This is a genomic window from Hymenobacter psychrophilus (assembly GCF_900107135.1).
Taxonomy (GTDB): domain Bacteria; phylum Bacteroidota; class Bacteroidia; order Cytophagales; family Hymenobacteraceae; genus Hymenobacter; species Hymenobacter psychrophilus.
Genome location: NZ_FNOV01000002.1, coordinates 228976 through 344318 on the forward strand (window position 1 = coordinate 228976; position 115343 = coordinate 344318).

The 115343-nt window shown below is 61.7% G+C and carries 95 protein-coding genes and 2 tRNA genes (1 of these 97 running past the window's edge); 55 read left to right on the forward strand and 42 right to left on the reverse strand.

Going from position 1 to position 115343, the window contains the following annotated elements; genetic code table 11:
* The first annotated feature begins 19 nt into the window (after positions 1–19).
* A complete protein-coding gene (locus BLW21_RS03450) occupies positions 20–652 on the forward strand; it encodes an ABC transporter ATP-binding protein (protein ID WP_092737955.1) in 633 nt (210 codons plus the stop codon).
* A 107-nt stretch (positions 653–759) separates the two neighbouring features.
* The gene (locus tag BLW21_RS03455) at positions 760–1119 is read left to right on the forward strand and encodes a hypothetical protein (RefSeq protein ID WP_092737957.1); all 360 of its coding nucleotides are present in this window, start codon (positions 760–762) and stop codon (positions 1117–1119) included.
* A gap of 142 nt (positions 1120–1261) precedes the next feature.
* Here BLW21_RS03455 and BLW21_RS03460 read toward each other — a convergent pair whose 3' ends face one another.
* Entirely contained in the window at positions 1262–2035 is a 774-nt protein-coding gene (locus tag BLW21_RS03460; RefSeq protein ID WP_092738325.1) for a DUF4197 domain-containing protein, read from the reverse strand.
* A gap of 202 nt (positions 2036–2237) precedes the next feature.
* Here BLW21_RS03460 and BLW21_RS03465 point away from each other — a divergent pair, with 202 nt between their 5' ends.
* The 3 genes from BLW21_RS03465 (at position 2238) to BLW21_RS03475 (ending at position 5394) form a co-directional block, all read left to right on the forward strand.
* Positions 2238–3494, forward strand: a complete 1257-nt coding sequence (locus tag BLW21_RS03465) for a competence/damage-inducible protein A (RefSeq protein ID WP_092737959.1) — start codon at positions 2238–2240, stop codon at positions 3492–3494.
* A gap of 99 nt (positions 3495–3593) precedes the next feature.
* Complete coding sequence (locus BLW21_RS03470) at positions 3594–4976, forward strand: dihydrolipoamide acetyltransferase family protein (protein ID WP_092737961.1); 1383 nt, start codon at positions 3594–3596, stop codon at positions 4974–4976.
* A gap of 214 nt (positions 4977–5190) precedes the next feature.
* Positions 5191–5394 carry a hypothetical protein gene (locus BLW21_RS03475; protein WP_139255068.1) on the forward strand — a complete coding sequence of 68 codons (204 nt, stop codon included), beginning with the start codon at positions 5191–5193 and terminating at the stop codon, positions 5392–5394.
* 97 nt (positions 5395–5491) lie between these two features.
* On the opposite strand, the gene BLW21_RS03480 is transcribed toward BLW21_RS03475, so the two are convergent.
* The 3 genes from BLW21_RS03480 to BLW21_RS03490 form a co-directional block, all read right to left on the reverse strand.
* Complete coding sequence (locus BLW21_RS03480) at positions 5492–8029, reverse strand: TonB-dependent receptor (RefSeq protein WP_092737965.1); 2538 nt, start codon at positions 8027–8029, stop codon at positions 5492–5494.
* 233 nt (positions 8030–8262) lie between these two features.
* Positions 8263–10311 carry a S9 family peptidase gene (locus BLW21_RS03485; protein WP_092737967.1) on the reverse strand — a complete coding sequence of 683 codons (2049 nt, stop codon included), beginning with the start codon at positions 10309–10311 and terminating at the stop codon, positions 8263–8265.
* 115 nt (positions 10312–10426) lie between these two features.
* Positions 10427–13123, reverse strand: coding sequence for a valine--tRNA ligase (locus tag BLW21_RS03490; protein WP_092737969.1), 2697 nt, complete (start codon positions 13121–13123; stop codon positions 10427–10429).
* Positions 13124–13341: 218 nt separating this feature from the next.
* Here BLW21_RS03490 and BLW21_RS03495 point away from each other — a divergent pair, with 218 nt between their 5' ends.
* Genes BLW21_RS03495 through BLW21_RS03500 form a run of 3 tightly spaced genes read left to right on the forward strand, consistent with a single transcriptional unit; the run spans position 13342 to position 15492 of the window.
* Positions 13342–14277 carry a carbon-nitrogen hydrolase family protein gene (locus BLW21_RS03495; protein WP_092737971.1) on the forward strand — a complete coding sequence of 312 codons (936 nt, stop codon included), beginning with the start codon at positions 13342–13344 and terminating at the stop codon, positions 14275–14277.
* Positions 14278–14329: 52 nt separating this feature from the next.
* Positions 14330–14503 (forward strand): hypothetical protein, encoded by a 174-nt coding sequence (locus BLW21_RS21445; RefSeq protein ID WP_175470845.1) that lies wholly within the window; start codon positions 14330–14332, stop codon positions 14501–14503.
* Complete coding sequence (locus BLW21_RS03500) at positions 14479–15492, forward strand: adenine nucleotide alpha hydrolase family protein (protein ID WP_092737973.1); 1014 nt, start codon at positions 14479–14481, stop codon at positions 15490–15492. Before BLW21_RS21445 ends, BLW21_RS03500 begins: the two co-directional genes overlap by 25 nt.
* A gap of 153 nt (positions 15493–15645) precedes the next feature.
* Here the strand turns inward: BLW21_RS03500 and BLW21_RS03505 are convergent, their stop codons facing one another.
* A complete protein-coding gene (locus BLW21_RS03505; RefSeq protein ID WP_092737975.1) occupies positions 15646–15996 on the reverse strand; it encodes a 4Fe-4S binding protein in 351 nt (116 codons plus the stop codon).
* A 198-nt stretch (positions 15997–16194) separates the two neighbouring features.
* Here BLW21_RS03505 and BLW21_RS03510 point away from each other — a divergent pair, with 198 nt between their 5' ends.
* Entirely contained in the window at positions 16195–17220 is a 1026-nt protein-coding gene (locus BLW21_RS03510) for an acyl-CoA reductase (protein WP_092737977.1), read from the forward strand.
* A gap of 93 nt (positions 17221–17313) precedes the next feature.
* Positions 17314–17613, forward strand: coding sequence for a hypothetical protein (locus tag BLW21_RS03515; RefSeq protein ID WP_092737979.1), 300 nt, complete (start codon positions 17314–17316; stop codon positions 17611–17613).
* 138 nt (positions 17614–17751) lie between these two features.
* Here BLW21_RS03515 and BLW21_RS03520 read toward each other — a convergent pair whose 3' ends face one another.
* The 5 genes from BLW21_RS03520 to BLW21_RS03540 all read right to left on the reverse strand — a co-directional run bounded on the left by BLW21_RS03520 (position 17752) and on the right by BLW21_RS03540 (position 23146).
* Entirely contained in the window at positions 17752–18624 is an 873-nt protein-coding gene (locus tag BLW21_RS03520) for a nucleoside phosphorylase (RefSeq protein ID WP_092737981.1), read from the reverse strand.
* An 81-nt stretch (positions 18625–18705) separates the two neighbouring features.
* Positions 18706–19659 carry an oxygen-dependent tRNA uridine(34) hydroxylase TrhO gene (gene trhO, locus BLW21_RS03525; RefSeq protein ID WP_092737983.1) on the reverse strand — a complete coding sequence of 318 codons (954 nt, stop codon included), beginning with the start codon at positions 19657–19659 and terminating at the stop codon, positions 18706–18708.
* 110 nt (positions 19660–19769) lie between these two features.
* Positions 19770–20402: a NeuD/PglB/VioB family sugar acetyltransferase gene (locus BLW21_RS03530; RefSeq protein WP_092737985.1), complete on the reverse strand. Its 633-nt coding sequence runs from the start codon at positions 20400–20402 to the stop codon at positions 19770–19772.
* A gap of 137 nt (positions 20403–20539) precedes the next feature.
* On the reverse strand, positions 20540–21793 hold the full coding sequence (locus BLW21_RS21925; protein ID WP_092737987.1) for a hypothetical protein: 1254 nt from the start codon (positions 21791–21793) through the stop codon (positions 20540–20542).
* Positions 21794–21862: 69 nt separating this feature from the next.
* Positions 21863–23146 carry a DUF2851 family protein gene (locus BLW21_RS03540; RefSeq protein ID WP_092737989.1) on the reverse strand — a complete coding sequence of 428 codons (1284 nt, stop codon included), beginning with the start codon at positions 23144–23146 and terminating at the stop codon, positions 21863–21865.
* Between the two features lie 110 nt (positions 23147–23256).
* On the opposite strand from BLW21_RS03540, the gene BLW21_RS03545 reads away from it, so the two are divergent.
* Positions 23257–24096, forward strand: a complete 840-nt coding sequence (locus BLW21_RS03545; protein ID WP_092737991.1) for a tetratricopeptide repeat protein — start codon at positions 23257–23259, stop codon at positions 24094–24096.
* Between the two features lie 84 nt (positions 24097–24180).
* On the opposite strand, the gene BLW21_RS03550 is transcribed toward BLW21_RS03545, so the two are convergent.
* The 3 genes from BLW21_RS03550 to BLW21_RS03560 form a co-directional block, all read right to left on the reverse strand.
* A complete protein-coding gene (locus BLW21_RS03550; protein WP_092737993.1) occupies positions 24181–24825 on the reverse strand; it encodes an outer membrane lipoprotein periplasmic chaperone LolA1 in 645 nt (214 codons plus the stop codon).
* 122 nt (positions 24826–24947) lie between these two features.
* A complete protein-coding gene (locus tag BLW21_RS03555; protein ID WP_092737995.1) occupies positions 24948–27917 on the reverse strand; it encodes an FtsK/SpoIIIE family DNA translocase in 2970 nt (989 codons plus the stop codon).
* A 194-nt stretch (positions 27918–28111) separates the two neighbouring features.
* Complete coding sequence (locus tag BLW21_RS03560) at positions 28112–29845, reverse strand: DUF6044 family protein (protein WP_092737997.1); 1734 nt, start codon at positions 29843–29845, stop codon at positions 28112–28114.
* A 113-nt stretch (positions 29846–29958) separates the two neighbouring features.
* Between BLW21_RS03560 and BLW21_RS03565 the strand changes: the two genes are divergently transcribed.
* Entirely contained in the window at positions 29959–30369 is a 411-nt protein-coding gene (locus BLW21_RS03565; RefSeq protein WP_092737999.1) for a hypothetical protein, read from the forward strand.
* A 61-nt stretch (positions 30370–30430) separates the two neighbouring features.
* On the opposite strand, the gene xerD is transcribed toward BLW21_RS03565, so the two are convergent.
* Complete coding sequence (gene xerD, locus BLW21_RS03570; RefSeq protein ID WP_092738001.1) at positions 30431–31333, reverse strand: site-specific tyrosine recombinase XerD; 903 nt, start codon at positions 31331–31333, stop codon at positions 30431–30433.
* A gap of 181 nt (positions 31334–31514) precedes the next feature.
* Here xerD and aroQ point away from each other — a divergent pair, with 181 nt between their 5' ends.
* The 3 genes from aroQ to BLW21_RS03585 all read left to right on the forward strand — a co-directional run bounded on the left by aroQ (position 31515) and on the right by BLW21_RS03585 (position 33896).
* Positions 31515–31964: a type II 3-dehydroquinate dehydratase gene (gene aroQ / locus BLW21_RS03575; protein WP_092738003.1), complete on the forward strand. Its 450-nt coding sequence runs from the start codon at positions 31515–31517 to the stop codon at positions 31962–31964.
* 148 nt (positions 31965–32112) lie between these two features.
* Positions 32113–33180 (forward strand): aminotransferase class V-fold PLP-dependent enzyme, encoded by a 1068-nt coding sequence (locus tag BLW21_RS03580; protein ID WP_092738005.1) that lies wholly within the window; start codon positions 32113–32115, stop codon positions 33178–33180.
* Between the two features lie 155 nt (positions 33181–33335).
* Complete coding sequence (locus tag BLW21_RS03585; protein ID WP_092738007.1) at positions 33336–33896, forward strand: MarC family protein; 561 nt, start codon at positions 33336–33338, stop codon at positions 33894–33896.
* A 159-nt stretch (positions 33897–34055) separates the two neighbouring features.
* Here the strand turns inward: BLW21_RS03585 and BLW21_RS03590 are convergent, their stop codons facing one another.
* Complete coding sequence (locus BLW21_RS03590; RefSeq protein ID WP_092738009.1) at positions 34056–35243, reverse strand: cation:proton antiporter; 1188 nt, start codon at positions 35241–35243, stop codon at positions 34056–34058.
* 166 nt (positions 35244–35409) lie between these two features.
* Between BLW21_RS03590 and BLW21_RS03595 the strand changes: the two genes are divergently transcribed.
* On the forward strand, positions 35410–36651 hold the full coding sequence (locus BLW21_RS03595) for a BaiN/RdsA family NAD(P)/FAD-dependent oxidoreductase (RefSeq protein ID WP_092738326.1): 1242 nt from the start codon (positions 35410–35412) through the stop codon (positions 36649–36651).
* An 80-nt stretch (positions 36652–36731) separates the two neighbouring features.
* On the opposite strand, the gene BLW21_RS03600 is transcribed toward BLW21_RS03595, so the two are convergent.
* Positions 36732–36983, reverse strand: coding sequence for a hypothetical protein (locus BLW21_RS03600; protein WP_092738011.1), 252 nt, complete (start codon positions 36981–36983; stop codon positions 36732–36734).
* 196 nt (positions 36984–37179) lie between these two features.
* Between BLW21_RS03600 and BLW21_RS03605 the strand changes: the two genes are divergently transcribed.
* Entirely contained in the window at positions 37180–38634 is a 1455-nt protein-coding gene (locus tag BLW21_RS03605; protein WP_092738013.1) for a DNA integrity scanning protein DisA nucleotide-binding domain protein, read from the forward strand.
* A gap of 154 nt (positions 38635–38788) precedes the next feature.
* On the opposite strand, the gene BLW21_RS03610 is transcribed toward BLW21_RS03605, so the two are convergent.
* Positions 38789–39778, reverse strand: coding sequence for an aldo/keto reductase (locus BLW21_RS03610; RefSeq protein ID WP_092738016.1), 990 nt, complete (start codon positions 39776–39778; stop codon positions 38789–38791).
* Between the two features lie 144 nt (positions 39779–39922).
* On the opposite strand from BLW21_RS03610, the gene BLW21_RS03615 reads away from it, so the two are divergent.
* The 4 genes from BLW21_RS03615 to BLW21_RS03630 all read left to right on the forward strand — a co-directional run bounded on the left by BLW21_RS03615 (position 39923) and on the right by BLW21_RS03630 (position 42121).
* Positions 39923–40411, forward strand: a complete 489-nt coding sequence (locus BLW21_RS03615; RefSeq protein WP_092738018.1) for a DUF4112 domain-containing protein — start codon at positions 39923–39925, stop codon at positions 40409–40411.
* A 148-nt stretch (positions 40412–40559) separates the two neighbouring features.
* A complete protein-coding gene (locus BLW21_RS03620) occupies positions 40560–41000 on the forward strand; it encodes a hypothetical protein (protein WP_092738020.1) in 441 nt (146 codons plus the stop codon).
* Positions 41001–41012: 12 nt separating this feature from the next.
* Positions 41013–41696 carry an SCO family protein gene (locus tag BLW21_RS03625; protein ID WP_092738022.1) on the forward strand — a complete coding sequence of 228 codons (684 nt, stop codon included), beginning with the start codon at positions 41013–41015 and terminating at the stop codon, positions 41694–41696.
* On the forward strand, positions 41693–42121 hold the full coding sequence (locus BLW21_RS03630) for a c-type cytochrome (RefSeq protein ID WP_092738024.1): 429 nt from the start codon (positions 41693–41695) through the stop codon (positions 42119–42121). The genes BLW21_RS03625 and BLW21_RS03630 overlap by 4 nt, the downstream gene beginning before the upstream one ends.
* 165 nt (positions 42122–42286) lie before the next feature.
* Here the strand turns inward: BLW21_RS03630 and BLW21_RS03635 are convergent, their stop codons facing one another.
* Complete coding sequence (locus BLW21_RS03635) at positions 42287–43693, reverse strand: alpha/beta hydrolase family protein (RefSeq protein ID WP_175470846.1); 1407 nt, start codon at positions 43691–43693, stop codon at positions 42287–42289.
* A gap of 327 nt (positions 43694–44020) precedes the next feature.
* Between BLW21_RS03635 and BLW21_RS03640 the strand changes: the two genes are divergently transcribed.
* The 3 genes from BLW21_RS03640 to BLW21_RS03650 all read left to right on the forward strand — a co-directional run bounded on the left by BLW21_RS03640 (position 44021) and on the right by BLW21_RS03650 (position 46883).
* Entirely contained in the window at positions 44021–45019 is a 999-nt protein-coding gene (locus BLW21_RS03640; protein ID WP_092738028.1) for a sensor histidine kinase, read from the forward strand.
* Positions 45016–45759 (forward strand): LytR/AlgR family response regulator transcription factor, encoded by a 744-nt coding sequence (locus BLW21_RS03645; protein WP_092738030.1) that lies wholly within the window; start codon positions 45016–45018, stop codon positions 45757–45759. The genes BLW21_RS03640 and BLW21_RS03645 overlap by 4 nt, the downstream gene beginning before the upstream one ends.
* A gap of 104 nt (positions 45760–45863) precedes the next feature.
* A complete protein-coding gene (locus BLW21_RS03650; RefSeq protein ID WP_092738032.1) occupies positions 45864–46883 on the forward strand; it encodes an enhanced serine sensitivity protein SseB in 1020 nt (339 codons plus the stop codon).
* Between the two features lie 72 nt (positions 46884–46955).
* Here the strand turns inward: BLW21_RS03650 and BLW21_RS03655 are convergent, their stop codons facing one another.
* Together BLW21_RS03655 and BLW21_RS03660 are read right to left on the reverse strand one after the other, a co-directional pair.
* Positions 46956–47462 carry a DUF2062 domain-containing protein gene (locus BLW21_RS03655; RefSeq protein ID WP_217633832.1) on the reverse strand — a complete coding sequence of 169 codons (507 nt, stop codon included), beginning with the start codon at positions 47460–47462 and terminating at the stop codon, positions 46956–46958.
* 66 nt (positions 47463–47528) lie between these two features.
* Positions 47529–48941, reverse strand: a complete 1413-nt coding sequence (locus tag BLW21_RS03660) for a hypothetical protein (RefSeq protein WP_139255069.1) — start codon at positions 48939–48941, stop codon at positions 47529–47531.
* A 202-nt stretch (positions 48942–49143) separates the two neighbouring features.
* Between BLW21_RS03660 and BLW21_RS03665 the strand changes: the two genes are divergently transcribed.
* The 7 genes from BLW21_RS03665 (at position 49144) to BLW21_RS03695 (ending at position 57063) form a co-directional block, all read left to right on the forward strand.
* Positions 49144–50094 carry a YihY/virulence factor BrkB family protein gene (locus BLW21_RS03665; RefSeq protein ID WP_175470848.1) on the forward strand — a complete coding sequence of 317 codons (951 nt, stop codon included), beginning with the start codon at positions 49144–49146 and terminating at the stop codon, positions 50092–50094.
* Positions 50095–50322: 228 nt separating this feature from the next.
* Complete coding sequence (locus BLW21_RS03670) at positions 50323–51753, forward strand: DEAD/DEAH box helicase (protein WP_092738040.1); 1431 nt, start codon at positions 50323–50325, stop codon at positions 51751–51753.
* A 260-nt stretch (positions 51754–52013) separates the two neighbouring features.
* On the forward strand, positions 52014–53318 hold the full coding sequence (locus BLW21_RS03675) for a sugar MFS transporter (RefSeq protein ID WP_092738042.1): 1305 nt from the start codon (positions 52014–52016) through the stop codon (positions 53316–53318).
* A 19-nt stretch (positions 53319–53337) separates the two neighbouring features.
* Positions 53338–53667 carry a low molecular weight protein tyrosine phosphatase family protein gene (locus BLW21_RS03680; RefSeq protein WP_092738044.1) on the forward strand — a complete coding sequence of 110 codons (330 nt, stop codon included), beginning with the start codon at positions 53338–53340 and terminating at the stop codon, positions 53665–53667.
* Positions 53668–53725: 58 nt separating this feature from the next.
* Complete coding sequence (locus BLW21_RS03685; RefSeq protein WP_092738046.1) at positions 53726–54667, forward strand: M90 family metallopeptidase; 942 nt, start codon at positions 53726–53728, stop codon at positions 54665–54667.
* A 21-nt stretch (positions 54668–54688) separates the two neighbouring features.
* On the forward strand, positions 54689–55168 hold the full coding sequence (locus BLW21_RS03690; protein WP_092738048.1) for an SMI1/KNR4 family protein: 480 nt from the start codon (positions 54689–54691) through the stop codon (positions 55166–55168).
* 44 nt (positions 55169–55212) lie between these two features.
* On the forward strand, positions 55213–57063 hold the full coding sequence (locus tag BLW21_RS03695; protein WP_092738050.1) for a M2 family metallopeptidase: 1851 nt from the start codon (positions 55213–55215) through the stop codon (positions 57061–57063).
* Between the two features lie 162 nt (positions 57064–57225).
* On the opposite strand, the gene BLW21_RS03700 is transcribed toward BLW21_RS03695, so the two are convergent.
* The 4 genes from BLW21_RS03700 to recQ all read right to left on the reverse strand — a co-directional run bounded on the left by BLW21_RS03700 (position 57226) and on the right by recQ (position 62180).
* On the reverse strand, positions 57226–57948 hold the full coding sequence (locus tag BLW21_RS03700; RefSeq protein WP_092738052.1) for a GAF domain-containing protein: 723 nt from the start codon (positions 57946–57948) through the stop codon (positions 57226–57228).
* Between the two features lie 9 nt (positions 57949–57957).
* Positions 57958–58677: a pirin family protein gene (locus BLW21_RS03705; RefSeq protein WP_092738054.1), complete on the reverse strand. Its 720-nt coding sequence runs from the start codon at positions 58675–58677 to the stop codon at positions 57958–57960.
* 200 nt (positions 58678–58877) lie between these two features.
* Positions 58878–59696: a LexA family transcriptional regulator gene (locus tag BLW21_RS03710; protein WP_092738056.1), complete on the reverse strand. Its 819-nt coding sequence runs from the start codon at positions 59694–59696 to the stop codon at positions 58878–58880.
* Positions 59697–59912: 216 nt separating this feature from the next.
* Positions 59913–62180 (reverse strand): DNA helicase RecQ, encoded by a 2268-nt coding sequence (gene recQ / locus BLW21_RS03715; RefSeq protein ID WP_092738058.1) that lies wholly within the window; start codon positions 62178–62180, stop codon positions 59913–59915.
* Positions 62181–62335: 155 nt separating this feature from the next.
* On the opposite strand from recQ, the gene BLW21_RS03720 reads away from it, so the two are divergent.
* Positions 62336–62680 carry a four-helix bundle copper-binding protein gene (locus tag BLW21_RS03720; protein WP_092738060.1) on the forward strand — a complete coding sequence of 115 codons (345 nt, stop codon included), beginning with the start codon at positions 62336–62338 and terminating at the stop codon, positions 62678–62680.
* 310 nt (positions 62681–62990) lie between these two features.
* Here the strand turns inward: BLW21_RS03720 and BLW21_RS03725 are convergent, their stop codons facing one another.
* The 3 genes from BLW21_RS03725 to BLW21_RS03735 form a co-directional block, all read right to left on the reverse strand.
* Positions 62991–63608, reverse strand: a complete 618-nt coding sequence (locus BLW21_RS03725; RefSeq protein WP_139255070.1) for a hypothetical protein — start codon at positions 63606–63608, stop codon at positions 62991–62993.
* A gap of 206 nt (positions 63609–63814) precedes the next feature.
* Positions 63815–65686 (reverse strand): alpha-amylase family glycosyl hydrolase, encoded by a 1872-nt coding sequence (locus tag BLW21_RS03730; protein WP_092738064.1) that lies wholly within the window; start codon positions 65684–65686, stop codon positions 63815–63817.
* Positions 65687–65866: 180 nt separating this feature from the next.
* Complete coding sequence (locus BLW21_RS03735; RefSeq protein ID WP_092738066.1) at positions 65867–67045, reverse strand: THUMP domain-containing class I SAM-dependent RNA methyltransferase; 1179 nt, start codon at positions 67043–67045, stop codon at positions 65867–65869.
* A gap of 112 nt (positions 67046–67157) precedes the next feature.
* Between BLW21_RS03735 and BLW21_RS03740 the strand changes: the two genes are divergently transcribed.
* The 4 genes from BLW21_RS03740 (at position 67158) to BLW21_RS03755 (ending at position 71370) form a co-directional block, all read left to right on the forward strand.
* Complete coding sequence (locus BLW21_RS03740) at positions 67158–67667, forward strand: hypothetical protein (protein ID WP_092738068.1); 510 nt, start codon at positions 67158–67160, stop codon at positions 67665–67667.
* Positions 67668–67703: 36 nt separating this feature from the next.
* Positions 67704–68120 carry a DUF1810 domain-containing protein gene (locus BLW21_RS03745; protein WP_092738070.1) on the forward strand — a complete coding sequence of 139 codons (417 nt, stop codon included), beginning with the start codon at positions 67704–67706 and terminating at the stop codon, positions 68118–68120.
* Positions 68121–68264: 144 nt separating this feature from the next.
* A complete protein-coding gene (locus tag BLW21_RS03750; protein WP_092738072.1) occupies positions 68265–69293 on the forward strand; it encodes a hypothetical protein in 1029 nt (342 codons plus the stop codon).
* A gap of 667 nt (positions 69294–69960) precedes the next feature.
* Positions 69961–71370, forward strand: coding sequence for a sugar MFS transporter (locus tag BLW21_RS03755; protein ID WP_092738074.1), 1410 nt, complete (start codon positions 69961–69963; stop codon positions 71368–71370).
* Positions 71371–71448: 78 nt separating this feature from the next.
* Here BLW21_RS03755 and BLW21_RS03760 read toward each other — a convergent pair whose 3' ends face one another.
* Positions 71449–72258: a DUF547 domain-containing protein gene (locus BLW21_RS03760; RefSeq protein WP_092738076.1), complete on the reverse strand. Its 810-nt coding sequence runs from the start codon at positions 72256–72258 to the stop codon at positions 71449–71451.
* 231 nt (positions 72259–72489) lie between these two features.
* Between BLW21_RS03760 and murB the strand changes: the two genes are divergently transcribed.
* On the forward strand, positions 72490–73518 hold the full coding sequence (gene murB, locus BLW21_RS03765) for a UDP-N-acetylmuramate dehydrogenase (RefSeq protein WP_092738327.1): 1029 nt from the start codon (positions 72490–72492) through the stop codon (positions 73516–73518).
* Positions 73519–73654: 136 nt separating this feature from the next.
* Positions 73655–75964 (forward strand): phospholipase D-like domain-containing protein, encoded by a 2310-nt coding sequence (locus tag BLW21_RS03770; protein ID WP_139255071.1) that lies wholly within the window; start codon positions 73655–73657, stop codon positions 75962–75964.
* Positions 75965–76054: 90 nt separating this feature from the next.
* Here BLW21_RS03770 and BLW21_RS03775 read toward each other — a convergent pair whose 3' ends face one another.
* Both BLW21_RS03775 and rlmF read right to left on the reverse strand, forming a co-directional pair.
* On the reverse strand, positions 76055–76387 hold the full coding sequence (locus BLW21_RS03775) for a hypothetical protein (protein WP_092738080.1): 333 nt from the start codon (positions 76385–76387) through the stop codon (positions 76055–76057).
* 100 nt (positions 76388–76487) lie between these two features.
* Positions 76488–77429, reverse strand: a complete 942-nt coding sequence (rlmF, locus tag BLW21_RS03780) for a 23S rRNA (adenine(1618)-N(6))-methyltransferase RlmF (RefSeq protein ID WP_092738082.1) — start codon at positions 77427–77429, stop codon at positions 76488–76490.
* Positions 77430–77890: 461 nt separating this feature from the next.
* Between rlmF and BLW21_RS03785 the strand changes: the two genes are divergently transcribed.
* Entirely contained in the window at positions 77891–79312 is a 1422-nt protein-coding gene (locus BLW21_RS03785) for a phytoene desaturase family protein (protein ID WP_092738084.1), read from the forward strand.
* The gene (locus BLW21_RS03790) at positions 79305–80129 is read left to right on the forward strand and encodes an alpha/beta fold hydrolase (protein WP_092738086.1); all 825 of its coding nucleotides are present in this window, start codon (positions 79305–79307) and stop codon (positions 80127–80129) included. The genes BLW21_RS03785 and BLW21_RS03790 overlap by 8 nt, the downstream gene beginning before the upstream one ends.
* Positions 80130–80275: 146 nt before the next feature.
* On the opposite strand, the gene BLW21_RS03795 is transcribed toward BLW21_RS03790, so the two are convergent.
* The 4 genes from BLW21_RS03795 to BLW21_RS03810 all read right to left on the reverse strand — a co-directional run bounded on the left by BLW21_RS03795 (position 80276) and on the right by BLW21_RS03810 (position 86376).
* Positions 80276–81418: an FAD-dependent monooxygenase gene (locus BLW21_RS03795; protein WP_092738088.1), complete on the reverse strand. Its 1143-nt coding sequence runs from the start codon at positions 81416–81418 to the stop codon at positions 80276–80278.
* A gap of 211 nt (positions 81419–81629) precedes the next feature.
* Positions 81630–84056, reverse strand: coding sequence for an endonuclease MutS2 (locus BLW21_RS03800; RefSeq protein WP_092738090.1), 2427 nt, complete (start codon positions 84054–84056; stop codon positions 81630–81632).
* 428 nt (positions 84057–84484) lie between these two features.
* Positions 84485–85243 carry a TIGR02757 family protein gene (locus BLW21_RS03805; protein WP_092738092.1) on the reverse strand — a complete coding sequence of 253 codons (759 nt, stop codon included), beginning with the start codon at positions 85241–85243 and terminating at the stop codon, positions 84485–84487.
* A gap of 164 nt (positions 85244–85407) precedes the next feature.
* Entirely contained in the window at positions 85408–86376 is a 969-nt protein-coding gene (locus BLW21_RS03810; protein WP_092738094.1) for a LysM peptidoglycan-binding domain-containing protein, read from the reverse strand.
* A 197-nt stretch (positions 86377–86573) separates the two neighbouring features.
* Between BLW21_RS03810 and kdsB the strand changes: the two genes are divergently transcribed.
* A complete protein-coding gene (gene kdsB, locus BLW21_RS03815; RefSeq protein ID WP_092738096.1) occupies positions 86574–87320 on the forward strand; it encodes a 3-deoxy-manno-octulosonate cytidylyltransferase in 747 nt (248 codons plus the stop codon).
* Positions 87321–87454: 134 nt separating this feature from the next.
* Here kdsB and BLW21_RS03820 read toward each other — a convergent pair whose 3' ends face one another.
* From BLW21_RS03820 to gap, 5 genes are all read right to left on the reverse strand, one after another.
* On the reverse strand, positions 87455–89593 hold the full coding sequence (locus BLW21_RS03820; protein WP_245711798.1) for a glycoside hydrolase family 97 protein: 2139 nt from the start codon (positions 89591–89593) through the stop codon (positions 87455–87457).
* A gap of 204 nt (positions 89594–89797) precedes the next feature.
* Entirely contained in the window at positions 89798–90214 is a 417-nt protein-coding gene (locus BLW21_RS03825) for a DUF1622 domain-containing protein (protein WP_092738098.1), read from the reverse strand.
* Positions 90215–90347: 133 nt separating this feature from the next.
* A complete protein-coding gene (locus BLW21_RS03830; protein ID WP_092738100.1) occupies positions 90348–90683 on the reverse strand; it encodes a translation initiation factor in 336 nt (111 codons plus the stop codon).
* Between the two features lie 262 nt (positions 90684–90945).
* A complete protein-coding gene (locus BLW21_RS03835) occupies positions 90946–91815 on the reverse strand; it encodes a diacylglycerol/lipid kinase family protein (RefSeq protein WP_092738102.1) in 870 nt (289 codons plus the stop codon).
* A 228-nt stretch (positions 91816–92043) separates the two neighbouring features.
* Positions 92044–93051, reverse strand: coding sequence for a type I glyceraldehyde-3-phosphate dehydrogenase (gene gap, locus BLW21_RS03840; protein WP_092738104.1), 1008 nt, complete (start codon positions 93049–93051; stop codon positions 92044–92046).
* A 288-nt stretch (positions 93052–93339) separates the two neighbouring features.
* On the opposite strand from gap, the gene BLW21_RS03845 reads away from it, so the two are divergent.
* From BLW21_RS03845 to BLW21_RS03855, 3 genes are all read left to right on the forward strand, one after another.
* Positions 93340–93411: transfer RNA gene (locus BLW21_RS03845), tRNA-Glu, on the forward strand.
* A 476-nt stretch (positions 93412–93887) separates the two neighbouring features.
* A tRNA-Glu gene (locus BLW21_RS03850) sits at positions 93888–93959 on the forward strand.
* A 156-nt stretch (positions 93960–94115) separates the two neighbouring features.
* Complete coding sequence (locus BLW21_RS03855; protein ID WP_092738106.1) at positions 94116–96293, forward strand: hypothetical protein; 2178 nt, start codon at positions 94116–94118, stop codon at positions 96291–96293.
* Positions 96294–96546: 253 nt separating this feature from the next.
* On the opposite strand, the gene BLW21_RS03860 is transcribed toward BLW21_RS03855, so the two are convergent.
* On the reverse strand, positions 96547–97638 hold the full coding sequence (locus BLW21_RS03860) for a bestrophin family protein (RefSeq protein ID WP_245711799.1): 1092 nt from the start codon (positions 97636–97638) through the stop codon (positions 96547–96549).
* A gap of 140 nt (positions 97639–97778) precedes the next feature.
* Between BLW21_RS03860 and BLW21_RS03865 the strand changes: the two genes are divergently transcribed.
* The 5 genes from BLW21_RS03865 to mutM all read left to right on the forward strand — a co-directional run bounded on the left by BLW21_RS03865 (position 97779) and on the right by mutM (position 104589).
* Positions 97779–99554 carry an ABC transporter ATP-binding protein gene (locus BLW21_RS03865; RefSeq protein ID WP_092738110.1) on the forward strand — a complete coding sequence of 592 codons (1776 nt, stop codon included), beginning with the start codon at positions 97779–97781 and terminating at the stop codon, positions 99552–99554.
* A gap of 163 nt (positions 99555–99717) precedes the next feature.
* Positions 99718–101379, forward strand: a complete 1662-nt coding sequence (locus tag BLW21_RS03870; RefSeq protein ID WP_139255072.1) for an MFS transporter — start codon at positions 99718–99720, stop codon at positions 101377–101379.
* 229 nt (positions 101380–101608) lie between these two features.
* Positions 101609–102496 (forward strand): M48 family metalloprotease, encoded by an 888-nt coding sequence (locus BLW21_RS03875; protein ID WP_092738114.1) that lies wholly within the window; start codon positions 101609–101611, stop codon positions 102494–102496.
* 101 nt (positions 102497–102597) lie between these two features.
* Positions 102598–103500 (forward strand): PhzF family phenazine biosynthesis protein, encoded by a 903-nt coding sequence (locus BLW21_RS03880; RefSeq protein WP_092738116.1) that lies wholly within the window; start codon positions 102598–102600, stop codon positions 103498–103500.
* A 264-nt stretch (positions 103501–103764) separates the two neighbouring features.
* Positions 103765–104589, forward strand: coding sequence for a DNA-formamidopyrimidine glycosylase (mutM, locus tag BLW21_RS03885; RefSeq protein ID WP_092738118.1), 825 nt, complete (start codon positions 103765–103767; stop codon positions 104587–104589).
* 179 nt (positions 104590–104768) lie between these two features.
* Here the strand turns inward: mutM and BLW21_RS03890 are convergent, their stop codons facing one another.
* Positions 104769–105803 (reverse strand): SDR family NAD(P)-dependent oxidoreductase, encoded by a 1035-nt coding sequence (locus BLW21_RS03890; protein ID WP_092738120.1) that lies wholly within the window; start codon positions 105801–105803, stop codon positions 104769–104771.
* Between the two features lie 221 nt (positions 105804–106024).
* Between BLW21_RS03890 and BLW21_RS03895 the strand changes: the two genes are divergently transcribed.
* Positions 106025–106483: a hypothetical protein gene (locus BLW21_RS03895; RefSeq protein ID WP_092738122.1), complete on the forward strand. Its 459-nt coding sequence runs from the start codon at positions 106025–106027 to the stop codon at positions 106481–106483.
* 61 nt (positions 106484–106544) lie between these two features.
* Here BLW21_RS03895 and BLW21_RS03900 read toward each other — a convergent pair whose 3' ends face one another.
* Positions 106545–107318, reverse strand: a complete 774-nt coding sequence (locus BLW21_RS03900; protein WP_092738124.1) for a sulfite exporter TauE/SafE family protein — start codon at positions 107316–107318, stop codon at positions 106545–106547.
* A 235-nt stretch (positions 107319–107553) separates the two neighbouring features.
* Here BLW21_RS03900 and BLW21_RS03905 point away from each other — a divergent pair, with 235 nt between their 5' ends.
* The 5 genes from BLW21_RS03905 to BLW21_RS03925 all read left to right on the forward strand — a co-directional run.
* Positions 107554–109140: an MDR family MFS transporter gene (locus BLW21_RS03905; RefSeq protein ID WP_245711800.1), complete on the forward strand. Its 1587-nt coding sequence runs from the start codon at positions 107554–107556 to the stop codon at positions 109138–109140.
* 143 nt (positions 109141–109283) lie between these two features.
* Entirely contained in the window at positions 109284–110339 is a 1056-nt protein-coding gene (locus BLW21_RS03910; protein WP_092738126.1) for an LLM class flavin-dependent oxidoreductase, read from the forward strand.
* A gap of 217 nt (positions 110340–110556) precedes the next feature.
* A complete protein-coding gene (locus tag BLW21_RS03915) occupies positions 110557–113061 on the forward strand; it encodes a TonB-dependent receptor (RefSeq protein WP_092738128.1) in 2505 nt (834 codons plus the stop codon).
* A gap of 159 nt (positions 113062–113220) precedes the next feature.
* A complete protein-coding gene (locus tag BLW21_RS03920) occupies positions 113221–114468 on the forward strand; it encodes a PepSY-associated TM helix domain-containing protein (protein WP_092738130.1) in 1248 nt (415 codons plus the stop codon).
* 179 nt (positions 114469–114647) lie between these two features.
* Positions 114648–115343 carry the 5' portion of a bile acid:sodium symporter family protein gene (locus tag BLW21_RS03925; RefSeq protein WP_245711801.1) on the forward strand. The gene runs 363 nt beyond the window's last position, so the window shows 696 of its 1059 coding nt (coding positions 1–696); its start codon is at positions 114648–114650; its stop codon lies beyond the right edge, outside the window.

The window sequence follows — 115343 nt, forward strand, 5'->3', positions numbered from 1 at the left end:
GCCCTCAACACCTCAACGAATGCAGATTACGGCCACCGGACTGAGCAAGCGGTTTGCGCGGGAGTGGATTTTTCGGGGGCTGACCCATACGTTTGCCGCGGGTTCGGCCACGGCCATACTGGGGCCGAACGGGGCCGGCAAGAGTACGCTGCTTAACACGCTTTCGGGCCAGATTTTTCCCACCCAGGGCACGGTGGAATACCAGGAGAACGGCCGGGCGGTGGCCGTGGAAGACGTGCCGCAACGGCTGGCTTATGCCGCACCCTATCTGGAGTTGATTGAGGAGTTGACGCTGACCGAGCTTATCCGATTTCACACCCGCTTTAAGCCCCTGCAGCCCGGCATGTCGAGTGACGAGCTGGTGCGCCTGATGTACCTCGAAAAGTCGCGCCACAAACTCATTCGGGATTTTTCGAGTGGCATGAAACAGCGCCTCAAACTGGCCCTGGCCCTCTACGCCGATGCCCCGCTGCTACTCCTGGACGAGCCGACCACCAACCTCGACCGCACCGGCGTGGCCTGGTACCGCGAGCACGTAGCGGCCACGCTGCCGGGCCGCACGGTGCTGGTGTCGAGCAACGTGCCCGAAGAGTACGACTTTTGCTCTCAGCAACTGCTCATCACTGATTTCGGGGCCCAGGCGGCCCTCTAGGCGACTTTTTACAACTCAAGCAGGCAGCTTGAACGGAACCTGGCAAGGTTTCGTCGCGTATCTTTGTAACCCAATCCGTTTCATCCTTTACCGCCCCTGACAAGGCCATGACACAGCACGACGACTTCGACGACGACGACCTTTTTGGCGACGACGACGCCCTGGACAACTTCGCCAAAGCCGGCGGCAGCAAAACCCAGGGCTCGGCCGAGGAACGCCTAGCAGCCAAATACGCCGACTACCTAATGTGGCGCGATACCGGCTCCTCGCACGATGAGGCGCTGGACCTGGCCAACATGAGTGAAGACGAGTTTGATGAGGCCGAAGCCGGCAACGACCCCGAAAGCAGCGGCAAGTTCACCTCGCTCGACGACCTGGACGACAACGACTTTTCCGACGACGAAAACGACGAGTATGGCTCCTCCGGCTCTTCCCGCAACAGCGGCCGCAACTCCGATTACGATTAGCAGCAGTTTATTAAGCGGATAAAACGCTGTCATCCTGAGCAAAGCGAAGGACCTATAAAGAAGCCAACATCAATCGTTAGCTTCTTTATAGGTCCTTCGCTTTGCTCAGGATGACAGCGTTTTTTCGGTAGCCTCCCTCACCTTATCCCCGGCCGAACACGCGGCGCAGGATTTCGGTGGTGCGGGCCACGGGATTTTCGCGGATGTTAGCCTCTTCCTGGGCCACGAGCGTGAACAGGCCGTCGATGGCCTTGCCGGTGGCGTACTGGTTGAGGTCAGTCTGGACGGGCGTAACCAGCGGGATGCGGTTGTAGCGGGTCGTCAGGTCGGTGTAGTACTTGGTGGCGCCCACCTGGCCGAGGCTACGCTCCATGATGGGCTGGAACGCGGTGGTGAGCTGCGCGGTAGTGGTGCGCTTGAGGTAGTTGGTGGCCGCGTCATTCTCACCCGTCAGAATGCCCCATACGTCTTTAAACGTGAGGCTTTTGATGGCCGTCAGGAAGATAGGCTTGGCACTCTGGGCGGCCTGCTCGGCGCCGCGGTTCAGCGTCAGCTCAAACTTATCGACCTGGCTACCCAGGCCCAGCGTGCGGAGCGTGGTGGCTACGCGCTGGGCATCGGGCGGGAACGGGATGCGGATGAGGCGGTTAAGGTAAAAGCCGTCGGTTTTGGAGGCTTGGTCGGCCCCTTTGCTGATACCCAGCGTAAGGGCCTCCTTGAGGCCACGGGCGGCCTCATCCTGGCTTATATTACCGATGCCGGTGCTGGTGCCGGCAGTCGTGGTGCCGGGGCGGGTAGTGGGCGCGGGCAGGGTTTTGAAGATTTCTCCCAGTTTAGGAAAACGGAACTGCGCGGCGGCGGGCAGCTGCAGGCCCAGAAGCAACAGGGGCAGTGCGAGAAAAGAGCGGTTGTTCATGGCGTAAAGGAAGCGGTTATACTGCGGGTTTTGCACAAACCGGACCAAACTTAACGTCAGCTGGTAAAGCTGAAAGGCAAAACCCAGAAGCCCTGCCCGGACTCTAAGCGCCGGCCGGATGCTGCTTCGTCTGCTACCTTCGCGCTGCCAGGCGTTGCCTTCCACTTCTTTTTTTCCTGACTTCTTCCCTCTCCCCTTCCGCATGGTGCCTGATGTTGAAATTATGACCATTGGCGATGAACTGCTCTACGGGCAGGTTATCGATACAAATTCGGCTTTTATGGGCCAGGAGCTAGGCAAGCTGGGTTTGCGCGTACGCCAGATTACGAGCGTGTCCGACCGGGCCGATGAAATAGTGGCCACCCTCGACCAGGCCCGGCAGCGGGCCCGTGTAGTGCTGATGACCGGCGGCCTGGGTCCTACCAAGGACGATTTGACCAAGCACGTGCTGGCCCGCTATTTCGGTGCCGAGCTGGTGCTCGATGAAAACGTGCTGCGCCATGTGGAGGGCATTTTTGCCCGCTACCAGCGGCCGATGCTAGAAGTAAACCGCCAGCAGGCCATGGTGCCGGCCAATTGCCAGGTGCTGCACAACGCCGTGGGCACGGCGCCCGGCATGTGGTTCGAAGACGGCGGCGTAGTATTTGTGAGCATGCCCGGTGTGCCCCACGAGATGAAGTACCTGATGACCCACGAGGTGCTGCCGCGCCTGCGGGCCCACTTCCAGACGCCCGCCATCGAGCACCTGGTAGTGCAGACGGTGGGGCTGGGCGAGTCGTTTCTGGCCCAGCAGATTGAGGACTGGGAAACGGCCCTGCCGGCCTACGTGAAGCTAGCCTACCTGCCTTACCTGGGAGGCGTGCGCCTGCGCCTGACGGGCCAGGACGACGGCCAGCCCCACCTGCTGGCTCGCATGGAGGCCCTGCTGCCCGAACTACGCCGCTTGCTGGGCTCTCACATTTTCGCCGAGGGCGAAATCAAGCTGGAAGAAGCGGTAGGCCAGCTCTTGATGACGCGCAGCCTGACGGTAGGCACGGCTGAGAGCTGCACCGGCGGCCTATTGGCCCACCGTATTACCAGCGTGCCGGGCGCCTCGCGCTACTACCAGGGCAGCCTCGTGGCATATTCTAATGAGCTGAAAATGGCGGAGCTGGGCGTACAGGCTGAAACCTTGGCCACCTATGGGGCCGTAAGCGAAGCCGTGGTGGCTGAAATGGCCGAAGGCCTGCGCCGCCGCCTGGGTGTTGATGTAGCGCTGGCTACCAGCGGCATTGCCGGCCCCGACGGTGGCACGCCCGAAAAGCCGGTGGGCACCATCTGCGTAGCTTACGCCGACGCCCACCGCACCGTCACGAAGCAAATCAGCTTCGACCGCGGCCGCCAGCTCAATCTGGAGTTCACCGCCACCACTGCCCTGAACCTGCTACGGCTGAACTTGCCGGGCGGCGTGCCGGAGTGAGAGAACGGCAGCAACTCACCAATTCTCCGCATTGCGAGTTCTGGTTACCTTTGCACCACCAAACCCCACCCCACCCACCTCTATTAATATCCCGACCGCATGGCACGAATGGAAATGACGATGCCCAAGATGGGCGAATCCATCATGGAAGGCACCGTTCTCAAATGGCTCAAACAAGTAGGCGACGCCATCGAGCAGGACGAATCGGTGCTGGAAGTGGCCACCGACAAGGTTGATACCGAAGTTCCGGCCCTGCACGCTGGTGTTCTGCAGGAAATTCTGGTGGAGGAAGGCCAGGTAGTGGCGGTGGGCGCACCCATTGCCGTGATTGAAACCGACGCCGCCAACGCCGGCGCTCCGGCCCCCGCCGCTGCCCCGGCCGCGCCCGCCGCCTCCGACAATGGCGCGGCTACAGCTGCTGCCCAGGTGCCCCACGTGCCGGCCGAGACGCCCCCGGCTGCCGGTGCCGCCCAGCCCCAGGCCGGCCGCTTCTACTCGCCGCTGGTGATGAGCATTGCCCGCGAAGAAGGCATCAGCATGGGCGACCTGGAGTACCTGCCCGGTACGGGCAACGAAGGCCGCGTAACCAAAAAAGACATCCTCGACTACGTGGCCGGCGGCAAACAGCCCCTCACGCCGCAGGCCGCTACCCCGGCCGCTGCTGCTGCTCCGGCAGCTGCCGCTACTCCGGCCGCCGCGCCAACTGCCGCTCCGGCCGCTGCCAAGCCGCAGGCTGCTGCCACTTCAACCAAGGCAGTACCTTCCATCAGTGGTGGGCAGGAGTTGATCGAGATGGACCGGATGCGCAAGATGATTGCCCAGCGCATGGTGGACTCGAAACGCATTTCGCCCCACGTAACGAGCTTCGTGGAGGCCGACGTGACCGACATCGTGAACTGGCGCAACAAGCACAAGGATGCCTACAAGAAGCGCGAGGGCGAAAACCTGACCTTCACCCCCATCTTCATCCAGGCCATTGCCCGCGCCATTCAGGACTACCCGCTGATCAACGTCTCCATCGATGGCGACTACATCATCAAAAAGCGCGACATCAACATTGGCGTGGCCGTGGCGCTGCCCTCGGGCAACCTCATCGTGCCGGTTATTCACAACGCCGACCAGCTCAACCTTAATGGACTGAGCAAGAAGCTGAACGATTTGGCCAACCGCGCCCGCACCAACAAGCTCAAGCCCGAAGACCTGGAAGGCGGCACCTACACCGTGTCCAACGTCGGCTCGTTTGGCAACGTGATGGGCACGCCCATCATCATGCAGCCCCAGGTGGCCATCATGGCCGTGGGCGCCATCAAAAAGAAGCCCGCCGTCATCGAAACGCCCCAGGGCGACCTGATTGGTGTGCGCCACTTCATGTTCCTGAGCCACAGCTACGACCACCGCGTGGTCGATGGCTCGCTCGGCGGCATGTTCGTGCGCCGCGTGGCCGACTACCTGGAGCAGTTCGACCCTAACACGAGCATCTAGGGCTTAGGGCTTAGGGCTTAGGGCTTAGGGCTTAGGGCTTAGGGCTTAGGGCTTAGGGCTTAGGGCTTAGGGCTTAGGGCTTAGGATGTATGGAAAAGGCCCCGTCGTGGTTACACGGCGGGGCCTTTTCGGTGGCCTGGGCTTACTTTTGCCTATCGATGGCCTGGTCGGCTGCGCCAATCGGGCCTTTGGCTTTTACTCGTTATTCCTCCTCATGAAAAAATACCTGCCATTGGCGGCGCTACTGGTTGCGCTCGGCCTCATCCTGTTCCTCTACCAGCGCCTTACCAACACCGAAACGGCGCTGAAGCAGGCTGAGCAACGGTTTCACGACTGCGAGATTGTCACCTTTCAGCTCCAGAACAAACTCAGCCAGATCAAGCGCGGACCTGTGCCCGACAGTTTGCGGGATAGATAGCAAGACGGGGAGACAGTGAAATGGGGAGGTGACGTTCTGGAGCCTGATTGCGCTACTTGCGCCGGTCAGTCCCCGGAACATCACCTCCCGTTTCACCTTACTGCTGGCCGCCGGTATCGGTGCCGGTGCCGCCTTCCTTCAGGTCGTCGTTGCTGATGGCGCGGCGGCGGCGGCGGGGCTGCTGCTCGGTGGTGAGTTTGCCGATGCGGTAGCTCAGGTTGACGCGGACACCGGCCCGGCGCAGCACGTTCACGCTGTTCTGGTCGAGCACCGGCGACTCGACGCGGCTGCGGATTTTAAACTCGGGCGTAAAGAAGTTATCGGCGCCGATACCGAACGAGCCGCGCTTTTCGGCGAAGTCCTTTTTCACACTTAAGCTATAGATACCGAAACCGCCCTGGTAGCCCTGCAGCTGCACCTGCCGCCCCCGATAGAAGGCGAAGCTCTGGAAACCCCAGCCGTTGTCGAAGGTGTACGTGGCGTTGAGCCGGCCGCTGGCCACCCAGCCCGAGTTGCTGGCCGCCAGCTCGGGGTTGGAAGAGTTGTTGTCGAGCACGGCGTAGAACACGTCGGTTCCACCGCTGAGCGTGAATTTCTTGTTGATGTTGACGTTGGCGCTCAGGCTGCCACCGTAGGCATTTTCGGTGCCGATGTTGTCGAAACGCGTAATAATGGTATCGAGGCTGGTGGTGCGCACCGGCTGAATGGAGCCGGTGGTGTTACGCGCAAACACCGAGAAGTTGAGCGAAGTCTGCTTGACGAACGTGTTGTAGGCCAACTCGTAGTTGTTGGTGTACTCGGGCCGCAGCTCGGGGTTGCCAATGGTAACCAGCAGTGGGTTGGAAGCCTGACGGTTGGGGTTGAGAAACTGCAGCGACGGCCGCTGAATCCGGCGGTTGTAGGCCGCTTTCAGCAGGTTGCCGTTGGCGAGCTTGCGCGAGAGGTTCAGGCTGGGCACCAGCACCCCGTACGACGGAATAGGCTCCACCTGCTGCTCGGTTTTGAAATCGGCGTTGATGCTGGTGTACTCGTAGCGGACGCCGGGCTTGAAGGTGTAGTTCTTCAGCAGCGTGAGCGTGTAGGCGGCGTAGGCGGCGGCCACATTCTGGTCGTAGGTGAAGATGTTGGACAGGCCCCGACCCTCCTGGGGCTGGCCGTTGAGCAGCGTGGTATAGTCGCTGTTCACGCGGCGCACAATATCCTTGGCCCCAAACTCCAGAATCTGGTTTTCCTTGATGGGCGTGATGTAGTCGGCCTGTAGCGTGTACTCCTCGTTATAGCTGTCGTTGACGTTGCGCAGCAGATTGCCCGCTCCCAGCCCCTCGCGGATGGCGTTGGTGAAGTTGTTGGTGCGCACGTTGCGGCTGTACTGGCCCAGCACGCTGAACTCCTGGCGCGGCTTTTCGAAGGTGCGCGTATAGCTAAGCGTGGCGTCGAGCGTGATGGAGTTGTCGAGCACCTTTACGTCGCGCAGGCTGCTGATTACCGTATCACCCTGGGCGCGGAAGAAGGTGGTGTTCGAGCGCAGGTCGTCCTGGTAGCTGGTACCGTCGCGCTGGCCGATCTGCACCGAGGCGGCCACGAAGTTGAGCTTGTTGATTTCGTAATCCCAGCCCAGCGAATAGCGCCCGAACACGTTGTTCTGGCGGGTATCGGCCTGCTGCAGCGAGCGGCTGACGGCCGTGCGGTTGGCGGGGTCGTTGTTGGCGGGCAGACGGTAGCTGAGCTGCTCGTTTTCGAAGCGGCCGGGCGTGTTGTACTGGCCCCGCCCCCCGGCGTTGAACGAGAAGCCCATTTTGCCGGTGCGGTAGGCCGCGCTCAGGCCCAGGTTGCTGCTGCGCGAGCCGGCGCTGATGCGGGTGTCGAGCGTGAAGCCGCGCAGGTTGTTCTGCTTGGTTACGATGTTGATGATGCCACCCGAGCCTTCGGCATCGTACTTGGCCGAGGGCGAGGTAATCACCTCCACGCTCTTGATCTGGTCGGCCGGAATCTGCTTGAGGGCATCGGCAATGCTGTTGGCCGAGATGGTGCTGGGGCGGTTGTTGATGAGCACCCGGATGTTGCTGGAGCCACGCAAACTCACGTTGCCGTCGAGGTCGACGCTGAGCAGCGGTACGCGGCGCAGCACGTCGGTGGCGTCGCCGCCGCGGGTAGTTTCATCCTTTTCGGCGTTGTATACCGTGCGGTCCACCTTCTCCTCAATCAGGGCGCGCTGGCCTTCCACTACCACTTCCTTCAGGGCCTGGGCCGTGCTTTCGATGCTGAGGCTGCCCAGGTTCACCGTGTTGCCATCGTCGGTAATCACGATGCCCGGCTTCTCGAAGTTCTTGTAGCCGATGAAGCTTACCTGCACGATGAACGTACCGGCAGCCACCCGCGGAATCGAGAACTTCCCATTGTCGTCGGCCGAAGTGCCATCGACAGCTTTTTTGGTTGCTGCGTTCAGCAGCACCACCGTGGCGTAGGGCACTGGTTGCTTAGTGGCGGCATCTAGCACCACACCCAGCACGCGGCCCGTGCCAGACTGAGGCTGCTGGGTTGGGGTGCCAGTGGGGCGGCCGGAACCGGTGGGGGCCTGGGCCAACGCCAGGGTAGTAGGGGCTGCCAGCAGCAGCAGAAGTACTTGCTTCTTCATTCTCGCTAATCAAAAAATGCCTCGCTCCTCCCCGGTTCGCCCCTACCTACTATTGGCCGGCCCCACCGGAGAAAGTCAGCAGGCGTGCGCTACAGACGCAACTTTCACTTCCGGGTGGCACGGCGGCGCCAGAATATTTTCGGGGCCGCCCCGAGGCCCGCAGACGTAGCCCGCTCGGGCAGCGGGGAGGGCCGTAGCATCAGCCCACGCCTGCCATGCCAAACGTAGCGCCCCTACTCCCGCATGCCCAGCAACAGCAGCATAAAGGCAAACTGCCGGGCTACATCGTGGATGGATTTGAAGCGGCCCGAAGCTCCGCCGTGGCCGGCGGCCAGGTCGGTGTGGAGCAGCAGCAGGTTGTCGTCGGTTTTGAGCTGGCGCAGCTTGGCCACCCACTTGGCGGGCTCGAAGTACTGCACCTGCGAGTCGTGCAGGCCGGTTGTTACCAGCATGTTGGGGTAGGCCTGGGCTTGCACGTTGTCGTAGGGCGAGTAAGACAGCATGTAGTCGTAGAACTGCTGCTCGTTGGGGTTGCCCCACTCGTCGTACTCGCCCGTCGTGAGCGGGATGGTGTCGTCGAGCATGGTCGTGACCACGTCCACGAAGGGCACGGCCGCCAGAATGCCCTTGTAGAGCTCGGGGTGCAGGTTGGCCACGGCGCCCATCAGCAACCCGCCGGCCGATCCGCCCATGGCAAACAGGCGGTCGGGGGCCGTGTAGTTTTCGGCCAGCAGGTACTTCGAACAGTCGGTGAAATCGGTGAAAGTGTTCTTTTTGAGCAGCTTCTTGCCGCTTTCGTACCACTGCCGGCCCAGCTCCTGCCCGCCCCGGATGTGGCAGATGACGTAGGCGAAGCCCCGGTCGAGCAAGCTCAGGCGGGCGGCGCTGAACGTGGCGTCCATGGAGAGGCCGTAGGAGCCGTAGGCGTATTGCAGCAGCGGGGCCGAGCCATCGGGCTTAAAGCCCTTTTTGTATACCACTGACATCGGGATGCGCGTACCGTCGGCGGCCGGGGCGTAGAGGCGCTCGGTTACGTAGTCCTCTTTGCGGAAGCCGCCCAGCACGGGCTGCTCCTTGCGCAGGGTGCTGCGGCGGGTGGCCAGGTCGTAGTCGAAGGTGGACGTGGGCGTCGTGAGCGAGGAATACACGTAGCGCAGCACGCTGGTATCGAACTCGGGGTTGAGGCCGATGGCGGCCGTGTAGGTAGGCTCGCCGAACGGCAGGTAATGCGCTTGAGCGGGGTCGGCCCAGGGGCGCACGCGCAGCTTCAGCAGCCCCTCGTGCCGCTCGCCCAGCACCAGGTAGTCGCGCAGCAGCTCCATATTCTCTAAAAACACGTTGTCGCGGTGCCCGATTACCTCCTGCCAGTTTTCCTTGCCCGGAGCCGTCACGGGCGTTTTCAGCAGCCGGAAATTCGGGGCTTTATCGTTGGAGAGGATGTAGAAATCGTCGCCGAAATGCTCCACTTCGTAGAGGTGGTCGGCCTCGCGGGCCAGCAGCAGTTGGGGCGCGGCGGTAGGGTCGGCGGCGGGTAGAAACCAGGTTTCGGCCGCCATCGTGCTGCTGAGCTGGATGAAGACGTACTCCCGCGACTTCGAGCGCGTGACGGCGGTGTAGAACGTGTTGTCGGTTTCCTCATACACCAGCACATCGGTGGCCGGGTCGGTACCCAGCGTGTGGCGGTACACCTGGTAGTCGAGCAGAGTGTTTTCGTCCTTTTTGGTGTAGAAAACGGTCTGGTTATCGGTGGCCCACACGGCGTTGCCGCTGGTGTTGGCAATGGCCTCGGGGTAGGGCTGGCCGGTTGCGAGGTTGCGGAAGCGCAGCGTGTAGAGGCGGCGGCTCACGGTGTCGTCGGCGTAGGCCAGCACCCGGTTGTCATTGCTGACTTCGAGGCCGCCAAGGTGGTAGTAGTCGTGGCCGGCGGCCAGCTCGTTGGCATCGAGCAGCACCTGCTCAGGGGCCTCCAGGCTGCCCGGCTTGCGGCAGTAAATCGGGTACTCGGCCCCGGTTTCATAGCGCACGTAGTAATAGTAGCCGTTATCGAGGTAGGGCACCGACTCGTCCTGCTCCTGAATCCGCCCCCTGATTTCGCGCACCAGCGCCGCCTGCAAGTCCTTCACCGGCGCCATCTGGGCCTCGAAATAGGCGTTTTCCGCCGCCAGGTAGGCCAGTACTTCCGGGTTGTCGCGCTCCTGCAGCCAGTAGTAATCATCGGTGCGGGTGCCGAAGGGCGAAACGAGCGGCTTGGGTCGGCGGGCGGCAATAGGTGGCTGAAGCATAGGGACGCTTTAGGGTGATTTGGGGATGAGCAGGAAAGAAATGGGCGTTTTATCAGGTATGGGCAAGAGCTAGCTTTCTAACTCTTGCCCATACCTGATACTTACCAACCCGAACTCACAGCCCGGCCAGCTGCTGCTCCAGGGCCGCAATCTGGGCTTCGGCGTCGGCCAGCTTCTGCCGCTCACGCGCCACCAGCTCGGGCTTGGCGTTGGCCACAAACTTCTCATTGCTCAGCTTCTTGCTCACCGAGTCGCGGAAGCCTTGGGCATAGTCGATTTCCTTGGTCAGGCGCTCCTTCTCAGCCCCGAGGTCAATCTGGCCTTCGAGGGGCACGAAGAACTCGGCCCCGCCGGCCACGAAACCCACGGCGGCAGCCGGGGCGGCCTCGACCACCAAAATATCGGTGAGGGCAGCCAGCTTGCGGATAATGCCGGTGTAGTCGGCCAACAGGGTTTGCAGGGCGGGGTCGGTGGTTTTAGCGGCCAGCGTGAGGGGCTTGTTGGGGCCGAGGCCCTTCTGGTTGCGGATGGTGCGTACGCCGCCCACTATTTCCAGCGCCTGGGCCATGCGGGCCAGCAGGGCCGGCGCCTCGGCCACGGACTGGGGCTTGGGCCAGGCTGCCACGCAGGCGTACTCTTTCGGGCCGCGCTCCTGCAGCTCGTGCCAGATTTCCTCCGTGATAAAGGGCATGAACGGGTGCAGCAGGCGCAGCAGCGTTTCGAGGTAGGCGTTGGTGTGGCGCAGGGTTTCGGGGTCGATGGGAGCCTGGTAGGCAGGCTTGATCATCTCCAGATACACCGAGCAGAAATCGTCCCAGACCAACTTGTACACCGTCATCAGGGCATCCGAAATCCGAAATTTGACGAAGTGCTCGTCCATCTCGGCAATGGCGGCCTGCAGGCGCGCGCCAAACCACTCCACGGCCTTGTCGTTCACGAAGGCAAGCGCGGCATCCACTTCCCAGCCTTTGGTCAGGCGGAAGGCGTTCCAGAGCTTGTTGGTGAAGTTGCGGCCCTGCTCCACCAGCTTCTCATCATAGAGCAAATCGTTGCCGGCCGGGGCCGAGAACAGCATGCCGGTGCGCACCCCGTCGGCCCCGAACTGGGCAATCAGGTCGAGCGGGTCGGGCGAGTTGCCGAGCTGCTTGCTCATTTTGCGGCCCTGGCCGTCGCGCACAATGCCGGTGAGGTACACGTTGCGGAAGGGCACTTCCTTGCGGAATTCCAGCCCGGCCATAATCATGCGCGCCACCCAGAAAAACAGGATGTCCGGGCCCGTTACCAGGTCGTTGGTGGGGTAGAAGTAGTTGACGTCGGCGTTGTCGGGGTCGGCGAAACCATCGAACACCGAAATCGGCCACAGCCACGACGAAAACCAGGTGTCGAGCACATCCTCATCCTGGCGCAAATCGGTAAGCTGGAGCGCCGCGTTGCCGGTCTGCTCACGGGCCTGAGCCAGCGCCTCGTCGGGCGTGAGGGCCACCACGTAGGTGCCGTCGGGCAGGTAGTAGGCCGGAATCTGCTGGCCCCACCAGAGCTGGCGCGAGATGCACCAGTCGCGCACGTTCTCCATCCACACCCGGTAGGTGTTCTTGAACTTGGCCGGGTGCAGCTGCACGGTGTCGTTTTCGACCACCGCCAGCGCAGGCTTGGCCAAGTGTTCCATTTTCAGGAACCACTGCAAACTCAGCCGCGGCTCAATTACGGCCTTGGTGCGCTCCGAGGTCTGCACGATGCTGGCGTACTCCTCCACCTTCACCAGGTGGCCGGCCTCGTCGAGGTCCTTCACAATGTTGCGGCGGGCCGCGAACCGGTCCTGGCCCACGTAGAGCTGCGCTTTTTCGTTGAGCGTGCCGTCGTTGTTCAGAATATCGATGACGGGTAGCTTGTGCTTCACGCCCAGCTCATAGTCGTTCAAGTCGTGGGCCGGCGTCACCTTCAGGGCCCCGGTTCCGAAATCGATGCTCACATACTCGTCCAGAATCACCGGAATCTCGCGGCCCAGCAGCGGAATCCGCAGCTTCGCCCCGTGCAGGTGCGTGTAGCGCGGGTCGTTCGGGTTCACGGCCACCGCCACGTCGGCCATAATGGTTTCTGGGCGGGAAGTAGCTATAACTAAGCTTTTAGCTGATAGCTGTTGGCTGTTAGCTTCGGTCGGCGGAGAGCTATCAGCTAACAGCTTTAAGCTATCAGCTGAAAGCTCGTACTTCAAATAGTACATCTTGGCCATCACGTCCTTCGGGATGACCTCCTCATCCGACAAGGCCGTCTGGCCCAGCGGGTCCCAGTTGACCATGCGCACGCCGCGGTAGATGAGGCCCTTCTGGTGCAGATCCACGAACGTGCGCAGCACGGCATCAGTCAGGGCCGGCTCCATCGTAAAGCGGGTCCGGTCCCAGTCGCAGGAGGCGCCCAACTGCTTAAGCTGCTCGAGAATAATGCCGCCGTACTTTTCCTTCCAGGCAAAAGCGTGCTCCAAAAACTGCTCCCGGGTCAGGTCCTTTTTCTCGATGCCCTGCTCCTTGAGCAAGGCCACCACTTTGGCCTCGGTGGCAATGGAGGCGTGGTCGGTGCCGGGCACCCAGCAGGCCTCAAAGCCCTGCATCCGGGCCCGGCGCACCAGCACGTCCTGAATGGTATTGTTGAGCATATGGCCCATGTGCAGCACGCCCGTTACGTTGGGCGGCGGAATCACGACCGAATAGGGCTGCTTGCGGGGGTTGGCCTTGGCTTTGAAAAAGCCCTGCTCCTGCCAGCGCTGGTACCACTTGGCTTCAACGTTGGCGGGGATATAGGTTTTGGCGATGGTCATCGGTCGGGAAAAATCGGGGCGAATACGGGCACAAAAGTAGCTATTTCGGGCCGGGGCCGGAAACTACCGGAATTACTTCGCCTTTCGTGGGCGCCGGAGGTGTTACAACCGCGCTGATTGTTTATTTTTGAAGCTTCTTTAGAATATTAGCGGGCGAGACTTCTGCCTAAAGCCCTTTCTGAAGCCCATTTACCTGCTCTCGTCGTTCCTGCTGGCCTATGGCTCTTTTTACTTTCCGCAAATCTTCCGCGGCCCGGCCAGCTACGGCCCCGACCACTGTGCTTTCTGCAGCCCCGGCTTTTGCCGGCTCGTTGCGCGTGGGCTTGGGCCAGCTGTTAGTGGAGGGCGGCGAGCCCGAGCGCAACCTCACCCGGGCCGAACGGATGATAGCCGACGCGGCCGCCCAGAATTGCGACCTGGTGTTACTGCCCGAAACCCTCGACTTTGCCTGGACCCACCCCAGCGCCCTCACCGAGGCCCAGCCCATCCCCGGGCCTTACGCCGACCGCCTCTGCCAGGCCGCCCGTGTGCATGGCCTTTACGTATGCGCCGGCCTGACTGAACGCGCCGCCGACGGCCGCATCTACAACGCCGCCCTGCTCATTAATTCCGCCGGCGAAATCATCTGCAAATATCACAAAATCAATCTTCTCGAAGTTGAATTGCCCTTTTACGCGGTAGGCCAGACGCTGAACGTAGTAGATACGCCACTGGGCAAAATCGGCGTCAACATCTGCGCCGATAATTTTCTTGATGGGCTGGCCATCGGCCACACGCTGGCCCGCATGGGGGCCGAGTTCATCCTCTCCCCTTCTTCCTGGACCGTGGATTACTCCATCACCGAGGAGCACGACCCCTACGACGAAAAATGGGTAAAGCCCTACTCCATTCTGGCCCAGCTCTACAACGTGAGCGTAGTGGGCACCACGTCGGTGGGCTACATTGTGGGCGGGCCCTACGAGGGCAAGAAGAGTATTGGCTGCTCGCTGGCCGTCGATGCGGGCGGCATCCGGGCCCAGGGCGCATTCAACGAGTTTGCCGGCCAGCTCGTGGTGGCTGATTTGCCCCGGCCGGTGCGGGCCGAGCAAGGCACCCAAATCGGGCAGCGGCTGGCCCGCAAGGGCTTCCGATTTGATGAACTGCCTACTCAATAATCGCCTAACTTCGTAACTACCCTACTTTTTCGTTTCTTCTTTCTCGTTCTGAATGCCTAATATCTACCAGCAATGCAGCCGTTGCATTATGGACACTACCGTGCCCGGCATCACCTTCGATGCCCAGGGCGAGTGTAATTTCTGCGCCCTGCACGATAAAATGGACCGCGCCTGCCCACTGGGGAAGCTGGCGAGCGGCACGTGCAGGACCTGGCGGCCGATATGAAGCGTGTGGGCCGGGGCCGCCGCTACGACTGCGTACTGGGCGTAAGCGGGGGCCGCGACTCTTCGTTTACGCTCTGGTATTGCGTGGTGAAGTTGGGTTTGCGGCCGCTGGCAGTGCATTTCAACGACGGCTTCGGCAACCCCATAGCCGGCGAGAATATGACCAAGGCCTGCCGCATACTGGGCGTGGAAATGCGCACCATCACCTCCGACTGGCGCGAATCCAAAGACCTTAAAATTGCCTTTCTGAAGGCTTCGGTGCCCGATATGGAGGAAGGCACCGACGTGGGCATTGCCACCGCTCTTTACGGCGTAGCAGCCAAGGAAGGCATCCAGCGCATCATCATCGGGCAGTCGTTTCGCACCGAGGGTATTGCGCCGCTGAGCTGGAACTACCTCGACGGCAAGTACCTGAAGGCCGTGCACAAGCAGTTCGGCACCGTGCCACTGCGCCCCTGGAAACCGGCCGACCCAGGCTTCCACCTCGACCTGAAGGAGATGTTTTACTATGCCTTCATCCGGCGCATTAAAACCGTTACGCTGCTTTACCACGTCGATTATGTGCGCGCCGATGTAGACCAATTGCTGCAAAAGGAACTCGACTGGGTAAACCCCGGCGCCCATTACTTCGATGACCTTTACCAGAGCGTCATCTATTACCTCAACCGCACCAAATTCAACATCGACCGGCGGCTGTTCAACTACTCGGCCCTCATCCGCTCGGGGCAAATGCCGCGGACTGAGGGTTTGGAGAAAGTGCGCCACGTCAATAGCATCGAAGACGAAAAGGTCATCAGTCTCTGTATTAAGCGCCTTGGCCTGACGCGCGAGGAGTTTGAGCATATCGTGGCCACGCCACCTACCACCTTCCGCTCCTACCCCAACAATTACGCCCTCATTCGCCGCCTCCGCTGGCCCATCAAGCTACTGAGCCAGTTCCGCCTCATCCCCGAATCAGCCCACGACAAGTATTTCAACTGCGGCACCTAATACTCAACGGTGAGGCCGAAACGCCCGGAAGACAGCTAAGCGGTTCGTCCCTTTCAGGGCCCCAGAATCAACCGAAGCGCAAAATCCTTGACATCCGTGCTGGAGTCAGGGGCTTTGCGCTTCGGTTGATTTTATGCGGAGGACGAGCTCTTGTTAAGCCTTCTGGTGGAGCCACTGCTGCTTGGCTAGCAGCTTTTCCTGCGATTCGCGGTAGTCGGGGTCGTCTACGCAACAGTCGACGGGGCATACGGCAGCGCACTGAGGCTCCTCGTGGAAGCCCACGCACTCGGTGCATTTATCCGATACGATGTAGTAGTACTCATCGGAAACCGGAGTTTGGGGCGTTACGCCTGATATGGTCTGGCCGCCATCGAGTTGCACGTCCTTTAGCGTAGTGCCGTCGGCCCAGCGCCAGGCGGCGCCGCCCTCGTAAATAGCGGTGTTGGGGCATTCCGGTTCGCAGGCACCACAGTTGATGCACTCGTCGGTTATCATTATGGCCATAGCCTCGGGAATCGTTAGGGAGAGAAAATCGGGTAAGCAAGGTACGTAAGCGGCCGGGGGCAGGATACGGAAAGGCAAAAGTAGGCATTCGCCGTACACCCCTATGTATATGCTATGTAATTTCGGGCCGCCGATATTGTTTTAATCTGCTGGCGGCTTCGGCAGTCCTTCTCCTTCGCATTTTCAGCTTTCCTATAGATGACCTACGCCGACCGCCTTGCCGCTTTTGTGGCCCTGGGCCAGCGCCTCACCGCTTTGCTCGATCCGGCCCAGGCCGACGAGCTGACCGAGCTTTGCATCCGGGCCCGCAACAATAACCCGTGGTTTGATGCGCCCAACGTACGCGCCGCCCTCGAGGGCGTAGCCGAATTGCTACGCGAAGAGCCCCTACGCCAGTGGGCTGGCCGCTACCGGCCCGAGCCCCAGGCCCCCCGCCTGGTAGGCGTAGTAATGGCCGGCAACATTCCGCTGGTGGGCTTTCACGACGCGCTGTGCGTGCTGCTCAGCGGCCACCATTTGCTGGCCAAGCTCAGCTCCGACGATACGCTGCTCATGCGCTGGGTACTGAGCGAGCTGACGCGCCTCGAACCCCGCTTCGCCGACGCCGTGCAGCTCGTCGAGCGCCTCAACGCCGCCGACGCCTTCATTGCCACCGGCTCCGACAACACGGCCCGTTATTTCGAGTACTACTTCGGCAAGAAGCCCCACATTATCCGGCGCAACCGCACCAGCCTGGCCATACTCACGGGCCGCGAAACACCCCACGAGCTGGGGCTGCTGGGCGCCGATATCTTCCGCTACTATGGCCTGGGCTGCCGCAACGTCAGCAAGCTTTACGCCCCGGTTGGCTACAGTTTCCCGCTGCTGCTCGATGCCCTGCAGCCCTGGCACCATGTGCTGCACCACAACCGCTATCAGAACAACTACGACTATAACAAGAGCATCCTGCTCGTCAATGCCGTGCCTCACCTCGACTCAGGCTTTCTGCTGCTCACTGAAAGCGCCCGGCTCGTATCGCCCATCTCGGTGCTGCATTACAGCACGTACACCACCGAAATCGACCTGGTCGACCAGCTAACCGACGTGGCGGCTCAGACCCAGTGCCTCGTATCGGGCGGCGGGCAGTATCCGGGCTCCTTCGCCTTCGGCCGGGCCCAGCATCCCGGCCTCGCCGACTACGCCGACGGCGTCGATACAATGGCTTTCCTGGCCGATTTGAGTTGAAAGAGAGTTAAATCGACATTAAAAATTAAATTTTAATTGTGTTTTAATAAGTCTGCGAGTAGATTAGACTCACCTCAAACCAACGTCTACGCCATGCTTACGCTAGCCCAAGTTCCCCAAACCGTTGCCAAAGAGTCTTTGCGTGAGTACCGCTTCGCAGCCCAGGACGTGCTGACTACTGCTGCCGACCGGCAAAGCCGACGCCATTATGCCGAGCGGGCCACCACACTGGGCAACGCCCATCACGGCAAGGTCAACATCTATTTCCGCACCGCCGACGGGGACGTTAAGCGAGTGCAAACCACCATCTGGGCCACTGACGCCGACCACCTCACACTCAAAGCCGGTAATTTCCTACCCCTGCGTTGCGTGCTGGGTTTCGATTTTTGCTAAACCTATTCGGTTCTCTGAATAAACTGACGGCCCAACGCCAAGCCCGCCCAAACAGAATCTGTTGGGCGGGCTTGGCGTTGGGCCGTCATATAATTGCACAATACCTGGATATGGTATCCAGGAAGTAATTCATCCTGCTTAGAGCCGGTCGAGGGTTTTCTGAATCAGGTCGCCCACGATTTGGTCGGCGTTGGTGGCAAACTCGCCGGTGGTGCGGTTGGCCACGATGGCGTTGAGCGAGAGCACCTCGTGGCCCAGCATGCGGCCCAGCGAGTAGTAGCCGGCCGTTTCCATCTCGAAGTTGGTGAGCCGGAACTCGCCCTCGGCGCTCTGGTAACGGTAGTTCTGGTAAGCCTCAATGAGATGAGGCATGCGCAAATCAAGACGTAAAACCCGGCCCTGGGGGCCGTAGAAGCCGGGGCAGGTGAGCGTGTTACCCATAATCATGTCGTGGCCGATTTGCTCGCGCAGCAGGTCGGAGCCGCGCACGCAGTACGGGCGGTAAGGCAGCTGCAGAGCCTCCTGAATGCCCTGAGCCACTTCTATTTCCAGGCCGGTTTCTACCAGCGGGTAGAACTGCATGAGCGAATCGAGGCCCACGGCGTGCTCGGAGGCCAGCAACGAGCCCACCGGCACATCGGCCTGCAACGAGCCGCTGGTGCCCACCCGCACAATGCGCAGGCTAATGTGCTCGGCCTGGGGCCGTACCTCGCGGGTCACGAAGTCGATATTAACCAGCGCATCGAGCTCGTTCATCAGAATATCGATGTTATCGGTGCCCATGCCGGTGCTGATAACGGCCATGCGCTTGCCCTTGTAGTAGCCTACATGGGTCACGAATTCGCGCTTGTGGATTTTGGTTTCGATGGAATCGAAATGCTCGCTCACGCTGGGCACCCGCTCGGGGTCGCCGACGGTAATAATGGTGTCGGAAATATGGTCGGGCAGCAGGTTGAGGTGGTAAACGCTACCGTCTTTATTGAGAATGAATTCCGATTCGGCGATGGGCATTGGTGGGAGGTTGGAAAGTGGAGAACTAAAGGAAAGGCTTGTTATCCTTGGCTTTGCGTAGGATGACAGTTTGCGGGTTTGCTACTGGCCCGGAGCGCGGTACGAAACCAGGCCCTGCTCGGGGCTGTAGTGGTTGCTGAGCTTGGGGTAGGTGCCAGTGCCGTCGTAGGGGCGCTTGGCGGGGTGGGCCTGGCAGGTGGGCGAGCAGGCGCCGGCCATTTGTTCGGCGCAGGCCTCACAGAGCGGTACGTGGGCGTTGCAGTGCGGATTGGCGCAGTTCACCATCCGGTCGGAGGGCGTGTGGCAGTGCTGGCACTGGCTGACGATGCTGGGGTTTACCGTGTTTACATCGACGGCCACGCGGCCATCGAACACGTAGCACTTGCCCTCGAAGTCCTCGCCCCCGGCCTCCAGACCGTACTTGATGATGCCGCCGTGGAGCTGGTACACGTTATCGAAGCCCTGGTCGAGCAGGAAGGCGCTGGCCTTCTCGCACTTGATGCCGCCGGTGCAATAGGTCAGGATTTTCTTGTCCTTGTACTGTGCCAGCTCGGCTACTTTCTCCGGGAATTCGCGGAAGTTCTCGATGTCGAGCGTCACGGCGTTTTTGAAGCGGCCGAGGCGGTGCTCGTAGTCGGAGCGCACATCGAGTACCACCACGTCGGGCTGGTCCTTCAGGTCGCGGAACTGCTCGGGCGAGAGGTGAATGCCGGTGCGCTCGTAGGGCCGGATGGCGGGCAGGCCCACATGCACGATTTCGGGCTTCACGCGCACGTGCAGCTTCCGGAACGTGTGCTCCGGGGCTTCTTCCACCTTGAATTCGAGGGCCGCAAAACGCGGGTCGGCCTTCACCAGTCGCATGTACTCTTCGCAGTCGGCCCGGCGGCCCGAAACGGTGCCGTTAAGACCTTCGGGGGCCACAATGATGCGGCCCAGCAGGTTCAGCTGCAGGCAAAGCCGGTGGTGCTCCTCCCGAAACTGCTCGGGATTCTCCAGCGGCGTGTAGCAGTAGTAAAGCAGAACGAGAAAGTCCATTCTTCGCTGAGAAGTTGAGAAGGTGAAACCTGAGATGTGAGATGAGGAAATACCTGGTTGGTGGTTTCGTCCGGCTCACTTCTCAGGTTTCGGAATCCCATGTCTAAAATTTAAACTTTCGCGGCCGGGTTACCGAAAACCGTCTGGCCCGCAGCTACATCGGCCACCACAACCGAGCCAGCCCCTACGCGGGCTTTAGCCCCGATTTTCACCCCGGCCACGATTACGGCACCGGCCCCAATGAAGGCCTGCTCGCCCACCGTTACGCCGGCGTTGAGGATGGCCCCGGCCCCTAGTTGGGCGTAGTCACCCACTTCGGACTTTACATCGACTACGGCATTGGCACCCAGAATGCAGCCGTCGCCGAGGCGGGCGGTACCGGCTACCACGGCGTTGGCGCCCACGAGGTTGCCATGGCCCAGCCAGGCGTGGGCCGATACGCTGGCCCGCTCATGAATGGCGTTGACGGGCGCCACACTGTATTCTTCGCGCAGCATGTTGGTGAGGCTGCGGCGGCTGGCCGTGTCTTCGGTGGCCACGAATACCTCACATTTCTTGCCCAGCAGCTTGAGCAGCTCCTTATCATCGGTGTTGCCCATCACCGACACGTCATTGAGTTCGGTCTGCTGCAGCGCAGCATCGTCGTCGAGCAGGCAGTACACGACTACATCGTTGCTCTGGAAGGCATCGAGGGCAGCGGTGCCCACGGCCTGGGCTCCCAGGATGATTACAGGATTTTCCATATCTATTAAAAAACGGCCGCGGGGCGGCCGATGACGAGTTAAGAACGAAACAGCAAAGATACGGCATGAGATGTCAGTTGCCAGTTGCTAATGAAACAACGGGTCATGCTGAGCATTCCCTTTCACTAGCAACTGATTCACTTCAGCCAGCGGCGCACGTAGTTGTTTTGCAGCAGTAGCAGCAGCAGAAACGGCAGGAACGTGGTGCGGTAGCGGCTGAGCGTGCCCAGGTTAGGGGTGGTGAGGCCCAGCAGCGCGGCCAGCAGCAGGCAGTAGAGTAGCAGCGCCGCTACCACCGCAAAGGGCAGCCGGCCGGCGTGGCCCCGCATTATGGCCATTAATGCCACGCCCAGCAGCGTCAGTAGCAGCAGGTTTTCGAGGCCCGCAGCTACGTAGCGCACCGAGTCGCCCTCCCAGGGCCAGGGGCGCACCAGCGTGTTGAGGGCGGCCAGCGGCGCATGTTGCAGCACGCTTGCGGTGGTAGGCTGCAGGTTGGGGTAGTGCAGGTGCGGCCGGTTGGCGGAGGCGCGGAGCAGAACGGTGTAGTTGCGCTGGAGCTGGGAGGTGAATTTGTTGGGCCGGAACAGCGTGCTCACCTCCCCTGCCGCCCAGCCGCCACCGGCCAGCAGCCCCAGCAGCAGCGCCGCCTGCACCAGCCGGTGGCGGGCCAGCCCCAGCTGCTGCAGCACCCGTATCAGTCCCAGCCCGGCCAGCACCCCAAACAGCACCACGGCGAAGAAATAGCGCATCTTGAAGTGCAGCAGCGCAGCCGCCAGCAGCCCCGCCACTACCCAGCCCCGGCCCGCAGGCGGCCCGTAGGCCAGCCGTAGCACAGCGGCCAGCACCAGCGCCCCGCTGCCCACCAGCAGGCTTTCCTTGGTCAGTCCCGAAGTCCAATACAGCACCGTGGGCCAGAGTAGAAAAGCCCCTACCGCTGCCAGCGGCACCGCCTCGGGCCACAGCCGCCGCAACTGCCGCACCAGCTCCCAACTGCCTACAAAGCTGAATACCGACAGGTACAGCGCGTTCAGCCCGGCGCTGCCCAGGCTGGCCAGGTTCAGCACCGACAGCAGCTTGACGAGGAACAACGTGTTGGAAAAACCATGAAACACCAGCGCCGCCCCCTGCCAGTGAAATTCATCGGTCGGCAGCATCTGCAGCCACTGGCCGGGGGCCTGCCACAGCTGGTCGGTCATGCGCCGGCTCCAGTCCATAAAATACAGGGCATCCTCCGTCAGCTTAACCAGGGTAAAGGCTGTTACCAGCAGCTTCAGCGCCAGCGTGGGCAGCACCCAGCGGCCCACCTGCGGCAGCGGCCGTACCCGGCGCAGCCACCGCCACAGCAGCCACAGCAGGCCGGTATTGAGCAGGAGGGCGATAGTAATCTTCATTTAAGCCGCAAGCTACAAGCTGCAAGCCACAAGCTGTAGCGCGAAAACCTGTTTCGTATTACGCCTGCCCTAGCTACGTGGGCGGAGCAGGCTGGCCCCAATGCCGCAGTTCACGCAACGGCGCGGGGCGCAGTAGCCGCGGTGCAGGGCCAGCAGCGCCTGTGAGTCGGCGGCGCAGGTGTGGCGGAAACCGGCGGCTTCGTAGGCGTCGGTGAGGCGGTTGCGCTCGGCGGGCAACTGGTCGAGCAACGCCAGGGCGGCTTCTACCTGCTCGGGGTTGCCGATGGAGCGAGCGTAGGCCACGCGCAGGGGCACGACGGTATTGGTTATCAGCAGGTGCACGCTGCCGCGGCCCAGCGCGGCCACTTTGCCGGAGCGGCCGGGACGAGTGTGGGTTTGCCAGTACGCGGGCAGCGGAGCCCGGAAAAACTGCTCCAGCGCCCGGCCGTCGCGGGCCGTGAGCAGGGCGTCGAAGAGCGTGGGGCGGGCATGCAGCAGGGCCAGCAGCTGGACCAGCCGCACGGTGGGGAAGTTGGCCGGCCGCAGCCGCAGGAAATTCCACTCGTGAGCGGCCAGCGCCGTACCGTGCAGATTGTGCTTGTGGCGCAGAAACCCGAACTCGGTTTGCAGCTCCCGACTGAACTCATCCAGCGGCTCGTCTTCCAGAAACCCGGCCTGCCCGAACATGAGCGCGGCCAGCTGGCGGGCGTCGGCGCGGTAGCGGCGCAGCAGCGCCAGCGGCAGGGCTTTGGCCAGGCGGGCCAGTGGCTCGCTGTTTTTCTGGAAGCCGAAGGCCGCCGCCAGTGCGTGCCAGGTGGTGGCCTCCCAGTCCTGACCCAGCTGCTCGTGCAGCGCGGCTACGCGGTCGGCCTTCTGCTCCATGCGCTCCAGTAGGGTCCGGCCCAGCATCATGGTGCGCGTCAGCTCCGATACCCGGGGCAGCAGTGGGGCGCAGGGCAATAGCGTTTCGGGAGGTTGGCCGCGCAGCTGCTCGTAGGCGGCCAGGGCGCCGGCCGGCAGCCGCGCCGCCAGCGCCAGCACCGGAATTTCGGAGCCGTTGGTACGTTGCACCGGCACGTCGGCCACGTCCACTACGTGCAGTACCACCTGGTCGTATTTGGGGTCGGTCTGGTGCTGGTGGCGGTGCCAGTCGGAGGCGCGCAAATGGATTTCTACGGCCCCGCTCCACTCCACCTCGCCCAACTGCAGGCGGGCCTGGAGGAAATCGGGGCCAGCGTCGGGGTTGCGGTGGCCGGGCCGCAGCACAGTTATCAGCTGGCCGTCGTCGGTGCGCAGGTCGGTTTTATCGAAGTACTGGTGCTGCCAGATGTAATGGAGAAAGTCTTCCTGCATAATGGATAAAGGACAGGTTAGGGCATAACGCAAAATTGATAATCAGGCTGTTAAAGATAGTTTTTCTCCCATACCTTGCCAATCTTTATTAACCCGCAAAAAGCTTCTGCTTGCCTGTAACTCTCTTTGACAACCGATTTCTACCCGACACTACCCGCCGGGCTATCATCTACCTTTATCGGGCGCGTTTCGCCGACAACCGCACTTCCCACTACACCCGCCGGGCCATCGAGATGCTGCTCATGGCGGCCGAGGCTGGTAACATCAGCGCCGCCAGTATGCTGGGCATAGCGTATCACGAAGGCTGGGGGCGGCTTCCGCAGGATAGTAGTCTGGCGGCGCGCTGGCTACAGCAGGCCGCTGCTGCGCGGCACCGACTTGCCTGCTACAACCTGGCCATTCTGTACGACAATGGGTTGGGAGTTGAGAAGAATCCGAACATTGCCCGCCGATATTATACCATAGCCGCAAAGGCGGGTTGCTCCGAAGCCATGTATGCGGTAGGTACCTACTACTACTGGGGTCATGGCATCGAACCAGATTATACCAAAGCCAGGAAATGGTTTCGCCGCAGCGCTGCGTTGGGCAACGCCAAGGCCATGCAGGATTTGGGTCGTATGTATCAACGCGGAGTCGATGGGGGGCGCAATGCTGCTCGGGCCATTCGCTGGTTCCAGCAGGCAGTGGCGGCCGGAGATTCCAGAGCCCACATTGGATTAGGGATTGAATACGCCATAAAAGAGGAATTCCCACAGGCCCGCCAACATCTGGAGCTGGCAGCCGAATCTGATGAGTCGCACGCCATGTACCTGCTGGGCCGATGGGCCGAGGAAGGCTGGGACACGCCACCTAACCTTGCGGACGCACGCTTCTGGTTCCGCGCAGCCGCAGAGCTCGGACATGAAAAAGCCGGCTTCCGGCTGGCGGGTTTAGAAGGCGAAGGTTTCTGACTAACGGCTCAATCAACCATAAAAAACCGGCCCGCCCCTGCTGAAACAGCAGAAGCGGGCCGGTTAGGTTAGCAGGCGGCGCGGTTAGCGCAGGTCAATCACCTTTACGCCTTTGTATTTGGCTTTGTCGAAATTGAAGGTGGTGGCATCGACCGGGGCATTGGGCAGGAACTTGCTGATGCGGTAGGTGTAGCGGTTGCCGTTCTTCTTGTACATCTGCCAGCTTTTCACCGCCTTGTCGGTGCGGCCGATTTTCAGGCGCACTTTGTACATGGGGTTGTTGCGGTCTTCGGGGGCCAGTTCGATAACGTCGACCAGTTCGCCGCCTTCCTTGGCCTCCCCGGCGTAGCTATACTTGTAGCCCTTTTTATAGAGCGTATAAATCTGCGAAGGCGATACTTCCTGCTCGTCTGGCTCGTAGTCGGATACGTTTACTTCGTTTTCCGACTTCATGTAGGTCCACATGGTCTGGCCGTTGTTGATGACTTCCTGGCCACTCATTTTTAGCCGGAACTTCTGGCCGCTCACCGTAATGTCGCCGCTCAGGTTTTCTTTCACCTTGGCCGCATCGTTTTCGAGGGTTTGGGTGAACGTAGCTTTAAAGGCCTTCATGGCCTTGTATTTCGCGCTCATCTGGTCCAGAATCTTCCCCGCCTTGGGGTCCTGCTGGGCCGAAGCCACGGAGGTAAACGAAACGGACAGAGCGAGCAGAGCGAGATATTTCTTCATTGCAAAGGGAAAATCTTAGGAGTGAGTATAGAGACGTGAGAAGTGAGACTTTGTTTAATTACAAATGGGTGGAAGATGATTTTTTCTCACTTCTCACGTCTCTGCACTCACTTCTATCCTCTCTATTTGGGCAACGTATTCAACAACTGTTCCAAACTGTACTCATCCGGAATTAATACCTCCCGGGCCTTGCTGCCCTCGAATGGGCCCACAATACCGGCGTGCTCCAACTGGTCGATCAGGCGGCCGGCGCGGTTGTAGCCGAGCTTGAGGCGGCGCTGCAGCAGCGAGGTGCTGCCCTGCTGGTGCGTAACAATAACGCGGGCCGCCTCCTCGAACATATTGTCGCGGTCGGCGGGGTCGAAATCGTCGCTGTTGCCGTTGCCGCCGCCGTCCTCGCCCACCACTTCGGGCAGATGGTAGGCATCCGGGTAGCCTTGCTGCCCGCCCACGAAGTCGCAGAGGCGGTCCACTTCGGGCGTATCGATGAAGGCGCACTGCACCCGGATGATGTCGGAGCCCTGCGAAATCAGCATGTCGCCCTGGCCGATGAGCTGGTCGGCCCCGCCGGCATCGAGGATGGTTCGCGAGTCGATTTTGCTCGTCACCTTAAAGGAAATCCGGCAGGGGAAGTTGGCCTTGATGATACCGGTAATCACGTTTACCGAGGGGCGCTGGGTGGCCACAATCAGGTGGATGCCGATGGCGCGGGCCAGCTGGGCGAGGCGGGCAATGGGCGTTTCCACCTCCTTGCCGGCCGTCATCATCAGGTCGGCCAGCTCGTCAATCACCAGCACAATGAAGGGCATGTAGCGGTGGCCCTTCTTAGGGCTGAGGCGCCGCTCCACAAACTTGCGGTTGTACTCTTTCAGGTTGCGGCAGCCGGCATCCTTGAGCAAATCGTAGCGCTTGTCCATCTCCATGCACAGCGAGTTGAGCGTGTTGACCACCTTCTTCGTGTCGGTGATGATGGGCTCCTCGGTGTCGGGCAGCTTGGCCAGGAAGTGGCGCTCGATCTTGTTGAAGATGCTCAGTTCCACCTTTTTGGGGTCGACGAGCACGAACTTGAGCTGGCTGGGGTGGCGCTTGTAAATCAGCGAAGCCAGAATCACGTTCAGGCCCACCGACTTACCCTGGCCAGTGGCGCCGGCCATCAGCAGGTGGGGCATCTTGGCCAGATCGACCACGAATACCTCGTTGGTAATGGTGCGACCGAAGGCAATGGGCAGGTCCATTTCCGTAGAGATGAACTTGTCGGTGTTGAACACCGAGCGGATGCTCACCATCTCCTTTTTGGCGTTGGGCACCTCGATACCGATGGTGCCCTTGCCCGGAATAGGCGCGATGATGCGGATACCTAAGGCCGCCAGGCTCAGGGCAATATCGTCTTCGAGGCTCTTGATTTTGCTGATGCGCACCCCGGCGTCGGGCACGATTTCGTAGAGCGTGACGGTGGGGCCGATGGTGGCCTTGATGCTGGCGATGTTGATGCCGTAGTGGCCCAGCGTCTCCACGATGCGGTCCTTGTTGGCTTCGAGTTCCTCTTTGGTTACCTGGGCTTTGGCCTGGCCGTAGTCGTTGAGCAGCTCCAGGGTGGGGTACTGGTAGCGGGGCAAATCGAGGGTGGGGTCGTACTCGCCGGTGGGCATCACTTCGGCCTCCTCGTCTTCCTCGGCAATCACGGCCATGTCGGGCCCGGCCGAGGGGTCTAGCTCGGGCTTACCGGTGGCATCCTCCACCTCGAACGAGAGGCCTGCGGGCCGGACCGGTACGGCGGCCGGGGCGGCCGGGGCGGCCGTAGCGGGCGGCAATGGGGTGTCATCATCCACCAAATCGGCCAGCGAAAGCGGCGTGGGCACGTTGGCCACCAGCGGTGCGGCCGGCGGCGCAACCGGCGCGCGGTCGGGCTCGGGCTCGGCTACCTCAATAGAGAAGCTCGGGCCACTGGCTTTGGCGGCTACTGCCGCAGCCGCTACCGGCGCCACGCTCAGGGGCAGCGCCGAAGCGCCGGCCACCAGCCCCCCTCCTACCGCGCTGGCGGCTGCCAGCGCGGGCGAAGCGACCGAGCCCGTGCGGGCCGGCGCAGGGGCCGATTCGGCCTCGGCGGGCGCGTCGTCGGCCTCTTCGTCGGCCACGGCGCCCGCGCCGCGGGTGTCGCGCAGTGTGAAGCCGAGCGGATTGTCGTCAGGTTCGTCGGCCGCCGAAGGGGCATCAATGGCCCAGGGCGCGGGGGCGTTGGTGGCGCGGTGGTTGCCGGCAGCCGGGCCCGGGTTTTCACCGGTATCAGCCGTGGCAGCAGCGGGGCTGCTCAGGTTGAGGCTGGTGATGTTGAAGAAGAACACCACAAACGAAATCAGCACGAAGGCCAGCAGCAGCACCGTGCCCCAGCCAATGAGGCTGTCGAGCAGGAAGGCCGTTTCGTAGCCCACGCCGCCGCACAGAAAATCGAGGCTGTGGGCCAGGGCGGGGTCGATGTCGGGGCTTTGCAGCGAGAGCACCACATAGCCCAGCAGCACGCTCAGCCAGAGCGTTGTGAACAGGCACAGGGCCAGCACATAGCTGAACGATACGGCCCCGCGGCGAAACACGATTTTGTAGCCCAGGAAGAACACGATGGGAATCAGGGCAAACGCCGCCACTCCAAATCCATCCTGAATCAGCCACTCGGCCAGCAGCGCGCCCACTACCCCCAGCCAGTTGCCGGTTTCCTGGCCCGCGTCGCGCAGGGCCGTGCGGCTCAGGCTTTCGGTCACGCTCTGGTCGGCGTGGCCGGTGAACAGGAACGAGACGAAGGCAATGGTGAGGTAGATGGAGCTGAAGAGCAGGAAGAAGCCCAGAAACAGCTGAAACCGCCGGTCGCGAAGAAAACCGAACAGCTTACCCAGCCGCAGCGCGGGCATTTTCAGCGGCTTGCGCTCCTTGCGGGGGCCGGGAACCGACTTGGGCTCGTTGCGCCGGTTTTCGCGCGGCGGTGCCTCGGCAGCGGCAGCGGGCCGGGGTTGGTTGCGGGCCGGCCGCGGCTCCGCCGGCCGGGGCTCGTTGCCGCGGCGGGTGGGGGTTTCGGCCGGTTGCTTGTAGGTATTTTTAGCCATTGGAAAGTACGCCAGAAACCAAATCTAGGTATAAAAGAGGTGAAACAGGGAGATAACTCAAGGGGAGACAGTACGATGATGGAATAGTACGTTTGACGTTCCGAGTCGCCAACGGCACGCAAGGGGAAGCTAGGCCGTTGAGCCCGACCACTTACCCCGCGCCAGCAGCCTGCTTGTACGTCGAACTCGCCCTTTTATTTCACCTCATACACCCACAGGTGCCAGTAGGCGCCCGGCGCGGCATACTGCCCGAACAGGCGCAGGCCGCTGGCCCGGGGCCGGGCCAGGCGGGCCGCCGACAGCACGTAGCGCCCTCCTAAGCGGCGGAAGGCGGCGGCATCGAGCTGCCAGTGCTGCACGGTGCGGGCCGGCGTGGCAGGCACCCGAAAATCCTTGCCCAGCTCGGCCGAAAACAGGTAGCAGCGGTTGCCCCAGGCATCGAAATAGGCCGCCAGGGCCGGGCTTTTGGCCAGCTCGCCGGCAATCAGCGGCCGGAAGGCGTGCTTGTACCTGAGCGGGTAGTTGTTGAGGTAGGCATCGAGGGTGAAGAAGCCGTTGAGCGTGGCCACGGCCGGCGGCAGGCCCAGGCAGGCCACCCGGTAGGCCGCCGGTGTCAGGCCGGTCCGGGCCGCAATATCCTGCCGCACCTGCCCAAACAGCCCGGGCGCTACGAAGGCGACGTAGGTTGGCTCGGAAGCAGGCAGCCGGCCCAGCAGGCGGCGCACGTTCAGCGTCCATTCGGTATTCATGCCCAACCCGATAAGCAGTTGCAGGCCCACCAGCGCCCAGCGGCCCCTACCGGCGGGCAGGCGCCGTAGGCTTAAGGCCAGCAGCGCAAACCAGGCCAGCGGCAGCAGAAAATGCAGCCGCGAAAGGTTGAAGGCGCGCAGCAGCGGCAGCGCCTGTTGGCCGGCGGCCGTAAGCTGCGGGTAGAAACCGCAGAATAACGCCGCCGCACCCAACGCCGCCAGTGCTGCGGCCAGTTGCCACCGTAGTTGGCGGCGGTTGGGCGTATCCGGGCTCAATGCCGCCGCTGCGCCGGCGGCCAGCAGCGGGGCCAATCGTACAAACAGCCCGCTGTGGTAGTGGCCCAGCAGCAAGTAGCGCGCGCCGGCCAGCAGCCCCACCCCTACCCCGGCCGGTGCCAGCCGGGAGTAGTCGAACTCCAGCCGGTGCGACACAAACTGCCCGCCCAGCAGCGCCGATACCAGCGGGTACTCCACCACCAGATACGTAACGGCCAGCACCCCCAGACCCAGCAGGAGGCGCCCGGCGGCGCGGTAACGGCCCTGGCTGGCCTCACGGAGCAACAGTACCCCGCCGGCCAGCAGCACAAACACCCCCGCCAACACCAGGCTCGACCACAGCCCGAAGCCCACCAGCACTGCCCAGTCGGGCCAGCGGGCGGGGCGGCGGCGCAGGCGCAGCAGCACGGCTACCACCGCTGGCTGCCCCAGCACCGATATGCCGTAGGCCGTGTAGGCCGGCAGCACGGCCCAGGCCAGGGCCAGCGCGGCGCACAGCGTGGCGTGGCGCGGGCCCGGCAGCAGGTACCGGCGTAGCAGCCAGTACATGCTCAGCAGGCCTGCCAGCCGCACCAACAGCTCGTGCAGCAGATAAGCGGGCAGCGTGGGCAGCAGCGCCTGCAGGCCTACCAGCGGCTGCAGGCCCGGCCGCAGGGCGTTGCGGGGCAGCCCGTCCAGCAGCCGCTCTACCACCGCGCCCGGGGCGTAATCGAGGGCTTTGCCTTCCCGCAGTAGCGCGCAGCCGGTAGCCAGCTCGGTGTCGAGATTATCGTCGAGCAGAATGTAAGTGCGGCCGGCCGGCGCTACGTAGGCCAGCGCCAGTAGCAGCAACGCCACCACGGCCCCCAGCAGGGCCCGGCGCGGACGAAACGACGGAACAACGGCGCGAAGCGAATCGTGCATGAAAGCAATGGCAGGAATGGGGCTGTAAAAGTAATGGCCTTTTTACGGCAAAAGGCATCCGCATCATGCTTTCAAACGTTAAAACAATTCCTTCTTTTTTTAGGCTTTTTCTTATGACAGAGTACCTGCTCTCCAGCCCCGAAAATCCTGATTACTGCCGGCTGAGCTACTTGCCGGAGCAGCAGCTCACCGTCAGTTGGCACGGCCAGGTAACGGGCCCGCTGGCTTACGAAGGCGCGCAGGCGGCGCTCGACATTCTGCGCCAGCACCCCTGCTGCTGCCTGCTTAACGACAACACCGACCTGCAGGGCCCCTGGTTCGATTCATTGTTATGGCTGGCCCAGCGCTGGGCCCCGGCCGCCGCCGCCGCTGGCGTGCAGTACGTGGCCCACGTTGTACGGGCCGGCACCCTGGCTACCACTTTCCTGGGCGCGCCCACCCACCATTTATTCACCCAATTTGAAATTCAGATTTTCGACCTGCTGACGGAAGCCAACGACTGGCTGGCCTCCTGCAGGAAATAAGCGGTCGGCGCGGTTGAACACCAGTCCACATTAGTAGCCTCGGCAGCCGCCCGCGGCTAGTTCAGCTGCGCGGATGGAACTGGGTGATGACCTGGCGCAGGTAGTCGCGGTCGAGGTGGGTATAGATTTCGGTAGTCGTGATGCTTTCGTGACCCAGCATTTCCTGCACAGCCCGCAAATCGGCCCCGCCCTCGATTAAATGCGTGGCAAAGCTGTGGCGAAAGGTGTGCGGACTGATGCTTTTGGCAATGCCGGCCTTTGCGGCGGCGGCCTTGATGATGTGAAAAATCATGACCCGCGAGAGGCCCGCGCCGCGCTTATTGAGAAACACGGTGTCTTCGTGGCCGGGCTTGATGTCGAGGTGGGCGCGGATGCCCTGCAGGTAGAAGCCCAGGTGTTTGAGCGCGTCGCGGCCGATGGGCACGAGCCGCTCCTTGTTGCCCTTACCGGTTACGCGCACGAAGCCCTGGTCGGCGTAGAGGTTGGACAGGCGCAGGCCGGTCAGCTCGCTCACGCGCAGGCCCGAGCTGTAGAGCACCTCCAGCATGGCCCGGTTGCGGGTACCTTCGGGCGTGCTCAGGTCGATGGCGGCCAGTAGCTGTTCTATTTCAACGTAGCTGAGCGTGTCGGGTAGCTTGCGGCCGGTTTTGGGGGCCTCCAGCGTGTCGGTGGGGTCGATGGAGAGCATATCCTCCATAATCAGGAAGCGGTAGAAGGCCTTGATGCCCGACAGGGTGCGCGCCTGCGAGGTGGCCTCCAGGCCCAGGCCACCCAGCCAGGTGAGAAAGTCGCGCAGCAGCCGGGTGGTTACCTGCTGAGGCGAGGCCGGCAACCGTTCCAGCTCCAGGTACTGGCGCAGCTTGTGCACGTCGCGGGCATAGGCCTCCACCGAGTTGGCCGACAACGACTTTTCGAGCTGCAGGTAGCCCTCGAACTGTTTAATGGCAAGGTTCCAGGGCGACATACGCAAGGGGAATTAGAGAACCAGGCAAAGGTACTGTCATCCTGAGCAGCGCGAAGGACCTTTTTACGGTAGCAAGACGTAACAACGATTTGTGCTACCGTAAAAAGGTCCTTCGCGCTGCTCAGGATGACAGTACCTTTGCCTGGTTCTCCAGTCCCCTAGTCCCCAGCCCTCCTACCTCATGCAAATCCTGCTGCTCAACGGCCCCAACCTCAACCTGCTGGGCCGGCGCGAACCCGGCATCTACGGCACCCGCTCGTTTGAAGACTACTTGCCCGAATTAGTCGAGGCTTTTCCGCAGTTCGAGTTGGTGTATTTCCAGAGCAACCACGAGGGCGGCCTCATCGACAAGCTGCACGAAGTGGGTTTCAGCTACCACGGCATCGTGCTCAATGCCGGCGGCTTCACGCACACCAGCGTAGCGCTGGCCGATGCGGTAGCCGCCATCGGCTCGCCCGTAGTAGAAGTGCACCTGAGCAACCTGCACGCCCGCGAAGAGTTCCGCCAGCGCAGCCTGCTGGGCCGCCACTGCGCCGGCAGCATCAGCGGCTTCGGCCTCGAAAGCTACCGGCTGGCCCTGCACTACTTCGACGGCCAACGCCCCAAACGGGTAGGGTTCAAGGTGAAATAGTGAGGTGGTGAAATAGCGGGTTTGATGTTTGGTACTCCTACTTGCGCCAGTAGCGCAACCAGGCCCCTGGAACGTCAAACTCACCAACTCACTATTTCACCATTTCACCTTTACGTACCTTTGTAGCTCCATTTTACATACCCCACCTATGTATACGTTCAATCCCGGCCCCTCGCAGGTGTACCCGCAGGTACGCCAGTATTTACAGGACGCTTTTGATGAAGGCTGGCTTTCGACCCCGCACCGGGGCGAGAAATTTGTGCAGCTGATGCGCCAGACGGTGCAAGAGCTTAAAACCAAGCTCAACATCCCGCAGGACTACACCATTTTCTTCCTCAGCTCGGCCACCGAGTGCTGGGAAGTGCTGGCCCAGAGCCTGACGCCCACCAAAAGCTTCCACCTCTACAACGGCGCTTTCGGCCAGAAATGGTACCAGGCCGCCAAGGCCCTGCGTCCGGCTACGGTCGGCCTCACTTTTGGTATCGATGAGGTGCCCGACGCCGACAACCTGCCCGGCCTCGACGAGCAAACCGACTTGGTGTGCATCACCCAGAACGAAACCGCCACCACCACCCAACTGCGCGACGGCACCATTCTCAACCTGTATAACCGCCTGCCCAGCAAGGCTCTACTGGCCGTCGATGCCACGTCGTCGATGGCCGGGGTCCAGATCAAGTTCATCAAGGGCGACATCTGGTACTCATCGGTGCAGAAGTGCTTCGGACTCCCGGCGGGCCTGGCCGTGATGGTGCTTTCGCCGCGGGCCATCGAGCGGATGCGCCAGCTCAAGGAGCGCAGCCACTACAACTCGCTGACCGAGCAGTACGACAAGATGCTCAACTTCCAGACCACCCACACGCCCAACGTGCTCGGTATTTACCTGTTGAACCGCTCCATCCACGACAACCCGCCCATCAAAGTCACGCACCAGCACGTTGTCGAGCGGGCCACCAAGCTCTACGACTACTTCGACCAGGCCACCCAGCTCCGGCCGCTGGTTACCAACCCCGAAACCCGTTCCTCCACCGTGGTAGGCCTCACGGCCGCGCCCGCCCTCATCGAGGAGGTAAAGCGCCGCGCCCTGGAGAACGGCCTGTTTATTGGCAGCGGCTACGGCGAGCGGAAAGCCACCGGCCTGCGCATCGCCAACTTCCCGGCCATCCCCGATGCCGCCTTCGAGCAGCTCGTGCAGTTCTTCGCCAAGGAGTTCTCCTGAATCACAGATAGTGTAAATGGTGCAGGCACCACAGATTCGGTCAACTAGCGGATTCGTTCGCGCTGCCCATCCATCTGCACGAGTCCGCTCCCACAACGAATCTGCCCTCCACAACGAATCTGCGTTATCTGCACCATCCGCAACATCTGTGATTCATGTTTAGCCTCAAGGAAATAGCTTCCGTTACGCTCACGCTGTTTGCCATCATTGATATTCTGGGCTCGGTGCCCATTATCATCCAGATCCGGCAGCGCGAGGGCGGCGTGAATGCCGAAAAGGCCACGCTGGTGGCGGCCGCGCTGATGGTGAGCTTCCTGTTCGTGGGCCAGAGTATTTTGTCGCTTTTTGGCGTTGATTTCCAGTCGTTTGCCTTGGCGGGTGCCATCATCATCTTCCTCATTGGCATGGAGATGATCCTGGGTATCGAGCTGTTCCGGCACGACCCGGCAGCGGGCACCGGCTCCATTGTGCCGCTGGCCTTCCCGCTCATTGTGGGGGCCGGCACCATGACCACGCTGCTGTCGCTCCGGGCCGCCTACCAGCTGCCCAACGTGCTGGCCGGCGTGCTGGTAAACCTGATCTTCGTTTATCTGGTCATCAAAAGCTCGGCCTGGATTGAGCGCAAACTAGGCAAAGCCGGCGAAGATATCCTGCGCCGCGTGTTCGGCGTCATCCTGCTGGCCATTGCCATCAAGCTGTTTAAAACCAACTTCTAAGAAGCTGCTTCGCAGAAGCGAGGAGCTAGAATGCCTGTCATTCTGAGCTTGCGAAGGACCTTATAGCGCCTGAACAGCCGTAACAACGACTCGTTTTAACGTTATAAGGTCCTTCGCAAGCTCAGGATGACAGGCATTCTAGCTCCTCGCTTCTCAACGTCAGTATTCCCCTATTTCCGGCTCTTCGCGGCTCATGAGCAGGCCCACCATCATGAGCACGCCGGTGAGCAGGATGACGATGAAGAGGATGTTTTCGGAAACTTCGCCAATAAGGTGCTCCAGGGGGATACTGTAGAACAGCAGCACCGTAATCAGGCCTTTGGGGGCAATAAAGAGCTCGGGAATGAGGTCGGTTTTGGCAATGAAGCGCAGGTAGAAATAGCGAATGGCCGTGAGGGCCACCACGATAATAACCCCTTGCAGCAGCAATTGCGGGCTCATGAGCTTGCTAACCGTAATGCTGAAGCCGAAGAGCAGGAAGAAAAACGTGCGGATCAGAAACGCCGACTCGGCCGTGATGCTGCGCAGCTGGTGCAGTTCCTCGGTGAGGCGGGCCGGGTTGAACCAGCGTTTCAGCGGGCCCAGCATAAACTGCTCGGCGTTGTTGACGGCCAGGCCAAACACCAGCACCAGCACCAGCGAGGAAAGATGCAGGTTTTTGGCCACGCTGTAGAGCAGAATCAGGAAGGCCAGAATCAGGAAGAACTTAACGTGCAGCCGAATCCGGTCGAGCAGGAAAATGAGGGCCGCCGTGCTTACAATGGCCACCAACGCCACGGATATGATATCGAGGCCGAACGTAGCCACCGACATGCCTTCGCCGAAGTTGGACTGCAGGGCAAAGTTGAAAAGCATGATGCCCAGAATATCGGAAAAGGTGCTCTCGTAGATGATGAACTCCTGTTTTTCGCCCGTCAGGCCGGCCACACTGGGAATGGCAATGGCCGAGCTGATAACGGCCAGCGGAATGGCATTGACGAGGCAGCTCTGAAAATTGACGTGCAGCCAGAAGTGCAGAATCAACGCAATAGCCAGCGACTGCACCACCAGCATGAGGACGGCTGCCAGGAAAGAGCGCCGGATGAGCGGAAATTTCTCACGGGTTATCTTCAGGTCCAGCGCGCCCTCCAACACAATCATAATCAGCCCAATGATTCCGAATATCTCCAGAATCACCTTGGGCGTGACGAAGGTAAAGTCGAAGTAGTCGGCACCCTGGCGCAGGGCAATACCCGAAAGCAGCAGCATGAGCACCGACGGCACCTTGGTGGCGCGGGCAATCAGGTCGAAGAGGTAGGACAGGATGACGGCCAGGCTCAGGCCGATAAGAATGGTATAAGAACCCATAGAGTGCAGTTAGGCCTAAAAGTAATTCCGGCTATACGAGCCGGAATCGGGGCGGTTGACCGGAGTTGCGAAAACCCGGAACGGCGAAGATACGCTTTCGGCGGTGGTAGTGCGGCCTGCGCGGCCGGGCCGGGCGTTGCGCGGGGGTGCGGCGTACCTTTGGGCCATGCAACAGCTTTTGGGGAAAGAAGTGGCCGTAGTGGGTGGCGGGCCGGCGGGCCTGCTGGCCGCCCAGCGCCTGGCCGAAGCGGGCTGCCGGGTACACCTCTACGAGGCGCAGGCTACCGTGGGCCGTAAGTTTCTGGTGGCCGGGCACGGGGGCTTCAACCTGAGCAATGCCGAAGACGCCGCGCCCTTTGCAAGCCGCTACGCCGCCCGCGCCCCCGACTTCAGCGGCTTTCTGGCCCACTTCTCCCCCGCTCACCTGCGCGCCTGGGCCGCCGAACTGGGCATTACCACTTTCGTGGGCACCAGCGGCCGGGTGTTTCCCGAGGCCCAGCACAAGCCTGCCGAGTTGCTGCGGGCCTGGGTGGCGCGGCTGCGGGCACTGGGCGTTACGCTGCACCTGCGCCACCGCTGGCTGGGCTTCGGCCCGGCCGGTTCCCTGCTCCTGCGCAACGAGGCCACCGGCGAGCAGATTACTGTGCGGCCCGCTGCCACGCTGCTGGCCCTGGGCGGGGCCAGCTGGGCCAAAACCGGCTCCGACGGCGCCTGGCTGCCCGAACTGGAGCGCGCCGGCATACCCGTTGTGCCCTTCGCGCCCGGCAACTGCGGGGCCGAGGTGGCATGGTCGGAGTTTTTCCGCAGTAAAGTGGGCCGGCAGCCGCTCAAGAACGTGGCCCTGAGCTGCGGTCCGGCTACCGTGCGCGGCGAAATCATGCTCACTGAGTATGGCCTGGAGGGCACGCCCGTGTACGCCCTCACGCCCCATTTGCGGGCCCAGCTGTCCGGTGGCGGCCCGGCCGTGCTGCACCTGCATCTTAAACCCGACCTCGGCCCGACCCAGTTGCTGGAGAAGTTGGCACGGCGCAAGCCGGGCAAGTCGGTGGCTTCGTTTCTGGCGGAGGCGCTACGGCTGGGGCCGCCGGTGCCTACGCTGCTGCGCGAGCTGGGCCCCGCCGTGTTTCCGGCCGCGCCGGCCAAAGCCGCTGCCCTGCTGTCGGCCCTGCCCATTCCCGTTGCCGGTTTGCGCCCGCTCGATGAGGCCATCAGTACGGCTGGCGGCGTGGCGTGGGAGGCGCTGGATGAGCACCTGATGCTGCGGGCGCGGCCCGGTACCTTCGTGGCGGGCGAAATGCTCGACTGGGAAGCGCCCACCGGCGGCTACTTGCTGCAAGGCTGCTTTAGTACCGGCGCCTGGGCCGCCCGTGGCCTGCTAAGCTGGCTGGGTGGTGAGATAGTGAAATAGGGAGTTGCTGTTCGAGGGCCCTGGCAGTGCAAATGGCGCAATCCGGCGTTTTAACAGCATCTCACCATTTCACCACCTCCCTATTTCACCTCCCGTTCGGCTTTTTCGGCTTCGGCCAGTACGCTTTTGGCTTCGTTGAGCAGGCGCTGGCCGTGGTCGAGCTGCTGGCGCAGGATGAGGGCGAAGAGCACGAAATAGGACACAATGGGCAACACCATGCCCAGCGCAAACCACAGCCAGAACGAGCGGCCGTAGCTGTAAGCGCAGTATGCCGTGATGAGGGGCACCAGCATCATGGCGAACATGCCGGCAATAACTAAATCGACGAACATGGGGCTGGAGCTGAGCGGTGGGCAGAAGATAAACGCAGTGGAAGATACACTATTATCGGCAGCCGGACAAGGGCCGTCGTGCTGCTAACCCGCCCGAAGCCCGAAGGTTGCGGGCGAAGAGCGGCAAAACCGATCTTTCGGTAGGCTTTTTGCGTACCTGCCTCTTTCCGCCTTCCACGTTCTGCCCGCTGCCCCTATGTGGGAAAACCAAAGCCTGTTTCGCGTATCCGCCCAACTGTTTGCCGATGGCGTGTTCAACCTGCTCGATCGGGCACTGAAACCGGAGATTTTTCTGCTGGGAATTGCTTCGGCCCGCGAAACCGACGAACCCCAGGCGGTAGTTATCGAGCCCCAGAGCCACCGCTACGCCCCCACCGATTTTACGGCCGTGAAAGACCACGCCGTGGCCCTCGAACCCGATGGCCCCCGCGAAGTGGTGTACCATCTGCACCAGCTCGACCACGACCGCTACGAAAAGCAGCGCTGGTACGAACTGCTGCGCCGCGCCACCGAGCACACCCTGCACGAGCTGGTAGCCCGGCGCCAGGAAGACCGCGTGAGCTTCTGCTCGCTGCCCGTGAGCACCGGCGGCTACCAGGTGCTGATTGTGCTGCAGCTGTCGGCCGAGGCCTACCATAGCTACTATGCCCTGCCCGGGCCGGCCGTGCCCAACCGGCCTGGGTCGCTGCTGTCAGCCACCGTCGAGGAGCTGCTGCTCGACGCCTCACGGGCCCTGCGCGAGTCCGACCACGCCGACGACGACCGGCTGGTGCTCAACCGCGACTACAACGAGGTGCTGCGGGCCGCGGGCCGCCGGTTTATGCTACGCGCCGCCGCCGGCAGCCACGGCCTGTATGATGCCTGCAATGGCGTAGCAGCCTTGCGCCACGAAGGCGACGAAGGCGTGGGCACCATGCTCGTTTCCAGGCGCAACCACCCGGCCGTGGTGCCCGTGCTCATGCTCGATACGCCGGTGCCGTTGCGCGACTACCGCCGCATCCGCAAGCTGCTGGAGCTGAGCGAGGACCGCCACGCACTCATTACCGATGCCACCGACGTATTCGGGCTGGGTTACCTCGTGGAGCCCGACGATGCGCAGTACGAGGCCCTGTTCACTGTTCATTTCACCAAGCACTACAGCTGGGAGCTGAGCCACGACGGGCAGCGGATGATGAAAGTGGTGTCGAACACGCCGCGCCTGCCGCAGGGCACCATCGACGAAAACAACTTTACCAAGGCCGTGGGCCGCATTTTTCCGGTGCTCGATGCGGCCGGCATTGCTTACCTCTGGGAGCTGACGCTGAGCGCCGCCAAGCAGGAGCACGGCACCATTCTACTGATTTCGGAGGGGGCGGCCCAGGAGGCGGTCCGGCTCTCGCCGCAGTGTTTCCGCGTCACGCCGCGCCTGATGACGCCCTCAGTACTGCGCCTGGTCACCAACATCGACGGGGCGGTAGTTATCGAGCCCAACGGCACCTGCCACGCCATCGGGGCCATTCTCGACGGCCTGGCCACGGAGAAGGGCGACTCCAGCCGTGGCTCGCGCTATAACTCGGTACTGCGCTACGTGGAAAGCAGCCGCTACCCGGTGCTGGCCGTGGTGGTGAGCGAAGACGGATGGATTGACCTGCTACCCCCAGTATGGCGTTGATTTATAAGGTCTTAGGTTTTAAACAAGGAACGTCATCCTGAGCGGAGCGAAGGATCTTATCCCGTGAGAACGAGTCGTCAAAACGATTATCGGTCTACGGTAATAGGATCCTTCACTCCGCTCAGGATGACGTTCTTTTTCTAAGCCCTACCACCTACCCGTTCACGCTCTTCATCATGGCTTCGGGGTAGCGGGAGCCGGCGGCGGCGTGCTGGGGGGCTATTTCGTTGATGCGGGCCAGGTCCTGGGGAGTTAGGCTGAGGTCAGCGGCGGCTACGTTTTCTTCCAGGTAGCGCACGCGCTTGGTGCCGGGGATGGGCACAATGTCGCTGCCTTGGGCCAGTACCCAGGCCAGGGCCAGCTGGCCTGGCGTGCAATCCTTTTCGGTGGCTATTTCCTTAAGGCGGACCACCAGATCGAGGTTCTTCTGGAAGTTTTCACCCTGGAAACGGGGCGTATGGCGGCGGTAGTCATCGGCAGCCAGGTCTTCGAACTGCCGGATCTGGCCCGTCAGGAAGCCCCGCCCCAGGGGCGAGTAGGGCACGAAGCCGATACCCAACTCGCGGCAGGTGGGCAGAATCTCCTCCTCGGGCTCCCGGCTCCAGAGCGAGTATTCGGTTTGTAGGGCCGTAATGGCGTGCACCTGGCTGGCGCGGCGCAAGGTATCGGGGGCCGCCTCCGACAAACCCAGGAAGCGCACTTTGCCTTCTTCTACCAGCCGGCTCATAGCCCCCACGGTTTCCTCAATCGGCGTATTCGGGTCGACGCGGTGCTGGTAGTAGAGGTCGATATGGTCGGTGCCGAGGCGCTTGAGGCTGGCTTCACAGGCGGAGCGCACGTACTCGGGGCGGCCGTTGATGCCGCGCTTTTCGGGGTTGTCGGGGTCGCGCTGGATGCCGAACTTGGTGGCAACAATGGCCTCCGTGCGGCGGCCCTTCAGGGCCCGGCCCAGCAGCTCCTCGTTGAGAAAGGGGCCGTACATATCGGCCGTATCGAAAAAGGTAACGCCTATTTCCAGAGCCCGGTGCAGGGTGCGGATGCTTTCCTGGTCGTCGCGCTGGCCGTAGAAATCGGACATGCCCATGCAGCCGAGGCCGAGGGCGGACACCGTGAGGCCGGAGCGGCCGAGTTGGCGGGTTTTCATAGATGAAGAAGTAAGAAGTAAGAAGTAAGAAGTAAGAAGTAAGAAGTAAGAAGTAAAAACGGGGTGATGGCGCGGAAGTTTGGCCGCTGCCCCCAACCTGTACGTGGGGGCTGCGTTTCTGTGCGAAAACCCTTTTCTCCCTCCATGACGCCAACTCCTACTTTCGACCAAGACGACCGCCTGCGGTGGGTGGAGCGCGTTTCGCGCCTGCTCGACAGCCAGTTCCGGGTGCCCGGCACCAGCTGGCGCTTCGGCCTCGACCCGCTCATGGGCCTGATTCCGGTGGTCGGCGGGCTGCCTTCGCTGGCCATTTCGGGCCTGCTGATTCTGACCATGATGCGCCACGGGGCCAGCGGCAACCTGGTGGTGCGGATGGTATTCAACGTGGTGCTCGACACGCTGATTGGGGCTATTCCGGTGGTAGGTAACGTATTCGACTTCGCCTATAAAGCCAACGACCGCAACGTGAAACTGCTGCGCGCCCATTACGCCGAGAACAAATACCAGGGCTCGGGCAAGGGCCTGATGGCGGTATTATTATTGGTACTGCTGGCGCTGGGTGGCTTGTTCGTGTGGGCCGCCTGGACGCTGGGCGCCGCCCTGTGGCACTGGGGCGAGTCGGTGCAGTGGTGAATGAGTGGCTCGATGAATGAGGAACTGCCGTTACGCGGTAGCCCCGCCGGGGCTTTAACACCTTCGTGCCCCTAACTGCTACCGCCATGCCGCTCTGCTGGGGCTACCGCGTAACGGCAGTCCCTCATTCGCCGCTTACCTTTGGGGCATGAAAACCCTTCGTTTCGTTCCGCTGCTGCTGTTGCTGGCTGGCTGCCAGCCGTCGTCGTCGTCTCAACCCGAAGCCGGCCTGCCGGTTGCCGAGGCCGAAAAAACCGTGCTGGCCCGCCACGATTCGCTGATGGCTCAAATGGACCAGCTCTACGAGTTGCGCCAGCAGCTGGCCAAAGCCCCGGCCACCGATACCGTGGCCATCGGACAGGCCCGCCGGGCCCTGGTGGGCGCCGAAAACGGCATGATGGACTGGATGCACCGCTACAGCCGGCCGGCCGACACCGTGGCCGATGCCCGCCGGCTTGCCTACTACGCCATGCAACAGGAACGCATCGATTCGGTGGGTCGTTTGTTTGATAGCAGCCAGGCGGCGGCCCACCAGCTGCTGAAAGCCGCATCCGCATCTGCTACACCTTCGTCTTCCGTTACCCAATAAACTGTTTCTGTGATGACTACTTCGCTTCGCCGCGTTGGCCAACTGCTGGCCGCCGCCGGGCTGGCCCTGAGCTTCTCGCTCGGCGGCTGCTCATCGGCCACCGAAAACCCAGTTGAACGCCTGCCGATACTGGGCCTCAAGTACTCCGAGCCCACTTCGCCCTCCGACACCCTGCCCGACCCCATCCCCGCCTTCCGCCTTACCAACCAAGACCGGCAGGTTATCACCAACCAGACCTTTGCGGGCAAGGTGTACGTTACCGATTTCTTCTTTGCCACCTGCCCCAGCATCTGCCCCAAAATGCAGAGTGAGCTGCTGCGGGTGTACAAAGCCTACGAAAGCAACCCCGACGTCCTGTTCCTGAGCCACACCATCGACCCGGCCCACGACTCGATTCCGGTGCTGCGCGACTACGCCGAGCGCCTGGGCATTCAGGACGCCGCGCGCTGGCACTTCGCTACGGCCGGCCGCGACTCCATTTTTGCGCTGGCCAAGGCCTACATGACCGGCGCGCAGGTAGATGCCACCGTACCCGGCGGCTACGCCCACAGCGGCACCTTTGCCCTCGTCGATTCGCGGCGCCGGGTGCGGGGCGTGTACGACGGCATGGTGCCCGCGCAGGTCGACCAGCTGATTAAAGACATTCCGGTGCTGCTGAAAGAGGAAGCCGAAACGCAGCCCGTGGCGGCCAAATGAAGCGCCACCCGCTACGGCTGACCGGCGTGGCCGCGCTACTCCTGACCCTGGCGCTGTCGTTGGAAAGCTGCTTTACCGAGCGCCAGAACGAAGGCGCGCAACTCTACGCCGCCCATTGCAGCAGCTGCCACGGCGACCAGGGCCAGGGGCTGGAGCGCCTCATTCCGCCCGTAGCTGCTTCCGACTATGTGGCAAAGCACCGGGCCGAGCTGCCCTGCCTCATCCGCAAAGGCATGCAGGGCGATATTGTTGTCAATGGCATTCATTACAACCAGATAATGCCCGGCCACGAAGACCTTACCGACTCACAAATCACCATCCTGCTCAACTTTGTGCAAACCAGCTGGGGCAACACCAACCAGATCTACACCATGCGCGAAACCTCCGAGCTACTCGGCCGCTGCAACGGCTCGGATGGGCAGTGATTAGTGGTTAGTGGTTAGTGGTTAGTGGTTAGTGAAGGAATGTCATTCTGAGCGAAGCGAAGAATCTCGCGTGCCAAAGTAATTTCTGATAGCAGGGCTACTACTGCACGCGAGATTCTTCGACTTCGCTTCCGGCTGCGCTCAGCATGACGTGCCTGCCCCCCCCTATTTCACCACTGCGGTCAGCCAGTCGCCAACCACCTTGAGCGCGGATGGAGCGAAGGTTTCCTCGATTTTGGCGTAGTGGCTGGTGGCTTTGGGGTCGGTTTGGAAGAGGTGGTTGAGGTCAGGCAGAGCACGCACCGTGACGTTGGCGTTGCGGCCGGCTTTGAGGCCCCGCTCGATGACCGGCAGGTTATCATCGGCGGCCACTTGCAGGTCGGTGGTGCCGTTGAGGGCCAGCACGGGGCATTTTACGTTGGCCAGATACAGCGCCGGGTCGGTGAGCAGGAAGCTGCGCAACCAGGGCGCGGTAAGTTGGCCGGCCTGTTTTTGCGCCTGCTCGGGGCTGAGGCCGGGCACTTGCTGCTGCATAACGGTGGTCAGTTGCTGGGTGGCTTCGGCAGTAGTGGCGGTGGCGGGCAGGCGGCGCAGCGCGGCAAACAGGGCGGTGTGCAGGCGGCGGTTGGCCCCGATTTGGGCCGAATCGGCCCCGGCAGCGCGGCCCAGGTCGGCTTGCTGGCGCAGCAGAATGGCGTCGCCGGGCAGGCCGGGGCCGGCCAGGCTCACCACGAAATCGGGGCCCTGAGGCTGGGCCGCGGCCTGCCAGGCTACCAGGCCACCTTCGCTGTGCCCGATCAGGCCCACTTGCCGGGCCTTAATGTCGGGGCGGGTACGCAGGTAAGCCAGCGCGGCCTGGGCGTCGGCCGTGAAATCGGTGGTGAGGGCATCCTTAAAGGTGCCGCCCGATTTGGCGGTGCCCCGGTCGTCGTAGCGCAGCACTGCGAAGCCCCGACGGGTGAGGTAGTCGGCCAGCACCAGGAAGGGCTTGTGGCCGAACACGGTTTCGTCGCGGTCTTCGGGGCCCGAGCCCGACACCAGCACCACGGCCGGAAACGGGCCCTTGCCCTGGGGCAGCGTAAGCGTACCGGCCAGCTGAAAACCGCCTTTGGCACCCGGAAATGCAAGGTCGAGGGCGCGGTAGGGCAGCGGGCCGGTGGGCTCCTGGGGCCGGCGCGGCGCGGCAGCGGCCCCGGTAGTGGCTCCGGTGCTGCTACGCGTCAGGGTCAGCGGAAACTGGCTGCCGCCCTGGCTCCAGGAGCCCACGGCCTGCTGCCCATCGGGGGCGAAGCGGCCGGCAAAGCGGCCCCCGATTTTATCGGCCCCAATCAGCAGGCTGTCGTGGCGCACAACTACGGCCGACAGCGGTAGGCCCGTGGCTCCCTGCTGGGGCACGGCCATGGTGCCGCTGAGCTGGCTGGCAGCGCCTTTCAGCTCGAATATCACGCGCAGACTCTGGCCGGGCAGGGCAATCTGGCCCTGCCAGCTGCCCGTGGGGTTGGGAGCCAATTGGGCCGAAGCAGCGGGGGCCAGCAGCAGCAGTTGGGCGGCGAGGAAAAGGAGCTTTTTCATGGGGAAGAAAGGTATGTGAGGGGGATGGTGGGGTTGTTGCTCCGGGAGCCGGTAGGGTTTTGGTAAGGTTAGCGGCGGTGGCGGCAGAACCAAGACAAAGGTGCAGCGGGAAGGTGGCCGCGGATAGCCTTTCGGATAACCCAACCGCCCGGCTGGATAAACGCCCGCGCCGGCCGGACGAACCGCGTTCATCCGGCAGCGTTGCCCAGAGCCGGGCGGGGCCGTACTTTCGTTGCGGCTATACAAACTGCGTTTCTGGAGGGGAGCGTGCCCGCTTAGCGGGTTGCCCTCTCATCCGGCCAACTCACCATTTCATTCTTTTGCCCCATGAAAACCTGGCTGCTGATATTGCGCGATGCGCTGGTGTGGGGCGGGCTGGGGCTGCTGCTATGGCTGGCCACCTCGAAGGTGCCGCTGGAGTTCCAACCACAAGCCTATCGGGGCATCATGCCTTTTATGCTGCTGACGATGGCGGCCGTGTACGGCAACAACCTAGGGCTGGTGCCCTGGCTGTTTGATAAGGGCCGCTACGGCTGGTACGCGCTGGCACTGCTACTGTGGGTGCTGCTGCTGCACGCGGTCGGGCAGCTCATCTGGCCCGGAGTGTACGCCCGCAGCATTATGCAACCGGGTGCCAACAGCCTGTTTACGATGCTTATTGCCCTGGGCTTGCTGCTGATGTGGCGCACAGTGGCCCAGCGGCGGCAGCGGCTGCGCGGCCAGTTGCTGGAGCGCGAGCAGCAGCTGCGGCTGCTGGAAGCGCAGGTAAACCCGCACTTTTTGTTCAACACGCTCAACAGCCTCTACGCCCTCAGCCTCACCCAAAGCCCCCAAACCCCCGACATGCTGCTGGCTTTGGCCGGCCTGATGCGCTACCAGCTCGAAAGCACCAAGCACGCCCAGGTGCCGCTAGCCGACGAGCTGGACTACCTGCGCGATTACGTCCGCTTGCAGGAGCTACGGCTAGGGGCGCGCTGCCCGGTTACGCTTACACTACCCGAAAATGAGGAGGTGGACGGCCTTATGGTGCCGCCGCTGCTATTTCTGGCCCTGGTCGAAAACGCGTTTACCTACGGCACCCGCCGGGCCGTGGGCAGCTTCGTGAAAATAGTGGTGGGCCTGATAGGAGGCCATAAGGCTATGGCCTTGGTTACCCTTAATGCCCTGCCCCCGCCCAGCGACCAGCAAGGCGGCACCGGTACCGGCCTGGCCAACACCCGCCAGCGCCTGGAGCTGCTTTATCCCGGCCGCCATATCCTGGAGGCCGGTCCCGACCCCGACAACCCCAGTCAGTTTCGCGCTATGCTTTCCCTCAAATTACTATGAATACGCCGCCGCTGAACGTACTGATTGTGGACGATGAGCCGCTGGCCCACGAGGTGCTGCGGACCTACGTGGAGCGCGTGGCCCACCTGCGCGTGGCCGGCCATTGCTACACGGCTGCCGAGGCCCTGTCGTTTCTGCATAATCAGCCCGTCGATGTGGTGCTGCTCGATATTCAGATGCCTGAAATGAGCGGTCTGGAGCTGCTGGCGGCCCTGCCCCACCCGCCCCACATCATCCTCACCACCGCCCACGCCGAGTTTGCGCTGCAAGGCTATGAGTTTGGCGTGGTCGACTACCTGCTCAAGCCCGTGCCGTTTCCGCGGTTTCTGAAGGCCGTGGGCCGGCTGCCCACTGCTCCTGCCACCCCGGCGGCCATTGCGGTGGTGGCTCCGGCCGCACCGGCACCGCCCGCTACGCCGGCCGCCCTGCTGCTGCGCGACGGAGCCAGCACCCACCGCGTGCCGCTGGCCGATATTCTGTGGCTCGAAGCCTACGGCAACTACGTGAAGGTGCACACCGCCGCCGGCCGCCTCGTGGTAACCGATACGCTACGCCGGCTGCTGGCCGAGCAGCTGCCCGCTCCGACCTTTCTGCGGGTGCATAAGTCGTATGTGGTGCCGCTGCAGCAGGTGGAGCGCCTGGCAGGCAGCCAGCTGACGCTGCGCAACGGCCAGGTGCTGCCGCTGGGAGCCGCTTTCCGCCAGGACTTCCTGCGCCACTGGCCGGGAACTGTGGGCTGAGTCAGGTGGTTATTTTTAGAGCGGCAGTTTGGCCGGCGGCCCATTTTGGCCGTGCATTTTAGCCCAAACCTGCTTAGCTTGCACCTTCATTACTTTGCTTGAATATGGCCCTGTTTGACTTTCTAAAAAAGAAGCCCGAAGATAACGCTTCGGCCCCTGCAACCCCTACTACGGCCGCCGAATCGGGGGTCGAGCCGACTGCGCCAGCTGCCCCGGCGGCCCCAACTGAGCCAGCCGGCCCGCGCTACAAAGGCTCCAACTACCAGATGCCCGCCCCGGAGGCCCCGGCCCCCATGCCGATGATTCCGCCGGCCCCGCCCATTGCCATGCCTAGCATGATGGGTGGCCCGGACGAAAGCCAGATGGACGCCCAGGCCGCGCACGCCGCTTTCCAACCCACCAACATTCTGGAGCAGCTGCTGATGCAGGCCTCCTACGACCCGCAGTTTCGTTCGCCTTTCTACCAAGCGCTGCTCGGCGAAGAGCTGGCAGTGGTGCTGGCCGCCAAAGAGGGCCAGGAGCCCGGCGAAGTTACACCTACCGAGGGCATGGAAATTCAGTTGCAGGCCCTGCACGACGGCAAAATAGCCATCTTCTCCTCCGTAGAGCGCATTTTCGACAACGGCGCCGTACCCGAGGGCAGCGTTACCTACATGCGCCTGCGGGGGCACGACTTCTTTAGCATGGTGCAGGATGCCGACTGCGCCATCAACCCTTTCTCGGCGGTAGGTAAGCTGATGCCGGCCGACGAAATTAAAGCCCTGATGGCCGGCCAGCTCTTCGATGCCGGTCCACCCCAGGATGTGCAGGTAACCCTGCACCAGCCCGAGCCCGAGCCAACGGCCCTGCTCGACGGCCTGCGCGCGTACAGCGCCGCCCAGCCCAGCATTCGTGCCGTGTACCTGGCCGAAATGCGCATGCAGAACGTGCCTGAACAGTCGCGCCTGCTCGTGGCCTTCGATACCGAAGAGACTGACCCGGCCTTCCTGCAGGAACTGGGCCCCATCATTCAGGGTAATATCGCCGAGGCTCAGTTCGTCGACCTCATGCTGATTGACCCCACCTCCGAAGAGCCGCTGGTTCAGTACCTGCTCACTACGGAGCCGGTGTACGCCCGGGCTTAGAGCTTAGAGCTTAGAGCTTAGAGCTTAGAGCTTAGAAGAGAACGTCATTCCGAGCGGAGTGGCGTTCTTTTTTTATTCCGTTTTTCCATTCTCCGCCTGAACCTTTGCCCTGGACCTCATAACCCGGGCCAGCAGCGGGCGCAGCACGAAGTAGACTACCGGCCCCAGCACCAGAGACGCACCGGCCCAAAGCAGCAGCGCGCCCAGCAGGGCCTGCCAGAGCAGCTGCAGCGCCGCCAGCAAGTCGTGGCCGAACAGATAGCGGAGCTTTTCCAGCGTGAGCTCGGGGGCCTGGTCGCTCCAGAGCAGGGCGCCCTGCCGCAGCAGCGGGATGATGAGCAGCAGCTGCACCGGGCTCCAGAGGTGGGCGACAAGCAGCGTGGCGGCCACATTCAGGCGCAGGCGCAGCGCCGCAAAAGAAGCCGTGAGCGTTGTAAGGCCCAGCACCGGGATAACGCCGCAGGCCGAGCCCAGCACCACCGTGAGGGCCAGTTGGTGCGGCGTGAGGCCCTGACGCAGCAGCCCCAGCAGCGGGTCGGTGAGCCGGCGCTGCCACCATCTACGGATCGGCGTAGGCACAGGTGAAGGCGAGGAATCGGACACGGCAATCAGCTATAAAACGAAAAGATAACGCGCCGCCGCCGCTTACTCGGGGGCGCCTTCGGGCAGCACCGGTACTTCCAGGCTGGCGCGGGTGCTGGCCGACAGCGTGACGCAGCTCAGCATAAATACGGCAAAGCCCACGAGCAGCGGCAGCCGCCAGGCCGGAACCACCACTTGGGGCCAGCGGGCCGGATGCGGCAGTCCGAAGCATACCAATCCGTAGATAAGCACGTGCAGCGAGATAAAGAAGCGGCACTCCACCACCAGCGGCACCGAAGCCAGGGTGGGCAGCACCAGCGCCGCCACCAGCAGCCAGTGAGCGGGCCGCAGCAGCGGGGCCCGGCGCACCGCTAGCAGCAGCGCCCCAAAAAACACCGCATAGTGCAGCAGCGCCAGCCCGCTGTTGGGCGAGTACACCCGCGTCAGGTAGGGGCTCGAATACAGCACATCGAGGCCGTTGAACAGGTGTCGGCAGAACAGGGCCGTCATGTCGAGCGGGTGCTCGGCCACCAGCCGAGCGTAGTTGGCCAAGCTGGTGACCTGCGAGGAGGCACGGTTGGCCAGCACGAGGCGGCCGGCATTATCGAAGTAGAAAACCTGCGCTTTGGGGTAGGCGCCCCCGATGTTGGTTTCGTACTTCTGCACGCCCAGGCCCTCATTAAGATGCCACAGGTATAGGTTATCCTCGCCGGCTACCGCGTACTGCCCGCTTTTATCGGTATTGAGCACGAAGGGGCTGGCCGAATCGAAATTGTGCAGGTTGAGGGCCAGCTGCGGGGCCATTACCAGCAGCGCCCCCACCACCAGGGCAGCCCAGCCGGCCAGTTGCCGGCCGCGGGCCGCGGGCTGCGGCCGCAGGAGCCGAAACAGCAGCACGCAGGGCACGGCCAGCATATAAATCGGCCGGATATAGATGGTACCGATCAGCAGAAAACCGCCCAGCAGTAGCGCCGCCGGATGCCGGGCGCGCAGCACGAGCCCCGTTCCGCCCAGCAGAAACAGCAGGGCCGGGAAGTCGGAGAGCAGGAAGTTGAAATGGTCGCGCCAGAACAGGAAGCCCAGCGCAATAAACACCAGCCGCCGCCCCAGCAACACGGGTTGCCGGGTAAGGGCCTGCCAGCAGCGCGGCCCCACCACGCCAAACAGCAGCGCCGCCAACACGGCACCCTCGGTTTTCACCAGGCCCATCTGGTAGCCGGGCAGCCAGCTGCGCTCCAGGGCCGTGAGGGGGTAGTTGAGCAGCGGGTACAGGTAGCCGCGCATCTGCGAGGTCATGTTGAAGAGCGAGAACTTACCGTCCTGCTCCATATCGTGGGCAAAGCGCCAGTACAGCTCCGAATCGTAGTAGAGCGCGTGGAACTTGGAAAACGCCAGGTGAATGCCGAATAGCAGCAGCGCCGCCAGAAAAGCCCACCAATCGGGATGTTTGCTTGCCGCCTGCCACGCCTTGCGCATATGCTTATTTGTCACTGTTGCGGAGCCAATCGGCTCACCGGATATAAAGTCTGATTTAGCCGGAGTTTCAGGCCCGGCCGGCAAAGATAGTCGCCCAACTTGCCCAGCCGCACGAAATTCCCCATTTATAGCTCGGCCGGCGCGTATCTTCGCGCTGCACTCCCGCCGGCCGGATTCCTTTCTGCCTCCGGTGCCTATCCTGATGACCCACCTTGCTTCGCCGCAACCGGCCCGCCAGCCCTTTTCCGTGTTTGTGCTGCTGCTGCGCCGGGCGGCCCGCGAATTTGGCAACCACGACCCACTGCGGCTGGGGGCGGCCACGGCCTTTTTCGCCACTTTCGCCCTGCCGCCCATCGTCATCATCCTCATTCAGGGGCTGGGCTACCTGTACTCGGCCTCGCAGGTGCGGGTGCTGCTGCTCACCAAACTCTCGCACCTGCTGGGCGCCTCGGCGGCCGGGCTCGTCGAGCAGATTCTGCGCAACGTGACCGACGTGCAGCGCAGCCGGCTGGTTACGTGGCTGGGCTTCGCGTTTCTACTCTTCATTGCCACTACCCTGTTCGGCGTTATTCAGCACTCACTCAACCAGATATGGCAGGTACGGGTGCGCCGCAGCACCGGCCAGCTGCGTACCGTGCTCAAAGAAAGGAGCCGTTCACTGGGGTTGCTGCTGGCCACGGGGTTGCTCTCGATCCTGGCCTTTCTGTCGGACGCGGCCCTGGGCTTTGTGGCCCACTACGCCGACTACTTCGATGCCAACTTCAGCAATTTCGTGCTGGAGTTGGGCAACCGGCTGTTTTCCTGGCTGATTCTGGTGGGCTGGTGCGGGGTAACGTTTCGTAACCTGAGTTCGGCCAAAGTACCGCGCAAGGCCGTCTGGCGCGGGGCCCTGCTCACGGGCAGCCTCATCAGCCTGGGCGAAAGCGTCCTGGGGCTGCTGCTGGTGCCGCGCAACCTGGGCCCCATCTACGGGCCGGCCTCCAGCATTGTGCTCGTGCTGCTGTTCGTGTTCTATTCGGCCATGATTTTCTACTTCGGCGCCTGCTTCACCAAGGCCTACGCCCAGCACGCGGGCCTCGATATCCGCCCCAAAAAATCGGCCGTCCGCTACAAACTGGTCGATGTGCTGGAGGAAGAGGTGGTTAGTGGTTAGTGGTTAGTGGTTAGTGGTTAGTGGTTAGTGGAAGGAACGTCATTCTGAGCGAAGGCGCAGCCGGAGTTGAAGAATCTCTACTGCTTCGTTGTAACAATTCAGACGAAGCGGTAGAGATTCTTCGACTCCGGCTGCGCCTTCGCTCAGAATGACGTTCCCTATAACTTCTAACCTCTAGCCCCTCTGCCCTCTCGCAAAGCCGTACCTTTGCTGATTGAATCTCTGATTATGACCCCGACCGAACCGACTACCCCCGTCACCTCGCCCGCCGCCGCCGCCGCTACTTTTGCCGACCTGGGCCTGGCGCCCGAGCTGCTGCAAGCCCTGGAAGAACTCCAGTTCCAGACCCCTACGCCTGTGCAGGAGCAGGTAGTGCCCATGGCCCTGGCCGGGCAAGACGTGGCCGGGCAGGCGCCCACCGGCTCGGGCAAAACGGCCGCCTACGGCCTGTCGGTGCTGCAATTGCTCGATTTAAAGCAGGATGCCGTGCAGGTGATTGTGCTGGTGCCGGCCCGCGAGCTGGCCCTGCAGGTGCGCGACGCGCTCAAGAAACTGGGCAAGTACCTGCCCAACCTGCGGGTGGCGGCCTTCTACGGCGGCCACGCATTCCGCGAAGAAACGGCCTCACTCACTCAGGCCCCGCACATTGTGGTGGCCACGCCCGGCCGTCTGCTCGACCACTTCGAGCGGCGCACCATTATTCCGAACCAGCTCAAAACGCTGATTCTCGACGAAGCCGACAAGCTGCTGGAGCTGGGTTTTCAGGATGAGCTGGTAGAAATCATCAAGCGCCTGCCCCGCCGCCGCCAGACCCTGCTGTTCTCGGCCACGATGTCGGACAAGGTGCTGGATTTGATTCGCAAGAACCTGACCCGGCCGCGCGTGGTAAACGCCGGCCAGGACACCGACGAGCTGCCCGAAAACCTGACGCTACTCGGCCATGTAGGCCCCATCGAGCAGAAGCCCGCCGCCCTGCTGCACCTGCTCAACCTACCCGAAACCGGCCGCGCCCTCATTTTCTGCAACACCCGCGACCGGTGCATGGAGCTGACCCGCTTTCTGGTGGGCCGCGGCGTGGCGGCCGAAGTGCTGCACGGCAAAATGCCCCAGCCCGAGCGCGACAAAGCCCTGCTCAAGCTGCGCAACGGCTCCAGCCAGGTGCTGGTAGCCACCGACGTAGCCGCCCGCGGTATCGACGTAACCCAGCTCGATACGGTGGTGCAGTACGACGCCCCCGATAAAGCCGACGGCTTCCAGCACCGGGCCGGCCGCACGGCCCGGGCCGGCGCGGCTGGTACGGCCCACCTGCTGGCCACCGAGAAGGAAAAGAACCATGTGAGCAAGTGGCCGGTGGCCGAGGGCATCGAATGGAAGCCGCTGCACGCACCCAAGCTGCCGCCGGCCGCCCCCAAGGCCCCGCGCCCCGAAAACATAACCCTGCACGTATCGGCCGGCAAGAAGGATAAAGTAAGCGCCCACGACTTAGTAGGTGCCTTCGTGAACGTGGGCGGCGTGGCCCGCGACGAGGTAGGCCACATCGAAGTATTCGACTACTATAGCTACGTGGCCGTGCCCCGCGAGCAGGCCCAGCTGGTGGCCGAGCGCCTGGCCGGCACCAAGGTAAAGGGCCGCAAGGTGCGCGTCTCGATAGTGGCTTAGCGCCGGTCGGCGCCGCTGCTTTCCACTCGTTTTTTTCGCCCGCGCAATTCCCTTTTGGGCCGTTGCGCGGGCGAAGTCGTTTTGGGGTAACTGGGTTGCTACCGAACGCCGGAGCAATGCTCTATTTGCCAACAGTAGTTCTGCAGCATGCTACATAGGCGCATGTAGCTGGTATTCGCCCGGAACCTGCTACTTTGCTAAGCGGAGCCGTGCGTACGGTTCTGCCACTGAATCGCCCACCTTTCCCGCCGTTGCTGCTTATGGCCGCCCCGATATCCTCCGTCCCGCTTCCTGCCGCCGCCCAAACCGCACCCGGAACCGAAACACCCAACTACACCCCCGCCCTAGCTTCGCTGACGGTGCTGTTCTTCATGATGGGCTTTGTCACGGTTCTCAACGACATCCTGATTCCTTATCTGAAAGGGTTGTTCACGCTGAGCTACACCGAAGTAGGTATGGTAAATTTCTGCTTTTTTGGGGCCTATCTGTTGATAGGTGTACCAGCTGGAATACTTGTAAGGAAAGTCGGTTATAAGAATGGAATGCTGGTGGGTTTTTTGGTAGCAGCTTTGGGAGCTTTCCTATTTTTCCCGGCTGCTGAAGGGCGCACCTTTCCACTTTTTCTAGGTGCACTTTTTATACTGGCGAGCGGGATTGTAACTCTGCAAGTCGCTGGTAATCCTTACGTCGCTATTCTTGGTCCACCAGAGTCCGCTTCGGCTCGTCTAACCCTGACGCAAGCTTTTAATTCCCTGGCAACAGCATTCGGCCCTTATGTTGGCACCAAGCTCATCTTATCCCGTTTACCCGACCCCAAAACAATGACGCCGGCCCAGGCGGCAGTTCTTGATGTTACTCCGGTTCAGAACTTGTACTTGGTTGTTGGTGGCATAATGCTGCTGATTAGCATAATCCTGTTTTTCGTCAAACTTCCTCGTATCGCTCAGGAATCAGCTCCTGTAGGCGACACAAGCCGAGCTTGGCATCACCGGCATTTGCTGCTGGGCTTATTAGGCATTTTTACTTACGTAGGTGCCGAAGTAGCTATCGGCTCTCATATTGTGAGTTATTTAAATCAAACTGAGGTCATGAATCTTACTGCTGAAATAGCAGGCTATTGGGTTATGGCCTATTGGGGAGGTGCTGCCATCGGACGCTTTCTCGGAACGATAATCATGCGCTCCATTAGACCAAGCTTGCTTTTATCCTTTAATGCCGTGGGCGCAATAGCATTACTTCTAATCTCAGTTAGCTCCACTGGCGAACTAGCCATGTATAGCTTACTGGCCGTGGGGCTTATGAACTCCATCATGTTCCCGGTAATATTCACGCTGGCGGTGACGGGACTAGGCCGTCATACCGAAGATGCTTCGGGCCTGCTTTCCGCCTCCATTGTGGGTGGAGCTATCATTCCATTGTTCTTTGGGCTGATTGCCGACAGCACCCTGGGCGGCGGCGGCGTTCAGGCCCTGCGCTGGGCTTTCGTGCTGCCGGTGCTATGCTACGCTTACATTGCATGGTACGGGATGAAAGGCTACCGGCCTGCTGCCATAACTGGCGTCTGACTGTTAAATCATCTAGCTGATGAAACTCCTGTTCATCTGCAGCCAGAACCGCTGGCGAAGCCTGACGGCCGAGCGGCTGTTTGAGCAGCACCCGAACTGTGAGGCCCGCTCGGCGGGCACCGAGCCCGGGGCCAGGGTGCGCGTAACGGCCGGCCACCTGGGCTGGGCCGATGTAGTGCTGGTGATGGAGCGCCGCCACACCGATATCCTACGCCAGAAGTTCGGCCCCGAACTGGAGGGCAAGCGCGTCATCAACCTGCGCATCCCCGACAAATTTCAGTTGATGAGCCCGTTGCTGGTGGATTTGCTGCGGGAGCGGCTGCGCGAACACCTGGCCGTGGAAGTATAGGCACCGAGCCGCTAAACGACTGGCCAACCCTGAACGCTGGCCGGCCGTTTAGCGACTCATGAATTATCTGTTCTTTCTTGCCTTGTTGGCCCTGGTAGGCTTCTTTTTCTACCGCTACCTCACCCAGGATACCCGCCTGAAAAAAGCCGCCCTGGCCCGGGAGTTTCCGGCCGCCTGGCGGCTGGTACTCAGCGAGCGGGTAGCCTTTTACCTCTCGCTCACCGAAGGTGACCGAAAGCGTTTCGAGCAGCGCGTGCAGCTGTTCATGGCCCAGACCCGTATTACGGGCGTGCAAACCGAGCTCGACGATGCCACCCGGCTGCTGGTAGCAGCTTCGGCCATTATCCCGGTGTTCGGCTTTCCCGACTGGGAGTACGGCAACCTGAGCGAGGTACTGGTAGTACCCGATGCCTGGACCCAGCAGCGCGACCCGAACAGAGAGTACGTAGGCCTCGAAGGCACGCTGCTCGGTAGTGTGCAGGGTTTCCAGACTTCCCACTACATGCGCCTCTCCAAAACGTCGTTGGAGCGCGGTTTCCAGGATGCACTGGACAAGCAGAACGTGGGCATCCACGAGTTTGCCCATTTGCTCGACGAGGCCGACGGGGTAATTGACGGCATCCCTGCCGCGACGCTGCCGGCCGAGTTACGCCCTGAGTGGGAGGCCGTGATGCAGCGCGAAATCGAGGCTATCCGGGCTGGCAACTCCGAAATCAACGACTACGCGGGCACCAATGAGGCCGAATTTTTTGCCGTCGTGACGGAGTATTTCTTCGAGAAGCCCGAGAAGCTGCAGCAGCACCATCCGGAGCTGTACGCCCTGCTGCTGCGGGCCTTCCGCCAAAACCCCAAAAAACGCTTTCTGCGCCGCGCCACCGACCCACGCGAGTGGCTTAAAACTATGCGCAGCCGCCGCAAATTCGGCCGGAATTCGCCCTGTCCCTGTGGCAGCGGCAAGAAGTATAAGGACTGCCATTTAGGCCAGGAGGCAGCCGTTTAATTCTTTATTAACAGCTACTATATGGCTATCGACCTCCACGCTTTTTGGGATACCAACAACCCCAAAAATCCGCCACTGACCGACGAGATGGTACGTACCGCGGAGAAGCTGCTGGATGTGCAACTGCCGCCACTGCTGGTAACACTGTTGCGGCTGCAGAACGGCGGCTCGACCAACACCTTCGACTTTCCCATGCCTCAAGCTCCCTGGAGGGAGAACCGCATAAGAATGCACGGGCTATTCGGCATTGTAACTGATGAAGGCCTGCAATCGAACCTGAACATCCTTGATACGCCTTACATGACCGAGGAATGGGACCTGCCCGAGCGGCAAGTGCTGTTATGGGGCGAAGGCCACTGGTGGGTCACGCTCGACTACCGCACCAGCCCAGAGCCTGCTGTCCTGTGGATTGATGCCGATGACGCGGTTGAAATGCTGATTGCACCCAGTTTCGAGGCTTTTTACAACGCATTAGTTCCTGCTGCTCCTATGGAGGGATAAGTCCGGCTCGACGGAATTAACTTGAATGGGACTAATTTGTGGTGATGAAAAGAATCTTTCTCCCCGTTTTCACTGCCGCCGCGCTACTCACGGCCTGCGCCCCTACTGCCCAGGTTCCGGTAGCCACCACGCCGCCCCCGGCCGAGCAGCCCGCCGTGGCCGCTGCGCCCAACTGGACGGCGCTGGCCGAAACCTACCTCGACTATTATTCGGGTGAATATCAGCGCCTCTATACGGCTTCGGCTGAGGCCGAGTGGCGCTCCAACACCCACATCGTGGCCGGCGACACGACCAACGCCGGCGCCACGGCCCGCGCCAACGAGCGGATGGCCGCTTTCACTGGCTCCTCGGAAAATATTACCCGCCTGCGCCAACTGCTAGAGCACAAGAGCGAGCTGACCGAACTGCAAGTGAAGCAGCTCGAAGCCGCCCTCTACAACGCCGCCAACTCGCCCCAAACCATTGCCGATGTGGTGAAAGCCCGCATCAAGGCCGAAACTCAGCAGACCGAAAAGCTCTACGGCTTCGACTATAAGTATCAGGGCAAATCGGTAACCACCAACGACCTCGATGAGCTGCTGCGCAAGGAGAAGAACCCGGTCCGGCGGCAGCAACTCTGGGAAGCCAGCAAGGAAATCGGGCCGACGCTGAAAGGTGGCTTGCTGAACCTGCGCGACCTGCGCAACCAGACGGTGCAGGCCCTGGGATACCCCGATTACTTCACTTACCAGGCTTCCGATTACGGCCTGAACCGGCAGGAGATGATGACGCTGGTGCGCCAGCTTAATCAGGAACTGCGCCCGCTCTACCGCGAGCTGCACACCTACGCCCGCTACGAGCTGGCCAAGCAGTACGGCGTAAAGCAGGTGCCCGACTACCTGCCTGCATCCTGGCTGCCCAACCGCTGGGGCCAGGACTGGAGCAGCATGGTGGACGTAAAGGGCCTGAACCTCGACCCTGTGCTGGCTAAGAAAGGGGCCGAGTGGCAGGTGCAGCAGGCCGAGCGCTTCTACCAAAGCCTAAGCTTCCCGGCCCTACCGGCTTCGTTCTACGAGAAGTCCAGCCTGTATCCGCTGTCTAAGGGGGCCGATTACAAAAAGAACAACCATGCCTCGGCCTGGCACATGAACTTGGAGCAGGACGTGCGCAGCCTGATGAGCGTGGAGCCCAACACCGAGTGGTACGAAACCACGCACCACGAGCTGGGCCACATTTACTACTACCTCAGCTACACCAACCCCGAAGTACCGGTGCTACTGCGCGGCGGCGCCAACCGGGCCTACCACGAGGCCATGGGCTCCCTGATGGGCCTGGCGGCTCGCCAGAAGCCCTTTTTGGCTGGTCTGGGGTTGATTGACCCCAAGGTAAAAACCGATGAGATGCAGTCGTTGCTGAAAGAAGCGCTGGGCTCGGTGGTGTTTATTCCGTTTGCTTCGGGCGTGATGAGCGAGTGGGAAAACAGCTTCTACGCCGATAACCTGCCCGCCGACCAGCTCAACGCCCGCTGGTGGGAGCTGGCCAAGCAGTACCAGGGCATCGTGCCGCCGAGCACCCGCGGTGAGCAGTTCCTCGATCCGGCCACCAAAACGCACATCAACGACGACCCGGCCCAGTACTACGATTATGCCCTGAGCTACATCATCCTGTTCCAGCTCCACGACCACATTGCCAAGCAGATTCTGCATCAGGACCCGCACGCTACCAACTACTACGGCAACAAGGAAGTCGGCACCTTCCTGGCCGACATCATGCGGCCCGGCGCGAGCAAGGACTGGCGCACGGTGCTCAAGGAGAAAACCGGCGAAGACCTCTCGGCTCGCGCTATGGTCGAATATTTTCAGCCCCTGATGGCCTATTTGAAAGAAAAAAACAAAGGCCGCAAGTACACGATGTAATTACCGCGAGCCAACCCTAATGCTGGTTGCTGGGGCAGAACTGCCAAAAAGCAAACCGACAGCATGCAGTTGTCACGCCCTAATTGGCCATATTCGCTGAGTAAAAAAAGAGAGCCGTCCCAATCAGGGCGACTCTCTTTTTTACTGACGTACACCCATTGATCAGGAGGCACCCAACAATGCTTCCAACCGGCGTTCCAACACCTTGGTCACTCCGGCAACACGGCGCATAACGAGGTCGTGAATTTCAGAGTCATCGAGGTTGAGGCCCTGGTTGCGGGCCGCAAGGTAGCGCACGAGCGTAGCGTTGTCCTCGAGGGTGGCGGCCAGCTCGCGCTGGGCGGCTTCCCAACCAGCAGGTTGCTGGGCATGCAGGTACTGAAACCGCAGTTCAATAGTGCTGCTAACCAGCCCGGCAAGCTGCTCCAAAACCTGCTCCTCCGGTCCCGACAATATGCGGTACTCGCGCCCGATAACGGCCATCATACCAATACGGGAGTTATCGGGCGGCATCCGCAGGGCCGAACCGGCATAAAAGTTCAGCCCCATCTGCTGAGCCACATCAGGATTAATGAGTCGGCAACTGTCGGGCGAGTAGTCGGAGGTGATGATGGGCTCATCGACCAGAATGGCTGCCGAGCACAGGCTGGCGTTACGCGGCAGACTGGTAATGCCCTCAACCCCGGCCACTGCCTTAAACCAGACCTGCTTCTCATCGACCAGCGAAATAATGGCAATCGGAGTGCTGAACAACTGCGCCGCCCAGGTTACATAATCGTCGAAAATGGGCTCGGGCGAGGTATTGGCAATCTGGTAAAGGTGCAACGCCCGTAGCCGGTCGGCCTCGGCGGCCGGAATCAGGCTTTCGGGAAAGGAAATGCTCATGCAATAGGGTTAATAGTTGGCCGGAGTAGCCGGCAGATCAAGCAGCACAAACCGTGCATCAGCCGTGGCCCGAATTTCCAGCACGTGCTCGTCGGTGGCCCGTAGCTGGTCGCTGGTACCCACGTCGAGGCCGTTCACGAAAATCTGCCCTTCGAGTACATAGATGAAGGTGTTGCGAATGGGAAAGGTTTTGAAGCGGACTGTTTCGTCGGCGTCGAGGTTGCACCAGTAAATGGTGCTGTTGGAATTGACGTACAGCAGATCTTCGAGCACCTTCTGGCCCGAGGCTACTGGAATTAGTTTGTTGCTGGTACCAAACAGGCTGACGTCCTTCTGCTCGTAGCAGGGTGCCAGCCCTTTCTGGCTTGGCATCAGCCAGATCTGGTAGATATGGGTGGGCGTGTCGGTGGCGTTCATCTCGGCGTGGGCCAGGCCCGTGCCGGCCGTAATGCGTTGCGCATCGCCTTTCTTGATGGAACCGCGGTTGCCCACCGTATCATCGTGTTGCAGTTCGCCGTCGAGTACCAGCGTCACAATCTCCATCTCGGAGCGAGGCTGTTGCGGGTAGCCGCCTTTGCCCTGGATTGTGGCGTCGTTGAACGCCCGTAGTGGGCCGAAGTGCTCGTTGTCGGGGTCGTTGTAATCAGCAAAGCTCAGCAGGTAATAGCTGCTGAGCCAGTTGGTGGGCGTAGCGTGGTAGCGGTCGGTGGCAGGAATCAGTTTCAACATCGGGAAAGAGAACACAAGTGAATACTGCCCCGATTTACGCAGCCGGCCCCCGGAAGTTAGGCAACCTACTTATCAAGATCCGGCCCTGCTACCGCTGAAAGTAGCAGGGCCGGGAAAATGAACTCTCTAAAGCTTCGCTGGTCCTTGTTGAACCACTTGTGAGCAACTGCCCTTCCGCCTAAGATAAGGCGACAGTTACCCTATACTTTCTTCATCGTGCTCACCTGCTGCTGCAAATCAAGCACAATACTGGCCAAACGGCTCAACGAGAGGTCGGCAATAGGGAAAGTACTGCTGATATAGGCCTTCGCCTCCCAGATTTCCACCACGTCCTCTACGTCGATTTCGTAGGGTGAGTAAAGCGGATTATCAGAATGCAACGCCAGCATGGCATTGTCTTTCAGGCGGTTGAATACACGCTTGAACACAATTCCCTCCTTGCTGCTAACGATGATGCAGGGCGTACCGTCCTTGAGGTTGAGCCAGTCATCGACGTAGCGGCCCACGATAACGGTGCCACTGGCAATGGGCAGCATCGAGTCGCCGGCAATTTCAAAAGCCCGGAAAGTGCCCGAACTACCCAGCATGGGCAGGCGGAACTTGGGCAGCTCCTCCAGGTACTCGGGGTCGGCGTAGCCATTGAGGTAGCCGGCAGCAGCCTTTTGGGGCACCAGCTCAATGTTCTCGTTCTGCTCCCGGTCGACGGTGAGAGCGAGGATGCGCAGCTTGCCACCGCCCGCGTGCACGGCACTGGTATCGGTGGCCGCCATCTGGGCATTTTGGGCCTGCAGCTGGGCGGCAGCTTTGGCGTTTTTCCGCTTACTAAAGTCGGTGGTTACCAGCGCATCGAGCGTGATGCCGAACAGGCGGGCCATGTTTACGAGCGTGGCCAGCTTGGGCTCGGCACGGCCCTCCTCATAGGCGCCCACCAACGAACGTTTGATACCCAGCTTTTCGGCCATCTGGGCCTGGGTAAGACTCAGTTCGCGCCGCCAGAATTTGAGGTTGGTGTTGATCATAACGCAGGGAGAGCCGGGGAAACGGGACGAAAAGGGCAAGTATGGACCGGCTCACGAAGATAGGAACTCCGTTACGATAATACTAATTCAATTAGCCGAAAAATTTACTAAAATTTTTGCGATGCGCCACCAGTTGCCGGTCCATGAAGCCCGACACTACCGGGCGCCGCCAAACCAGCTTACCAGAGCCCAAACCACAACTCCACACTTGCCTATTTATTCGCCGCGCTGGCGCCGGAAGTACTGCTGGGCCAGCCGCAGCCGGAAATAGTCGTAGTCTTCGCGCAGGTGGTCGAACAGGTCACGCAACAGCGGCTGGCCGCCGAGCTGAGCCACGGCGGTCTGGATGTTGGCCAAGTCCCGGGGCGTCAGAAAATCTTCCAGCCGCAGCTCGGCACCATTGGTATACAACGTACCCAGGTGGCTCTGCACGGTACTCAGGGCTAAGCCCCGGCGCTCGGCAATGGCCTCGGGGCTCAGGCCCATGCGGTGAAGTTGGAAGGTGGTATCGATAGTCGAGCCGGCCTCGGTGTTCACCTCCTTTTTGCTTGCTTCTCTTTTGCGCGGCGCCCGGGCCGACGCGGCATCGTCGGGGTCGAGGCCGGCGGGCAGCTCATCATCGAACTCGGCCTGGGCGGCGGGGTTGCCGCCGTGGGTCATTACCTCCCGGATAAACGCTTCGCCGTAGGTATCGAACTTCTTCATCCCGACCCCCGAAATGCCCAGCATGGCCACCCGGTTGACGGGCCGCTCGGCGGCCATTTCCGTGAGCGTGGCATCGGTGAAGATAACGTAGGGCGGCACGCCCTGCTCGTCGGCGATGCGCTTGCGCAGGGCGCGCAGGGCCTCGAACAGCTGCGCCTCGCGCGAGGTGGGCGCAGCCGCCGAAGCAGCGGCGGCTTTGCGCCCCCGGGGCTTCTTTTCGGCCTTCTCGGCGGGCTGAAACTTCTTCATCGACACCGGCCGCTGGCCCTGGAGCACTTCCCGGCCCAGGTCCGTGATTTTCAGCGCGTAGCCTTCCTCGTAGGCAATGTACACCAGCCCGTCGTTGAGCATCTGGTGGACGTAGCTGTACCAGTCGAGGTAGGGCAGGTCGCGGCCGGCACCGTAGGTTTTAATCTGGTCGAAGCCCCCGCTGAGCACGGCCTGGTTGCGCATGCCGCGCAGCACGTCGATCAGCAAACTGATGCTGAGCCGCTCGCGGCCCCGCACCAGGGCCGAGAGGGCCTTCTGGGCTATTTCGGTGCCGTCGAAGGTGGTGGGTGGGTTGCGGCAGATGTCGCAGTTGCCGCAGTCGTGGGGCAGGGTTTCGCCGAAGTAGTTGAGCAGCACGCGGCGGCGGCAGCCGGCGGCCTCGGCAAACTGCTGCATGCGCTCCAGCTTGGTAAGGTTAAGCTGCGTGAGCTGCGGGTTTTCTTTGGTGAGCATGTCGCGCAGGCTCATCACGTCGCCGAACGAATAGAACAGCAGGGCCGTGGCGGGCGTGCCGTCGCGGCCGGCGCGGCCGATTTCCTGGTAGTAGCCCTCGATGTTTTTGGGCAGGTTGTAATGAATCACCCAGCGCACGTTGCTCTTATCGATGCCCATGCCGAAGGCGATGGTGGCCACAATCACCTGCAAATCGTCCTTCAAAAACCCTTCCTGCACCGCGCTGCGCTGGTTGGGCGTGAGCCCGGCGTGGTAGTAGCCGGCCTTGATGCCCTTGGCCTGGATTTTCTGGGCCAGCGTTTCGCACTGCTTGCGGCTCAGGCAGTAAATGATGCCCGCCTCGCCTTGGTGGCGCTCCAGAAACTCCAGAATGCCTCCTACCCTATCCTGTCCGGGCCGCACGATGAGGTTGAGGTTGGGCCGGTCGAAGCTCGACAGGAAAACTTTCGGCTTGTTCAGGCGCAGCTGCTGCTGAATGTCGCGGCGGGTGAGGCGGTCGGCGGTGGCCGTGAGGGCGATAATGGGCACCTGCGGAAACTGCTCGCGCAGCACCCGCAGCTGGGTGTACTCGGGCCGGAAATCGTGGCCCCAGGAGCTGATGCAGTGGGCTTCGTCGATGGCAAACATGCTCACCCGCAGGCGCTTCAGAAAGGCCATAAAGCCGTCGGAGAGCAGCTTTTCGGGGCTCACGTAGAGCAGCTTGAGGTGGCCGTTGAGGCAGTCGGCGGCAATGTTGCTGGCCTCGCTGCTGCCAATGCTGGAGTTGATGTAGGCGGCCGGAATACCGTTGGCTTTCAGCGCTTCCACCTGGTCTTTCATCAGGGCAATGAGCGGCGAGACGACGATGCAGACGCCCTCCTGCACCACGGCCGGCACCTGGAAGCAGATGCTTTTGCCGCCCCCGGTGGGCATGAGCACCACCGTATCCTGCCCCCCCATAATGTTGCGGATAATGTCCTCCTGCATCGGCCGGAACGCGTCGTAGCCGTAGTATTTCTTCAGGACGAGGCGGGCGGATTCGATGGTTGGGGCGAGGGGTTCGGCGGCGAATAACATAGCGTAAAGGTAAGGTAAATGGCGGCGGGGCAACAGGTGAAGATAACCCCCGGATAGCGGGAATCGTGCACGAAGCCCCCCGAATCGTGCACGGCCAACCGGAGTGGACTCGCGTACAAGAGGCTACAATTCGTTTAATTTATTCCCTTTTTCCTATGAACCAGCCCAACAGCTCCGCCACCCAGAACCAGCAAGTCCTCGACGCCCTCGCCCGCTGCATTGCCGCCTGCGAAATGTGCGCCACCGCCTGCCTGCACGAAGACGATATTAAGATGATGGTGCCCTGCATCCGCCTCGACCGCGACTGCGCCGACATCTGCCGCCTCACCCACGCGTTCATTGCCCGCGGCTCCGACCACGCCCAGCACGTGCTGAAGGAGTGCATCGAAATCTGCCAGAAGTGCGCCGACGAGTGCGGCCAGCACCAGCATGAGCACTGCCAGCAGTGCGCCGAAGCCTGCCGCGCCTGCGTAGAGGCTTGCAAAGCTTACCAGAAGTAAGACCGGAGCACGCGAAAGGCAACCGTATACACGCCCCAGCGGGGCGGTATGTTGGTAGCATAGAGCCACCCAGTCAGTACCAGAGCCCCGGCGGGGCGACACAAATTGTTCAATTGTTTGTGTCGCCCCGCCGGGGCTCTGATGTTTTTTGGTCTCTGTCGGCTACCGATATGCCGCCCCACCGGGGCCCAATGGGGGCGCAGGGTTTTTACGGCTCGTTTTACTTGCCCGGTTCCAGCACCACGGTCATTTTGGCGGGCGGCGGCGGCAATTCTAAGCGCATCGTCGTTCACTCAGCTACCAACCGGCTTCACCGAATAATTTCCATTCCGCTCTGCTGCAGCATGAGGTCTAGGCGGTAGTCGTAGCTGCCATCAGGCTGCTTGGGGCCACGCTCCAGCTTGGCGTTACCCTGCCAGCGCAAAACCTCTCCGCCATTGGGAGGCACTGCATAAAACGTTTGGCTGGGGTCGGAAGGCACAATATGGCGACGAGTAGCATGGGTAGCGTCGAAGTCGCCGACCCACTGCTTGTAGTTGTAGCTGTAGTAGTCGTTGTGGACCTCGTACGGGGCAAGAGGGCCTGTTTGCTTGATGTTGAACCAATAAAACAACGGCGATACTTCGGGTAAGTGAAGGCGAATGGGAATGGCTTCAGGACGATTCGGACCAAAAATAATACTGGTCCCGAACGATTCCCTAGCTACCAGTGTGAGCTGACCAGCCGCGTCGGAGCGCAGCTCCCGTAGGGGGTAGCCCTGTTTCCAGACAACGACCCGTTGCGGAGGCAACGGCTGGCCAGCAGTATCGAGCAGCGTCAGGTGTAGGGTGTATCTGATGGAACGCTGGCCCAGGGAAAACGCCCACAGGGCTCCGGTAGTCGCCGCTACCACCAAGCAGCCTACCACGATGGCAATAATTTTCAGCATAGCCAGCAAGACTTTTTGAGTGTGTATGCAAGATATGTCAACGCTTTGCGGCACTTGGCAGTCCGGATGACTTCTGCTTATAACAGCCCTTACCAATCAGCTGATAACTACTGCAACCCGCTACTTGCCTCCGTTGCCGGCCCGTGAATTAATTCCCGAAATCTGCTATTATGGTGGCTTCCGGCTTTGAACTTATTGGCCGTTAGTTACTTTGTCAGCTCCAGCACTACGGCCGTTTTGGCGGGCAATTGCAGCGTGCTCAGGTCGGCCAGTTGCTCGCCCGTTAGCACGTTTTTGGCTTTGCTGAAGCCGCTCATGCGCTCGGTGAAGCGGGCGGTGGGCAGGCTGGCTGGCTTATCGGTGGTGTTGGTGGCCACCATGACGGTGCCGGCGGCATCGTAGCGGAAGTACACGTAGAGGCCGTTTTCGGGCAGGTACTGCATCAGTTGGCCCGAGCTAAGCGTGGGATGGTCGCGGCGGTAGGTGGCCAGGGTACGCACAAAATTGAAGGCATCGTTTTCGACCTCCGTGCGGCCGGCGGCGGTGAACTTGTTGTCCTTGTCGCCGGGGAAACCGCCGGGGAAGTCGCGCCGCACTTCGGCATCCGAGGGGTCCTTGTAGTTCTTCATCAGGATTTCGGTGCCGTAGTAGATGCTCGGGATGCCGCGGGTGGTCAGCATCCAGGTCAGGCCCAGCTTGAACTTGGCCACGTCCTCCCCTACTTCCGAGAGGAAACGGTTGTGGTCGTGGTTGTCGAGGAAGGTGACGAGCTTGGTGGGGTCCTGGTACACGCCGTCGAGGGCCAGGGCCTGATACACGCGCTGGGCACCGTTGTCCCAGCCGGTGGCGGCAGGCGTACCTACCTCCTTCAGGCCAGCTAGCATGCCGCTTTCGAGCACGAAATCGAGGCCGCCGGGCTGGTTGGATTTGAAGGGAAAATCCATCTTGTTGCGCACGTAATAAGCCTGGTCCACCACGTTGTTCACCGACGACTCGCCGAAGATGTGGATGTTGGGATACTGGGCCAGCAGCGCCGCGTTGCAACGGTTCATGAAGGGCTGGTCGTTGTACATATAGGTGTCAATCCGCCAGGCATCCACCCCAAACATTTCCACCGACCACAGCGCGTGCTGAATCAGGAAGTTGGCCACATACGGGTTCTGTTGGTTGAGGTCGGGCAGGAAGGGCACGAACCAGCCGTCGGTGGTCACGAGCCGGTCGATTTTGGCCGAGTGCGGGTCGGTGATGGGCTGCTGGCGGTAGCTGGTGTTGGTGTAGCTGGGCCACTGGTGCAGCCAGTCCTTCGAGGGCAAATCCTTGATAAACCAGTGGTTGATGCCCACGTGGTTGTACACGGCGTCCTGCACTACTTTCAGGCCCATGGCGTGGGCCTGCTGCACGAAACTGAGGTAGGCCGCATTGCCGCCCAGCCGCCGGTCCACGGCGTAATGGTCGGTGAAACCGTAGCCGTGGTAGGCCGAGCGCATGTTGCCGCCCTCGTCGGTGAGGGGCTGGTCGTTTTCGATAACCGGCGTAAACCAAACGGCCGTTACGCCCAGTTCTTTGAGGTAATCGAGGCGTTGGGCGGCTCCCTGCAGGTCGCCGCCGTGCCGCAGGAAGGGGTTGGCGCGGTCGGCGTTGGGGTCGGCCAGGTCCTTGAACTTATCGTTTTTCGGGTCGCCGTTCACGAACCGGTCGGGCATGGCCAGGTAAATCAGGTCAGCATCCGTCACGCCCTGGCCTTTGGGGCGGTTGTCGCGGGCCTTCAGCTCCCATTTCTGGGTGATGAGCTTGTTGCCCTTACGGCCCACCAGCCGCACCGTGCCGGGCTTGGCATCGGGTGCGATAGTCAGGTCGAGAAAAGTGTAGTTGGGGTTCTCGGTGGTGTGCGCTTCGGTGAGCGTAACGCCCGGGTAGCTGACCGAATACGTGAGCGTGCCGGCCTGCGGACCATACACGAGCAGCTGCACCTTGGGCTCCTGCATGCCCACCCACCAGTTGGTCGGGTTCACGCGGGTGATGGACTGGGCCGTGGTGAGCAGCGGCAGAAGGATCAATAGGAGCAGCAGCTTTTTCATGAGGTAAGATGGGGTATTTGCGCCTGATAGTGTTTCCCGCAGAGGCGTGTAGAGGTTTCCACAGAGGGACACAAAGGCTAGCACGATGTAGAGACGCATATTTGCGTCTCGTCGTTGCTGATGTAGACCGATGCGCACCGCCGTTCTACATCAGCAACGACGAGACGCAAATATGCGTCTCTACACCACCTTCCTGGTGCCGCGGTACAGCTCGTACTTGAGCAGGCGGCAGTCGATGGGGCCGTTGTAGAGCGGGATGCGGCGGCTGGCTTTGAGGCCCACGCGCTTGGCGGCCTCTAGGTTGCCGGTGAACAGGTAGGCGTCGTAGCCCTGGAAGCTGGTTTTAAGCGTGTCGCCGATGGTTTTGTAGAGCGCGTCCATCTCGGTTTCCTCCCCGATTCGCTCGCCGTAGGGCGGGTTGGTGAGCACGATGCCGGGCTCGGCGCGGGCAGGCGCGGCGGCATCCTTCACGTCGCGCACGCCCAGACGGATGAAGTCTTCGAGGTCGGCGGCGGCTATGTTTTCGCGGGCCAGCTCGATAAAGTCCCGGCTCAGGTCGGAGCCACCGATGTAGCACTGGGGCTCCTCCAGGCGCATCTGCCGGGCATCCATCTGCACGGTTTCCCAGAGCACGGCGTCGAAATCGGCCCAGTGCTCAAACCCGAACTTGCCCTGGTGGTACAGCCCCGGCGCGATGCGCTGGGCAATGAGGGCGGCCTCGGTGAGGATGGTGCCCGAACCGCACATGGGGTCGACGAGCGTCGTTTTGCCATCCCAGCCCGAGAGCAGCAGCAGGCCGGCGGCCAGGGCCTCATTGAGCGGGGCCACGTTGGTTTGCTGGCGGTAGCCGCGCTTGTGCAATGACTCGCCCGAGGCATCGAGGCTGAGTACCACCTCGTTTTCCAGCATGTGCAGATGCAGCCGGATATCGGGGTTGCGCACATCCACGTTGGGCCGCTCGCCGGTGCGGTTGCGGAACTGATCCACGATGGCGTCTTTGGTGAGCTGGGCCACGAACAGCGAGTGCTCCAGGTTGGATTTGTTGACGACGGCCGTAATGGCAAACGTCTGATCCTGGCGCAGGTACTTGCTCCAGTCGATGCGGCCCACCTCGCGGTACAGGGCTTTTTCGTCGGGGGCCGAGAAGCCGGCGAAGGGCCGCAGGATGCGCACGGCGGTGCGGCACCACAGGCAGGCTTCGTAGAGCAGCTGCTGGTTGCCGCTGAACTCGATGGCCCGCTGCCCCACCTTCTCGATTTTGGCGCCCAGGTCACGCAACTCCTGGGCCAGCACTTCTTCCAGCCCGAACTGGGTGGTGGCGGTCATGTAAAACGGTTCGGCGCGGCGGTTGGCAGACATAGGGTAGATTCAGGTGAAGCCGCAAAGGTCGGGAATCTGAGGCAAGCGTGTATCTTGGGGCAGCGGATGGTAAATATTGACCCGTGAAAACTGTTCAACTCATTCCGTGCTCATGCCACCCATCAAACAGTTAATCAGCATATTCATTCTGGCCATTCTACTCACGGCCTGCTCCGCTGAAGAAGTCAATACAACTAGCTCGGAACCACTGACCATTTCAGTCGAACTAGCAGATGGGCCGATGGAACGGCCACGCTACGGTGTAGCAATTAAGGCAACTCTGACGAACAACACAGCCGATACACTCCGCTATGGCACCCTATCATGTTCCTGGCAGGACACATATATATTAGACACAGAAGAACTACGCATTCAGGGAACGAGCTGCGACAAAAACATTCCGAAACTGGCAGCTATTCCACCCCGGGGAAAGGAGAAGAAAATAATGGTTTTAGTGACGGACAGAAGCGTAGAAAAATCGCCCGCTATCAGATTCCGCGTTGGCTTTCACTGGCTCAATGCCAGTAATTATCAAGAGGCTTTTGAAAAAATAGAACAGCTTCAGAATACAGGGATTAAGAATACAGAAAACATTGTATGGTCTAACCCGGTGGAATTTTGACAATAGGCCGGTAAGCAAATAAATAACGAAAGCGCTATGCCCACGCTCCAACGCTTCCTCGACGCTCAAAAGTCCACCTACGAAACGGCCCTGACGGAAATCCAAAGCGGCCGCAAGCGCAGCCATTGGATGTGGTTTATCTTCCCCCAGCTGCAGGGCCTGGGGCTGAGCGAAACGGCCCGGTTCTACGCCATTCGGGATGCCCGGGAAGCGGCTGCCTACCTGGCCCACCCGGTGCTGGGGCTGCGGCTGGAAACCATCAGCGGGGCGCTGCTGGCCCTGGATTCCGCCGACGCCACCCGCATCTTCGGCAGCCCCGACGATGTGAAGCTGCGCTCCTCCATGACGCTGTTTCGGGCCGTGCCGGGCGCGGCGGCGGTGTTTGGGGCAGTGCTGGAGCGGTTCTACGAAGGCCAACCCGACGCCAAGACGGTGGCGCTGTTGAACAAGTAGGCCCAGGAACGGCGCGAAACAACTGAGCGGCATCCGCCGGGCCAAATATGCCGGGCAGATGTCGTTCTTGCACCCGTAAAAGCCGCGCGGCACTTTGCGCTGGCCACCTGCCGCTCGTTTCCTGCTTTCCTCATCCTGCAAAATATGCCCCGGCCCGGTTTTCTGTTCGACCCCAGCAAGAACTCGCTGTTCTACCTGGTGCTGTTTATGACGTTTATCGTGCTGGGACTTACGGCCAGCGAGGCGCTGAGCGGGCGCTACTCTATCATTGGCAGCGTGGCCTCGTTTCTGGGGCTGTTTGTGGCTTTCCAGAGCTGGAAGGCGGCCGACGATGCGTCGCGCAACACCGACAAAGCCCTGACCCAGATGCACCAACTGGCCGAGGAAACCCGCCAGCTGGTGGAGCGCAGCACCACCGTGGAAGAGCAGATCAAGGCTGCTGTCGTTACCATCAGCGACGCCACGCGGGAGCTGTACCGTGGCTTCCAGCCCATTCTGCTGGCCATGCGCGACTTTCTGGAGGAATCGAAAGGCAGCGAGTACCTGGCCCTGATGACCGACTCGGCCGCCATCGGCACCTTTTACGCCCGTCATCACCGCCCCGAGCTCAATCAGCGCGAAATGCGCGCCCTCACCAACCAGATTCATGACCTGCTGCTGGCGCGGGCCCGCGACGCCCGCGAGTTTTACCTGGCCACGCTGGCCGCCGATACGCCGGCGGCCGACAACCAGCTGCCAACCCGCGACCAGTACGGCCGCCTCCACCACTTTGTGCAGGGCGTCTGGCAGCAGTTCCACCCCGAAGGGCCGGTATCGGGCGAGGTGTGGGAGGAGCACCGCGAGGAGCACCTGGCTACGCTGCGCCAGATAGAGGAGACATTTCAGACGCTTTCGGAGCACCCTCAGCAGCGCGCCGCCGGCCTCGGGCCGCACCAGCAGGTGCCGGTGCTGCCGCTGCAGCTTTTCCTGCGCTTCGACGCCGAAGCCCACGAGCCATTGCGGGCGCTGGTGGTGTTTTTGGGCCAGTACAACCTCGATAGAGTGGCCGAGGCCCGCGCCATGCAAACCACCGACCCCGAACTGGTACGTGCCTTCATCAGCATGTTCGAAAGCCTCACCAGCCTCGACGACAACGCCGCCTATCAGCAGCTGCGCCGGGAGTTCCCACTGTAAGCCGAAAAATCTGTTTGTTTGCGGCGGCCGCTCCCCCAACTCGGCGCCTCTTAGTAGGCCGCATGCCTGGGTACTGTGGCTGTACCTGGTGGCGCTTACTTTGGGCGGCATTGCCGCCGTCTTCACTTCGCAGTTCCTGACGCGGCCGGTGGTGAAGGCCACGGAGTGCGAATAAGTTATAAAAGCTCGTGCTCAATGAAAAGCAAGTCTCAACCCCTCGATAACTCCTTCGGCTTTACAGCAGGTGCCTTGCTGCTCTATTTCTCTTGGTGGCTTTACGTTGTACATTTTCTTTACTGGAAGGACTATGGTAACGACTACGCAGCAGCTACCGCGTCACTGGGTATAGGTTTCGTTACAATTGCGTTGACGACTATTTATGAAATCGGCTTCCTCGTAGCGGCTATTAAATCCACGCCTAAACGGCCTTTTTATTTAGTTGTATCCTTGGTTTTACTACTGCCAATAGTTTGCATTTGGCTATTCGAAACATATGGCCGGAAGTAGCAGGAAGTGAACAATATGCAGAATACACTATAACCCATTGCGGGCAGAGACCTCAAGCTGGCTAGTCCATTCAGTTGGATTTCCCTCCCGCTGCACTTCTGCCAAAAACTCCGTAGCATTGCTTAGCCGGCCTGTGCGCCGGCTTTTTCCTTTCCCGCATATGGCCGCTCCCCTCGCCTCTTCTCCTGCTACCGCTACCGCCCCGGCCGCCACCCGCTCCTACGTGGGCCCGATGGTGCTCATGACCACCCTGTTCTTCCTGTTCGGGGCCGTCACGAACTTCAACGACGTGCTCATGCCCTACCTCAAGGACGTGTGCCAGCTCACCGATTTCCAGTCGACGGCCGTGCAGTCGGCTTTTTTTGGGGCCTATTTTCTGATGTCGCTGCCGGCCGGGCGGGTGCTGGAGAAGCTGGGTTTCCAGCGCGGCATTGTGCTGGGGCTGCTCGTGATGGCCTGCGGGGCGTTGCTGTTCGTGCCGGCCGCCAACTCGCGCACATTCGGGCTGTTTCTGCTGGCGCTGAGCTTCCTGGGGGCCGGCATTACGCTGTTGCAGGTGGCGGCCAACCCCTACGTGAGCGTGCTGGGGCCGGCCCGCACCGCCGCCAGCCGCGTGAGCATCGTGGGCGTGGCCAACGGGCTGGGCGGCACGCTCTCGCCCCTCATCGGCGGCCTGATTCTGTTCGGGGGCTCCACGGTGCTCAAGGCCCAGCTGGCCCAGCTGCCGCTGGAGCAGCGCCTGAACGAGGAAGCCGCGCTGGTAAAACCGCTTTATATAGGCTTGGCCGTATTTCTGGCTGTGCTGGCGCTGCTGTTTTTCGTGGTGCGCCTGCCCGAAGTGGAGAGCCTGCCCGCCGATGAGGACGCCGCCACCGCGCAGGCCGTCGCCGAAACCGGCCGTTCGTCGGCCCTCAGCTTCCGCCACCTGACGCTGGGCGTTGTGGCCATTTTCGTATACGTGGGCGTCGAAGTGGGCATCGGCTCGTTCATCATCCGCTACGGCGAGGCCCAGAATATCGCCCAGCTCAGCGGCTTTACGCAGGAGCTGGTGCGCATCCTCAGCCTGGCCACCAACTGGGCCGCCGCGCTGTTCGGCAACACGCCCGAGGCCATCGACACCTCGGCCGGCTTCACGAAGGCGGTGGGTGCGGTGCTGGTGGCCTCCTACTGGTTTGGCGTGATGGTAGGCCGCATCATCGGCATTCCGCTGCTCAGCCGCTTCGATGCCCGCAAGCTGCTGGCCGGCGTGTGCGCCGCGGGCGTGGCGCTGGTTACGCTCTCCATTTTCAGCCAGGGCGAAACCGCCCTGTGGCTGGTGGTGCTCTGCGGCCTGTGCAACGCCATTATCTGGCCCGTAGTGTTCCCACTGGCCATTACCGGACTGGGCCGCTTCACCAAACAAGGCTCGTCGTACCTGATTATGGCCATTGTAGGCGGAGCCATCATCCCCCCGCTCATGGGCCTGATTGCCACTCACGGCGGTGGCCTGCGCGTAGCCTTCGTGCTGCCAGTGCTCTGCTACGCCTACCTGCTGTTTTACGCGTTGAGCGGTTACCGGGTGGTTAGATGAGCTGTTGATTAAGAGAACGTCATTCTTCGCTTCGCTCTGAATGACGTTCTCGCAACTATGAGCTAACAGCTTATTCCGTTACTGCTCATTCAGGCTCCAGTTGTATTCTTTGTAGCTGATTTTCGCGTTGGGGTCGATTTTCTGCTTGGCGTAGCGGTTCACGGCATCCTGGATGGAGGTGCTGCCGTTCTTCTCGAAATCCTTGGGATAGAAGCTGTAAATGGCCGACAGCGTGGGCTGGCCAGCAGGCGTGAGGTCGTTTTTCTGGGGGTTGTTGATGAAGTCGCGGCCCTGCTCGGCCAGCTGCTCCTGCACGGTGCGGCCCACGAAGGCTTCATTGCGCAAGCGCGGGCACGACATGGCGGCGCACACCAGTGCGTAGTGAATCCGGTTATCATCAAACTGCTTGCGGATAATGCGGTGCTCGATGTCATTGAGCGTGTAGCGCTTGCCGCCAAGCGAGATAAAATCCTGGTCCCAGACGGTGTCGACGAAGATTTTGTCGCCGCCCAAATCCTTGATGCTCTTTACCGGGTAGGCCCGGATGATGCGTTGCACCGTGAAGGCGTTGTAGGCGTTAATCCAGTAGGCCAGCTTCTCATCGGCGGGCGATTTCTTGGCCGGCAGATTGTCGCTGAGCGTTTTGAGGTAGGAATTCAGCGCGGCGCTGTCCTGCCGGAAGCCCTTGTAGTTCACCATTCCCTGGTCGTCGACGTACTTTTTGAGCAGCCCGTCCCAGGCCGAATGGTCGAGAGTGGGTCCGTCCTGGGAAGTCGGGTTGAGCGGAATCAGGTAGCCGACGTAGCCGCAACCGGCGGAAGCCAGCGTGCCGGCGGCCAGCAGAGTGCCCAGAGCCAGGCGGGAAGTGAAGCGGGAAATAGGCTGCATATCGGAAGGAAAGGTTCGGTGAAGTGGCCGGCTGGTGGTGCCGGGCTGGCATATACGGAGTTACTAGGCATATCAGTTGCCGGTTACCGGCCGGGAGTACCGGGGCTGAGGCCCTGGGCTAGTCAGCGTTTCAACTAACCCGCTACGTAGCCCAGGGCTTTAGCCCTGGGACTCTGGGCCGGCAACTCCCAACTAATGTACCTTTGGGCTCTCACCGTTTCGCCCGCTGTTATGAGCCCCGCCCCTGTTCTCGAAGCCCATGTTTCGCTCCGCCCCTACAACACGTTTGGCCTGGAGGTAACGGCCCGCTGGTTTGCCCGCTTTGCTTCGGTTGAGGAGCTGCGGGCGCTGCTGACGCTGCCCGAGGTGCAGGCGGCCGAAAAGCTCATTCTCGGGGGTGGCTCCAACCTGCTGTTCACCCGCAACTTCGAGGGCGTGGTGCTCAAAAACGAAATCCGGGGGCTCGAAGTGGTGGACCAGGATGAGGAAACGGCCCTGGTGCGGGCGGGCGCCGGCGAAAGCTGGCACGCGCTGGTGCAGTACGCGCTTGGCCAGGAGCTGAGCGGTATCGAAAACCTGTCGCTGATTCCGGGCACGGTGGGCGCGGCCCCGCTGCAGAACATCGGCGCCTACGGGGCCGAGCTGAAGGATACCTTCGAGCAGCTGGAGGCCCTGGAGCTGGCTACCGGTCGGCTGCGCACATTTTCGGGGCCCGAGTGCGGCTTCGGCTACCGCGAAAGCGTGTTCAAGGGGCCACTCAAAAATCAGTTCATCGTCACCAGCGTGCTGCTGCGGCTGCACCGCCAGGCCCAGCTCAACGTGCGCTACGGCGACATCCAGACCACGCTGCAGGACATGGGCATTGAGGGCGACCCGACGCCGCGCCACATCAGCGAGGCCGTCAGCAGCATCCGCCGCAGCAAGCTCCCCGACCCGGCCCAGATTGGCAACGCGGGCTCGTTCTTTAAAAACCCCGAGGTGTCGCAGGCCAAATTCGACGAGCTGAAAGGCCAGTTTGAGGGCCTGCCGGGCTACCCCGTGCCGGGCGGCGTGAAGGTACCCGCCGGCTGGCTCATCGAGCAGTGCGGCTGGAAGGGCCAGCGCCGCGGCCCCCACGGCGTGCACGACCGGCAGGCGCTGGTACTCGTCAACCACGGCGGGGCCCAGGGCCAAGATATCCGCGACCTAGCCTACGAAATTATTGCCTCGGTGCGTGAGAAATTCGGCATCGAGCTGCACCCCGAAGTGAACATTATTTAGCCGCGGCCCGCTGGGTTCGGGCATCATGCAATCTTCAGCCGGCGGGTTCGTTTTTTACTGCTGGATTCAAGACCTTTGTCCAAAACTGCCAGTACGCGGTTTTCTTTTCCCCACCCCTTTTTTTGCTTTTCGTTTGATGAAAAAATTACCCTTGCTGGCGTTATTGCTGAGCGTGGCCGGCTGGCAGTCGGCGCAGGCGCAAACTGCTATTACCATCGGCGCGGCCCGGGCCCAGGCGCCAACTTTCAACACCTCGGGAGCCACCGTTACGCTGCGTGGTATCGTTACCAACGGCGCCGAGCTGGGCGCCATTCGCTACATGCAGGACGGCACCGGCGGCATTGCCGTGTATTCGGCCACCCAGCTTGGCGCCGTAGTAGCCGGCGACTCGATTCTGGTTACCGGTGTGCTCAAGGATTTCCGGGGGCTGCTCGAAATCGACCCTATTACCTCGCTCGAAGTGGTAGCCGGCAACCGGCCGCTGCCGAAGCCCGTCGAGTTTTCGGTGGCTACTGCAACGGCCGCTTACGCCGAGCAGTACGAGGGCCAGCTGGTGAAACTGGTAAACGCCACCACCGTAACAACTGTTGCGGGCGCGCCGGTATCGGCCTTTTCGGCCAACACCTCTTACCGCGTGAGTGGCAACGCCGCCACCGTGATGTACGTGAACCGGGCTTCCGACGGCCCCGACGGACTGGTGGGCAAACCCTCGCCTACCGGCGTTTTCGATGTGGTCGGCATCATGAGCCAGTTCACCAACACGGCCCCGACGGGCGGCGGCGCCGCGGCTGGCTACCAGCTGCTGCCGCGCCTCTACGCCGACTTCCGGCAGGGCAACACGCCTAATTTCCTGGCTACCCCCTACCCCACCAACATCAGCACCACCGGCTTCACGGTAAACTTCGTTACCCAGAACGCTGGCAGTACCAAACTGGAGTACGCCACCAGCCCCGCCGGCCCGTTTACGGCCGTCGATAACGCCGCCAGCACCACCAGCCACCGCCTTGCCCTCACGGGTTTGCTGCCAGCTACCATCTACTACGTGAAGGCCAGCAGCACCAACGCCGTGGGACTGTCCGAGTCGCGGGTAGTACCCATGATTACGGCGTCGCGCTCGACGGGCAAGATGCGCACCTACTTCACCAACCCCGTGAATACGGCGCTGGCCCTGCCCGGCAACGCGGCCCTGTACCTGCCCAACGGCGCCATGGCCGACACGGTAGCCCGCTACATTGGCCGGGCCAAGCAGACGCTCGACATTGCCATTTACAACTGGAACAGCCCCACGATTGTAGCCGCTGTGAATGCCGCCAAAACCCGCGGCGTGGCCGTGCGCGTTATCTACGAGAACGAAAATGCCAACGTCAGCCTTTCCAACCTCGACCCGGCCGTGCCCCGCATCGGCCGCCAGACGCTGCAGAACATCATGCACAACAAGTTTGTGGTGATTGACGCCAACAGCGCCGAGCCCAACCAGCCCTGGGTCTGGACCGGCTCGACCAACTGGACGGCCGCCCAGCTCAGCACCGACCGCAACAACTCCATTGCCGTGCAGGACCAGTCGCTGGCCCGCACTTACACCGTCGAATTCAACGAAATGTGGGGCGGCGGCACCCAGGCCACGGCCCTGTTCGGCTCGCGCAAAACCGACAACACGCCCCACTACTTCAGCATTGCGGGCAAGCAGGTGGAGTCGTGGTTCTCGCCCACCGACAACGTGAACGGCCGGCTGATTGAGGCCATCCAGACGGCCGACAGCGACCTGCACATTGCTACCATGCTGCTCACCCAGACGGATATCGGCAACGCCATTGCCAACCAGATCCGGGCCAAGAACATGGCCGGCTGCTCGGAGATGGTGATGAACTCGATTCAGGCCAACTCCGCCGCGCAGGACATCTTCGACAACATTAAAACCGTGCTCGGCCAGCGCCTCATGATCGACAAGCAGTCGGGCATCATGCACCACAAGTACGCCATCATCGATGCCACGGCGCCACAATCGGACCCGCAGGTGTTCGTGGGCTCGCACAACTGGAGCCTGTCGGCCAACACCGAAAACGATGAAAACACGCTGATTGTGCACGATGAGCGCATTGTCAACCAGTACTACCAGGAGTTTGCCCAGCTGATTGCCAACCAGAACAACGGCGTGCAGGTGTGCAACCTGGTACTGGCCACCAAAAACGCCAGCATCCAGCGCAGCAGCGTGCAGGTGTACCCCAACCCCACCAGCGGCAAGTTCCGCCTGCGGGTGCAGACCGGCGCCGCCCGCACCGCCCGCGTAGTGCTGCGCGACGCCACCGGCCGCGTGGTGCTCGACCAGACCCAGCCCCTCAACGGCCAGGACGTGAGCGTAGACGCCTCGGGCCTGAAAGCCGGCCTGTACATGGTGCAGCTGGTAACGCCCGAAACCACGCAGATCAGCCGCGTGGTAGTGGAGTAGGTTGCCAGAAGTGAGAAGTCAGACTTCTCATCCCCTCTTCTGACGTAAAAAAGAGGCGGCTCCCGAAATTCGGGAGCCGCCTCTTTTAATTTACCATTGATCGGCCTTAGCCTGTGCCCGGGCTTCGCCTTTGCGTTTTCTTATCCAGAAATAGATAGAGATATTCAGCAGCAGTAAACTAGTTGAAATACCCTTTATCCAAGGAACAAACGTGTCTAATTCGATATCCTCCGCAAACCCCAGCAAAAACAGCGTAATCAAATATAAAAGCGCAAAAATCACTAGGCAGCTGAAGTGCTTGGTGATATAATGGAGCAAGGTTAGTAACAGCAGGAAGAAAGCAATACAAATACTAGGAATTACAGCTAAAAAACCGTAAAAAACGCCGTAATCAGGATCTAGAAGTAAGACAGCATAGAGCATATTTACTTTGCTAATAAAGGTTGAGCTAATTCAATCCGCAGCCGGCGAAAGCTAATTGACCCAAGTTGCGGATTAGAGTTAATAAGACCTTATTTATTTTCTAGGAGTCGACCTTAACTTTCCAGCGCCGCGCGGCCCACTCCTGGCGTTGCTCGGGTGTCTGGAAGGTCCAGGCCACGATGCGGCTGATTTTCTGACCCTGCTTCATCTCGATGGTGCGGGTTTCAGGCGAGCCGGCCAGCTTGAGGAAGTGGTAGATGCTGGGCAGGGTTTCCTTTTTGGAGATGAGCGTGCTGAACCACAGCACCCGCTCGCGCACGCCCACGCTCTGGGCCACCATACGCTTCAAAAAGCCCTCTTCGCCGCCCTCACACCACAGTTCCGTATTCTGCCCCCCGAAGTTGAGCACCGGCGCACCACTCGTTTTGGGGTAGCCCAGGTTGCGGCCCTTGCGACGGCTGCCGCTGGCGGCCTCCTCGGCCGAGGAATGGAACGGCGGATTGCACACCACCAAGTCAAACTCCTCCTTGGGCTTCACGATGTCCTCGAACACAAAAGCCAGGTGGCTTTGTGCCCGCAGCTCCACCCGGTTCGTCAGTGCCGGGTTAACCGCCACCATACTTTTGGCTGCTTTCAGGGCTACCGAATCGGTTTCGGAGCCCACAAAGCGCCAGCCGTAGGCTTTACTGCCGATGATGGGGTACACGCAGTTGGCGCCCACCCCGATATCGAGCACATGCACGGCTTTGTCGGTGGGCACGGTGCCCGCGTTATCAGTAGCCAGCAGGTCGGCGGCGTAGTGCAGGTAGTCGGCGCGGCCGGGAATGGGCGGGCAGAGGTAGCCGGCCGGCACGTCCCAGTGCTGCACGTCGTAGTGCTGCCGCAGCAGCGCCTGGTTCAGGGCCTTTACGGCGGCGGGGTTGGCGAAATCGATGCTATTGTCGCCGGCCGGATTGGACACCACGAAGGGCGCAAGCGCGGGGCTGGCGGCCGTGAGTTGCGCGAAATCGTAGCGGCCGTTGTGGGGGTTGCGAGGATGCATAATCACAGATGTTGCAGATGGCACAGATGGCACAGATTCGTTCTGCTGTTACCAATTAGCAAATAACACACATTCTAGGTCGCCTACAGTGGTTGTCCGGTTTCGCAATCTGGATTAACGCCTTAATCTGTAGGACCAGAACGAATCCTTTTTCGTCCGTACCATCTGCAGCCTATACAGTTACAGCGGTTATCCGGCTTTGCAATCTAAGCTAGTGCTGCGTCAGGGAAGTTTCTTGCCAAAAAAAGCGAGACTTCTCGACCAATTCGGAATAAGATTCCGACACGGCACTAGCAACGGCTGTCACCGCATTTTGAGTTTTCGGTGCAAAACAAGTACGTAGCGCCTCTCGAGGCTCGTAAAATCAACGGCGGACGGATGCCGGTTCCTTTTACCGCTATGTTTGTGGTTCAGTACCGTGGCTGTGCCAACCAGCCGTGCCCACCTTCTTCTTTGTCGATATGCTACCCTCTGCCTGCGCCAAAATCATCGTAATCGGGGCCGGGGTAGGGGGGCTGAGCGCCGCCATCCGGCTGGCGCGGCAGGGGCACGCGGTGCTGGTGCTGGAGGCGCGGGCGCAGGCCGGCGGGCTGGCGTCCGGCTTCACGGCGGGCGGCTTCATTTTCGATGCCGGCCCCTACATCCTGCTCGACAAGCCGGGGTTGGAGTGGGCGTTCGACCACCTCGGCATTGCGCTCGATGCGCTGCCGCTTACGCCTATCGAGGCCGTGTACCACGTGCTGCACGAGGACGGTACCACCACCGCCTTCGACCGCAGCCTGGAGGCCACCGCGGCGGCTTTCGAGGCCCAGTACCCCGGCAGCGGGGCGCAGTACCAGGCCTTCGTGGCCCGCACCGGGGCCATTCACCGCAATGTGCAGCCGCTCACGTTTCACTCGCACCCTGGGGTGTGGGATGTGCTGCGCAACGGCTCGCTGGGCAGCGTGCCCTTCATGCTCAGCTCGTTGGGTGGCGTGCTGGAGAAGTCGGAGCTGCCGGCGCAAGTGCGGGCCGGCATCGGCATCTGGACGCACATTGCCGGGCAGCCCATGGCCCAGGCCCCCGCCCCGATGGCCTTCGTGCCCAGCCTGTTTCACGGCGTGGGGGCCTTCCTGCCGCGCGGCGGCATGCGCGCCGTGCCCGAGCTGCTGCTGGCCACCGCCCTGGCCGTCGGCGTGGAGCTTCGCTTCAATACCAAGGTGGCTGGCATCCGGGCCCCGCACGGCACGGCCACGGGGGTGGTCACGGTGGCGGGCGAGGAGCTGCCGGCCCGGGCAGTACTCTCCGATGCCAGCGGCATTGGCACCTACGTGGAGCTGGTGAAGGATTTTCCTGAAGCGCAGAAAGAGAAGCTCAGGCAGTTGCCGCTGCAATCGCCGGGCACCTGCGTGTACCTGGCGGTGCGGGGCCGCCGGCCGCCGTACTACGTGCGCTTCAAGCTGCGCGGCCAGGGCTGCACGGCCTTCGTGCAGCCCGGCCTGCTGGCTCCCGAGCTGGCGCAGGACGGTTGGTTTCCGGCCCGCCTCATCTCCCCGCTGGCCCACCCCGAAGCCGCCCGCCTGGGCCCCGAGGGCCAGCAAAAGCTCCTAGATGAGCAGCTGGCCGAGCCCTGGTGGCAGGAAGGCATCGACGAATACCAGGTGCTGCACCGCCGCACCACCTTCGAGTGGGGCCGCGACTACCACCTCTACCGCGACAGCATGAACCCCGTGATGACGGCCCAGCTCATGCGCAAAGGCCGGCTGGCCCACCGCAGCCCCACCATCAAAAACCTGTACCTGACCGGCAGCTCCACGCACCCCGGCCAGTGGGTGAGCTTCTGCGCCATTGCCGGCATCCTGGCCGCCGACAGCCTCACCCACGACCTGCCCGCCCATGCTTGACACCACCCTGGAAACCGTGCAGGGCCACCGCGTGCGGGTAGCCCGCCTGGGCCAGGGCGAAGCCGTGGTGCTGCTGCATGGCTACCCCGACAACCTCCAGGTTTTCAGCCGAATCGCGCCCGCTCTGGCGGTCGATAAGCAGGTCATCGCCTTCGACTGGCCCGGCCAGGGCAACAGCGCCGCCTGGCCCGGCGGGGTCACGCCCGTGGTGCTGGCCCGCCACCTGCTCACGCTGCTCGACGCCTGGGGCCTGCCCAAAATCCACCTCCTTGGGCAGGACATGGGCGGGCAGCCGGCGCTGGTGTTCGCGGCCGCCTACCCCGAGCGCATCCACAGCCTAGTGGTGATGAACTGCCTGGCCGACGGCAATACGTCCACGTCCTGGGAAATCCGCTGGCTGCGGCGGTTCGGGCTGAACAAGCGGCTGCTGAGGCACCTGCCGTGGCTGGTGTTTCAGCGGGCGGTGCACACGTTTCTGCCCTGGGGCCGGCCGGGCCTGTCGGCCGCGCTGCAACGGGAAATGTGGCAGACGTTCCGGCAGCCGGCCGTGCGCGAGGTGGTGGTGCGCATGTGCGCCGGCTACGAGGCGCAGCTGCCGCGCCTGCCCGCCCGCTACCAGCAGGTGCAGTGCCCCACGCTCATCCTCTGGGGCGAAAAGGACAAGCACTTCCCGCCCTCACAAGCGCGGTTTTTAGCTGCGCAAATCCCCCATGGCCAACTTGAAATCATTCCCGGCGCATGGCATTGGATGGTGCTGGCCCAGGCCGATGAGGTAGTGGCACGCATCCGAAAGTTTTATGGGGCGCTGTTGTTGTAAAAGGGCCAGATTGAGGTAGAGACGCCTAGTGGCGTCTTGTCGTTGAATGGCTTGCACATGTAACATCCGACGATTCCGTTCAACCGAAGGCCAGCGGAGCGAACGACGAGACGCCACTAGGCGTCGCTACACCGTTCCACCAACTGCTAGTAATTCAGCGCATACACCGCGCAAAACTGCCGCTCCGTGACCCACTGCGGGGTGGCGCGCATGGCGGCGTTGCGGAGCGCCCCGACGTTGCCGGTCAGGTAGCCCACGCGGCCCAATAGCCGGGACATTTGCACGATGTGGCGGGCCTTGGCGTGGCGCAGCGCCCGCAGGGCGGCGAAGGCCTGGGCGGGCGTATCCGGGTGCTGTTGTAGGCTGAGGGCCAGGGCGAAAGCATCCTCCACGGCCTGGCAGCCGCCCTGGCCCATGTAAGGCGTGGCGGCGTGCGCCGCATCGCCAATCAGGCCGATGCGGCCCCGGTGCCAGTGGGGCAGCGGGTCGATGTCCATGATTTCGTTTTTGAGGATGGCCGACTCCCTCGCCGCCGCCAGAATGGCCCCCACCGGGTAAGCAAACTCCGCGAAGGCCGCCTGCAGCCGCTTCAGCAGCCCGGCCCGCTCCCCGCCAAACGTGCCCGGCACCGCCGCAAACCAATCCACCACCCCATCGGCAATTTCGGAGAAGCCGAACCGCAGCCCGCCCATCCAGGCCTCCCGAATGGCCTTTTTAAAATGCGCATCGAGGTGAATTTCCGACATGCCGCGCCATACCAGATGCCCCTTGCCGGCCGGCCGCCGCCCCGGAAACAGGTGCTCGCGGATGGGCGAGTGAATGCCATCGGCCCCCACCACAAACGCTCCGCGCAGCGTGCTGCCGTCGGCAAACGTCACGCTCACGCCCTCGTTATCATCCACCAGTCCCACGCAGACTTTGCCCAGCCGCACCTGGGCCGGGTCTATCTCGGCCAGCAGCAGCTGTTGTAGCGTGGCCCGCCGGATGGCCGTGGTGCCGTGCCCAAACCGCTGCCGGATGCGCGCCTGGTCGGTGCGCATGATGGGCCGCATCTGCCCATCCACCACCTCAATGGCCGTCAGGGGCACGCCTCCGGCGTTTATTTTGGCCGCCACGCCCAGCCGCTCGAACACCTGCATGGCGTTGGGGGCCATCCAGATACCGGCCCCGAGCGGTAGAATCTGCGGGGCCGCCTCGCACACAATGGCGGCAATGCCGCGCTGCTGCAGCGCGATGGCCGCCGTCAGCCCCGCAATTCCGCCCCCAATGATGATGCCCGATAGCTGCATGTAGTGCGTCTGCGTGAGGTGCTAAAGGTAGGCGGGTACTGGCATTTCCTGGCAGAGACCCATACCATAATCCCTCGCCACTTGATGCGCCGAATCCGTTGGCAAAGGACGTGCTTTTGGTTAAGGAATTCGCCTGACTAAGCACTAGCGCCCGAATCGGTGGTACCAGAACGAATCTGTGCCATCTGTGCCATCTGCAGCATCTGTGATCCTACTTCAACACGGCCACCGTCACGCCGTCGCCGCCGCGGTCGGCGTGTTCGTCGGCTACGCTGGCTACTTCGCGGGCGCGGTGCAGGTAGTCGCGGGCAATCTGGCGCAACACGCCGTTGCCGCGGCCGTGCAGGATTTTGATTTCCGGAATGCCCAGCATGATGGCGTCATCCACGTAGCTGCGGATTTTGGTGAGGGCGTCTTCGGCCCGCTCGCCGCGCAAGTCCAGCGTGGGGTTGAAGCTGGCCATGCGGCTGGTGGTATTGAAGCCCCCGGAGCCGGCGTACTGGGCCGGGGCCAGCCGGGCCGCCTTCTTCTCCCGCTCCCGAATCTCGGAGCGCGTCAGCTTTTCGAGCTGACCAATCTTGACGATGGTTTTCATACCGCCAAACGACACCTCGGCCGTTTTGCCCTTCACGGCCATAATTTCGCCGTGGCCCTCCTGGCCCAGCAGGGCCACTTTGTCGCCCACTTTAAGGGTAGCGGCGTCGGCCAGCTCGCGGGTGGCGCGGGCCTTGGGCGGCTCCATCTGCAGCTTCTCGCGCACGAAGGTGTCGAGCTTGCCGCGGGCCTCCTTGGTGCGCTCCTTGTCGGCCTGGCCCAGGCGGATTTCCTGGATGGTGGCCTCGATTTGCTGGTTGGTGTCGCGTAGCAGCATCTTGGCCTGAGCCTTGGCGGCGCGTAGCGTTTCCTGGCTGGTGTCGTCGAGGAAGCGTTTGAGGTCCTGGTATTCCTGGGCGGCTTTTTTCAGGCGGCGCTCGGCTTTGGCGGCTTCGGCGGTGTGGTGCTCCAACTCGGTTTTCTCCTTTTCGAGGCCTTCGAGCAGCTGGTCGTAGCGGATTTTATCCTTGCCCACGAGCTGGCTGGCCCGCTCCACAATCTGCCGGGGCAGACCAATCTTGCGGGCAATTTCGATGGCGAACGAGGAGCCTGGCTTACCGATTTCGAGGCGGTAGAGGGGTTGGAGCTTGTCAGGGTCGTAGCGCATGGCCCCATTCACGATACCGGGCGTGCGCTCGGCGTAGTTTTTCAGGTTGGTGTAGTGGGTGGTGATGACGCCGAAAGCGCGGGCGCGGTTGAGCTGCTCCAGCACGGCCTCGGCAATGGCCCCGCCCAGGCTGGGCTCGGTGCCGGTACCGAATTCGTCAATCAGCACCAGGCTGCACTTGCTGGCCAGCGTCACGAACTGCTTCATGTTGAGCAAGTGCGACGAATACGTACTCAGGTCGTTTTCCAGGCTCTGCTCATCACCAATATCGATGAACACATCATCAAACATGCCGGCCTCCGACTTCTCGCCGGCCGGAATCAGCAGCCCGCACTGCAGCATGTACTGCACCAGCCCCACCGTTTTCATGCTCACCGACTTACCGCCGGCGTTGGGCCCCGAAATCAGCAGGATGCGCTGCTCGGGCGTCAGCTCAATATCGAGCGGCACCACTTCGCGGGGGTCGTCTTTGGCGTGGGCCAGGAAGGTGAGGTAGAGCAGCGGGTGGCGCACCTGCTTCCAGCGCATCATGGGCTGCGGGTGCAGCACGGGCAGTGTGGCCTCGATGCGGCGGGCCAACTGAGCCTTGGCGCGAATGAAATCGATGAGGCCCAGATACTGGTAGGCCTTGCGCAGGTCCGGAATGTGGGGGCGCAGCTGGGCCGTGAGCTGGGTGAGAATGCGCATCAGCTCGCGCTGGTAAGCATTGTCGAGGTCCTTGATGTCGTTGTTGAGCTCGAACACGGCCTCGGGCTCGATGTATACCGTCTGGCCGGTGGCCGACTCGTCATGAATCAGGCCCTTCACGCGGCGCTTGTGCTCGGCCACCACCGGCAGCACCAGCCGTCCGCCCCGGATGGTGGGCTCGGCGCCCTCGGGCACCCAGCCCTGCTGGCGGGCGTGGCGCAGGATGCTACCAATCTGCTTGCGCAGCATCATCTGGCGCGAAATCAGCTCCTGGCGCAACTGGCGCAGCAGCGGCGAAGCGTCGTCGCGCACCTGGCCCTCGTCGTCCACCACCTTGTCCATGGCGGCCAGCAAGTTACGGTCGACCTGCACACCGATGCCCAGCAGGCGCAGCGTGGGGTACAGGTCGTCCTCGGCTCGCGAGAAAAACGTGAGGGCCTCGCGGATGGTGCGCAGGCTCATCTTGATGGCGAAGAACGCCGACACGTCGAGGTAGGAACCCGGCAGGTTGGCCCGCACCAGGTACTGGTTTACATCGTGGTAGTGGCTGCTCGGGAAATCAACGCCACTGTTGAGCAGCTGGCGGAACTCGTCGGTTTGCAGCAGCAGCTTCTGCAGGGTCTCGGCCTGCGTCTGAAAGCTCATCTTGCCGACAAAATGACGGCCCAGGCCGCTTAGGCACAACTCGTTAAGCATGTCCCGCAGTTGGGAGAAGCCGATTTTCTGCTCGAAATTCTGGGGAAGAATCAAATTGGGTGCTAGGTAGTAGGTACTGGGTAATTGGATGGCAGTGCGAAGGTAAACAGCAAATGGCCCAGGAAAGATTCGCTGAATTTGCAAGCTCCACTGTGACCTCTAGTTACGCTCTCCTTTTTCTGCGCCCATCCCACCAGCGCCATAAATACGCCAAGAAGTTACCGTATGTCAGCACTACTAATAGCACTGACTTCTCTGGATCGAGACCATGTGTGAGCAGATACCAGCTAAAATACACCAGCATAACTAATATCAGCCAGCCCGCTACATTTCCTATTGGCCTTTCAAAGAAAGATTTCTCGCGCTGGATGTTCACTATTGGTTTCTCTTTAACGGCGTCAGGCGCTGGTGGTAGCTGATTTTGGTACGGATGCTGGTTCTCCGAGTCCATTACTAAATATACTTTTAAGATTTATACGGCATTACATCTCCCCTTCCACGCCCAGGCCAAACAGCGCGAAATCGTACTTCACGGGGTCGAGCGGGTCGAAGGTGCGCAGGTGGGCCGTCAGCTCTTCGGCGGCCAGCCAATCGACCTGCTTGCGCTCCAGCAGGCCCAAGCGGCGGGCCACGCGTTCGACGTGCACGTCGCAGGGGCAGATGAGGTCGGCGGGCGAGAGGCGCGTCCAAAGGCCGAAATCCACGCCGTGCTCATCGGGGCGTACCATCCAGCGCAGGTACATGTTCAGGCGCTTGCAGGCCGAGCCACGGGCGGGCGTGGCCACATGTTTGCGGGTGCGCTGGGGCGCGTCGTCGAGGCTGAAGAACAGGGTGTGGAAGTTCTCCAGCCGATGCTTTTGAGTAGCGCCTTGCAGGAAAGCGTCTTCCAGCGACGCGTGCTGGCCGTAGTACCAGCGCAGCCAGTGCACGAAATACAGCAGGTCGGTGTCGCAGAACGTGCGGTGGCAGAAGCCCAGCAGGCGCTTCAGGTCGTCGTCGTGGTGCTGGGTGATGAACTGGTGGGGCGCGTTATCCATGCGCTGCAGCAGCTCCCGGCACTTGCTGATGATAGTGGGCCGCCGCCCCCAGGCCAGCACCGCCGCAAACAGGGCGCTGATTTCCACGTCGGCCCGCGCCGAGAACTGGTGCGGAATGCTGACGGGGTCGAGGGCAATAAAGCCGGGCTGGTCGTAGCGGCGGTACTTCTCGTCGAGCAGCGCCCGCACCTGGGCGTGGTTCATGCAGTAGTGTGATGGAATAGCAGCACACCCAGAACGTCATTCTGAGCAGCGCGAAGAATCTCGCGTGCTGACGTTGTGGTGGACTTACCTTAGTTACTTTGGCACGCGAGATTCTTCGCGCTGCTCAGAATGACGTTCTGGGCGGTATAACGCTCACTACCAGCCTACGGCACGTAGCTGGTTTCTACGCGGAAGCGCTGGTCGGGGGTGGCCAGGCGCTGCACGGCGCGCTTGGAGAGGCGCAGCAGCACCTTGTCGTTTTCGCCGGTGTCGGGCAGGCGGCCGATAACGCGCACGTACACCGCCTGGCCGTTCATGATGTTGCGCACCTCCATGATGGTGCCCACGGCGGCCGTTTTGTGCAAGGCCAGGTATTTGTCCGAGGCATCGGTGGGGATAACCATGGCCAGACCGCTTTCCGTGACGCGGCGGCTGGCTTCGTTGACGCGCACCGGGGCGGGTGCCTCTTTGGCGTCGGCGGGCTCGGGCGTAACGGCCGGCGAAGTGGCTTCGTCGCGGGCCTTTTCGCGCTCGGCGTCGCGGGCCACGGCTTTCTCGCGGGCCGTGGGCTTGGTGGCGGCCACTACGGGGGCGGCAGGGCCAGCCGCACCGGTGGCGGGCGCCGACACAATAATTACTTCGCCCACCCGCACGCTGTGGTCGGCGTCGAAGCCGTTGAGACGGGCCAGCTCGGCGGGCGTGGTCTGGAAGCGGCGGGCAATGGCGTAGAGCGTCATGCCGGGCGTTACTTTGTACACGCGGTTGCCGCTGGCGTCGGTGGCCAGCGCGCGCGTGGCAGCCGATGCGGGCGCGGCCACTGCTACGGGGGCCGCGGGCCGGGCTGGAGTCGCAGGCGTGAGTACCACCCGGGTGCGCGGAATGAGCACTATCTGGCCCATGTTAAGCTGCCCCTTCTGGCCCGAATTAGCCTCCACAATGTCCTCGACGGGCACTTTATAGCGGCGGGCGAGGCCGTAAATGGTTTCGCCGGCCGTTACGCGGTGGCGAATCAGCAGCTTGTTGTTGCGGTATTCCACCCCGATGGAATCGGGCGGAGCCACCGGCGCGGGAGCCGCCCACGCGGAAAAGCCGGAGAGGACAAGGGCGGCGGTCAGCAACGAAAATCGGGACATAAGAAAGCAGAACACGAAGCGGATAAGCGGGCCGAAACCAACGCAGCCGCATAAACTTTGCCTAAAGTTACGGATTCGGGCTTTAGTACCGCCCCCGTAGCCTGTAATCCGGTTATTTTGGGGCCGCCCGGCACCATGCGGCTGGCAATTCGCCGCATTTGCCGTTTCTTGCGCTTCGCCTTTTTCACTCCATCCCTATGCTTGCCATCGGCATCATTCCCGCCCGCTACGCCTCCACCCGCCTGCCCGGCAAGCCGCTCATCGACCTCGGTGGCCAGACCATGATAGAACGCGTGGTGCGGCAGGCCCAGCAGGCCAACCTGCAACGGGTGGTAGTAGCCACCGACGACGAGCGGATTCTGGCGCATGTGCGCGGCTTCGGCGGCGAGGCCGTGCTCACCAGCCCCAACCACCCCAGCGGCACCGACCGCGTGCGCGACGCCTACGAGCAGCTGGGCATCACGGCCGATTGCGTCGTCAACATCCAGGGCGACGAGCCCTTCATTCATCCCGACCAGATAAACGCGCTGCTGGCCCTGTTTGCCGACCCCGCCACGCAAATCGGGACGCTGGTAAAGCCGGTTGTCAGCGAGGAGGAGCTGTTCAGCCCGCACCTGCCCAAAGTGGTGCTCGACAGCCGGGGGCGGGCGCTGTATTTCAGCCGCCACCCCCTGCCCTACCAGCGCCAGCACGCGCCCACCGAGTGGCTGGCCTACCATTGCTACCTGCGCCACATCGGCCTTTACGCCTACCGTCCCGACGTGCTGCGCGCCCTCACCCAGCTGCCGCCCTCGCCCCTGGAGCTGGCCGAAAGCCTCGAACAGCTCCGCTGGCTCGAAGCCGGCTACCCCATCCAAACCGCCGAAACCGAGCTGGAAACAATTGGTATTGATACGCCGGAAGACGTGGAGCGGGCGCTACGCTTGATTGAAGCCAGGAGGTAAAGGGAGCAAATAAAACCGACTGTTATCCTGAGCAGCGCGAAGGACCTATACAGAAGCTACTATCAGATAATAGCCTCCGTATAGGTCCTTCGCGCTGCTCAGGATGACAGCCGGTTCTGCTTTGACTTTAACGCTTACTTCTCCACCACGCTGATGGCGTAGCCGCCGCCGGGGGCGCAGTACTGCTTGAGCTTGCTCTTGCTGGTAACGGTGATTTTGCGGATGGCGTAGGCCTGCGGGTTGGTCTCGTAGTGGGCGCCCTTGCCGTCGGCGTAAATGGTGGCCTCGTACTTTTTGCCCGGTTTCAGGAAGCTGAAGTCAACGGTGCTGGTGCGGCCCTGCTCGTCGCAGGTGCTGCCCACGAACCAGCTGCTGCCGCCCTTCTGCAGCCGCGCGATGGTGATGTAGTCGCCGGGTTCGGCTTCGAGGATGCGGGTGTCGTCCCAGTCCACGGGTACGTCTTCGATGAACTGGAAGGCATCGAGGAACTTGTTGTAGGTTTCGGGCAGGTCGGCGGCCATTTGCAGCGGGCTGTACATGGTGACGTACAGGGCCAGCTGCCGGGCCAGGGTGCTGTGCACGAAGGAGTTGTTCTTGGGATTGTAGGCACTCACCTTGGTCTGGAAGATGCCCGGCGTGTAGTCCATGGGGCCGCCAATGAGGCGGGTGAAGGGCAGGATGGTGGTGTGGTCGGCGTTGTTGCCGCCAAACGCCTCATACTCGGTGCCCCGGGCCGCCTCGTTGCCAATAAGGTTGGGGTAGGTGCGCGACAGGCCGGTGGGGCGCACGGCCTCGTGGCCATTGACCATGATGCGGTATTTGGCCGCCTTTTCCAGCACGTAGTTGTAATGGTTGATCAGCCACTGGCTGTAGTGGTACTCGCCCAGCGGCAGCACGTCGCCCACGTAGCCGGTTTTCACGGCATCGTAGCCGTACTTATTCATGAACTGGAAGGCAGAGTCCAGGTGCCGCTCGTAATTGCGGGCCGCGCCACTGGTTTCGTGGTGCATAATCAGTTTAACGCCTTTGCTCTTGGCGTAGCTGCTGAGCTCGGCCACGTCGAAGTCGGGGTACGGCGTCACAAAGTCGAACACGTACTCCTTGTGCTTACCGAACCAGTCTTCCCACCCGATATTCCAGCCCTCTACCAGTACACCGCCAATTTTATGCTTGGCGGCGAAGTCGATGTACTCCTTCACGTGGGCCGTATTGGCGGCGTGGGTGCCGTTGGGCTTCACCTTGGAATAGTCGATGGAATCGAGCTTGATGTTCTCCATGTCGGTGTACGACCACGAGCTTTTGCCCGTAATCATCTCCCACCACACGCCCACGTATTTGATGGGTTTAATCCAGCTGGTATCCTTTATTTTGGAGGGCTCGTTGAGGTTGAGCACGAGCTTGGATTCGAGGATGCCAGCGGCCCGGTCGCTGACAATAATCGTGCGCCAGGGCGAGGTGTTGGGCGTCTGCAGGTTGCCCTTGTTGCCCTGCGCATCGGGCGTAAGGTGGGCGTTGAGCGTAAACGTCTTATCGTCGAGGTCGAGCGACAGGGTAGAGTAATCGACCAGCGCGGCCTCGTGGATGTTGATGTAGAGCCCGTCCTGGCTTTTCAGCATCAGCGGCGTCTGCAGGCCGGTGGGCGAGAAGGTATGCTGCGAGGCGTTGGGCGTTACGGCCGCCTTCATCAGCCCGCGCACTTCCGAGAGCTTGGAGGTGACGGTGCTGTACTCCTGGGTGTCGTAGTCGCCGGGCAGCCAGAAGGCCTTGTGGTCGCCGGCCAGGGCAAACTGGGTTTTCTCCTCCTTCACCACGAAGTAGCCCAGCTCGGGCTGGCGCGGAAACTCGTAGCGGAAGCCCAAGCCATCATCAAACAGCCGGAACCGTACCAGCATCGTGCGCTTGGTGGCGGGCTGCGTGAGCGTGAGGGCTAGTTCGTTGTAGTGGTTGCGGATGGTTTTCACCTCGCCCCACACCGGGTTCCAGCTCTCGTCAATGGATTTGCGGACGGCATCGGTCTGCACGAAGCCGTTGGTGAGGCTGGGCGTGCCCTTCAGCTCCAGGCCCAGCTGGCCGGGCTTGAGCACCGTACGGCCCTTGTAGGTGAGGCTGTACGTGGGCGTACCGTCGGGGGCCAGGTTTACGCTGAGCGTAAGCTGCTTATCGGGCGACTGGAGCCGCTCTTCGGCGCGAGCCAGGGTAGTAGTCCAGACGAGCGTGAGCAGTAGCAGCAAGCTGCGGCCGGGCCGCCACGAAGGGGGGAAAGAAAGCATCATGGGAGGAGGAAGTTGCAGGAAGTAGCAAAGTAGCCCTTTGCCGTCGCAAGTTCGGCCACCGTCGACGCCCGAACTACCAGTGCGTTGCCCGTTCTTCGCGCCCCATTGACCAATAATTTTGAGCTTCGCGCTTAGTGGATAGTGCTTGGATTGCTGATTGTACGCATCCTAAGCACTATGCACTAAGCGCGAAGCACTAGAAATCTACTCCTGTTGGCGGGCCTGACGCTGCACGTGGTGCTCGGCGGCGGCGCGGTGCTCATCCTTCATTTCGCGCGAGAGGAAGAAGTTGAGGGCGGTCCGGATGACGGCAATGGCCCCGAGTTTGCCAATCTGCTCCCAACTCGGCGCGATGGTAGTGGAAAGAATATCGGCCCCGAGCTGGAATTCGAGGGCCAGCGCCAGGTAGCGGGCCAGCGTGAGGCGGATGGCCGTAAAATCGGCCGTGCGGCGCGCCAGCAGAGCTTTGACGAAATAATAGCCCGCTAGTAAAATCCCCAACACAATAATGCCCGCCCCAATGGCCTCGGCGCCCAGCTTCAGCCAGAGCACCGCGTGCACTACCGTTTCTTCAACCTGGGTGTAAGCATTGGAAACATGCGGCAGCATAGTGTCGGGCATCGGGCGCGGGGCTTGATGAGGGAAGTAGGGTGTACGGCTGCGCCGGAGCAGCGGCCAGCCAGTAGGCACTGGAAAGAAGTTGGCAGTTAATCACGCGCGGCCCCATGCCGAAGCGCACCTGAGCCCGACTCCCTCAGCCGCCGGCCTTCTTCGCCTTGTAGCCCTTTTCGAGCAGCAACGCCAGCACTTTATCGCGGAAATCACCCTGAATGATGACTTCGCCGTCCTTGGCGTTGCCGCCGACGCCGCAGCGGGTTTTGAGCAGTTTGCCCAGCGCCTGCAAGTCAGCCTCCTGGCCCACAAAGCCGGTTATCAGCGTCACCTGCTTGCCCCCGCGCGACTTCTTATCGAGCTGCACGCGCAGGTTTTGCTGCTGGGGCGGCAGCGTAGCGGCCGTTTGTTCGGTGGGTTCGTCGTAGCTGAATTCGGGATTCGTGGAGTACACCACACCCTGTCGGTTGATTTTCATGGTTAGGGATTAGGGATTAGGGATTAGGGATTAGGGATTAGGGATTAGGGATTAGGGATTAGGGATTAGGGATTAGGGAAAATACGAACGTCATGCTGAGCGCAGCGTAGCGGAGTCGAAGCATCTCTACTGCAATGGTAACCCTGACTATTACGACGAAGCGGTAGAGATGCTTCAACTGCGGCTGCGCCTTCGCTCAGCATGACCCGTTCTTTCTGCGCCGCTCGATAATTCACTCACTCACCGAGTCACTCTCTCACCCCTACACCGCCACTTCCAGCGCCAGCGGCTCCAGCAGCACCTCAAAGTCGGTGGCGTCGGCCACGTAGTCACCATCGACGTGGAAGCCCAGCGGGGCGGCGGCCTGCACCCGGATGTGGCGGCTGCGGTGGAACTGGGCGCCGCCCGAGGTGGGCAACGTGCCCAGCGCCAGCCCTACGCCCACCTGCACGGCCCGCCAGATGGGCAGCGCGTCAATCAGACAGAGGTCGAGCAGGCCGTCCTGGATATTGGCGCGGGGCGCGATGTAGGCGTTGTTGCCGTATTGCGAGGCGTTAGCAAAAGCCAGCACGTAGCAGTGGGTGTCGCGCACAGCCTCGTTTTCCAGCGTCAGCTGCACGGCGGTGGGGCGGTAGTTGCGGTATTCGCACAGGGCCACTTTCACGTAGGTAGCCAGCCCGCGGGTGCCGGCCTGGGCAAACATGCGGCTCACGTGGGCATCAAACCCCAGCCCGGCGGTGCAGAAAAACCAATACCCATTGATGCGGCCCGCGTCGATGCGCTGAAAAGTGGGGCTGCAAACCCGACGCACGGCGGCGGGCAAATCGAGCGGTACGTGCAGGTGGCGGGCCAGGCCGTTGCCCGAGCCCCGGGGCACGATGCCCAGCGCCGTGCCGGTGCCTAGCAGGCCCCGGGCCACCTCGTTCACGGTCCCATCGCCACCCACGGCTACCACCACCCGGCAGCCGGCCGCGGCGGCCTTGCGGGCCAGCTCCTCGGCGTGGCCGGCATACTGCGTGGGCATAATATCAAACTCGGCCCCGGCCGCCGTGGCGTGCTCCGTGAGCAGCGCCGCCACATTCTGGCTCCGGTCAGTGCCGGACATGGGGTTTAAAATAAAGCAGACACGCATTTTTTTGAGCTGTTAGCTGAGAGCTGTTAGCTGTTAGCTTTCCAGTAGAAGGCCGGAAGCTGACAACAAAAGAACGTCATTCAGAACGAAGCGAAGAATCTCGCGTGAAATCGTTGGGAATTACCCTGACGATTAACACGCGAGATTCTTCGCTTCGCTCTGAATGACGTTCTACGAACGGTTCACGTAGCATGTTGAGCTAACAGCTCTCAGCTAACAGCTTGTAAACTAGCCGTTCATTTTGTCGCCCAGCATCTTGATGAGGTCGGCGGTGCGGGCGCTGTAGCCGGCTTCGTTGTCGTACCAGCCTACCACTTTCACCAACGTACCATTGGCCGAAGTCAGCTCCGAATCGAAGATGCAGCTATGGGGGTTGCCAATGATGTCGGCGCTAACCAACGGGTCGGTGCTGAACTCCAGAATGCCCTTCATGTCACCATCAGCCGCCTTTTTCATGGCCGCGTTGATTTCCTCGGCCGTGGCCTCGCGCTTCAGCAGCACGGTCAGGTCAGTGGTCGAGCCGTCTGGAACTGGCACGCGCATGGCAATACCGTCGAGCTTACCCTTCAGCTCGGGCAGCACCAGACCAACGGCCTTGGCAGCACCCGTGCTGGTTGGGATGATGCTCAGGGCGGCGGCGCGGGCGCGGCGCAGGTCCGAGTGCGGCGAATCCTGCAGGCTCTGGTCGGAGGTGTAGGCGTGCACCGTGGTGATGAAGCCCTTCTCGATGCCGAACGTGTCGTTGAGCACCTTGGCCATCGGGGCCAGGCAGTTGGTAGTGCAGCTGGCGTTCGAAATAATGGTTTCGTCGCCCGTCAGAATGTCCTCGTTCACGCCGAGCACTACCGTAGGGATATTGCCTTTGGCGGGGGCCGAAATCACGACTTTCTTGGCACCAGCGGTGATGTGCTGACCTGCGCCGGCCTCATCCACGAAACGGCCCGTGCTTTCAAGCACCACATCAACGCCCATGTCGCCCCAGGGCAACAGCTTGGGGTCGCGCTCCGACAGAGCCACGATGTGCTGCCCGTTCACGGTCAGGCTGTTGTCGTCGAACTCAACCGTACCCGGGAAACGGCCGTGTACGGAGTCGTACTTGAGCAGGTGGGCCAGGGTTTTATTGTCGGTCAGGTCGTTGATTGCCACGACTTCCACGTTGTCGCGCGAGAGCAGCGCCTTGAACGTGAGGCGGCCGATGCGCCCGAAGCCGTTGATGGCAACTTTAATTTTAGCCATAGTAGTAGGGGGAGTGGGAAGTTTATCGGCCGCGAAGGCCGGGGTGAAAACACGCAACGAAGGTAATGGGCCGGGGGCGGATACCCAAATCGGGAGCCGATTGTGGACCTTCCGGGTCACTACGGGCGCTGTTTTCGGGGACGTTCGCCCGCGGAACGCGTTTTTTTCCGACTGAAAATCAGCCCATTTCTCGCCGGAAGCCCCTTTTTTCCCATCCAACCCTTGCGCCTCGCAGACAGCTTCCTATCTTTGCAGCACCAAAACGGAAAAACGCTTCCGTTTCTAGCCGGTCCGTTCGTCTAGGGGTTAGGACAGTAGATTTTCATTCTACCAACAGGGGTTCGATTCCCCTACGGACTACAAAAAAGCCACCTCTAAAGGGTGGCTTTTTTCATTGATATTCAATTAGTTGCGCTATTTTTAGCAGTCGAATGCTTGCTGGTTTTGTTTGACAAGTTCGATAAACGACTATTGAACGGATTAGCATAATACTATTCAGGGATAAGCTCAGTACAAACGGGCGAGAGGTACAAGTTAGGCGGTGTTATAACTGCTTGTATTTAAAACAGCAGTAGCAGTCTACAGATACAATATGCCGCCGGATTCAGGCATATGCACCTGGGAGAAATCGGCCGGCACGGTGCTGCCGTAGTCCAACTCGCCCTCAGACCCAGGAACCAACTGGGCTCTTGCATGCAGTAATTGCCAAAACAATCCGGCTGATTCTGTTTTACTTACCCGAATTTTCCGCTTTTTTTCAACCGAAAGCTTGCCTGAAATAAACCGGCCCGTATCTTTGCACCACCAAAACGGAAAAACGCTTCCGTTTTCCAACCGGTCCGTTCGTCTAGGGGTTAGGACAGTAGATTTTCATTCTACCAACAGGGGTTCGATTCCCCTACGGACTACAAAAGGCTTTTCGCACTGCGGAAAGCCTTTTTGCTTTTCCGACTGCTCCGCTCAAATTTCCGGTAAAAAGCGGCGGCCCCGTGCAACGGCCCGGCGTAGGCCCCTACCTTTGCACGGGCTGCCGGTGGGTCGGGAGCCGCTTTTCTTCTGTTGCCGTGTTTTATTTGTCCGGATTACGGGCGGGCCAACTGCTGCCCGCCCTACTGCTAGTGCTGGGCCTGGCCCTGAATGTCCGCGCCCAGCAGGCTCCGCTTCCGCCGCTGCTACGCGAACTGAGTTTGCGCCTCGATACCACTGCCTTCTACCTAAGCCGCAACATGGCGCTGGTACAGGACGAGCCCCACCTCTACTTTTCCTACCGCCCCGGCGACGATGCGGCCGAACTGCGGATTACCCCCGCCGACCCCACCGCCGGCCCGCTACACCTGCAGCGCTCGGCCGATTTCACGCTGCTCGATTCGCTGACGGCCATGGACGGCGGCCAGTATTATCAGGCCAAGCTGCGCTTCCGCAACCTGGCCGATGCCCGCTTTCTGAGTCTGACGTTCCAGCAGCCGGCCGTGGCGAGCGGGTTTGCGCCCCGCACCCAAACCGTGCGGCTGCTGCCCGTCACGCGCACCACGCTGGAGTTGCGGCCGGCCGATACGGAACTGTTTGTGGGCGAAGAAAAGGTGTTCGAACTGAGCAGCAACAACTCCAAAAACATCCGCCTGAGCCCCGAATGGACCCGCGGCCAGGATATTGACTACCGCCTCGACCGCGAAAAAGGCACCCTTCGCCTGCACGTACTGCCCAATGCCCTCGGCACCCGGGTGCTCACGCTCCAGCCCCAAACCGAGCAGCCCTTCCTCACCGACCGCAACCGCCGCGCTACCTTCGCCCTGCCCCCGCTGCGCCAGGAGTTCACCGTGAAAGCCTCGCGGCTACGCTTTCTCAGCGTTGATAAGAAGGAAGTTACGCTCGATGAGGAGTCGCGCCGCAAGGGCGTAGAGTTAATTTTGGATAACGGCCGCACCTTTAGCCTCAAGCGCACCTACCGCATTGAAGACCAGGAAGAAGCCGGCGGAACGCTGATTGCCGAGCTGTTTACGCGCCAGTACCTGACCAACGACCGGGTGCTGTGCTGGCTGCGCGTGTACAACACCCACCGCCAGGCCGAAAGCTACCTTTATATCAAGGAAAACGACCAGGCCAAGTACATCACCAACTTCAATATTTCGCCCCCCACAGCCATTACGGGCCTAAGCGTGCGCCACCGCGGCGGCGACTGGACCAGCACCAACACAGTGAACCCGGGCGAAACCGTGGACGTGCGCCTCGAAGGCGTAGCCCTGCTGCGGGGGCGTTTTCATTTTGAAGACGTGCGCGTGGTACCCTCCGATTCGAGCGTACGCTCGGATGCCGCCGTGGTGTACCGGGTGCAGGTGCCCGTGAATATCGACAAGAAGCGGATTGCCATTGACAACGCCGGCCAGAGCACCGGCTTCGCGCTGGCGGTGCGCGAGTTTCAGAAGCCCCACCCGCTCGATTTCGTGGGCGTTACCTTCGGCGAGGCGGTGCGGCCCATCACCCGCCTCAATGGCCCCATCCTCTACGACCGCACCATCCGCGACGTAGTGTTTAGCTTCAACACGGGGGCCATCGATTCGCCTGAGCAGCTTTATGGCAAGCAATACCTGACCTTCGAAATCAGAACCCAGAACGCTAAGGGCGACCTGATTGAGCTGCGCACCATCGACAACGTGGTGGTATGTCCTGACGGTAAATCGGTGCGTGCGCCCTTCTATCAGGATAAGCAGTGCCAAGTGGGCAACATCAGCCTGAACAACCTGCTGAGTGCCCGCAAAACCTACGATTTCGACGACTGGAGCAAGATTATTGTAACCGTGAAGCATACCCAGGCGCAGTACCAGGAACCTGGCTTTACGCAGCGGCTGGAACTGGTGCTACAGCGCCGCGTCAAGTTCGATATCGACATCAGCTTCCCGGCCGGCTTGCTCACCAAGCAACTCGGGGGCGGCGAAGTCAACAACTATACGGCCTTCAGCGGCATTAGCCTGGCTACCCTGGCGCAACTGAGCTTCTACAATCCCAATAAGATAAATAAGCTGCGCCCTTACAAAATAGGCGCGGGCTTCGTGGCCCTCAACGCCTTCAACCTGAGCCAGAACGCCAACGCCTCCCGCGACCTGGGCCTGGTGGTGCTGGGTTCGGTATACCCTACCCGCTCCGACGCCAAGCTCACCTTCCCGCTTTATCTGGGCGCTGGTTACCTGGTTAATAAGGGTAAAATGTTCTTCCTGTTCGGGCCGGGTATTGGGGTAAGGCTTTAAGCAATGAAGCTGTTTAGAAAGTCAAAAAGACCGTCATGCTGAGCCTGTCGAAGCATCTCTGTCGCTCCGTAGCAGTCATTCGACGAAGCGGTAGAGATGCTTCGACAGACTCAGCATGACAGTCTAATTAATGCGGCATAATACTGCTTTCGGGTTCAGCACAAGGCTGAGCATACTCTTGTAGCCAAGTGCCGGGTATATGCAACGCGTAGCATGCGTACCTGCGGCTGTTTTGCTAACGGAGGCGCCTTCCCTACAGCATGAAATAGTGCGAATCGGGGGCCTTTACCTGGCGCACGGCCTGATGGTCACCGATCATCTCTTTCAGGTTTCGCTCGATGGTTTGGGCAATGGCAGTTACCGGTGTGTCGGTTGGCTTATTTTCGAAGGGGTCCTGTAAGTGGATAGCCATTTTCTCAATCAGAAAAAAGGCTGTCGAAATGGCCAGCACGATAAATACTTCCAGAATACCAAATACGTCGAGAAGCGCAAAGGGCAACAGCATCACGAAAAAGAACAGGCAAAAATGAGTATACAAAGAGTACGTGACCGGAAACACTGTATTCTTGATTCGCTCGCACCGTCCCATGGAGTCGGTTAGCTTGGTTAGCGTATTGTCTAATTCTATTTGCTGGTAGCGGTTGATCCAGCCTTGTTGCAGGGCGTAGCGTAAATCCTGGGCGTGGAGCTGTAACAGAGCATTGGGAATATTTTCGTGCGTGGCGACGAACTCCAACTCCTGCTGCGATACATAGGCGCGGATTTTTTCCGGTTCCATCTGCTTGCGCAACGTCATGCCCAGCGCGTGGGGCCAGGCAATCTGCCGGTTGGTTAGTCGCGTCTGCCAGTTTTGCATTTCCTCGGAGTCGTAGGGCGTTTCCGCAAAGCAGAGAATCTGCCGCACCAGGGTCCGGGAATCATTGACAACGGCTCCCCAAACGATACGGGCCTCCCACCATCGGTCGTAGGCCTGGTTGGATTTGAAAGCCAGCAGCAGCGACAGAACCGTGCCCAGCACCATGGGTACACTCAGCGGAATGGCGATACTGATCAGGTGAATATATTTATCTTCAAGCGCAATAAGGCCGGCATAGACGAAGACAAAAAACAATTCAGTTCTTATTCCACCAAATATATAACGCAGGGGAATTTTGGTTTTCAACAACATGGGGTAAGCAGTGAAGGAAGTAGAAGTTGTTCGGGTGGTGCCCTGCGTACTTTGCATTTCGTATTGAGGCAACCCGCGCATCCGGCCGAAGTTGTTCGAGTGGCACCCTGAGCACCCGTCTGTTGGGGCCAAAGCGTAGCCACGGTATAGCAGCAGCGTGGTACCATCGGTACGCATACGGCAAATCCTCGGTTCTAAGCCATTGCTCAACGCTGCTTTGTGCTGCATACGCATTGCGGTGGGGGCGCCAGACCGCGTGCGTGCAGCAAAACCTTCTACCAGACTTGTAGCTTCTCCTTCAATTCTCCTTCTATTGCATGAACATCCTCTACTCCTACCTTCGGCACTACCGGGGGCTGCTGGCCTTGGCTCTTCTGCTGGCCGCCATCAACCAGGTATTTTCCCTGCTCGACCCCTACATCTTCCGCCAGATTATCGACCGGCACGTGGTAAAGGCCGGCACCAGCGCCCTCGAAAACGGGTTTTACGCCTTCCTCACGGGCGGGGCGGGCCTATTGATTCTGCAGGCTATGGGCGTGGCTATGGTGTCGCGCATCGCCAAAAACTTTCAGGACTACTACACCAACGTCATCACCCAGCGCCTGGGGGCCGAATTGTACTCCGACGGGTTGCGCCATTCGCTGGAGCTGCCCTACCAGGTGTTCGAAGACCAGCGCTCGGGCGAAACCCTGGGCAAGCTGCAAAAGGTGCGCACCGACGTGGAGAAGCTCATCCAAAGCTTCGTCAACATCCTGTTTATCTCGCTGGTAGGCATTGTGTTCGTGACCTGGTACGCCTTGAGCGTATACTGGCCCATTGCGGTGGTTTACTTCCTCACGATTCCGCTGCTGGGCTCGTTGAGCCTGTTTCTGAGCAAGCGCATCAAGGTGATTCAGAAGACCATTGTGGCCGAAACCACGGCCCTGGCGGGCTCTACTACCGAAAGCCTGCGCAACATTGAGCTGATTAAGAGCCTCGGGCTGGCCCAGCAGGAAACGCTACGCCTGAACGCTACGACCGAGAAAATCCTGAAGCTGGAACTGCGTAAGGTGCGCTACCTGCGGTCGTTGTCGTTTATTCAGGGAACGTTCGTGAACCTGATGCGGAATGTAATTCTGCTGATGCTGCTGTTTCTGGTGGTGCGGCAGACGATTTCGGTGGGCGAGTTCTTCTCGTTCTTCATCTACTCGTTCGCCATTTTCGGGCCGCTGCAGGAAATGGGCACCATCATCAACGTGTACCGCGAAACCGAGGCCTCGCTGGCCAATTACCAGCAGATTCTCGATACGCCCAAGGAAATCAAGCCCGAGCACCCCAAAGCCATCAAGCAGATTGAGACGCTGGAGTTCGACGATGTGCATTTTCAGCACCTCACGGCCAGCGCCCCGGCCCTGGCGGGCATCAGTTTCCGCACCAAGCTAGGCGAAACCATTGCCTTTGTAGGCCCCTCGGGTTCGGGCAAAACAACCCTGGTTAAGCTGCTGGTGGGCCTGTATCCGCCCGCCGCGGGCCAGATTCTCTACAACGACATCCCCGGCCCCGAGCTCGACCTCGACACGCTGCGCGAGCAAATCGGCTTTGTTACCCAGGACACCCAGTTGTTTGCCGGTACCATTGCCGAAAACCTGCGCTTCGTAGCTCCCAATGCTACCGACGAGCAGTGCCTGCAGGCACTGCACGAGGCGGCTGCCGACTCGCTGCTGGCCCGCGCCCCACTGGGCCTGGCCACCGTAATCGGCGAGGGCGGCGTGAAGGTATCGGGCGGCGAAAAGCAGCGCCTCAGCATTGCCCGGGCCCTGCTGCGCCGCCCCACCCTGCTGGTATTCGACGAAGCCACGTCGGCCCTCGACTCGCTTACCGAGGAGGAAATCAGCCAGACCGTGCGGGAGTTGTCGGGTTCGCGCCAGCACATCACCATCCTCATTGCTCATCGCCTGAGCACCATTATGCACGCCGACCGTATTTTTGTGCTCGAACGCGGCCACGTGGCCGAAGCCGGTCGCCACGCCGAGCTGCTCGAACAGCGCGGCCTCTACTACGCCATGTGGCGCCAGCAAATCGGCGAGCGGCCGTTGGCATTGGCGAACAAGTAGCGCAACCTGAACGGCGGTAGCGCGAAGCTTCCGCTTCGCGTATCGTTGCTAACTGCCAAACGACATCGTGCAGCGACAAGCGAAGCGGAAGCTTCGCGCTACTGCCGTTCAATCCCCTTTTGCTTAGCCTTAAATTTCAGCTCACTCTTTCACCCCGCCCCGCTTGGCTTCCTCGTCGCCGTTTACACCGCTGAAAATCCCGATTTTTCGGATGCTGTGGATTGCCTCGTTCGTGTCGAATGTGGGCACCTGGATGCAGAACGTGGGGGCCGTGGGGCTGATGACCGAGCTGACGCCTTCGCCCGTGCTGGTGGCGCTACTGCAAACGGCCTCGGCGCTGCCCGTGTTTCTGCTGAGTTTGCCCGCCGGCGCCCTGGCCGATTTAGTGGACCGGCGCAAGCTGCTCATCCTCACCCAGAGCTGGATGGCGCTGGTGGCGCTGCTGCTGGCGGCCATGGCTTTCGGCGGCCTTTCGTCGCCGTGGCTGCTGCTGGGCCTTACGTTTCTGCTGGGCCTGGGCGGGGCGCTCAACAACCCGGTGTGGCAGTCGGTTACGCCCGAAGTGGTGCCGCCTACCGAGCTCCCCCAGGCCATTGCCCTCAACAGCGTCAGCTTCAACCTGGCCCGGGCACTGGGGCCGGCACTGGGCGGGCTGGTTATCGGCTATTTTTCGGCCAGCGCGGCGTTTTTGCTCAACGGGCTCTCGTTTCTGGGCACCATTTACCTGGTGTACCGCTGGCGGCGCGAGCCCCAGCCCACCAGCACGCTGGCCACCGAGCGCATTGTAATGGCCATTCGGGGCGGCATTCGTTATGCCCGGTTTGCGCCCCCGGTCCAGCGGATTCTGCTGCGCGGGGCCACGTTTACGTTTGGGGGCAGCGCCCTGTTTGCCCTGATGCCGGCCGTGGTAGCCCAGCGCCTGCTGCGGCCCACGTCGTTCTACTCGCTGCTGCTTAGCTGCATGGGCGTGGGCGCGGTGCTGGCCGCCGTGCTGCTGCCGCGCCTCAACCGCCGCCTCAGCATAGACAACCGGGTGGCACTGGCTACCACGGCGTTTGCCGGCGGCCTGCTGGGGCTGGGCTACCTGAACTCGGCTTGGCTGCTGTACGCGCTGCTGGTGCTGGTGGGCATGGCCTGGATGCTGGTGCTCAACTCATTTAGTGTGGGCGTGCAGACGGTGGTGCCGCGTTGGGTGCAGGCGCGCACCATCAGCCTGTACCTGCTTACCATTCAGGGCGGTATGGCGCTGGGCAGCGTGGTGTGGGGCGCGGTGGCCGAGCGCGCGGGCCTGCCGCTGGCCTTGGCCGGGGCGGCCGGCTGGCTGCTGCTTAGCTTGCTGCTGGCCCGCCGCTACTCGCTGCAAACGCCCCCCGAGGCCCTCGATCATACCCCCACCCGCCAGCGGCCCGAGCCCGTGCTGGCCGGGGAGCCCACCCCCGCCGATGGCCCCGTCATCACCACCACCACCTACCGCATCGCCCCCGCCGACCGGCCAGCCTTCACCTATTATATGGAGCAACTGGGCCGCATCCGCCGCCGCGAGGGCGCCATTGGCTGGGGCCTGTACGCCGACCTGGCCGACCCCGACCGGCTGATGGAGTACTTCCTCTCGGAGTCGTGGGAAGAGTACCTGCGCCAGCACCAGCGCGGAGTGGGCCGCGAAGAAGCCGAGCTGAAAGTGACCCTGCGCCAGCTGCACCAGGGCCCCGACAGGCCGCACGTAGCCCACCTACTGGCCCAGCACTACCACCCGGTGGCCGGACACCCGCCTATGCCGCCCGGCAGTACCCGCCTGGTAGCCAGTACTGCCGGCGAGGCTACCTGAGTTGAAAACGGGTAGTATGAACGGGTGGGGTGCGGGGCTTCGCTTCGCTGTCCTACAGTTGGTCCCGCACCCTACCCGCTCTGCATACTTATCTTTTCAGCTTAAAGCGGAATAAATTCGGCGCGGTTGGCGTTCTACTGACAACCTACCGACGCCGCAGACGCATCCTGTCAGCGCTGTTCCGGCAAGGTAGTTGCCTACTTTCCAGCGCACTTTATCCGACTTATCCATGACCATTACCCTTCGCTTTTTCCGCCGCATGGCCGGCCTGCTGGCCACCGGACTACTGCTGGCCGGCTCCGTTTCGGCCCAGAACACTACCAATGGCCAGCGCGACGTGCTGCGCGAAATAACCGACGTGGTGGGCCTGAAGCCCCGCTTCCAGTTGCGGGCCACCACTGAGGTGCAGAACGCCGCGGCCGTACTATATGGCGGGCAGCGCTACCTGCTCTACAACCCGCAGTTTGTGGCCGCCGTGAATCGGGCCGGCCGCACCGACTGGGCCGGCATCAGCATTCTGGCGCACGAGATGGGCCACCATCTCAATGGCCACACCCTGCGCGCCGGTGGCTCGAACCCCACCGACGAGCTGGAGGCCGACGAGTTTTCGGGCTTTGTGCTGCGCAAGATGGGTGCCAGCCTCGCCCAGGCCCAGGCTGGCATGGCCGTTGTATCGGATGAGCAGGCCTCCCGCACCCACCCCGGCCGCCAAACCCGCCTGACGGCCATCGGCCAGGGTTGGCAGCGCGCCAGCCAGCAGATTACGGCCAGCACCCACGGAGCCGCGCCCTCTGCCGAGCCCGCTAGGCTGGCCACCCAGCCGGCGCCGGTGCGGCAGGTAGTAGCCCGCTCGGCCGCGCCGGTGAGTGTGCTGGGGAAAATCACGTTTCGCGCTAAGCCCGAAGTGGATTTTTACGTGACCAACCGCCTGAGTGTGGTACGCCTTGACGCGGCCGGCCAGACCGCCGAAGTCGTGGGCCGCCTCACCCGCTCCGAAAGTCTCTCCTACCCCTACGTGCTCATCGACGGCCAGCAGCGCCGCCTCTATATCAGCCGGCAAGGCGAAATCTACGACCCCAATGGCCGCCCGGTAGCTCTGCTCACCGACCCGTCGTAGGGCGGCGCCTGCCCCCGTCCCTACGCTGTTCTATCAGACGGCCGGTTTCCCGCGGGGGAAGCCGGTCGTTTATCTTTGGTGCTCACTTTGCCCTTTATTTGATGCCGGTTTACCCGTTTTTGCTGGTTGATGCCTTTACTGATACTGCCCTGGGTGGCAACCCCTGCGCTGTAGTGCTCGATGCCGACGACCTGAGCCCCGACCAGATGCAACGGCTGGCCCGGGAGTTCAACCAGTCGGAAACGGCCTTCGTGCGCCGTTCGGCGGTGGCCGAGTTCGGGGTGCGCTACTTTACGCCGGGCGAGGAAATTCCGCTGGCCGGTCATCCCACCATTGCCACGCTCACGGCCCTGCTGCACACCGGCCGCCTGCCCCGCCCCACCGGAGAGCAGCTCCACGACCTGCAACTGGAGTTGCTGCACGGCCCGGTAGCCATCCGGGTTTCGCCCGCCGAAGCCGGGCAGCCCCACTTCATCCGCATGACCCAGCGCCGCCCCGAGTTCGGGCCGCTGCACGATCCGGCCGAGGTACTGCCCCTGTTTGGCCTCACGCCCGCCGACCTGCTGCCCGGCGCTGTGGTACAGACGGTGAGCACCGGCACGCCCCAGCTCATGGTGCCCTTGCGCAACGCAGCCACGTTGCGGCGGGCGCATTTACCCGACCCGGCCGCCCTCGATGCGTACCGCCGAGTCAGCGGCTTTTTCAGCTCCCACCTGTTTTGCCTTGAAGGGGCTACGCCCGCCGGCACCACCTTCGCCCGCCACTTCTGCACCCCGCCCGACCTGCCCGAAGACCCCGTAACCGGCTCGGCCACCGGCGGCATGGCCGCCTACCTCTGGCACTACGGCCTGCTTTCCACTCCCGACTTCATGGCCGAGCAGGGTCACTGGATGGGCCGCCCCGGCACCGTGCACGTAGCGGTGCAGGGCCCTCCCGAGGCCATTGAAGCCGTCCAAATCAGCGGCCAAGGCGTGGTAGTAGTGCAGGGCGAGCTGAGGGTGTGATAGGAGCGAAACAAACAACCCATCAGCCCTCCTTTTTACCTTCGCAAATACCTCTGCGCACCTCTGCGCACCTCTGCGAGAAAGCCTATTGGAAACGTCAGCCGTAGCTGGGTTGAGAAGTTGGAAACAGACGCTGTGGCGGCCTCATCGGAAGCATAGTTTCGGCCACGACTGACAATCGGCGCAACGGCCTGTTATGGCCTGAGCGAGCCTCCACTGCTCGCTTTCCTGCTCGTAAACTTCTCCCCTCAGAAACTCCGCCGAATGCCCGAATTACCCGAAGTTGAAACCTACCGCCGCTTCTTGGATGAGCTGGTGGTGGACCAGACAATTACCGCTTTCGAAGTGCTCGACGCCCATGTGCTGGGCACGCCCGAAGACACGTTACGGCAGGCGCTGGTGGGCCGCACCATCACGGGTACCAGTCGGCTGGGGAAGAACTGCTTTTTGCAACTCAACAGCGGTCAGGTACTGGTGCTGCACTTCGGCATGAGCGGCGACGTGGGCGCCTACCGCGACGTGCCCGACGCGCCCCGCTTCACCCGCGTAGCCCTGCACCTGGATTCGGGCCTGCGTGCTGCCTTCGTCGACCCGCGCAAATTCGGCCGCATCCGGCTGGCCGAAAGCGTGGCCGCCTATCAGCAGGCCAAAAAGCTGGGGCCCGACGCACTGGAGCTGACCGTGGCCGAGCTAACAGACAAGCTGGCCAAGCGCAAAACGCTGCTCAAGCCCCTGCTGCTGGACCAGCGCCTCACGGCCGGCCTGGGCAACTGGATTGTGGATGAAGTGCTGTTTCAGGCCAAAATTCACCCCGAGCGGGTCGCCAACACCGTAACGGCCGCCGAGGTAAGGCGCCTGCACGCAGCTATCCAACTGGTGCTCATCACGGCCATTGCCGCCGAGGCCAACTACCGGAACTTCCCAGCCAGCTTCCTTATCCACGCCCGCGAGTGGGACGAGTCGCCCACGCCCGGCACCGATTCCCACGAGTTCTGCTCCCGCCACCCACGCACCCGCATAGCGAAGAAGTATGTGAGCGGCCGGGCGACGTACTACTGCCCCAAGTGCCAGCCGGAGCCAGAATTGTAAACGGCATTCAGAGCCAACGAGGCATTAGTTGCAGTGCCTTCAGAACTGTGTATGTGTGGGGCTTGCCCCCGCCCGCCATTCACCCCGTTATAACGAGTCCGCTCGATGGCGTTAACGGCGGGCGGGGACAAGCCCCACACATACACCACACGGCAGTATGACCAGCGGTTTGGCTTCCCTTACTTGAACTCCTCGTTGTTTTTCTCTTCGGCGCGGCGGTTGAGCGTAGTGAGCCAGGAACGGGTGATGGGCGATTCGCTTTCGTAGCCGAAGCGGCGGGCGTCGCCGCGATTGGTGTCGGGGGCGGGCAGGGCGCTGTTGACCCAGGCGAGCAGGTCGGTGGTGGTGCCGGGCAGCAGGCCGTGCAGGCCCGAGAGCAGCTTGGCAGGCAGGCTGAGGATGATTTCGGCGTCGCCGCGGCGGCAGGCGTTCCAGATGCGGCGGGCGGCGTTATCGGCATTCATCGAGATGGCCGGCAGCGAATCGGCCACCGTAAACCAGGCGTACTCCTTGCGGTGCTGGCCCTTCACGATGGCGTGGCGGGCGCTGCCGGTGCGCAGCAGGCCGGGGCACACGGTGGTTACGCGCACGCCATATTGGAGCAGCTCGGCCCGGAAGCTTTCCGAGAGGCCCACCAGCGCAAACTTGCTGGCGCAGTAGGGCGCCAGGTGCGGCACGGCCACCTTGCCCCCCACCGAGGCAATATTCACGATGCGACCTTCGCCCCGCTGGCGCATGCTGGGTAGCACGGCCTGCATGGCATGCAGCGGGGCCCAGAAATGGGTGTCCATCGACTCTTCGAACTCGCGTACGTCCATGTTGTCGAGCGGGCCGGCCGTGATGATGCCGGCGTTGTTGACCAGCACCTCAATGGGGCCCATCTGCTGCTCTACGTCGGCCACCAGCTGGCGCACTTCGTCGGGCTGGGTCAGGTCGCAGACGAAGGCCCGGACCAGCTCGGAGCCAGCGGCGGCCAACTCGCGGCGGGCTTCTTCCAGTTCCTGCGCGTCGCGGGCACAGATGGCTACTCGGGCACCTTCGGCTACGGCCTGCCGGGCCAGAATTAGGCCCAGGCCGCGCGAACCGCCAGTGATAAGCACGGTGCGGCCAGCCAACTCGAAGGAGCCGCGGCGGTTGGCGTAGAGGGTAGCGGCCAGCAGGCCGGCGGCACTGGCAGCGGCCAGCAGCAGAGAGTTACGGGTATCAGATTTCATAGAAGAGCGGATTAGCAGGAGGACTACTTGGGTGTATGGGTTTCGGAACCGAAAGGTTGCGGTCCGCTTAGCCGACCGGCACTAATCAGGCTTTCCTGGGGAATATAACTGCGCCACCGCGCGTTGCAACCAGTGGTTGGCCGAAACTGGCACCATCTTTACTGTGCCGGCCCCTTCCGGCCTTCACCCGCTACTTACCTTTCGCCTCAAATCCTCTGCTCATGAAAGCGCCTCTGCTCATCGCCCTGCTCACCCTCACCACCGCTCCGGCCCTGCTGGCCCAGACTGCCGGCCGCCCCAAAATGCCCCCGCCCCGTACCGCCGCGCCCGCCGCTGCGCTGCAACTGGATGAGAACAAGATTACCGAGCGCGCCACCGCCCTCACGGCCAACATGCAGAAAGCCCTGGGCCTCAACCCGCAGCAAATGGCCAAGGTGGGCCAGATAAACCTGATAAGTGTGCGCGGCGTGGAAACCGCCCGCCAGACCTACCGCCAGAACGTGCGCAAAATGGGCGGCGTTATCGAGGACATCGGTCAGGCCCGCATGGCGCAGCTCAAGGAGGTGCTCAGCCCCGCCCAATTCGACAAGTACCAGCGCAAGCGCGAAGAGAAAATGGGCGTCCCCAGCTCCCAAGGCAACCAAGGCAACCCCGTTCCCGGCATGCCGGGGCAGGAGTAGTGATGATTGAAAGGAACGTCATTCTTTGCTGCGCCCTGCATGACGTTCCTTTCAATCATCACTAGCCACCGAAAAATACCTGCCAGCTCAGCTTCAGAATAAACGCGCTGACCATGAACAGAAACAGCACGCGCACAAAGCCGGTGCCGTGGCGCAGGGCCAGGTGCGCACCCAGCGTGGAGCCGACGATGTTGCTGGCGGCCATGGGCAGGGCCACTGCCCACAGAATCTGGCCCGAGGCGGCAAAGTACACGAGGGCCGTGAGGTTGGTGACGGCATTGACGAGCTTGGCCGAGGCTGAGGCCGTTATAAAATCGTAGCCGAACAGCCCCACGAAGGCGAACAGCAGAAACGAGCCCATGCCAGGGCCGAAAAATCCGTCGTAGAAGCCCAGCACGAGGCCCAGGGCGGCCCCGTAGTACGGCTCGCGGCTGGCGGGCAGCCGGGGCGCATGGATGCTGCCAAAATCTTTGCGCCAGAAGGTGTAGGCGGCAATAACTACCAGCAGCCCCAGCACCAGCGGCGGCAGCAGCTCCTGGGGCAGCTTGCTCACCACCCGCGCCCCCAGAAACGAGAACACGCCCGCCACAGCCGCCGCCGTACCCACCGCCCGCCACCGCAACGGCACCTGCCCCGCATAGCGCCGCAGCGCCGCCACCGTACCCAGCAACGACGATACTTTGCCCGTGCCCAGCAGCGTGGGCACCGGCACGCCCGGCAACAGCACCAGCAGCGCCGGCAGCTGAATCAGCCCGCCGCCACCTACTACGGCATCAATCAAACCGGCCAAAAAGGCGAACAGGCACAGCAGGGCGAGAGTAGTAGCAGTCAGCATCGGGCCGCGAAGGTAAGCGGCGAGGTGGGTAATAGGAAACGGTCATGCTGAGTGAAGGCGCAGCCGTAGCCGAAGCATCTCTACCGCAGTGCTAATCCTGTTGTTGATTTTACCAATGCAGTAGAGATGCTTCGACTGCGCTCAGCATGGCAACCTGCTCGGTCTTGGCAGGCTACTTATTCTTCCTTCCGCCCGCTTAACAACCGGCACCGCCGCCGGCCGTACAGCCTGGCTTATGACCGAACAACTTACGCACCGGCAAAAAATGCTCACGTTTGGCGCCGTGCTGCTGGCCATGTTTTTGGGCGCCCTCGACCAGACGATTGTCAGCACCGCGCTACCACGCATTGTGGAAGACCTGCACGGCCTCGAACGGTTTACCTGGGTTGCCACCTCTTACCTGGTAGCCAGCACAGCGCTGGTGCCCATCTATGGCAAGCTGGCCGATACGTACTCGCGGCGCACCATCGAGATTGTGGCCGTGAGCGTGTTTTTGCTGGGGTCGGCGCTGTGCGGGCTGGCCGGCGAGTTCGGAACGCTACCCCTGCTCGGCGACGGCATGACCCAGTTGATTGTGTTCCGGGCCGTGCAGGGACTGGGCGGAGCGGGCCTGTTCGCCATGGCCTTCATCGTTATTGCCGACTTGTTTCCGCCGGCCGAGCGGGGGCGCTACCAGGGTTTCGTGGGGGCCGTGTTTGGCACCTCGTCAGTGCTGGGGCCATTTCTGGGCGGCTTCCTGACCGACAACGGCACTGGCCTGATTCCAGGCGTGGCAGGCTGGCGGCTGGTATTCTACGTAAACCTGCCACTGGGCGCGCTGGCCCTGTGGTTTATTCTGACGCAGATGCCGCCGCTGCGCCCGCGCGCCGAACCCAAGCCCCTCGACTACCTCTCGATGCTGCTACTTATCCTGGGGCTGGGGCCGCTGGTGATTGGGCTGCAGCTCAACAAAAATGAGTACGGCTGGACCGACCCCGTCACGCTGGGCCTGCTGGCCACCGCCGCCCTGATGCTGCTCTTATTCGTACGCCGCAGCCTGCGCCATCCCAACCCGATTCTGGCCTTCAGCCTGTTCAAAAACCCAGTGTTCCGCACGGCCAACGCGGCGCTGTTTCTGTTGGGCGGGGCCTTTCTGGGTCTCATCATCTTCGAGCCTCTGTTCATGGTGAACGTGCTGGGCGAATCGGCCACCCGGGCCGGCGTAAGCCTGATTCCGCTGTCGATGGGCGTGGTAACGGGCTCTTTGCTGGCCGGCCAGATGGTGTCGCGCTACGGCCACTACAAGCGCTGGATGCTGGCCGGACTGGTGGTGCTAATGGGCGGACTGGCGCTGCTGGCCACCATGCCCGCCACCGTTGGCTACAACCAGGTGTTGCTGTACCTACTGATTTGCGGTGTGGGCCTGGGGCCGAGTATGCCCCTCTACACGCTGGCCATTCAGAACGCTGTGGAGCCCCGTTTTATCGGGCAGGCCACGTCGGCCAGTCAGTTTTTCCGGCAAATTGGCGGGGCCATTGCGGCCTCGGTGCTGGGCGTAATTCTAACGCAGGGCCTGAGCAGCGTACTGCCCGCTGCCGGCCCGGCGGGCGGCGTGGCCCCCACCACGGCCGCGGCCCATGTAGCCCCGGTAAGCGAGAGCCCGGCGGGTGTGCCGGCCGGCACGCCCGCCTCACCGGCCCTGAAAGCGGCGTTTTCGGGGGCTATTTCGCAGGTGTACCTGGTAACGCTGCTGCTGGTGGCTGCCGGCTTCCTGGTCACGCTGCTTGTGCCCGAACTGCCACTGCGCAAAACCAACCACGAAACGCCGCCAGTGGTAGAGTAGAACGACGCTGGAGCTTCGCATTGCTGTCCTTTGGTTCGCGCTACAGCCGTTCTACAGTCAGCAAACTACTTCCCGCTGGTGGCTGTTATAAGTGCTTCACTCCGGCTTCAGGGCCGGGGCTCACTTCTTGACTCCTATTTTACATGTCTACTCAAAACAAGCTACAACTCAGCGTCCTCGACCAGTCGCCGGTGCCGGCGGGGCGCACCCCGCGCGAGGCCCTGCAACACACAGTGGAGCTGGCCCGCCTGACTGACCGCCTGGGCTTCACCCGTTTCTGGGTGAGCGAGCACCACAATACCCGCACGCTGGCTGGCTCTTCGCCCGAGGTGCTGCTGGGCCGGCTGGGGGCCGAAACCAGCCGCATCCGTCTGGGTTCGGGCGGCGTGATGCTGCCCCACTACGCCGCCCTGAAAGTGGCCGAGAACTTCCGCCTGCTCGAAACCCTGTACCCCGGCCGCATCGACCTGGGCATTGGCCGCGCCCCCGGCACCGACCGCATCACGGCCCACGCCCTCAACCCCCATAATACCTTTAGCGACCAGGATTTTGCCGAGCAGCTGATGGATTTGCGCGCTTACCTGCGCGACGACGTGGTAGCCGACACCGTGCATGCCCGCGTGAAAGCCGCGCCTTTCGCCGATACGGTGCCCGAAATGTGGCTGCTGAGTTCTAGCGGGCAAAGTGGCCTGTTTGCAGCCCATGTGGGCGCGGCCTTTAGCTTCGCCCACTTCATCAACCCCAACGGCGGGCCGGAGATGGTGGAGATGTACCGGGAGCGGTTCCGCCCCTCGCCCGAACTGGCCGCGCCCCAGGCCAACGTGGCCATTTTTGTGGTGTGCGCCGACACGGCTGGCCGCGCCCAGCTGCTGGCCGACAACCTGGCCCTGCAGATGCTCAAGCTCGAAACCGGCCAGTTTACGCCCATCGAGGCGGCCGAAACAGTGAATGTGGCGGCCCTTTCGCCCGATTTACAGGCCCGCCTGGCCTACCACCACCAGCGCATCATCAGCGGCACGCCCGATAAGGTGAAAGCCGAGATAGAGGCCCTGGCCGCCAGCTATGGCGTACATGAAGTGGTAGCCGTGACCATCACCCACGACTACGACGACCGGCTCCGCTCCTACGAACTGTTGGCCGACGCTTTTGCCCTGCCTACAATGGCAGCCCCAAAACAGGTGGAGCTCGCGACAGTCTAGTTTGCGTTTTGCAGTCAGCAAGAAAAGCCCGGCTTAGCCGGGCTTTTCTTGTTTCCGAGCTTCGCCCATGCAGGACGCCAGCAATAAAAACAGCTTATGGTCAGCCATTTATAGGTTAAAATAGATTTTTTCTAAATAGCTATTTTGAATTAATCTAGATAGACCAGAGCTTTGTATTGTTTTTAATCGATCTAAACAAGCGTAATGCTTCTGCCCTATGGCCCGCTCCCTTCCGCTACTGCTTCTTCTGGGTCTACCGGCCTTCGTGCCTGCCGCCCAAGCGGCGCCTGCCACTGTACTCGCGACCGTTAATGGCCCCGATGATGATCTGGCCCAGAAGGGCCGGCTGAGCGGGATGGTTCGCGACGAGAAGGGCCGGCCACTTGAGGGGATTTCGGTAGCGCTGAAGGGCACCTACCACGGTACAGCCACCGATGCTGCCGGCCGTTTTCGGCTGACGGCTCCGGAGGGCAATTACCAGCTCGTTATCAGCAGCCTGGGCTATACTGCGCAGGAAATGACCGTGCGCATAATGGCGGGCCAGACCATCGAGCTGCCCACCTTTGCGCTGGCCGCCGGCAGCCAAGCGCTGCAGGAAGTAACGATTAATGGCAGCCGCAGCCAGAATGAGCGGCCGGTGGCCTTGGGCAAGATGCCCATCGCCCCGCTTGACTTGCCCCAGAGCACTGCCACCGTGGAACGCCAGGTGCTGGAGCAGCAGCAGGTGGTGCGCCTGAGCGACGCGCTGGCCAACGTGAACGGCGTGTATGTAATGGGCAATACGGGCGGCTACCAGCAGGAAATTGCGGGCCGTGGCTTTGCCTATGGCAGCAGCAACACCTTCAAAAACGGGGTCCGTTACAACAACAGTATTCTGCCCGAAACCAGCTCTTTGGAGCGTCTGGAGGTGCTTAAAGGCAGCGCAGCCATCCTTTATGGCAATGTAGCGGCCGGGGGAGTGCTCAACTTGGTTACTAAAAAACCCCGTTTCGAGCCGGGCGGCTCCATTGCCATGCGTGCTGGCAGCTACGACTTCTACAAGCCCATGCTCGACGTGTACGGGGCCGTGAACGGCAGTGAGCACGTAGCATTCCGGGTGAACACGACGTATGAGAACAGTCGCAGCTTCCGCGACGGCGTGAAGGGCGAGCGGTTCTATGTGAACCCCTCACTGCTATTCAAGGTGGGCGCCAAGACCGATTTTCTGCTTGAAGGTGACTACCTCAACGACAACCGCACGCCCGACTTCGGCCTCGGCGCCATCAACTACCGCATTGCCGACGTACCGCGCAGCCGTACGCTGAATACCGACTGGGCCAACATCGCCACCCAGCAGAAATCGGCCACCGCCACCCTCACCCACCGCCTGAATGAAAGCTGGCAGCTGCGCGGTGTGGCGGCTTACCAGGGCTTCCGCAGCAACCTGCGCTCGGCCGTGCGCCCCACCACCATCCGCGACCGGGTGGATATTTTTGCGGGGGTGGCTAAAGATGGTACGCCCAAGAAAATTCTGACTGGCAGCCCGGCCCTCTACGGCAACCTGGTGCGCAGCCTGCAGGCCACTGACATCAGCGAAGACTATTTCCTGGGCCAGCTCGACCTAACGGGCCAGCTGCGCACCGGCATTCTGAGCCACACGTTGCTGGTGGGGGTTGATGCCGACAAGTACAACACCGTGAACGTGGCCTACAACCGCGTAGCCAACTACGATTCCATCAACGTGTTCGAGCCCGGCCGCTATGCCGAGCGCAGCAGCCAGCCCGAATTTAGCCGCAACACCCGCACCTTTTCGCCCATTCGCCGGGTGGGCGTATACGTGCAGGACCTGATTGGCATCACCGACAACCTGAAACTACTGGCCGGCGTGCGCTACAGCTACCAGGAAACCGGCAGCCAGCAACTTACCTACCAGAATGGCCAGCCCGACCAATCCGGCGGGCTGAGCAAAAGCCAAGACGATGCCTTTTCGCCCCGGGTGGGCCTGGTGTACCAGCCGCTGAAAACCATGGCGGTGTTTGCCTCCTACGCCAACTCGTTCAACCTGAACACCGGCACCGATAACACTGGCCAAGCCCTCTCGCCCACCCTGGTCGACCAGTACGAGCTGGGCGTAAAGAAGGAGTTACTTGATGGTCGCCTGTCGGCCAACATTACCGCCTACCAAATTGTGAACGGCAACCTGGCCCAAACCATCCTCAGCGACGCCGGCAACTACAACCCCACCTTCCCGAACGCCCGCGAGCTGGCTGGCGAGGTAACCAGCCGCGGCGTGGAGGTAGATGTGCAAAGCAAGCCGCTGAATGGCTGGACGGTACTGGCTGGCTACAGCTACAACCGCACCATCTATACCAAAAGCAACATTTACACCGTGGGCAGCCTGCTGCGCTACAACCCCAGCCACACGGCCAACGCCTCGGCCTTCTACACCGTCGAGCAGGGCCCATTACGGGGCCTGACCACGGGCCTGACCGCCCTGTATATCGGTGAGCGACAGGCGGGCCGCAGCACCCGCGGCAACGTCGCCAACGACCAGTACCGCCTGATTGAGGTTCCTGCCTACGCCCAGCTCGACGCCTCGGTTGGCTATTCTCTCAACCGGCTCTCACTGCAGGTAAAGCTCTCGAACCTGCTCAACGAATTGAGCTACAATGTACACGACGACAATAGTGTGAACCCCATTGCCCCCCGCCAATTCCTGACGACGCTGAGCTACCGGCTGTAGGCTAGAAGGGTTAGGGAATGAACGTTATACTGGGCTTGCCGAAGAATCTCTACCGCTTCATTGTAATGACTTAGACGAAGCGGTAGAGATTCTTCGGCAAGCTCAGCATGACATTTCATTTAGCACAATGGCGTTCTTTTTACCCGTTAGAATATTCAGATGAAACTGTTTTTCCGCACTATTCACCTCTACCTGAGCCTGGCATCGGGGTTTGTTGTTGCCATTGTTTGTTTTACGGGCGGCGTGTTGGTGTTTGAGAAGGAGCTTGAGCAGGCCTGGCATCCCGAGCGGTATTTTGTAGCACCGCCTGCTGCCAATGCGCCGCGCCAGCCCCTGAGCCAGCTAACGGCCGCTGCGCAGGCCGCCCGGCCCGGCGCCCGCATTACGGGCCTGAAGGTATACGCCGACCCCACCCGCACCGTGGAGCTCAGCCTGGCCGCCACCCCCGAGGGCGGTGGTGCCGGGGGCCGGCGTGTGGCAACGAGTAAGCCAAATAGCGAAGGCCGGGGCGGCAAAGGCGGTCCTGAAGGTAAAAGCGGCAAGGGCGGAGAAGGTAAAGGCGGCGGCCGCGGGCCAACCCTGTTCGTGAACCCCTACACAGCGGCCGTAACGGGCGAGCTGAACTACCGCGACACCTTCTTCTACTCGGTTATGGCCATTCATCGCGGCATGGTGGGCGGTGAGGTGGGCAAGCTAGTGGTGGGCGTGAGCACGGTGCTGTTTCTGTTCATCATCGGGACCGGGCTGGTGCTATGGTGGCCGGCCACGCGCAAAGCCCTGCGGCAGCGCCTGAACGTGAAATGGGACAGCAACTGGAAACGTCTCAACCACGATTTGCACATTGTGCTGGGCTTTTATGCCTCCCTGCTGCTGTTCATCTTCGCCTTCACGGGCTTGGTCTGGTCGTTCGAGTGGTTCAACAAGAGCATCTACGCCGTTACCAACTCGCCGATGGAACGGCCCGAGCCGCCCGTTTCGGCAGTGCCGGCCGCGGCAGCTTCCGGCACTGCCCTCTTGCCCGACCAGGCACTGGCCCGCGCCCGCACGCTGGCTCCCACGGCCGTTTTCTACGCGCTCCAGTTGCCCAAAGACTCAGCGGCCAGCCTCAAAGTAGCTACCCTGCGGCCCAACGCCGCCTACGAAAACGCCACCGACGAAGCCTATATCGACCAGTACAGCGGGCAGGTGATAGGAAGCCAGACTTACGCGCAACGCAACCTGGGCCAGCGGGTGCGCGGTCTGTTTAAGCCGGTGCACACAGGCGCCATTTACGGCTGGCCCTCCAAAATCCTCAGTCTCGTGGCCTGCCTACTGGGCGTTACGTTCCCCATCACGGGCGTTATCATGTGGCTGAACCGGCTGAAAAAGGAGCGTAAAAAGCAGGCAAAACAACTGGTAGCGTATTAGCTGTTTGCCTTACCAAGACGAGGGAGCAGGCTCTGTTCATGCTTCACCGACCGCGCGCCACTGGCCCGGCACTGTTCAACGACGAGGCGCAAACAGGCCTGTCTGCATCGTACCAAACCGCCATCCAAAACTAAGCGCGCCGACCCAATTGGGCCGGCGCGCTTAGTTTTGCGGCACCTATGGCCACTGCTACTCCTACCTCGCCTATGCCCCCCACCGAAAGCCGCCTGGCAGCCTGGCTGCGCCGCGCCGGCCTGCTCGACTGGTTTCTGCCCGCACTGGCCGCTGTGGTGGGCCTGGCCTACCTGTTTCCGCAAGCGGGTGGCCCGGGCAGCCCTTTGCCCTGGGACGCACTTAATAGCGGGGGCGTGGCGTTGGTTTTCTTCCTATACGGCCTTAAACTCAGCCTGAGCAGCCTGCGTAATGGCACCCGCAACTGGCGCCTGCATCTGCTGATACAGCTGACCACCTTCCTTCTTTTTCCGCTGCTGGCACTGGCGGTACGGCCCCTGTTCGGGGGTGCGCAGGGGCAGTTGCTGTGGCCAAGCATTTTTTTTCTGTGCGTGCTGCCGAGCACGGTTTCCACCTCGGTGGTAATGGTGAGCATGGGGCGCGGCAACGTACCGGCCGCCATTTTCAATGCCAGCCTGAGCGCCCTGATTGGCATAGTTCTCACGCCGCTATGGGTGCGGGCGGTGCTGCAGCCCACCGGCGGGGGCAGCGAGGGGCTAAGCGCGCTGGCCCTGAGCCTTGCCTGGCAGGTAGTAGTGCCGGTGGGGGCCGGTGTGCTGCTCAACTCCCGCTTCGGGGAGTGGGCCGGGAGCCACAAGGGCCACCTGCGGGTGCTCGACCAAGTCGTTATCCTGAGCATTGTG

Excerpts from the sequence above, each read along its gene's own strand:
- BLW21_RS03450 (WP_092737955.1), top strand. The coding sequence starts at position 20 with ATGCAGATTACGGCCACCGGACTGAGCAAGCGGTTTGCGCGGGAGTGG.
- BLW21_RS03455 (WP_092737957.1), top strand. The coding sequence starts at position 760 with ATGACACAGCACGACGACTTCGACGACGACGACCTTTTTGGCGACGAC.
- BLW21_RS03460 (WP_092738325.1), bottom strand. The coding sequence starts at position 2,035 with ATGAACAACCGCTCTTTTCTCGCACTGCCCCTGTTGCTTCTGGGCCTG.
- BLW21_RS03465 (WP_092737959.1), top strand. The coding sequence starts at position 2,238 with ATGGTGCCTGATGTTGAAATTATGACCATTGGCGATGAACTGCTCTAC.
- BLW21_RS03470 (WP_092737961.1), top strand. The coding sequence starts at position 3,594 with ATGGCACGAATGGAAATGACGATGCCCAAGATGGGCGAATCCATCATG.
- BLW21_RS03475 (WP_139255068.1), top strand. The coding sequence starts at position 5,191 with ATGAAAAAATACCTGCCATTGGCGGCGCTACTGGTTGCGCTCGGCCTC.
- BLW21_RS03480 (WP_092737965.1), bottom strand. The coding sequence starts at position 8,029 with ATGAAGAAGCAAGTACTTCTGCTGCTGCTGGCAGCCCCTACTACCCTG.
- BLW21_RS03485 (WP_092737967.1), bottom strand. The coding sequence starts at position 10,311 with ATGCTTCAGCCACCTATTGCCGCCCGCCGACCCAAGCCGCTCGTTTCG.
- BLW21_RS03490 (WP_092737969.1), bottom strand. The coding sequence starts at position 13,123 with ATGACCATCGCCAAAACCTATATCCCCGCCAACGTTGAAGCCAAGTGG.
- BLW21_RS03495 (WP_092737971.1), top strand. The coding sequence starts at position 13,342 with ATGGCTCTTTTTACTTTCCGCAAATCTTCCGCGGCCCGGCCAGCTACG.
- BLW21_RS21445 (WP_175470845.1), top strand. The coding sequence starts at position 14,330 with ATGCCTAATATCTACCAGCAATGCAGCCGTTGCATTATGGACACTACC.
- BLW21_RS03505 (WP_092737975.1), bottom strand. The coding sequence starts at position 15,996 with ATGGCCATAATGATAACCGACGAGTGCATCAACTGTGGTGCCTGCGAA.
- BLW21_RS03510 (WP_092737977.1), top strand. The coding sequence starts at position 16,195 with ATGACCTACGCCGACCGCCTTGCCGCTTTTGTGGCCCTGGGCCAGCGC.
- BLW21_RS03515 (WP_092737979.1), top strand. The coding sequence starts at position 17,314 with ATGCTTACGCTAGCCCAAGTTCCCCAAACCGTTGCCAAAGAGTCTTTG.
- BLW21_RS03520 (WP_092737981.1), bottom strand. The coding sequence starts at position 18,624 with ATGCCCATCGCCGAATCGGAATTCATTCTCAATAAAGACGGTAGCGTT.
- trhO (WP_092737983.1), bottom strand. The coding sequence starts at position 19,659 with ATGGACTTTCTCGTTCTGCTTTACTACTGCTACACGCCGCTGGAGAAT.
- BLW21_RS03530 (WP_092737985.1), bottom strand. The coding sequence starts at position 20,402 with ATGGAAAATCCTGTAATCATCCTGGGAGCCCAGGCCGTGGGCACCGCT.
- BLW21_RS21925 (WP_092737987.1), bottom strand. The coding sequence starts at position 21,793 with ATGAAGATTACTATCGCCCTCCTGCTCAATACCGGCCTGCTGTGGCTG.
- BLW21_RS03540 (WP_092737989.1), bottom strand. The coding sequence starts at position 23,146 with ATGCAGGAAGACTTTCTCCATTACATCTGGCAGCACCAGTACTTCGAT.
- BLW21_RS03550 (WP_092737993.1), bottom strand. The coding sequence starts at position 24,825 with ATGAAGAAATATCTCGCTCTGCTCGCTCTGTCCGTTTCGTTTACCTCC.
- BLW21_RS03555 (WP_092737995.1), bottom strand. The coding sequence starts at position 27,917 with ATGGCTAAAAATACCTACAAGCAACCGGCCGAAACCCCCACCCGCCGC.
- BLW21_RS03560 (WP_092737997.1), bottom strand. The coding sequence starts at position 29,845 with ATGCACGATTCGCTTCGCGCCGTTGTTCCGTCGTTTCGTCCGCGCCGG.
- BLW21_RS03565 (WP_092737999.1), top strand. The coding sequence starts at position 29,959 with ATGACAGAGTACCTGCTCTCCAGCCCCGAAAATCCTGATTACTGCCGG.
- xerD (WP_092738001.1), bottom strand. The coding sequence starts at position 31,333 with ATGTCGCCCTGGAACCTTGCCATTAAACAGTTCGAGGGCTACCTGCAG.
- aroQ (WP_092738003.1), top strand. The coding sequence starts at position 31,515 with ATGCAAATCCTGCTGCTCAACGGCCCCAACCTCAACCTGCTGGGCCGG.
- BLW21_RS03580 (WP_092738005.1), top strand. The coding sequence starts at position 32,113 with ATGTATACGTTCAATCCCGGCCCCTCGCAGGTGTACCCGCAGGTACGC.
- BLW21_RS03585 (WP_092738007.1), top strand. The coding sequence starts at position 33,336 with ATGTTTAGCCTCAAGGAAATAGCTTCCGTTACGCTCACGCTGTTTGCC.
- BLW21_RS03590 (WP_092738009.1), bottom strand. The coding sequence starts at position 35,243 with ATGGGTTCTTATACCATTCTTATCGGCCTGAGCCTGGCCGTCATCCTG.
- BLW21_RS03595 (WP_092738326.1), top strand. The coding sequence starts at position 35,410 with ATGCAACAGCTTTTGGGGAAAGAAGTGGCCGTAGTGGGTGGCGGGCCG.
- BLW21_RS03600 (WP_092738011.1), bottom strand. The coding sequence starts at position 36,983 with ATGTTCGTCGATTTAGTTATTGCCGGCATGTTCGCCATGATGCTGGTG.
- BLW21_RS03605 (WP_092738013.1), top strand. The coding sequence starts at position 37,180 with ATGTGGGAAAACCAAAGCCTGTTTCGCGTATCCGCCCAACTGTTTGCC.
- BLW21_RS03610 (WP_092738016.1), bottom strand. The coding sequence starts at position 39,778 with ATGAAAACCCGCCAACTCGGCCGCTCCGGCCTCACGGTGTCCGCCCTC.
- BLW21_RS03615 (WP_092738018.1), top strand. The coding sequence starts at position 39,923 with ATGACGCCAACTCCTACTTTCGACCAAGACGACCGCCTGCGGTGGGTG.
- BLW21_RS03620 (WP_092738020.1), top strand. The coding sequence starts at position 40,560 with ATGAAAACCCTTCGTTTCGTTCCGCTGCTGCTGTTGCTGGCTGGCTGC.
- BLW21_RS03625 (WP_092738022.1), top strand. The coding sequence starts at position 41,013 with ATGACTACTTCGCTTCGCCGCGTTGGCCAACTGCTGGCCGCCGCCGGG.
- BLW21_RS03630 (WP_092738024.1), top strand. The coding sequence starts at position 41,693 with ATGAAGCGCCACCCGCTACGGCTGACCGGCGTGGCCGCGCTACTCCTG.
- BLW21_RS03635 (WP_175470846.1), bottom strand. The coding sequence starts at position 43,693 with ATGAAAAAGCTCCTTTTCCTCGCCGCCCAACTGCTGCTGCTGGCCCCC.
- BLW21_RS03640 (WP_092738028.1), top strand. The coding sequence starts at position 44,021 with ATGAAAACCTGGCTGCTGATATTGCGCGATGCGCTGGTGTGGGGCGGG.
- BLW21_RS03645 (WP_092738030.1), top strand. The coding sequence starts at position 45,016 with ATGAATACGCCGCCGCTGAACGTACTGATTGTGGACGATGAGCCGCTG.
- BLW21_RS03650 (WP_092738032.1), top strand. The coding sequence starts at position 45,864 with ATGGCCCTGTTTGACTTTCTAAAAAAGAAGCCCGAAGATAACGCTTCG.
- BLW21_RS03660 (WP_139255069.1), bottom strand. The coding sequence starts at position 48,941 with ATGCGCAAGGCGTGGCAGGCGGCAAGCAAACATCCCGATTGGTGGGCT.
- BLW21_RS03665 (WP_175470848.1), top strand. The coding sequence starts at position 49,144 with ATGACCCACCTTGCTTCGCCGCAACCGGCCCGCCAGCCCTTTTCCGTG.
- BLW21_RS03670 (WP_092738040.1), top strand. The coding sequence starts at position 50,323 with ATGACCCCGACCGAACCGACTACCCCCGTCACCTCGCCCGCCGCCGCC.
- BLW21_RS03675 (WP_092738042.1), top strand. The coding sequence starts at position 52,014 with ATGGCCGCCCCGATATCCTCCGTCCCGCTTCCTGCCGCCGCCCAAACC.
- BLW21_RS03680 (WP_092738044.1), top strand. The coding sequence starts at position 53,338 with ATGAAACTCCTGTTCATCTGCAGCCAGAACCGCTGGCGAAGCCTGACG.
- BLW21_RS03685 (WP_092738046.1), top strand. The coding sequence starts at position 53,726 with ATGAATTATCTGTTCTTTCTTGCCTTGTTGGCCCTGGTAGGCTTCTTT.
- BLW21_RS03690 (WP_092738048.1), top strand. The coding sequence starts at position 54,689 with ATGGCTATCGACCTCCACGCTTTTTGGGATACCAACAACCCCAAAAAT.
- BLW21_RS03695 (WP_092738050.1), top strand. The coding sequence starts at position 55,213 with ATGAAAAGAATCTTTCTCCCCGTTTTCACTGCCGCCGCGCTACTCACG.
- BLW21_RS03700 (WP_092738052.1), bottom strand. The coding sequence starts at position 57,948 with ATGAGCATTTCCTTTCCCGAAAGCCTGATTCCGGCCGCCGAGGCCGAC.
- BLW21_RS03705 (WP_092738054.1), bottom strand. The coding sequence starts at position 58,677 with ATGTTGAAACTGATTCCTGCCACCGACCGCTACCACGCTACGCCCACC.
- BLW21_RS03710 (WP_092738056.1), bottom strand. The coding sequence starts at position 59,696 with ATGATCAACACCAACCTCAAATTCTGGCGGCGCGAACTGAGTCTTACC.
- recQ (WP_092738058.1), bottom strand. The coding sequence starts at position 62,180 with ATGTTATTCGCCGCCGAACCCCTCGCCCCAACCATCGAATCCGCCCGC.
- BLW21_RS03720 (WP_092738060.1), top strand. The coding sequence starts at position 62,336 with ATGAACCAGCCCAACAGCTCCGCCACCCAGAACCAGCAAGTCCTCGAC.
- BLW21_RS03725 (WP_139255070.1), bottom strand. The coding sequence starts at position 63,608 with ATGCTGAAAATTATTGCCATCGTGGTAGGCTGCTTGGTGGTAGCGGCG.
- BLW21_RS03730 (WP_092738064.1), bottom strand. The coding sequence starts at position 65,686 with ATGAAAAAGCTGCTGCTCCTATTGATCCTTCTGCCGCTGCTCACCACG.
- BLW21_RS03735 (WP_092738066.1), bottom strand. The coding sequence starts at position 67,045 with ATGTCTGCCAACCGCCGCGCCGAACCGTTTTACATGACCGCCACCACC.
- BLW21_RS03740 (WP_092738068.1), top strand. The coding sequence starts at position 67,158 with ATGCCACCCATCAAACAGTTAATCAGCATATTCATTCTGGCCATTCTA.
- BLW21_RS03745 (WP_092738070.1), top strand. The coding sequence starts at position 67,704 with ATGCCCACGCTCCAACGCTTCCTCGACGCTCAAAAGTCCACCTACGAA.
- BLW21_RS03750 (WP_092738072.1), top strand. The coding sequence starts at position 68,265 with ATGCCCCGGCCCGGTTTTCTGTTCGACCCCAGCAAGAACTCGCTGTTC.
- BLW21_RS03755 (WP_092738074.1), top strand. The coding sequence starts at position 69,961 with ATGGCCGCTCCCCTCGCCTCTTCTCCTGCTACCGCTACCGCCCCGGCC.
- BLW21_RS03760 (WP_092738076.1), bottom strand. The coding sequence starts at position 72,258 with ATGCAGCCTATTTCCCGCTTCACTTCCCGCCTGGCTCTGGGCACTCTG.
- murB (WP_092738327.1), top strand. The coding sequence starts at position 72,490 with ATGAGCCCCGCCCCTGTTCTCGAAGCCCATGTTTCGCTCCGCCCCTAC.
- BLW21_RS03770 (WP_139255071.1), top strand. The coding sequence starts at position 73,655 with ATGAAAAAATTACCCTTGCTGGCGTTATTGCTGAGCGTGGCCGGCTGG.
- BLW21_RS03775 (WP_092738080.1), bottom strand. The coding sequence starts at position 76,387 with ATGCTCTATGCTGTCTTACTTCTAGATCCTGATTACGGCGTTTTTTAC.
- rlmF (WP_092738082.1), bottom strand. The coding sequence starts at position 77,429 with ATGCATCCTCGCAACCCCCACAACGGCCGCTACGATTTCGCGCAACTC.
- BLW21_RS03785 (WP_092738084.1), top strand. The coding sequence starts at position 77,891 with ATGCTACCCTCTGCCTGCGCCAAAATCATCGTAATCGGGGCCGGGGTA.
- BLW21_RS03790 (WP_092738086.1), top strand. The coding sequence starts at position 79,305 with ATGCTTGACACCACCCTGGAAACCGTGCAGGGCCACCGCGTGCGGGTA.
- BLW21_RS03795 (WP_092738088.1), bottom strand. The coding sequence starts at position 81,418 with ATGCAGCTATCGGGCATCATCATTGGGGGCGGAATTGCGGGGCTGACG.
- BLW21_RS03805 (WP_092738092.1), bottom strand. The coding sequence starts at position 85,243 with ATGAACCACGCCCAGGTGCGGGCGCTGCTCGACGAGAAGTACCGCCGC.
- BLW21_RS03810 (WP_092738094.1), bottom strand. The coding sequence starts at position 86,376 with ATGTCCCGATTTTCGTTGCTGACCGCCGCCCTTGTCCTCTCCGGCTTT.
- kdsB (WP_092738096.1), top strand. The coding sequence starts at position 86,574 with ATGCTTGCCATCGGCATCATTCCCGCCCGCTACGCCTCCACCCGCCTG.
- BLW21_RS03820 (WP_245711798.1), bottom strand. The coding sequence starts at position 89,593 with ATGATGCTTTCTTTCCCCCCTTCGTGGCGGCCCGGCCGCAGCTTGCTG.
- BLW21_RS03825 (WP_092738098.1), bottom strand. The coding sequence starts at position 90,214 with ATGCCCGACACTATGCTGCCGCATGTTTCCAATGCTTACACCCAGGTT.
- BLW21_RS03830 (WP_092738100.1), bottom strand. The coding sequence starts at position 90,683 with ATGAAAATCAACCGACAGGGTGTGGTGTACTCCACGAATCCCGAATTC.
- BLW21_RS03835 (WP_092738102.1), bottom strand. The coding sequence starts at position 91,815 with ATGCGTGTCTGCTTTATTTTAAACCCCATGTCCGGCACTGACCGGAGC.
- gap (WP_092738104.1), bottom strand. The coding sequence starts at position 93,051 with ATGGCTAAAATTAAAGTTGCCATCAACGGCTTCGGGCGCATCGGCCGC.
- BLW21_RS03860 (WP_245711799.1), bottom strand. The coding sequence starts at position 97,638 with ATGCGTACCGATGGTACCACGCTGCTGCTATACCGTGGCTACGCTTTG.
- BLW21_RS03865 (WP_092738110.1), top strand. The coding sequence starts at position 97,779 with ATGAACATCCTCTACTCCTACCTTCGGCACTACCGGGGGCTGCTGGCC.
- BLW21_RS03875 (WP_092738114.1), top strand. The coding sequence starts at position 101,609 with ATGACCATTACCCTTCGCTTTTTCCGCCGCATGGCCGGCCTGCTGGCC.
- BLW21_RS03880 (WP_092738116.1), top strand. The coding sequence starts at position 102,598 with ATGCCGGTTTACCCGTTTTTGCTGGTTGATGCCTTTACTGATACTGCC.
- mutM (WP_092738118.1), top strand. The coding sequence starts at position 103,765 with ATGCCCGAATTACCCGAAGTTGAAACCTACCGCCGCTTCTTGGATGAG.
- BLW21_RS03890 (WP_092738120.1), bottom strand. The coding sequence starts at position 105,803 with ATGAAATCTGATACCCGTAACTCTCTGCTGCTGGCCGCTGCCAGTGCC.
- BLW21_RS03895 (WP_092738122.1), top strand. The coding sequence starts at position 106,025 with ATGAAAGCGCCTCTGCTCATCGCCCTGCTCACCCTCACCACCGCTCCG.
- BLW21_RS03900 (WP_092738124.1), bottom strand. The coding sequence starts at position 107,318 with ATGCTGACTGCTACTACTCTCGCCCTGCTGTGCCTGTTCGCCTTTTTG.
- BLW21_RS03905 (WP_245711800.1), top strand. The coding sequence starts at position 107,554 with ATGACCGAACAACTTACGCACCGGCAAAAAATGCTCACGTTTGGCGCC.
- BLW21_RS03910 (WP_092738126.1), top strand. The coding sequence starts at position 109,284 with ATGTCTACTCAAAACAAGCTACAACTCAGCGTCCTCGACCAGTCGCCG.
- BLW21_RS03915 (WP_092738128.1), top strand. The coding sequence starts at position 110,557 with ATGGCCCGCTCCCTTCCGCTACTGCTTCTTCTGGGTCTACCGGCCTTC.
- BLW21_RS03920 (WP_092738130.1), top strand. The coding sequence starts at position 113,221 with ATGAAACTGTTTTTCCGCACTATTCACCTCTACCTGAGCCTGGCATCG.